The organism is Phytoactinopolyspora halotolerans (genome assembly GCF_010550675.1).
GTDB lineage: Bacteria > Actinomycetota > Actinomycetes > Jiangellales > Jiangellaceae > Phytoactinopolyspora > Phytoactinopolyspora halotolerans.
Map to the genome: position 1 here is coordinate 57,672 of NZ_JAAGOA010000005.1, position 113,842 is coordinate 171,513.

109 protein-coding genes and 4 tRNA genes (1 of these 113 running past the window's edge) are annotated in these 113,842 nt (G+C 67.5%); 23 read left to right on the forward strand and 90 right to left on the reverse strand.

The window, feature by feature from the left end:
- The 4 genes in view from G1H10_RS32850 to G1H10_RS08475 are tightly spaced (at most 52 nt apart) and all read right to left on the reverse strand, a layout consistent with a single transcriptional unit that may run on beyond the window.
- On the reverse strand, window positions 1-473 hold the 5' portion of the coding sequence (locus tag G1H10_RS32850; protein WP_216853040.1) for an ABC transporter permease. Its footprint begins 475 nt before the window's first position; 473 of the gene's 948 nt are visible here — the first part of the coding sequence; its start codon is at window positions 471-473; its stop codon lies beyond the left edge, outside the window.
- A complete protein-coding gene (locus tag G1H10_RS08465) occupies window positions 470-1,441 on the reverse strand; it encodes an ABC transporter permease (protein WP_163735575.1) in 972 nt (323 codons plus the stop codon). The genes G1H10_RS32850 and G1H10_RS08465 overlap by 4 nt, the downstream gene beginning before the upstream one ends.
- Before the next feature lie 28 nt (window positions 1,442-1,469).
- A complete protein-coding gene (locus G1H10_RS08470; protein ID WP_163735576.1) occupies window positions 1,470-3,107 on the reverse strand; it encodes an ABC transporter substrate-binding protein in 1,638 nt (545 codons plus the stop codon).
- 52 nt (window positions 3,108-3,159) lie between these two features.
- On the reverse strand, window positions 3,160-5,292 hold the full coding sequence (locus G1H10_RS08475; protein ID WP_163735577.1) for a primary-amine oxidase: 2,133 nt from the start codon (window positions 5,290-5,292) through the stop codon (window positions 3,160-3,162).
- 296 nt (window positions 5,293-5,588) lie between these two features.
- Between G1H10_RS08475 and G1H10_RS08480 the strand changes: the two genes are divergently transcribed.
- Entirely contained in the window at window positions 5,589-6,602 is a 1,014-nt protein-coding gene (locus G1H10_RS08480; RefSeq protein ID WP_163735580.1) for a LacI family DNA-binding transcriptional regulator, read from the forward strand.
- A gap of 80 nt (window positions 6,603-6,682) precedes the next feature.
- On the opposite strand, the gene G1H10_RS08485 is transcribed toward G1H10_RS08480, so the two are convergent.
- The 5 genes from G1H10_RS08485 to G1H10_RS08505 form a co-directional block, all read right to left on the reverse strand.
- Window positions 6,683-7,996: an oligopeptide/dipeptide ABC transporter ATP-binding protein gene (locus G1H10_RS08485; RefSeq protein ID WP_216853041.1), complete on the reverse strand. Its 1,314-nt coding sequence runs from the start codon at window positions 7,994-7,996 to the stop codon at window positions 6,683-6,685.
- Window positions 7,980-9,002, reverse strand: coding sequence for an ABC transporter ATP-binding protein (locus G1H10_RS34470; protein WP_163735586.1), 1,023 nt, complete (start codon window positions 9,000-9,002; stop codon window positions 7,980-7,982). The genes G1H10_RS08485 and G1H10_RS34470 overlap by 17 nt, the downstream gene beginning before the upstream one ends.
- Complete coding sequence (locus G1H10_RS08495; RefSeq protein WP_163735589.1) at window positions 8,999-10,093, reverse strand: ABC transporter permease; 1,095 nt, start codon at window positions 10,091-10,093, stop codon at window positions 8,999-9,001. The genes G1H10_RS34470 and G1H10_RS08495 overlap by 4 nt, the downstream gene beginning before the upstream one ends.
- A complete protein-coding gene (locus tag G1H10_RS08500) occupies window positions 10,093-11,124 on the reverse strand; it encodes an ABC transporter permease (protein WP_216853042.1) in 1,032 nt (343 codons plus the stop codon). Before G1H10_RS08500 ends, G1H10_RS08495 begins: the two co-directional genes overlap by 1 nt.
- A gap of 112 nt (window positions 11,125-11,236) precedes the next feature.
- Window positions 11,237-12,862 (reverse strand): ABC transporter substrate-binding protein, encoded by a 1,626-nt coding sequence (locus G1H10_RS08505; RefSeq protein ID WP_163735592.1) that lies wholly within the window; start codon window positions 12,860-12,862, stop codon window positions 11,237-11,239.
- 244 nt (window positions 12,863-13,106) lie between these two features.
- On the opposite strand from G1H10_RS08505, the gene G1H10_RS08510 reads away from it, so the two are divergent.
- The 8 genes from G1H10_RS08510 (at window position 13,107) to G1H10_RS08545 (ending at window position 22,503) form a co-directional block, all read left to right on the forward strand.
- Complete coding sequence (locus G1H10_RS08510) at window positions 13,107-13,964, forward strand: carbohydrate ABC transporter permease (protein WP_163735595.1); 858 nt, start codon at window positions 13,107-13,109, stop codon at window positions 13,962-13,964.
- The gene (locus G1H10_RS08515) at window positions 13,961-15,259 is read left to right on the forward strand and encodes an ABC transporter substrate-binding protein (RefSeq protein ID WP_163735599.1); all 1,299 of its coding nucleotides are present in this window, start codon (window positions 13,961-13,963) and stop codon (window positions 15,257-15,259) included. Before G1H10_RS08510 ends, G1H10_RS08515 begins: the two co-directional genes overlap by 4 nt.
- A 3-nt stretch (window positions 15,260-15,262) precedes the next feature.
- Window positions 15,263-16,291, forward strand: coding sequence for an ABC transporter ATP-binding protein (locus G1H10_RS08520; RefSeq protein ID WP_174264188.1), 1,029 nt, complete (start codon window positions 15,263-15,265; stop codon window positions 16,289-16,291).
- Window positions 16,288-17,166 carry a carbohydrate ABC transporter permease gene (locus tag G1H10_RS08525; RefSeq protein ID WP_163735601.1) on the forward strand — a complete coding sequence of 293 codons (879 nt, stop codon included), beginning with the start codon at window positions 16,288-16,290 and terminating at the stop codon, window positions 17,164-17,166. Before G1H10_RS08520 ends, G1H10_RS08525 begins: the two co-directional genes overlap by 4 nt.
- The gene (locus G1H10_RS08530; protein ID WP_163735603.1) at window positions 17,163-17,744 is read left to right on the forward strand and encodes a hypothetical protein; all 582 of its coding nucleotides are present in this window, start codon (window positions 17,163-17,165) and stop codon (window positions 17,742-17,744) included. Before G1H10_RS08525 ends, G1H10_RS08530 begins: the two co-directional genes overlap by 4 nt.
- A gap of 211 nt (window positions 17,745-17,955) precedes the next feature.
- Entirely contained in the window at window positions 17,956-20,346 is a 2,391-nt protein-coding gene (locus tag G1H10_RS08535) for a WD40/YVTN/BNR-like repeat-containing protein (RefSeq protein WP_163735606.1), read from the forward strand.
- 21 nt (window positions 20,347-20,367) lie between these two features.
- Window positions 20,368-21,051 (forward strand): GntR family transcriptional regulator, encoded by a 684-nt coding sequence (locus G1H10_RS08540; protein ID WP_163735610.1) that lies wholly within the window; start codon window positions 20,368-20,370, stop codon window positions 21,049-21,051.
- A 114-nt stretch (window positions 21,052-21,165) separates the two neighbouring features.
- Window positions 21,166-22,503 (forward strand): PucR family transcriptional regulator, encoded by a 1,338-nt coding sequence (locus tag G1H10_RS08545; protein WP_163735613.1) that lies wholly within the window; start codon window positions 21,166-21,168, stop codon window positions 22,501-22,503.
- Window positions 22,504-22,537: 34 nt separating this feature from the next.
- Here the strand turns inward: G1H10_RS08545 and G1H10_RS08550 are convergent, their stop codons facing one another.
- From G1H10_RS08550 to infA, 11 genes are all read right to left on the reverse strand, one after another.
- The gene (locus G1H10_RS08550) at window positions 22,538-24,568 is read right to left on the reverse strand and encodes a CocE/NonD family hydrolase (protein WP_163735616.1); all 2,031 of its coding nucleotides are present in this window, start codon (window positions 24,566-24,568) and stop codon (window positions 22,538-22,540) included.
- A gap of 260 nt (window positions 24,569-24,828) precedes the next feature.
- Window positions 24,829-27,504, reverse strand: coding sequence for a M64 family metallopeptidase (locus G1H10_RS08555; protein ID WP_163735619.1), 2,676 nt, complete (start codon window positions 27,502-27,504; stop codon window positions 24,829-24,831).
- A gap of 192 nt (window positions 27,505-27,696) precedes the next feature.
- Window positions 27,697-28,125 (reverse strand): hypothetical protein, encoded by a 429-nt coding sequence (locus tag G1H10_RS08560; protein WP_163735622.1) that lies wholly within the window; start codon window positions 28,123-28,125, stop codon window positions 27,697-27,699.
- Window positions 28,126-28,273: 148 nt separating this feature from the next.
- Window positions 28,274-29,188 (reverse strand): tRNA pseudouridine(38-40) synthase TruA, encoded by a 915-nt coding sequence (gene truA / locus G1H10_RS08565; RefSeq protein ID WP_174264210.1) that lies wholly within the window; start codon window positions 29,186-29,188, stop codon window positions 28,274-28,276.
- Between the two features lie 17 nt (window positions 29,189-29,205).
- Window positions 29,206-29,832, reverse strand: coding sequence for a 50S ribosomal protein L17 (gene rplQ, locus G1H10_RS34980; protein WP_163735624.1), 627 nt, complete (start codon window positions 29,830-29,832; stop codon window positions 29,206-29,208).
- Between the two features lie 51 nt (window positions 29,833-29,883).
- Window positions 29,884-30,897 carry a DNA-directed RNA polymerase subunit alpha gene (locus G1H10_RS08575; protein ID WP_163735628.1) on the reverse strand — a complete coding sequence of 338 codons (1,014 nt, stop codon included), beginning with the start codon at window positions 30,895-30,897 and terminating at the stop codon, window positions 29,884-29,886.
- A 194-nt stretch (window positions 30,898-31,091) separates the two neighbouring features.
- The gene (rpsD, locus tag G1H10_RS08580) at window positions 31,092-31,697 is read right to left on the reverse strand and encodes a 30S ribosomal protein S4 (RefSeq protein ID WP_163735629.1); all 606 of its coding nucleotides are present in this window, start codon (window positions 31,695-31,697) and stop codon (window positions 31,092-31,094) included.
- A 34-nt stretch (window positions 31,698-31,731) separates the two neighbouring features.
- Window positions 31,732-32,133: a 30S ribosomal protein S11 gene (rpsK, locus tag G1H10_RS08585; protein ID WP_163735632.1), complete on the reverse strand. Its 402-nt coding sequence runs from the start codon at window positions 32,131-32,133 to the stop codon at window positions 31,732-31,734.
- Window positions 32,134-32,272: 139 nt separating this feature from the next.
- Window positions 32,273-32,650 (reverse strand): 30S ribosomal protein S13, encoded by a 378-nt coding sequence (gene rpsM / locus G1H10_RS08590; protein ID WP_163735636.1) that lies wholly within the window; start codon window positions 32,648-32,650, stop codon window positions 32,273-32,275.
- Window positions 32,651-32,884: 234 nt separating this feature from the next.
- On the reverse strand, window positions 32,885-32,998 hold the full coding sequence (gene rpmJ, locus G1H10_RS08595) for a 50S ribosomal protein L36 (protein ID WP_129665307.1): 114 nt from the start codon (window positions 32,996-32,998) through the stop codon (window positions 32,885-32,887).
- A gap of 73 nt (window positions 32,999-33,071) precedes the next feature.
- Window positions 33,072-33,293: a translation initiation factor IF-1 gene (infA, locus tag G1H10_RS08600; RefSeq protein WP_129665309.1), complete on the reverse strand. Its 222-nt coding sequence runs from the start codon at window positions 33,291-33,293 to the stop codon at window positions 33,072-33,074.
- A gap of 243 nt (window positions 33,294-33,536) precedes the next feature.
- On the opposite strand from infA, the gene G1H10_RS08605 reads away from it, so the two are divergent.
- Both G1H10_RS08605 and gap read left to right on the forward strand, forming a co-directional pair.
- Window positions 33,537-34,484 (forward strand): GlxA family transcriptional regulator, encoded by a 948-nt coding sequence (locus tag G1H10_RS08605; RefSeq protein WP_163735639.1) that lies wholly within the window; start codon window positions 33,537-33,539, stop codon window positions 34,482-34,484.
- Window positions 34,485-34,631: 147 nt separating this feature from the next.
- A complete protein-coding gene (gene gap / locus G1H10_RS08610) occupies window positions 34,632-35,630 on the forward strand; it encodes a type I glyceraldehyde-3-phosphate dehydrogenase (protein ID WP_163735641.1) in 999 nt (332 codons plus the stop codon).
- Between the two features lie 7 nt (window positions 35,631-35,637).
- Here the strand turns inward: gap and G1H10_RS08615 are convergent, their stop codons facing one another.
- The 39 genes from G1H10_RS08615 to G1H10_RS08805 form a co-directional block, all read right to left on the reverse strand.
- Entirely contained in the window at window positions 35,638-36,117 is a 480-nt protein-coding gene (locus G1H10_RS08615) for a DUF1707 SHOCT-like domain-containing protein (RefSeq protein ID WP_163735644.1), read from the reverse strand.
- Window positions 36,118-36,374: 257 nt separating this feature from the next.
- On the reverse strand, window positions 36,375-37,205 hold the full coding sequence (map, locus tag G1H10_RS08620) for a type I methionyl aminopeptidase (RefSeq protein ID WP_163735647.1): 831 nt from the start codon (window positions 37,203-37,205) through the stop codon (window positions 36,375-36,377).
- Between the two features lie 9 nt (window positions 37,206-37,214).
- Window positions 37,215-37,787, reverse strand: coding sequence for an adenylate kinase (locus G1H10_RS08625; protein ID WP_163735649.1), 573 nt, complete (start codon window positions 37,785-37,787; stop codon window positions 37,215-37,217).
- Window positions 37,784-39,097 (reverse strand): preprotein translocase subunit SecY, encoded by a 1,314-nt coding sequence (gene secY / locus G1H10_RS08630; protein ID WP_163735652.1) that lies wholly within the window; start codon window positions 39,095-39,097, stop codon window positions 37,784-37,786. Before secY ends, G1H10_RS08625 begins: the two co-directional genes overlap by 4 nt.
- A 177-nt stretch (window positions 39,098-39,274) precedes the next feature.
- Window positions 39,275-39,727, reverse strand: coding sequence for a 50S ribosomal protein L15 (gene rplO / locus G1H10_RS08635; protein WP_163735655.1), 453 nt, complete (start codon window positions 39,725-39,727; stop codon window positions 39,275-39,277).
- Window positions 39,724-39,915 (reverse strand): 50S ribosomal protein L30, encoded by a 192-nt coding sequence (gene rpmD, locus G1H10_RS08640; protein WP_163735657.1) that lies wholly within the window; start codon window positions 39,913-39,915, stop codon window positions 39,724-39,726. Before rpmD ends, rplO begins: the two co-directional genes overlap by 4 nt.
- Window positions 39,912-40,529 carry a 30S ribosomal protein S5 gene (gene rpsE, locus G1H10_RS08645; protein WP_163735660.1) on the reverse strand — a complete coding sequence of 206 codons (618 nt, stop codon included), beginning with the start codon at window positions 40,527-40,529 and terminating at the stop codon, window positions 39,912-39,914. Before rpsE ends, rpmD begins: the two co-directional genes overlap by 4 nt.
- Window positions 40,530-40,563: 34 nt before the next feature.
- Window positions 40,564-40,947 (reverse strand): 50S ribosomal protein L18, encoded by a 384-nt coding sequence (gene rplR / locus G1H10_RS08650; protein ID WP_163735663.1) that lies wholly within the window; start codon window positions 40,945-40,947, stop codon window positions 40,564-40,566.
- 2 nt (window positions 40,948-40,949) lie between these two features.
- The gene (gene rplF, locus G1H10_RS08655) at window positions 40,950-41,489 is read right to left on the reverse strand and encodes a 50S ribosomal protein L6 (protein ID WP_163735665.1); all 540 of its coding nucleotides are present in this window, start codon (window positions 41,487-41,489) and stop codon (window positions 40,950-40,952) included.
- Between the two features lie 23 nt (window positions 41,490-41,512).
- A complete protein-coding gene (rpsH, locus tag G1H10_RS08660) occupies window positions 41,513-41,920 on the reverse strand; it encodes a 30S ribosomal protein S8 (protein ID WP_163735667.1) in 408 nt (135 codons plus the stop codon).
- Between the two features lie 127 nt (window positions 41,921-42,047).
- Window positions 42,048-42,233: a type Z 30S ribosomal protein S14 gene (locus G1H10_RS08665; protein WP_129665331.1), complete on the reverse strand. Its 186-nt coding sequence runs from the start codon at window positions 42,231-42,233 to the stop codon at window positions 42,048-42,050.
- 39 nt (window positions 42,234-42,272) lie between these two features.
- Complete coding sequence (rplE, locus tag G1H10_RS08670) at window positions 42,273-42,836, reverse strand: 50S ribosomal protein L5 (protein ID WP_163735669.1); 564 nt, start codon at window positions 42,834-42,836, stop codon at window positions 42,273-42,275.
- A gap of 17 nt (window positions 42,837-42,853) precedes the next feature.
- The gene (gene rplX / locus G1H10_RS08675) at window positions 42,854-43,192 is read right to left on the reverse strand and encodes a 50S ribosomal protein L24 (protein ID WP_163735672.1); all 339 of its coding nucleotides are present in this window, start codon (window positions 43,190-43,192) and stop codon (window positions 42,854-42,856) included.
- Window positions 43,193-43,195: 3 nt separating this feature from the next.
- Entirely contained in the window at window positions 43,196-43,564 is a 369-nt protein-coding gene (gene rplN / locus G1H10_RS08680; RefSeq protein WP_163735674.1) for a 50S ribosomal protein L14, read from the reverse strand.
- A gap of 141 nt (window positions 43,565-43,705) precedes the next feature.
- Complete coding sequence (rpsQ, locus tag G1H10_RS08685; RefSeq protein WP_163735678.1) at window positions 43,706-44,014, reverse strand: 30S ribosomal protein S17; 309 nt, start codon at window positions 44,012-44,014, stop codon at window positions 43,706-43,708.
- On the reverse strand, window positions 44,011-44,271 hold the full coding sequence (gene rpmC / locus G1H10_RS08690; protein WP_163735681.1) for a 50S ribosomal protein L29: 261 nt from the start codon (window positions 44,269-44,271) through the stop codon (window positions 44,011-44,013). The genes rpsQ and rpmC overlap by 4 nt, the downstream gene beginning before the upstream one ends.
- Window positions 44,271-44,690, reverse strand: coding sequence for a 50S ribosomal protein L16 (gene rplP / locus G1H10_RS08695; protein WP_163735682.1), 420 nt, complete (start codon window positions 44,688-44,690; stop codon window positions 44,271-44,273). The genes rpmC and rplP overlap by 1 nt, the downstream gene beginning before the upstream one ends.
- A 4-nt stretch (window positions 44,691-44,694) precedes the next feature.
- Window positions 44,695-45,558 (reverse strand): 30S ribosomal protein S3, encoded by an 864-nt coding sequence (gene rpsC, locus G1H10_RS08700; RefSeq protein ID WP_163735685.1) that lies wholly within the window; start codon window positions 45,556-45,558, stop codon window positions 44,695-44,697.
- Window positions 45,558-45,920 carry a 50S ribosomal protein L22 gene (rplV, locus tag G1H10_RS08705; RefSeq protein ID WP_163735688.1) on the reverse strand — a complete coding sequence of 121 codons (363 nt, stop codon included), beginning with the start codon at window positions 45,918-45,920 and terminating at the stop codon, window positions 45,558-45,560. Before rplV ends, rpsC begins: the two co-directional genes overlap by 1 nt.
- 33 nt (window positions 45,921-45,953) lie before the next feature.
- A complete protein-coding gene (gene rpsS, locus G1H10_RS08710; RefSeq protein ID WP_163735691.1) occupies window positions 45,954-46,235 on the reverse strand; it encodes a 30S ribosomal protein S19 in 282 nt (93 codons plus the stop codon).
- An 11-nt stretch (window positions 46,236-46,246) separates the two neighbouring features.
- The gene (gene rplB / locus G1H10_RS08715) at window positions 46,247-47,083 is read right to left on the reverse strand and encodes a 50S ribosomal protein L2 (RefSeq protein ID WP_163735695.1); all 837 of its coding nucleotides are present in this window, start codon (window positions 47,081-47,083) and stop codon (window positions 46,247-46,249) included.
- A gap of 55 nt (window positions 47,084-47,138) precedes the next feature.
- A complete protein-coding gene (gene rplW / locus G1H10_RS08720; RefSeq protein ID WP_163735698.1) occupies window positions 47,139-47,444 on the reverse strand; it encodes a 50S ribosomal protein L23 in 306 nt (101 codons plus the stop codon).
- Window positions 47,441-48,133, reverse strand: a complete 693-nt coding sequence (gene rplD / locus G1H10_RS08725; protein ID WP_163735701.1) for a 50S ribosomal protein L4 — start codon at window positions 48,131-48,133, stop codon at window positions 47,441-47,443. The genes rplW and rplD overlap by 4 nt, the downstream gene beginning before the upstream one ends.
- Entirely contained in the window at window positions 48,130-48,804 is a 675-nt protein-coding gene (rplC, locus tag G1H10_RS08730) for a 50S ribosomal protein L3 (protein ID WP_163735704.1), read from the reverse strand. The genes rplD and rplC overlap by 4 nt, the downstream gene beginning before the upstream one ends.
- Window positions 48,805-48,819: 15 nt before the next feature.
- Window positions 48,820-49,128 (reverse strand): 30S ribosomal protein S10, encoded by a 309-nt coding sequence (gene rpsJ, locus G1H10_RS08735; RefSeq protein WP_026877498.1) that lies wholly within the window; start codon window positions 49,126-49,128, stop codon window positions 48,820-48,822.
- Between the two features lie 309 nt (window positions 49,129-49,437).
- Entirely contained in the window at window positions 49,438-50,637 is a 1,200-nt protein-coding gene (gene tuf / locus G1H10_RS08740; protein WP_163735706.1) for an elongation factor Tu, read from the reverse strand.
- Window positions 50,638-50,755: 118 nt separating this feature from the next.
- Window positions 50,756-52,861, reverse strand: a complete 2,106-nt coding sequence (gene fusA, locus G1H10_RS08745; protein WP_163735709.1) for an elongation factor G — start codon at window positions 52,859-52,861, stop codon at window positions 50,756-50,758.
- Between the two features lie 38 nt (window positions 52,862-52,899).
- A complete protein-coding gene (gene rpsG / locus G1H10_RS08750; protein WP_163735712.1) occupies window positions 52,900-53,370 on the reverse strand; it encodes a 30S ribosomal protein S7 in 471 nt (156 codons plus the stop codon).
- Window positions 53,370-53,744: a 30S ribosomal protein S12 gene (gene rpsL / locus G1H10_RS08755; RefSeq protein WP_129665362.1), complete on the reverse strand. Its 375-nt coding sequence runs from the start codon at window positions 53,742-53,744 to the stop codon at window positions 53,370-53,372. Before rpsL ends, rpsG begins: the two co-directional genes overlap by 1 nt.
- A gap of 391 nt (window positions 53,745-54,135) precedes the next feature.
- Window positions 54,136-58,047 carry a DNA-directed RNA polymerase subunit beta' gene (locus G1H10_RS08760; RefSeq protein WP_163735716.1) on the reverse strand — a complete coding sequence of 1,304 codons (3,912 nt, stop codon included), beginning with the start codon at window positions 58,045-58,047 and terminating at the stop codon, window positions 54,136-54,138.
- A gap of 154 nt (window positions 58,048-58,201) precedes the next feature.
- Window positions 58,202-61,669 carry a DNA-directed RNA polymerase subunit beta gene (rpoB, locus tag G1H10_RS08765; protein ID WP_246219325.1) on the reverse strand — a complete coding sequence of 1,156 codons (3,468 nt, stop codon included), beginning with the start codon at window positions 61,667-61,669 and terminating at the stop codon, window positions 58,202-58,204.
- A 400-nt stretch (window positions 61,670-62,069) separates the two neighbouring features.
- Window positions 62,070-62,462, reverse strand: coding sequence for a 50S ribosomal protein L7/L12 (gene rplL, locus G1H10_RS08770; RefSeq protein ID WP_163735718.1), 393 nt, complete (start codon window positions 62,460-62,462; stop codon window positions 62,070-62,072).
- A gap of 68 nt (window positions 62,463-62,530) precedes the next feature.
- Window positions 62,531-63,064: a 50S ribosomal protein L10 gene (gene rplJ / locus G1H10_RS08775; protein WP_163735721.1), complete on the reverse strand. Its 534-nt coding sequence runs from the start codon at window positions 63,062-63,064 to the stop codon at window positions 62,531-62,533.
- 342 nt (window positions 63,065-63,406) lie between these two features.
- Window positions 63,407-65,182, reverse strand: a complete 1,776-nt coding sequence (locus tag G1H10_RS08780) for an alpha/beta hydrolase (RefSeq protein WP_163735724.1) — start codon at window positions 65,180-65,182, stop codon at window positions 63,407-63,409.
- A 72-nt stretch (window positions 65,183-65,254) separates the two neighbouring features.
- The gene (gene rplA / locus G1H10_RS08785) at window positions 65,255-65,965 is read right to left on the reverse strand and encodes a 50S ribosomal protein L1 (protein WP_163735727.1); all 711 of its coding nucleotides are present in this window, start codon (window positions 65,963-65,965) and stop codon (window positions 65,255-65,257) included.
- Between the two features lie 105 nt (window positions 65,966-66,070).
- A complete protein-coding gene (gene rplK / locus G1H10_RS08790) occupies window positions 66,071-66,499 on the reverse strand; it encodes a 50S ribosomal protein L11 (RefSeq protein WP_163735729.1) in 429 nt (142 codons plus the stop codon).
- A gap of 90 nt (window positions 66,500-66,589) precedes the next feature.
- Window positions 66,590-67,321 carry a transcription termination/antitermination protein NusG gene (nusG, locus tag G1H10_RS08795; protein ID WP_163735732.1) on the reverse strand — a complete coding sequence of 244 codons (732 nt, stop codon included), beginning with the start codon at window positions 67,319-67,321 and terminating at the stop codon, window positions 66,590-66,592.
- A gap of 43 nt (window positions 67,322-67,364) precedes the next feature.
- Window positions 67,365-67,613: a preprotein translocase subunit SecE gene (gene secE / locus G1H10_RS08800; RefSeq protein WP_163735735.1), complete on the reverse strand. Its 249-nt coding sequence runs from the start codon at window positions 67,611-67,613 to the stop codon at window positions 67,365-67,367.
- 105 nt (window positions 67,614-67,718) lie between these two features.
- Window positions 67,719-67,791 (reverse strand) — tRNA-Trp (locus G1H10_RS08805).
- 290 nt (window positions 67,792-68,081) lie between these two features.
- On the opposite strand from G1H10_RS08805, the gene G1H10_RS08810 reads away from it, so the two are divergent.
- From G1H10_RS08810 to G1H10_RS08820, 3 genes are all read left to right on the forward strand, one after another.
- Complete coding sequence (locus tag G1H10_RS08810) at window positions 68,082-68,708, forward strand: MATE family efflux transporter (protein ID WP_163735737.1); 627 nt, start codon at window positions 68,082-68,084, stop codon at window positions 68,706-68,708.
- Window positions 68,709-68,975: 267 nt separating this feature from the next.
- Complete coding sequence (locus G1H10_RS08815) at window positions 68,976-70,208, forward strand: pyridoxal phosphate-dependent aminotransferase (RefSeq protein WP_163735740.1); 1,233 nt, start codon at window positions 68,976-68,978, stop codon at window positions 70,206-70,208.
- Window positions 70,209-70,258: 50 nt separating this feature from the next.
- Window positions 70,259-71,284, forward strand: a complete 1,026-nt coding sequence (locus G1H10_RS08820) for an adenosine deaminase (RefSeq protein ID WP_216853043.1) — start codon at window positions 70,259-70,261, stop codon at window positions 71,282-71,284.
- A gap of 20 nt (window positions 71,285-71,304) precedes the next feature.
- Here G1H10_RS08820 and G1H10_RS08825 read toward each other — a convergent pair whose 3' ends face one another.
- The 7 genes from G1H10_RS08825 to G1H10_RS08855 all read right to left on the reverse strand — a co-directional run bounded on the left by G1H10_RS08825 (window position 71,305) and on the right by G1H10_RS08855 (window position 74,932).
- Window positions 71,305-72,150, reverse strand: a complete 846-nt coding sequence (locus tag G1H10_RS08825; protein ID WP_163735745.1) for a PIG-L deacetylase family protein — start codon at window positions 72,148-72,150, stop codon at window positions 71,305-71,307.
- A 197-nt stretch (window positions 72,151-72,347) separates the two neighbouring features.
- Window positions 72,348-73,430: a UDP-N-acetylmuramate dehydrogenase gene (locus tag G1H10_RS08830; protein WP_163735748.1), complete on the reverse strand. Its 1,083-nt coding sequence runs from the start codon at window positions 73,428-73,430 to the stop codon at window positions 72,348-72,350.
- 43 nt (window positions 73,431-73,473) lie between these two features.
- On the reverse strand, window positions 73,474-73,902 hold the full coding sequence (locus G1H10_RS08835) for a MaoC family dehydratase (protein WP_163735751.1): 429 nt from the start codon (window positions 73,900-73,902) through the stop codon (window positions 73,474-73,476).
- On the reverse strand, window positions 73,895-74,344 hold the full coding sequence (locus G1H10_RS08840; protein WP_163735754.1) for a MaoC family dehydratase N-terminal domain-containing protein: 450 nt from the start codon (window positions 74,342-74,344) through the stop codon (window positions 73,895-73,897). Before G1H10_RS08840 ends, G1H10_RS08835 begins: the two co-directional genes overlap by 8 nt.
- Window positions 74,345-74,417: 73 nt before the next feature.
- Entirely contained in the window at window positions 74,418-74,588 is a 171-nt protein-coding gene (gene rpmG / locus G1H10_RS08845) for a 50S ribosomal protein L33 (RefSeq protein ID WP_163735757.1), read from the reverse strand.
- 162 nt (window positions 74,589-74,750) lie between these two features.
- Window positions 74,751-74,824: transfer RNA gene (locus tag G1H10_RS08850), tRNA-Met, on the reverse strand.
- 35 nt (window positions 74,825-74,859) lie between these two features.
- A tRNA-Thr gene (locus G1H10_RS08855) sits at window positions 74,860-74,932 on the reverse strand.
- 394 nt (window positions 74,933-75,326) lie between these two features.
- Here G1H10_RS08855 and G1H10_RS08860 point away from each other — a divergent pair.
- On the forward strand, window positions 75,327-75,881 hold the full coding sequence (locus tag G1H10_RS08860; RefSeq protein WP_163735760.1) for a hypothetical protein: 555 nt from the start codon (window positions 75,327-75,329) through the stop codon (window positions 75,879-75,881).
- 524 nt (window positions 75,882-76,405) lie between these two features.
- On the opposite strand, the gene G1H10_RS08865 is transcribed toward G1H10_RS08860, so the two are convergent.
- A tRNA-Tyr gene (locus tag G1H10_RS08865) sits at window positions 76,406-76,490 on the reverse strand.
- A 158-nt stretch (window positions 76,491-76,648) separates the two neighbouring features.
- On the opposite strand from G1H10_RS08865, the gene G1H10_RS08870 reads away from it, so the two are divergent.
- Window positions 76,649-77,143 carry a YajQ family cyclic di-GMP-binding protein gene (locus G1H10_RS08870; protein WP_163735763.1) on the forward strand — a complete coding sequence of 165 codons (495 nt, stop codon included), beginning with the start codon at window positions 76,649-76,651 and terminating at the stop codon, window positions 77,141-77,143.
- 65 nt (window positions 77,144-77,208) lie between these two features.
- Here the strand turns inward: G1H10_RS08870 and G1H10_RS08875 are convergent, their stop codons facing one another.
- Entirely contained in the window at window positions 77,209-77,901 is a 693-nt protein-coding gene (locus G1H10_RS08875; protein WP_216853044.1) for a M48 family metalloprotease, read from the reverse strand.
- A 346-nt stretch (window positions 77,902-78,247) separates the two neighbouring features.
- Between G1H10_RS08875 and G1H10_RS08880 the strand changes: the two genes are divergently transcribed.
- The 5 genes from G1H10_RS08880 (at window position 78,248) to G1H10_RS08900 (ending at window position 82,699) form a co-directional block, all read left to right on the forward strand.
- Window positions 78,248-80,104 carry a 2-oxoacid:acceptor oxidoreductase subunit alpha gene (locus tag G1H10_RS08880; RefSeq protein ID WP_216853045.1) on the forward strand — a complete coding sequence of 619 codons (1,857 nt, stop codon included), beginning with the start codon at window positions 78,248-78,250 and terminating at the stop codon, window positions 80,102-80,104.
- A gap of 17 nt (window positions 80,105-80,121) precedes the next feature.
- Window positions 80,122-81,156: a 2-oxoacid:ferredoxin oxidoreductase subunit beta gene (locus G1H10_RS08885; protein WP_163736233.1), complete on the forward strand. Its 1,035-nt coding sequence runs from the start codon at window positions 80,122-80,124 to the stop codon at window positions 81,154-81,156.
- Between the two features lie 148 nt (window positions 81,157-81,304).
- Window positions 81,305-81,565 carry a hypothetical protein gene (locus G1H10_RS08890; RefSeq protein WP_163735767.1) on the forward strand — a complete coding sequence of 87 codons (261 nt, stop codon included), beginning with the start codon at window positions 81,305-81,307 and terminating at the stop codon, window positions 81,563-81,565.
- A complete protein-coding gene (locus G1H10_RS08895; RefSeq protein ID WP_163735770.1) occupies window positions 81,558-81,776 on the forward strand; it encodes a hypothetical protein in 219 nt (72 codons plus the stop codon). Before G1H10_RS08890 ends, G1H10_RS08895 begins: the two co-directional genes overlap by 8 nt.
- Entirely contained in the window at window positions 81,773-82,699 is a 927-nt protein-coding gene (locus G1H10_RS08900; RefSeq protein ID WP_163735773.1) for a metal-dependent hydrolase, read from the forward strand. The genes G1H10_RS08895 and G1H10_RS08900 overlap by 4 nt, the downstream gene beginning before the upstream one ends.
- Here the strand turns inward: G1H10_RS08900 and G1H10_RS08905 are convergent.
- Window positions 82,686-83,429 (reverse strand): endonuclease/exonuclease/phosphatase family protein, encoded by a 744-nt coding sequence (locus G1H10_RS08905; RefSeq protein ID WP_163735776.1) that lies wholly within the window; start codon window positions 83,427-83,429, stop codon window positions 82,686-82,688. The two genes, G1H10_RS08900 and G1H10_RS08905, sit on opposite strands and share 14 nt — an antisense overlap.
- Window positions 83,430-83,490: 61 nt before the next feature.
- Window positions 83,491-87,291, reverse strand: coding sequence for a hydantoinase B/oxoprolinase family protein (locus tag G1H10_RS32315; protein WP_216853046.1), 3,801 nt, complete (start codon window positions 87,289-87,291; stop codon window positions 83,491-83,493).
- A 99-nt stretch (window positions 87,292-87,390) separates the two neighbouring features.
- Here G1H10_RS32315 and rarD point away from each other — a divergent pair, with 99 nt between their 5' ends.
- Complete coding sequence (gene rarD / locus G1H10_RS08920; protein WP_163735778.1) at window positions 87,391-88,302, forward strand: EamA family transporter RarD; 912 nt, start codon at window positions 87,391-87,393, stop codon at window positions 88,300-88,302.
- Window positions 88,303-88,762: 460 nt separating this feature from the next.
- Here rarD and G1H10_RS08925 read toward each other — a convergent pair whose 3' ends face one another.
- The 19 genes from G1H10_RS08925 to G1H10_RS09015 all read right to left on the reverse strand — a co-directional run bounded on the left by G1H10_RS08925 (window position 88,763) and on the right by G1H10_RS09015 (window position 110,344).
- Window positions 88,763-89,758: a polyprenyl synthetase family protein gene (locus G1H10_RS08925; RefSeq protein ID WP_312856552.1), complete on the reverse strand. Its 996-nt coding sequence runs from the start codon at window positions 89,756-89,758 to the stop codon at window positions 88,763-88,765.
- Between the two features lie 161 nt (window positions 89,759-89,919).
- Window positions 89,920-91,416, reverse strand: a complete 1,497-nt coding sequence (gene nuoN / locus G1H10_RS08930) for an NADH-quinone oxidoreductase subunit NuoN (protein WP_163736235.1) — start codon at window positions 91,414-91,416, stop codon at window positions 89,920-89,922.
- A 29-nt stretch (window positions 91,417-91,445) separates the two neighbouring features.
- A complete protein-coding gene (locus tag G1H10_RS08935) occupies window positions 91,446-93,086 on the reverse strand; it encodes an NADH-quinone oxidoreductase subunit M (protein WP_216853048.1) in 1,641 nt (546 codons plus the stop codon).
- Window positions 92,984-94,855 (reverse strand): NADH-quinone oxidoreductase subunit L, encoded by a 1,872-nt coding sequence (gene nuoL, locus G1H10_RS08940; protein ID WP_376778589.1) that lies wholly within the window; start codon window positions 94,853-94,855, stop codon window positions 92,984-92,986. Before nuoL ends, G1H10_RS08935 begins: the two co-directional genes overlap by 103 nt.
- Window positions 94,856-94,949: 94 nt before the next feature.
- The gene (gene nuoK, locus G1H10_RS08945) at window positions 94,950-95,249 is read right to left on the reverse strand and encodes an NADH-quinone oxidoreductase subunit NuoK (RefSeq protein ID WP_163735783.1); all 300 of its coding nucleotides are present in this window, start codon (window positions 95,247-95,249) and stop codon (window positions 94,950-94,952) included.
- Entirely contained in the window at window positions 95,246-96,217 is a 972-nt protein-coding gene (locus tag G1H10_RS08950) for an NADH-quinone oxidoreductase subunit J (protein ID WP_216853049.1), read from the reverse strand. The genes nuoK and G1H10_RS08950 overlap by 4 nt, the downstream gene beginning before the upstream one ends.
- Window positions 96,214-96,762: an NADH-quinone oxidoreductase subunit NuoI gene (gene nuoI, locus G1H10_RS08955; protein ID WP_246219326.1), complete on the reverse strand. Its 549-nt coding sequence runs from the start codon at window positions 96,760-96,762 to the stop codon at window positions 96,214-96,216. The genes G1H10_RS08950 and nuoI overlap by 4 nt, the downstream gene beginning before the upstream one ends.
- Window positions 96,755-98,146 carry an NADH-quinone oxidoreductase subunit NuoH gene (nuoH, locus tag G1H10_RS08960; RefSeq protein WP_163735789.1) on the reverse strand — a complete coding sequence of 464 codons (1,392 nt, stop codon included), beginning with the start codon at window positions 98,144-98,146 and terminating at the stop codon, window positions 96,755-96,757. Before nuoH ends, nuoI begins: the two co-directional genes overlap by 8 nt.
- A complete protein-coding gene (locus G1H10_RS08965) occupies window positions 98,143-100,644 on the reverse strand; it encodes an NADH-quinone oxidoreductase subunit G (protein WP_163735790.1) in 2,502 nt (833 codons plus the stop codon). The genes nuoH and G1H10_RS08965 overlap by 4 nt, the downstream gene beginning before the upstream one ends.
- Window positions 100,644-102,005 carry an NADH-quinone oxidoreductase subunit NuoF gene (gene nuoF / locus G1H10_RS08970; protein ID WP_312856554.1) on the reverse strand — a complete coding sequence of 454 codons (1,362 nt, stop codon included), beginning with the start codon at window positions 102,003-102,005 and terminating at the stop codon, window positions 100,644-100,646. Before nuoF ends, G1H10_RS08965 begins: the two co-directional genes overlap by 1 nt.
- Window positions 102,002-102,664, reverse strand: coding sequence for an NADH-quinone oxidoreductase subunit NuoE (gene nuoE / locus G1H10_RS08975; RefSeq protein ID WP_376778590.1), 663 nt, complete (start codon window positions 102,662-102,664; stop codon window positions 102,002-102,004). The genes nuoF and nuoE overlap by 4 nt, the downstream gene beginning before the upstream one ends.
- A 182-nt stretch (window positions 102,665-102,846) precedes the next feature.
- Entirely contained in the window at window positions 102,847-104,199 is a 1,353-nt protein-coding gene (locus G1H10_RS08980) for an NADH-quinone oxidoreductase subunit D (protein ID WP_163735796.1), read from the reverse strand.
- A gap of 90 nt (window positions 104,200-104,289) precedes the next feature.
- On the reverse strand, window positions 104,290-105,027 hold the full coding sequence (locus G1H10_RS08985) for an NADH-quinone oxidoreductase subunit C (protein ID WP_312856555.1): 738 nt from the start codon (window positions 105,025-105,027) through the stop codon (window positions 104,290-104,292).
- Window positions 105,024-105,578, reverse strand: a complete 555-nt coding sequence (locus G1H10_RS08990; RefSeq protein ID WP_163735798.1) for a NuoB/complex I 20 kDa subunit family protein — start codon at window positions 105,576-105,578, stop codon at window positions 105,024-105,026. Before G1H10_RS08990 ends, G1H10_RS08985 begins: the two co-directional genes overlap by 4 nt.
- A 117-nt stretch (window positions 105,579-105,695) precedes the next feature.
- Complete coding sequence (locus tag G1H10_RS08995) at window positions 105,696-106,055, reverse strand: NADH-quinone oxidoreductase subunit A (RefSeq protein ID WP_163735801.1); 360 nt, start codon at window positions 106,053-106,055, stop codon at window positions 105,696-105,698.
- Between the two features lie 169 nt (window positions 106,056-106,224).
- The gene (locus tag G1H10_RS09000; protein WP_163735803.1) at window positions 106,225-107,517 is read right to left on the reverse strand and encodes a geranylgeranyl reductase family protein; all 1,293 of its coding nucleotides are present in this window, start codon (window positions 107,515-107,517) and stop codon (window positions 106,225-106,227) included.
- Between the two features lie 384 nt (window positions 107,518-107,901).
- Window positions 107,902-108,765, reverse strand: a complete 864-nt coding sequence (locus tag G1H10_RS09005) for a DUF1707 SHOCT-like domain-containing protein (protein WP_163735806.1) — start codon at window positions 108,763-108,765, stop codon at window positions 107,902-107,904.
- 2 nt (window positions 108,766-108,767) lie between these two features.
- The gene (locus G1H10_RS09010; protein ID WP_163735809.1) at window positions 108,768-109,598 is read right to left on the reverse strand and encodes a DUF1707 domain-containing protein; all 831 of its coding nucleotides are present in this window, start codon (window positions 109,596-109,598) and stop codon (window positions 108,768-108,770) included.
- Between the two features lie 53 nt (window positions 109,599-109,651).
- Window positions 109,652-110,344, reverse strand: a complete 693-nt coding sequence (locus G1H10_RS09015) for a demethylmenaquinone methyltransferase (RefSeq protein ID WP_163735810.1) — start codon at window positions 110,342-110,344, stop codon at window positions 109,652-109,654.
- Between the two features lie 148 nt (window positions 110,345-110,492).
- Here G1H10_RS09015 and G1H10_RS09020 point away from each other — a divergent pair, with 148 nt between their 5' ends.
- On the forward strand, window positions 110,493-111,761 hold the full coding sequence (locus tag G1H10_RS09020; RefSeq protein WP_163735813.1) for an isochorismate synthase: 1,269 nt from the start codon (window positions 110,493-110,495) through the stop codon (window positions 111,759-111,761).
- A 111-nt stretch (window positions 111,762-111,872) separates the two neighbouring features.
- Here G1H10_RS09020 and menD read toward each other — a convergent pair whose 3' ends face one another.
- A complete protein-coding gene (gene menD / locus G1H10_RS09025; RefSeq protein WP_163735816.1) occupies window positions 111,873-113,759 on the reverse strand; it encodes a 2-succinyl-5-enolpyruvyl-6-hydroxy-3-cyclohexene-1-carboxylic-acid synthase in 1,887 nt (628 codons plus the stop codon).
- Window positions 113,760-113,842: the final 83 nt, after the last annotated feature.

Here is a 113,842-nt window from a genome sequence, read left to right on the forward strand (position 1 = left end):
GACGGGAACGCGTACAGCAGTTCCACCACCCGCATGACCAGGTTGTTCACCATGCCGCCGAGATATCCGGCGACAATGCCGAGCGCGGTGCTGAGAACCGCGGTCACCAGCACGGCGATCGACGACAGCAGCAGCGTGACACCGATGCCTTCCAGCAGCCTGGGCAGCAACGAGCGGCCCAGATTGTCCGTCCCGAGCCAATGATCCGGACCCGGTGGCTGTAGCCGGCCACCGGCGATCTCCGCCGGGTCGCCGCCGAGGTTCACCATCGAGCCCAGCGCAGCCAGTACCAGGACTAGCAGGCAGAACAAGCCGCACCGGGACAGCCAGTCCAGCCGGCGGAGCCAACCGGTCAGGTGCGCTATGCGCATTCGCACCCCACGACGTTCCTCGCTGGTGCTCGGATACGTCGCGGGGGCACCGCCTCCGCTCGTCCCGTCGCCGCTCACATCCCCTGGTCGCGCTCCGCTCACATCGACCTCCCTTCGGCGGTCACGCCCAGCCTCGGGTCGATCAAACCCACGACCAGGTCGGCGATGACGTTCAACGCGATGAACACCGTGGCAGCCAGGAGCACGCCCGCCTGCACCACCGCATAGTCGCGACGGCCGACCGCCTGCACCACGTACGAGCCGATGCCCGGCAGGTTGAACAGGTACTCGACGATGATGGCGCCGCCGAGCAGGTAGGCGGTGATCGTGGACAGCAGCACGACGACGGGCGTGGCCGCGTTGCGCAGAATGTGGTGCCGGATGATGAACGCCGGCGACTCCCCGCGTGCGACGGCAGCGGTGACGTACGGCTCCACCAGCACGTTCAGGACCGCGTCCCGGGTGGTCCGGGCGGTTGCCGAGATCGCGAATACGGACAGCACCGCGGCCGGGAGGATCATCGCTGTCAGGTTCCCAGCGGGATCGTCGGCGAACGGCACATACCCGCCCACCGAAAGTCCGAGCGCGTAGCGGGAGAAGACGAAGACGACGATGCTGCCGAGCACGAACTCGGGCAGGCTCACTCCCAGCCCGCTCACCAGCCGCCCGAGGGCGCCGCCACCGTCCGGCCGGGCACGAAGCGCGGTCAGCACACCCAGCGGAACCCCGATGAACAGCGCGGTCAGCACCGCCATCACGGCAAGCTGCCCGGTCACCGGAAGCCGCGCTCCCAGCTCGGACGCCACCGGCTCCCGACTGATCATCGAGGTGCCGAAATCTCCCCCGATCGCCGCCTGCAACCAGCGCCAGTACTGAACGAACGCCGAATCGTCCAACCCGTACCGTTCGGCCAGCTCCCGCTGCTGTTCCGCGGAGGCGAACGGCCCAAGGATCGTCTCGGCGAAACCGCCAGGCATCGCCCGCAGGGCGAGAAAGACCAGGATGGACACCCCGGCCAAGGTGGCGACGGCACTCACCGCCCGCCTGAGCCACCACAAGAACAGCCGCATGGTTCCCTCCGCTTTCGTCCGTGAGCCGCTACTCGGCCCGGACCATGCGGGCTTCGGACAGCAGCCGGAGCGGGTTGCCGTAACCCTCGTCCGCGTGCAGGCTCACGCTGACGGCATCGGCGCGGTACCCGACCATGGACGGCCGGGTGACCAGCGGCACCATCTGGGCATCGTCCTCGACCGCCGCACACAGGTCGGTGATCGCCGCATCCCGCTCGGGGCCCTGTGGTACGGAGTTCACGGTGTCGATCAGCCCGGTCAGCTCCGCGTCGGACTCCATGAAGCCCAGGTTGAATCCGGCGGCGTCCGGGTTCCACCATTTGGTGACCATCCCAGGGTCCGCATAGCCGGCGAACCACGACAGCGCGGCGTCGAACCGGCCCGGCGCCTCGCCGTAGACTTTTCCGTTCCAGCTGGTCTCCTCCAGCTGTTCGATCTCGACAGTGACGCCGATCTCCTCCAGGCTCTGCTGGATCACCTGCGCAACGGCGGGCGCCGGATCGGTGGAGAAGATGGCGAGTTCGAAGGTCAGGTTCTCCGCGCCGGCCTCCGCCAGCAGCTCCCGGGCGGCATCCAGGTCGGCCATCCCCGACGGCAGATCACCCGGCTCGCATGCGCCCGGCAGCCCGGCCGGGGTGACACCGGTCGGGTGTCCGAGGCCCGCGAGCGCCACGTCGGCGATCTGCGCCCGGTCGATGGCCATGTTGACCGCCTGCCGCACCCGTGGATCGGTGAACGGTGACTCCTCCCACTGCGAGTTCAACATCAGGTAGTAGAAGTCCGTGTTGGCCTGGGTCAGCACCGACACGTCACTCGCCCCCTGCAGCAGCGCGGGCGAGTCCACGTTCCCCAACGTCACCAGGGACGCGCTACCGTCCTGCAGCGCGGCGATCCGGGCAGCCTCCTGCGGCACGATCTGGACGTTCACGGCGTCGACGCCCGGCTCGTCCTGCTTCCAGTAGTCATCGTTCCGTTCGAACCGCCAGGAGACGTCCTGCCGGTGATCGGCGACCACGAACGGCCCCGTGCCCAACATCTCCGTCTCCGGGTTCAGCGTCCCGTCCTCGATCTCCCGCATCGGCAGGATCGACGCCGGCACGTTGGCGAGCGCGGCCAGGAAAGGCGTGTACGGTTCGGCCAGTGCGACCTCGACGGTGTGCTCGTCGACGGCCGTCACGGATTCGACCGGACCGAGCTGCCCGGTCCAGACCGAGCCGAGTTCCAGCTGCCGTTCCAGGCTGCCCACGACGTCGTCCGCCGTCATCGCCCGGCCGTTGGAGAACTGGACGTCGTCACGGAGGTGGAACACATAGGTGGTGTCATCGGGCATGTCCCAGCTCTCGGCGAGGGCCGGCTCGATCTCGAACTCCGGGCCGACGGTGACCAGCGTCTCGTACACCAGGGACATCAGCTGCCATGCGGCCGCCAGGTCGGCCAGCTGCGGATCGAGACCGGTGGCCACCGAGGCATCGATGTGCGTCTGTACGTCGAGCTCCCCACCGGCGGGCAGCGAGGAATCCGCGACCGCCAGATAGCCGGGCTCGCTCTCGGCCGGCGTGGACGTGTCGTCGGTGGATGTGTCGCCGCCGCTGCAACCGGCCGTGATCAGCACGGCCGCCGTGACACCGCAGGCAATGCTCAATCCGGTTCGATTCGTGTGTCGCATGGGACCTTCTCTCGTCGAACGATCAGGCGTGCGTACTGGGCCGGCGGCCGTGTCAGCAGTGGCATGCACCGTGGTCGGTACATGCGCAGCGCGAACTCGTCGGCGGGACGTCGACCGTGGGATTGCGGTCGAAGAAACCCACCGGCTTGAGTGTGAAGCCGCAGGTGTCGACCGGCATGATCGGCCAGTCTTCGGGGCGCGGGAAATGCGTCAGCCCGAATGTGTGCCAGAGCACCACATCCTGACCGTCGATTTCCCGGTTCGCTTGCGCGTACGTGGGGAGTCCTGCTCCGCCGGGATGCTGGTTGACCAGGTCACCGGCCGGGTAGCGCTCCTCCGGGTGGTAACGCGTCACCCACAGATGTTTGGTCGCGAAGGTGGCGCGGCGCCGGATCGACGACGTCTCGCCGGCCAGTAGCGGAGATTTGCCCTCGGGATAGAGGGCGTAGGCGACCGGTCGACCGAACCGGTTGTGCACGGACGGGTTGCTCACCCGCCACACCCGGTCGACGGCGTTGTCGGCGAGTCGTTGCGCCTCGCCCTCCGTGCGAAACCGGGTCGCGGTCTGCGTGAAGGCGCTGCCGTACGGGTTGTCCGCCCCGGGCGGGAGCGGGACCACGTCGAGTTCGTCGACGGCGTTGGGCACCCCATCGACCGTCATGTCGAGCCGGGCGCCGAAGAGGTGCTGGTGGTACGGCGCAGCAAGCCCTGGCGCCACTTCTGACCCGTACCGCCGGGCCCGCTCGTCGTAGGCACCGGTGAACACGATGCCGGTGGCCTTCACCTCGAGCTCGATGGTCCCGTCCAGGTACAGGTACCAGTAGAACCCGTAGTCGTAGTTGCCCACCGTGACGAAGAAGGAGATCACCAGCCGGCGTTGCCGCCGGGTCTCCACGGAGCCGTTCGCCGGGTCGGTGTGCTTCCAGAGGACGCCGTAGTCCTCTTCATGCATGCAGATGGCGTTGCTGATGACGCGCGGCGAACCGTCGTCGTTGACAACGGTGACGTCGAAGTAGGTGATCTCGCCGAGGCAGTCGCAGCCGAGCTCGAGCGAGTTGGCGAGGCGGCCGAGCTGGTACTCGCCGGTGTCGAAGTAGTTCTGCCAGAACCGCACCGCGCTCGGGTCGCCGTACGGCACGACCATCTCCGCAACCGACGCACGGTAGATGATCGGCCGGGTGCGGCCGCCGTCGTCGAAGGCGAGGCGATGCAGGATCAACCCTTCACGCATGTCGTAACCGAGCCGGACGCTCCAGTTCTCCCAGGTCACGAGGTTGTCGTCGAGGTGGAAGCTGGGACCCTCGGGTTGCGTGATCTCGATCGGCCGCTGCGACGTGCGGTACGGACCGAAGACGCCCGGCACGTGGTAATCGCCGGATTCCTCCGGGATCGGAAGCGGCCCGGTATCGACCACCTCCAACACCGTCTCCTTGGTCAGGTCCACATAGGCGACCAGTCCGTCGATCGGGTGCGCCCAGGGCAGGCTCTCCGGAGTGGGTTGCAGGTGCGCCAGCACGCGCGCGATCCGCCGGCCCTGTTCGCCCGGACGGTCGAAATGGCCCGCGGTCAGGGCGGCCACATACACCGTCTCCAGGTCGGTCACGCCCCGTCGCCGCAGCGCCTCGACCCAGCCCGGGTCGGCCTTCACGACGCGCCGCACCAGCGTGTGTTCCTCGTCGAGCAATGGCACCTGCCCGTCCACCGCGGGATCGATCGGCCGGCGCGTCTGCACCGCGTCGTCCGTCAGCGAGACGACGACCTCCTCCGACGCCTCCGTCGCCAGGTCGATGACGAACGCGCGCACGCGGCGCCCGGGCATGGCCGCTCCGTCGTCGAAGGCGAGCACCTCGGTCTTGGACGGCTCATCGAGGCCGAGGTAGGCGATCCGGCTCGAGGCACTCAGCACGCCGGCGTCCGCGAGGGTCCGCCTGGCGTGCTCGATCTCCGCGGCGCCCAACGGGTCGAGTGGATGCGGCTCATTCCCCGGGCCGAGCACCCGCCGCGCACCACCGCCCGCACCGTGCGTCTCGCGCGCACCGTGTGTCTTGCCCGCGCCGTACGCGTCGCTCCCACCGTGTGCGTTGCCCGCACTGCGCGTCTCGCCCGCACCGGCGTGGGCATCGGCGGCACCGTGCTGGCTTTCGACCCGTGGGCCGGCAGATGTGGACGTGGAGCAGTCCGTCATGCGGGTTCTCTCTCCCTCGCGTCGATGCCGGAACGTTCCGGCATTGCCGAGAAAGCTACCGTCGTTCGATCGGTGACACAAGACCCGCACGGCGGTCGAAACGCGGTATTAACAAGCCATCCACGCCCAGCATGGTGCGCTGAATGATCGCTGGAATACGCATTCCCACCCTCGGACAACGTGAACTCAGCGCACCATGCCCGGCCACTCCGCACGGGCGGAAGACCATCCGGATTCCCGTGGGCCCAACGACGCGGGCGGGACGTCGCGCGGCTCACGACGCCTATGATCGAGCTGTGCCCCAGGACCGCCAGGTCACCATCATCACCGTCGCCAACCGGGCGGGGGTGTCCAAGACGACGGCCTCGGATGCGCTGCGCGGCTCCGGTCGCGTCTCGGAGGAGACCCGGCGCCTCGTCACCGATGTCGCCGCCGAGCTCGGTTACGTGCCCAACGGCTCCGCCCGGCACCTTCGCCGGGCGAGGACCGGGACGATCGGGCTGCACCTGCCCGAGGTGCTGCCCCGTTCCGACTACTACATGTCCTTCGTGTTCGGCGCGGTCCAGGCTGCGGCCGACCATGGCTATGACGTCACGCTGCTCACCTCCGGCTCCGGCGCCGGCGCCACGGCGGAGCGGCGGCCGCGCGTCGACGGTCTGGTCCTCGGCGACCCGCTGGCCGCGGATCCGGTCGTCGAGAAGTTGATGAGCTCCCAGTTGCCCACGGTGACGTGCGAGCGGTACCCAGGGCCGGGCGACCCGGACGGTATCGTCTGGTCCGACCACGGAGCGGCCCTACGCGAACTACTCGATCACCTCGCCGCCGTCGGCACGCTCCGGCCCGCCCTCATCGTGCCGGGAGATGAGAGCGACTGGGCAGCCAGCGTGCACCGCACGTATCGGCAATGGTGCACGGAGCGTGGCGTCGTACCGCTCACCCGCGCCGTACCGTTCGACGCGAACGCCGACGCCACCAGCACGGTCGCCCGGAACCTGCTCACCGACGAACCCGGCCTCGACGCCCTGATCGCCGCGCCCACCAGCGCAGCCGCGACACTGCTGCCGGTCATCCGAGAAGCGGGACGCCGCGTCGGCGACGATCTACTCCTGGCCTCCTGCGTGGACGGTCCGGCCATGAGGTTCGCCGATCCCGCGATCACCGCGATCGACGTGCAGCCCCGCGAGGCCGGCGCAGCCTGCGCCGAGCTGCTGTTCGAGCTGCTGGCGGGTGCCGTCGCACCGGGCGTCGAACGGCTCCATCCCATCGAACTCAACATCCGCGAATCCACCCGCCGCCGAAACGCGCCCTAAATGATCATGTGAAGTAGGTTTTCTCGTGCCTCAACAGGGCTGCAGACATGGTAGGGCACGAGAAAACCTACTTCACATGATCATTTAGGCCGGAGCTCGGGGTTGTGGAGGTGGCAGGCGACGTCGATGTTGCCGGCGGGTCCGAGCGCCGGGTCCACGCCAGCGCGGAACCGGACCGTCACCGTACCGTCGTCGCTGTCGATGCTTTCCACGCCGCGCCACAGCGGTTCGTCCGGGTCGTGTGCCCGGGCCTCGTCCAACAGCGACACCAGTTCCGGCGCACGGTCTCCCACCTTCAGCCGCACCTGCTCCTGGTACCCCTCGATCTCGTCCAGCTCGCCGACGAGCGCGGATTCTCTCTCCCACACCTCTTCGCCGAGTTCGGTCCAGCGCCGCTCGAACATCGCCCGCAGGTCCCTCGCCTCCCAGCCGCACGGCTCGAACGCATACGGGCAGCGTGGATGGAACGAGCACCCGTGCGGCGGTGCGGCGGCGTCCGCGATCTCGCCCCGCGGCAGATCGCGCGGGACCTGCCGCTCCGGGTCGGGGTCCGGGACGGCCCGCAGCAGCGCCTGGGTGTACGGGTGCTTCGGATCGGCGAAGATCTCGTCGGTCGGGCCGATCTCGACGATCCGCCCCATGTACATGATCGCCACCCGGTCGCAGAAGAACTTGGCGGTGGCCAGGTCGTGCGTGATGTAGACATACGTCAGGTCGAGGTCGGCCCGCAGCTCGAGCATCAGCTCCAGGATCTTCGCCCGCACGCTCATATCCAGCATCGAGATCGGCTCATCCGCAACCAGGAGCTCCGGGCCGCAGATGATCGCCCGGGCGATCACGGCGCGCTGCTTCTGTCCGCCGGACAGCTCCACGGGCAACTTGTCGAGGAACTGCTCGGCGGGGACCAGACCGACGCGTTCAATCGCCTCCGCCGCACGGGCTCGGCCCTCCGCGCGGCTGCCCACCAACCCATGGATGCGCAATGGGTGCGCGACGGCGGTGCTGATGTCCATGGACGGGTTCAACGCTGCGTGCGGGTCCTGGAACACCATCTGCAAGCGGCGACGCATCGGGCGCAGCTGCCGCTGGTTCAGCTCCGCCAGGTCCTGACCGCCGTATGTGATGTGCCCGGCCGTGGCCGGCACGAGCCCGAGCAGCGCCCGCCCCAGTGTGGTCTTGCCGCTTCCGGACTCGCCTACCAGCCCCAGCACCTCGCCCCGGCGCAGGGCAAGGTTCACCCCGTCCACGGCCTTGACCGTCGCACCCCCGCCGCCGAGCAATCGAGCCAGCGCGCTACCGCGCAGCTCATAGTGGACCCGCAGATCGCGGATATCCATCAGTGTCGGACGGGCGTCGCTCTCGACGGCGGTGCTCGGTTCAGGCTTCGTCGGCAACGGTGATCTCCTCCCGCACAAGTGGATCGCGGCCGTCGGCGGGGATGAGGCCGTCGGGTCCATGTAGCCAGCACTCGACCGTCTGCGGACCGACGACGACGGGCTCCGGGAACCGCTCCGGGCACACCCGCATGGCCGACGGACACCTCGGGTGGAAACGGCAACCGGACGGCGGCTCCACCAGGTCGGGCGGCGCCCCGGGGATGTAGTGCAGGCCCGTCGTCGCCAGCGAGATGGTCGAGCGCAGCAGCTCCCTGGTGTAGGGGTGTTGCGGCCGGGCGAACACCTCGGTCACCGGCCCCTGCTCGACGATCCGCCCGGCATACATCACCGCCACCCGGTCACATGCCTCTGCGACGATGCCCAGGTTGTGCGTGATGAAGAGCAGCGCCGTGTCGAAGTTGCGGCGCAGGTCGCCGAGGATGGAGATGATCTGCGCCTCGACCAGCACATCCAGGGCTGTCGTAGGCTCGTCGGCGACGACGAACGACGGCCGCAGTACCAGCGCCAGGGCGATCATGATGCGTTGCCGCATGCCGCCGGAGAACTCGTGCGGGTACGCCCGGTACCGGGTCGGCGGGATGCCCATGGCCCGCAACACCTCGATGCCACGGTGCTGGATCTGCTCCTTGGAGAGGCCGGGCTCGTGGGTGCGCAACGTCTCCTCGAAATGCTCGGAGACCCGCAGTAGAGGATTGAGGCGGGTCAGCGGCTCCTGAAAGATGAGGCCAAGGTCGGGCCCGCGCAGCAACTGGACCTCCCGCGGCGTGGCGGTCACCAGGTTCCGGCCCTGGTAGCCCACCTCGCCGTCGAGCTTGGCTCCGCGCGGCAGCAGGCCGAGCACACCACGGCCGAGCGTCGACTTGCCGCAGCCGGACTCGCCGACCAGGCCCAGCGTCTCCCCGGGACGCAGGTCGAACGAAACGCCGTCGACGGCACGGACCGGTCCGCGCTCTGTGCCGTACCAGACGCGGAGATCGCGCACGGAGAGGACCGAGGCGGTCACGACGCATCACCGTCCTTCGAGGTTTCCTGTTCGGGACGTTCACCGGCGGCGCCCCGCTCTCGTCCGGTACCGGCTCCGGCCGCATCCGGGGCCGACGTCCGGCTGGTCAGCTCGGGCATGCTGACCGGCAGCAGCCGCCGCACCCGGATCGCGGGGTTCATGGTCTCGTTGAGCCCTTCACCCATCAGCGTCAGCCCCATCACCAGCAGGACGATCGCCAGCCCTGGGAAGAGCCCGGTCCACCAGATCCCCGCGCCCGTGTCCGCCACCGCACGCTGCAGGTCATACCCCCACTCCGCCGCTTCGGTCGGTTGGATGCCATAGCCGAGAAACCCCAGCCCGGCAAGGGTGAGGATGGCATCGGCGGCGTTGAGCGTGGCGATCACCGGCACGCTCTGGATCACGTTGGTCAGCAGGTAGCGGACCATGATGGTGACCGGCTTCGCGCCCATCGCGCGCGCCGCCTCCACGTATGTCTGCTCCTTGGCGCTGACGGTCGCCGCCCGCACCACACGGAAGTACTGCGGCACGTAGACGGCCGTGATCGCCAGCGCGGCGGTCGACGCGCCGCCGCCGACGTACTCGGAGAGCAGGAATGCGACGACGATCGCCAGCAACAAGGCGGGGAGCGCGAACAACGCGTCCATGATCATCACCAGGACACGGTCCACCCATCGGCCGACGAACCCCGCCAGCAGTCCCAGCAACACACCGATGAACAGCGAGAACATCAGCGCGAGCAGCACCACGGTGACCGCCGTTCGAGCACCCCAGACCACCCGGCTGAAGACGTCGAATCCCTGGGTCGTGGTGCCGAAGAGGTGGTCGCCGCCCGGTTCCAGGTGGGTGGCGAAGCGCTGCCCGTCGTCGCCGGAGACCTGGGCGAACCCGAACGGAGCGAGCAGCGGCGCGAAGACGGCCGTCAACACCATCAGGACCACCAGGACGGTGCCGGTCACCAGCATGAAGCGGCCGACTCCGTGCGAGCTCCGGTACGGCCGTGCTATGCCCCGCAGAGCACGACCGGCGCGGCCACGACCCTGGGGGAACGGCCCGCCACCGCCGGACAGTGGTGTGTTCGGCGTGGCCATCAGTACCTCACCCTCGGATCGATGATCGCGTTGATGATGTCGATCAGCAACGACGCCGTGACGACGACGAGGGCGATCAGCGTGATGATGCCCTGCACGGCCACGTAATCGCGGCTGTCGAGGTAGCGGACCAGCTGGCTGCCGATGCCGTTCCAGTTGAACGTCTGCTCGGTCAGGATCGCCCCGCCCAGCAACAGCGCCACCTGCAGGCCGAGAATGGTGACGAACGGCACCATCGCGTTGCGGAACGCATGCTGCACCACCACCCGGCGCTCCCGGATCCCCCGCGCCCGCGCCGCCTCCACATAATCGCTGCGCAGTGTCTGGATCAGGTTGATCCGCACGATACGCAGGAAGACGCCGGAGAGCAGCAGCCCCAGCGTCACAGCGGGCAGGATCAGATGTTCCAGGCCGTTCCAGAACGCCTCGGTGTCGCCCGCCAGCAGGGCGTCGAGCAGGAAGATGTTCGTCTCCGACGGTACCCGGGCCAGGACGATCGGGCTCGCCTGGGAGCTGGACGGCAGCCAGCCCAGGCCACGCGCGAACGCCAGCTGCAACAGCAGCCCCAGGAAGAACACCGGGGCGGCGTAGGTCAGGATGCCGAAGACCCGCAGCGACGCGTCCAGCCCGGTGTCCCGATAGCGGCCGGCCAGCAACCCGAGCGGCAGCCCGATCAGCAACGCCACCAGGAACGCCGCCAGGGTCAGGGTGAGGGTCGCACCGCCGTTGACCGCGAAGATCTGCGTCACCGGCCGGCTGTCGACGATCGTGGTGCCGAGATCGAACCGCAGGATGCCGGAGAGATACTCACCGTATTGGACGATGACCGGCCGGTCGTATCCGGCGGCCGCCCGCAGCTCCGCCAGCTGCTCGGGTGACCGCTGCCCGCCGAGCGCCACGGTCACCGGGTCCCCGGGCGCCACCCGCATGAGGACGAAGACGATCGTGAGAATGACCAGAACCTGGGGGACGAAGAGCAAGACCCGAGTGACCAGGTACATGCGTAGCGACCCGGAGGTGCGAGTCGACAACCTGCACCAGCCTTCCTGTCATGTCGACGACATCACCGCATGGGGCAGGGCCCCGGCACCGGCCGCGACGGCCGGCACCAGAGCCCCTCCCGCCGTTCATGTACGCCGATCACTACTCGGCCACGCCGCTCACCACGTTGTAGTAGAAGATGAACGACGGGTCCAGCGTCTCCTCGACGCCGGTCACGCCCTGCCGGACGGCGGCGATCTGGTCACGCTGCCACAGCTGGATGATGGGGACGTCCTCCGCGACGATCTCCGACGCCTGCTCCACCGCCTGGATCCGGGCGTCCTGGTCGGTGTCGGTGAGGATCACGTCGATCAGCTCATCCATCTGCTCGTTGTTGTAGTCGTAGTTCAGGAAGTTGCGCTCGGAGTGGTAGAAGGGCGCGATGTAGTTCGACGGGTCCGGGTGGTCCGGGAACCAGCCCAGGTCGAACGCGTCCATGCTGCCGTCGGAGAACGTGGTGGAGTACTGCGCCCACGACAGCTGTTCGAGCGTCACGTCGAACAGGCCGGTGTCCTCCAGCTGGCGCTCGATCTCGCCGTACATGTCGGCGATCTCCGCTCCGTACCGGTCCGGCATCCACCACAGGTCGAAAGCGACCGGTGTGTCGACGCCCGCGTCCGCCAGCAGTTGCTCCGCCGCCTCGACGTCCGGCTCGCCGTATCGGTCCTGGAACGTCGGCACATGCCCGGCGACGCCCTCCGGGACCGGCCCGTACAGCGGCGTGACCGTGCCCCGGTAGACCGACTCGGCGATCGCCTCGCGATCGATGATCTGCGCGATCGCCTGCCGGACGGCCGGCTCGTCGAACGGCTCTCGACCGACCTGGAACACCATATAGTTGATCTCGGTTCCTTCGCCGACCACCACGTCGACGCCGCGTTCGGCGCCGTTGTCCTCCAGGTCGGCGATGTCGGTGACGGACAGGCTCCGGTAGGCGATCATGACCTCGCCTTCCTCGATCGCCTGTTTCAGCGCCGACTCCTGCTGATAGAACTGGAGCACCACACCGCTGTTGTTGATCGGCCGGTCACCCGCGTAGTTCGGGTTGACCCCCAGCTGGATCTGCTGGGTGGGGTCGAACGATTCGACGGTGTAGGGACCGGACCCGAAGACCTGATCGTTCGGCTGCAGCTGATCCGCCGGGAAGTCCAGCGGCACGATAGACGCGGCCGCCGTCGTCAGCAGGAACGGAAAGGTCGCGTCCGGTTCGGCGAGGTGGAACACGACCGTCGAGTCGTCGGTCGCCTCCACGCTCTCGATTCCGCTGAGCAGCTCCCAGCCACCGGACTCGTGCTCGATGGCGAGCTGCCGGTCGACGGAGTGCACGACGTTCTCAGCGGTCATCTCGGTTCCGTCGGAGAACATCTGCCCGCTCTTGAGCGTGCACGTATAGGTGGTGTCGTCGTCCCAGTCGCACGACTCGGCCGCGTCGGGCTGAGGTTCGGTCTCGCCCAGGGGGACCGCGAGCAGCCGCTGGTACATGTTGTATGCGATGTTCCACGACGGCTTGTCATACGCGCCGGCCGGGTCGACGTTGGTCACGCTGTCGGTGGTGCCCAGGATGACGGGCAGATCCGTGGCGGGGTCGCCGCCATCGCCTTCGGCGCCGTTCTCCGCGCCGTTTCCGCTGTCGCCGGGGTCCTCGTCGTCGTCGCCGCCGCAGGCGGCCAACACCAGCGCGCCGGCTGCCGCAAGCGCGGCCGCGGCGGTGAACCTTCGTCTGCGCATCAGGTCCCCTCATTCTGGTCTGCACGCGCCCGCCGCCACCATGACGGCCGGCTGATGCTTTCGCAGATTAGTCCTCTGGCCTTGGCGCATGTAATGGCCACCGGTCCCACTGGCATAACGATCCGGTCACGCGGCGACCGTCATTCCAACACCTGACGGACGCGCCGTCGTTCGCCTTCTACGTCTGTGGTGAACCGTGGCCACAGTGGTGCCCACGGGTGCTCGGATGTGACATATTGCCGGTGTGCCGGCCAGCTTTGCCGCATATCCGACGGCCAGCAGAGTGTTCGGGCGCGTCATCGCCCCAGCCGTCCTCTCGGCGCTCTTCGCCGCCCCGCTCTGGTTCATGATCGTCGGATCGCTGCGTCCCGCCGGCCTGCCGCCGCCGCGCACGCTCGAGCTCGTCCCGCCGGAGCCGACGCTCGCCGCCTACCAGCGGCTCGGGGAGTTGATGCCGCTGTTCACCTACCTCGGCAACTCGGCCCTTGTGGTGGCCATCGGCGTCCCTGTGACGGTGGGGGTGGCCGCCATCACCGGATTCGGAGTCCGGCTGCTGGCCGCGGCCGACCGTCGCCGAGCGCTTCTGGCGCTCCTCGTGGTACTGCTCGTGCCGGTCACCGCCGTATGGGCCACCAGGTTCGAGGTGTTCCGGTTGGTGGGTGTCGTGGACACCTACATCCCGCTACTCGCGCCGGCGTTGCTCGCGGTGAGTCCCTTCCTGATCCTGCTGTACGCCTGGAGCTACGGCGGCATACCCGACAGCCAGCTGCACGCGGCCCGTTTGGAGGGCGCCGGCTGGCTGACGATCTGGCGCCGGCTGGCCCTCCCGCAGGTCCGGCCGGCGACGCTGGCCGCCGCCGTGCTCGCGTTCACCTTTCATTGGGGGAACTTCATCGACCCGTTGCTCTATCTGCATAGCGGCGACCGCTACACCCTCCCGCTGGGCCTGCAGTTCCTGCGGCTGCTCAACCCCACGGACTGGCCCGTGCTCATGGCCGGGTGCGTCGTCGCGACGCTGCCCTGCGTCGCCGTCTTCCTGCTGGCTCAGCGGATCCTGCTGAGCGACGACCCGTTGGCCGCACTCCGAGGAGGACGACGTTGACCCGCTCCGCGCTCGCTCGCGCCTGCGTCTGTGCCCTGGTGCCGATCTCCGTCGCCGCCTGCTCCGGCGGCTCTGCCGCGCCGCCGGAGCAGGCGGAGGTCTCCGTGGTGCTCTTCGGCGACGCCGAAGAGGTGGCCGGCTACGAGACACTGGTGGACGCGTTCGAGTCGGCCAACGACGACGTCGACATCGCGCTCTCCCCCGTCGCCACTCAGGACGACCTCATGGCCAGACTGACCACATCGTTCGCCGGCGGGAGCCCGCCCGACGTGTTCCTGCTGAACTTCCGGCGCTACGGCCAGTTCGCCGCACAGGGCGTCATCGAGCCGGTCCAGGCCCACCTCGACCGCAGCGATGTGCTCGACGAGAGCGACTTCAGCCCGGCGGCGCTGGACGCGTTCCGGTTCGACGGCGAAGAGCTCACCTGCCTGCCGCAGAACCTGTCGTCACTGGTCGTGTACTACAACGCCGACATGTTCGAGGCGGCCGGCGTCCCGCCGCCGGCGGCCGGCTGGAACTGGGACGACTTCCTGACCGCGGCGCAGGCGCTCACCGCGGACGGCACATACGGCCTGGGCGTGCAGCCCTCGCTGATCCGGCTGGCACCGTTCGTCTGGTCGAATGGCGGCGACGTCGTCGACCACCCCGACCGGCCTACGACGTTGACTCTCACCGGCGACGCCGATCCGGCCGCGCGCGAGGCAGTCGACTGGTTCCTCGATCTCCAGCTCGTGCACGGAGTGGTCCCGCCGGACGCCGAGGAGCAGAGCGAGTCCAGTGAGGCCAGATTCCTGCGCGGCACCCTCGGCATGTATCTGAGCAGCCGGGTCGCCGTGCCCACCTTGCGCACCATCGACTCCTTCAGCTGGGACGTCACGCCGCTGCCCGTCGCACCCGGTGGAGAACCGGCGTCGATCCTGCACAGCGACGCCTACTGCATGAGCGCCGACCGTCCCGACCACACCGCGGCCTGGCGGTTCATCGAGTTCGCGATGGGTGTCGAGGGGCAGGAGATCCTGGCCGAGTCCGGGCGCACGGTGCCGTCCCGGCTCGATGTCGCTCGTTCCGACGTCTTCACGGAGCCCGATCAGCCGCCCGCGTCGTCGCACGTATATCTCGACGCGGAGCCGCACCTGCGCGCGACCCCGCGCACCGCCGCCTGGCCACGGGTGGAACGGGAGGCGAACACCCTGCTGGAGGAGGTGTTCTACGGAAGGATCGACCGTGAGGAAGGGCTGCGGCGGCTGGACGAGGAGCTCCGTCCGCTGTTCGAACTCACCGTGGAAGGGCGGTGACCGATGCGCCGCGAGCATGCGCCGGCCCTGCCGGGCGGAATCCGTCTGCAGGCATTGACCAAGACGTACGGTCGGGTCTCGGCGGTGGACGGCGTCGACCTGGAGGTGGCCGTCGGGGAGTTCGTCACGGTGGTGGGTCCGTCGGGCTCGGGGAAGTCCACTCTGTTGCGGCTGATCGCCGGTCTGGAGGCGCCGGACGTGGGCGGGGTCTGGATCGACGGGCTCGACATGAGTCGTGTGCCGCCGCATCGGCGCTCCGTGGCCTTGGTCTTCCAGGACTACGCGCTCTACCCGCATCTGACCGTGGTGGAGAACATCCTGTTCGGGCTGCGTGTCCGGCGGGTTCCGCGGGCTGAAGCGCGACGCCAGGCGGGCGAGGCGGCCGAGCAACTGGGCCTGGCCGACGTGCTCGACCGATATCCCGACCAGTTGTCGGGTGGCCAGCGGCAACGGGTGGCGCTCGCCCGGGCGCTGGTGCGCGCGCCGAGCGCTTACCTCCTGGATGAGCCGCTGGCCGGCCTCGACGCGCAGCTACGGCTCTCCACCCGCGCCGACCTGCTGGCCTTGCACCGCGATCTCGGCGCCACCACGGTCCATGTGACCCATGACCAGGCGGAGGCGATGACGCTCGGCGACCGGGTGGTGATCATGGCCGGCGGACGGATCCGGCAGGCGGGTCCGCCGCAGGAGGTGTACGACCGCCCGGCGGACACGTTCGTCGCCGGTTTCCTCGGCAGTCCGCCGATGAACATCGTGCCCGGCGGGGGCGTCTTGGGCGGCGGCGCCGCGACACGCGTCGGGGTGCGCCCGGAGGATCTGCGCGTCGACGACGACGGCCCGATCGAGACCACGCTTGAGGCCGTGGAGAGCCTGGGCAATGAGACCATACTGGTCACCCGGTGTGCGGACGGCACCCGGCTGGTGGCACGCGCCGCACCGCGGCTGGGACTGGCCGCCGGCGATCCGGTCCGGCTGTGCCCGGACCCCGAACGCATTCACCTGTTCGACGCGAACAGCGGGCGCCGTGTATGACATCCCCGCGCAACGGCACCTCGACCGGGTGGGGGTTTCTCGCACCATACGGCGTGGCGGTCGTCCTGCTGATCGCGTTGCCGGCCGCGCTGAACATCGGCTACGCGTTCACCGACCACACCGGTCTGACCCGAGACCCGCAGTTCGTCGGCCTGGACAACGTGCGGCGGCTGACGGAGGACACGTTCTTCCTGGACAGCGTGGCGGCCTCGCTGTTCCACGTCACGTTGTCGGTGCCGTTGCGCCTGTTGGCAGCGGTGGGGCTGGGCCTGCTACTGGCCGCGCCGAGGCCGGGCGGCCGGTGGTATCGCACGGCCGTCTACCTGCCGACGGTGATCCCCGACGTGGCGCTCGCGGTGCTGTTCCTCTGGGTGCTCAACCCGCTGTACGGGCCGCTGAACCAGCTGCTCGGGTTGTTCGGGCATTCCGGCTTCAACTGGCTGGCCGATCCGGTCACGGCCCGGGTCGGGGTGGTGCTGATGCTGCTGTTTCCGATCGGGGAAGGGTTCGTGGTGGTGCTGGCCGCGCGCCGGATGCTCGACGGCCGGCTCTACGAGGCGGCGGCGCTGGAGGGCTGCGGCCCGCTCGGCCGGCTGCGCAGGATCACGCTTCCGCTGCTGGCGCCGGTCCTGGTGCTGCTCGCCGTCCGGGATACCGTCCTGACGCTGCAGGTCAACTTCGTGCCCGCGTATATCCTCACCGACGGCCGGCCCGCCAACGCCACCCTGTACCTCCCGGTGTACATCTTCGACCAGGCCTTCGAGTTCTCCGGCTTCGCGTACGCCGCCCTGATCAGCATCGTGCTGATGGCGATCACGGCGGCGATCATCGCGGCCCAGATGTTGACCGTGCGACGTTGGCGGGTGATGAGATGACCGTTCGAGATGTGCGGGCGACGATGTGGACTGCGGCGATGTCCGCAGCCCGGGCCACAGCCCGGGCGGCCGTGCCAGCAGCCGTACCGTCCGTGGTGCCGGCCGTCGTCCTCGCGGTCCTCGCCGTCGTGCTCGCGTCGTGCGGCGGCACGTCCCCGGATCAGGATGCCGCCGCGGCGTCGGACCCGGCGGATCGTGCGGGGGCGATGCTGGACAATCTGCCGTCCTGCGATCGCGTGCCGATGGACGAGGAACCCGAGGTGAGCACGGATGCGGCCGGGGAGTTCCTCCCGGATGGAGCCCGCGTGACGTCCGCCCGGGAACAGGGGAACCTCACCTCGATCGAGGCGACCGTCCGCATGACACCCCTCGACCTGCGTGCCGACTACGAGGGCCGCACCGACATCGAGATCCTCCGCATCGAGGATGAGGTGTTCGAGACCGAGGTGCTGGCCCGGACGGCGGGACGACGCATGTACCTACGGGCCACCGCACTCTGCGCGGACGGGACGGCGCTGAGCGCGGTGCTCGGTCCCGATTCCGACGACGCGGGTCTGCCGGAGTTCCAGAGCGACTGACGCCGCGCAGACCGCACGGCCGCACCAACAACGCAGCCGCACCATCAGCGCAACCGCAGCACCGGACGGCTGCGGCTGGGCGACTCGACACTTGTTCTAACCGTCCGCGGTGATTCCCAGCAGATGATCGGTGACGATCTCCCGCACCGCGCCTAGGGTGCGCAGGTATCCTACCGACCCCGCTCGTCCCGCGCTGGACAGGGAGGCACGCATGAGATTCCGTGCTCGCTACCGCCGAAGTATCACGGTGGCGGCCATCGTCGCCCCGGTGGCCGCGTTGACGTTGACCGCGTCATTGATCTCCGCCGGCGATCAGCGGTCCTTGGCGACGACGACGCCCACCGGTCCGATGGAGCTGCCCGATGAGTGGATGGCCACGCAGCGGCTGAGTGACGGAAGCACGGAGCTGTCCGCCGAGACGTACGCCTCCGCCCGGGCGGAGGCGGCCGGCGTCGAGCTCCGCACCCGGAACATCTACCGCCACCTCGCCGACCAGGAGTGGGAGTTCTTCGGGCCGGGCAACATCGGCGGCCGCGTCGTCGACATCGCCGTCGACCCTGAGGTCGAGGATCAGATCTTCATCGCCGCCGCCTCCGGCGGAGTGTGGAGGTCGAGCGACGCCGGCATGACCTACGAACCCGTCTGGCCCGACGACTGGGTGCAGGGCATGGGTGCGGTCGCGATGACCAGCGACGGGACCCTCTTTGCCGGCACGGGGGAGGCACAGCCGGGAGGCGGCTCCATCACCTTCGGCGGCGACGGCGTCTACCGGTCGCCCGATCGCGGCGAGACGTGGGAGCACGTGGGCCTCTCCGACAGCCACGCGATCGCGCGGTTCGCCATCGATCCCAGCGACGAGGACCGCATCTTCGCCGCGGCGACCGGCAACCTGTTCACCCCCGGCGGCGAACGCGGCGTGTACCTCAGCGAGGACGGCGGGGACACCTGGAACCAGGTTCTCCCCCCGCTGAACGACACCACCGGCGCCACCGAGGTCCTCATCGATCCGTCCGATCCGGACCGGGTGTACGCGGCGATGTGGGATCACCTCCGGGAACCGCATCAGCGCACCTACGGCGGACCCGGCTCGAGCCTCTGGCGTTCGGACGACGGCGGGCAGACCTGGCAGCGGATGACCGACGGGCTCCCCACCGACGACGACCAGGGTCGCTGGGGCATCGCGCTGGCGCCGAGCGATCCGCAGCGCCTCTACGCCTACGTCGGCACCGCGCTGGGCCCGTTCCGCGCGTTCTACCGCTCCGACGACGGCGGGGATACCTGGGAGCAGACGCCGGTCACCGCCGCGCAGGCGTCGCAGTCCACGTTCAGCTGGTGGTTCGGCAAGATATGGGTGGATCCGGCGGACAAGGACCACGTCTTCCTCGCCGGGGTGAATCTGATGCGTTCCACCGATGGCGCCATGTCCTTCAGCAGCTCCGGCGGCGTCCATGCCGACCAGCACAAGATGGCGTGGGATCCGGCGGTTCCCGACCGGGTGTATCTGGGCAACGACGGCGGCGTGTACCGGTCCGACGCCAACGGCGCGGGCGGCACCTGGACGAAGGCGACATACGAGCCGTACACGCAGTTCTACTCGGTGGACGTGGCCGAGACCGATCCTGCACTGCACGTCGGCGGCACCCAGGACAACGGCTGCAATCGAGGGTACGACGGCGTCGGTGGGCCGTGGGCGTCGATCGGCTGCGGCGACGGCCTGCAGGTGATCATCCATCCGGCGGACCCGACGATCGTCTTCGGCTGCAGCCAGTACGGATCCTGCTACCGCTCGGAGAACAGCGGCGGCACCCCACGCCAGAGCATCGGCGCGAACCAGACCACCTCGTCCCGGCGCAACTGGTTCACACCGCTGCAGTTCGACCCGAGCGACCCGGAGGTCATGTACTACGCGGGCAACATCGTCAACCGTTCCACCGACAACGGCCGTACCTGGGAGCCGATCAGCCCGGATCTGACCGGCGGCGGCCCGAACGATCCGGCCGGCTACCCGTGGGGAACCGTGACGACGGTGGCCGCGGCACCGACCGACGGCGACCGGCTCTACGCGGGCACCGACGACGGCAAGGTGTGGTGGACCGACGACCTCGGCGAGACCTGGACCGAAGTGGATCCGGGGCAGCTGCCCGGCACCTGGGTGACCCGGATCGCCGTGCACCCGGCGGACGAGAAGATCGCCTACGCCGCATTCTCCGGCTTCCGTTCCGGAAGCGATCGGCCGCACGTGATGGTGACCCAGGACGGCGGCACGACCTGGACCGACATCGGCCGTGGCCTGCCGGACGCGCCGGTGAACTCGGTGCTGCCGACGCCCGACGGGCTGTTGCTGGTCGGCACGGACGTCGGTGTGTACGTGTCGGCATGGAACGGCGGCGAGTGGGCGTCCCTGGGCGAGGACCTGCCGATGGCGGCGGTGCTGTACATGCGCTACCACGAGTCCACGCGTCAGCTCAGTGTCGCCACGTTCGGCCGCGGCATCTTCGACACGACGGTGCCGGTGTGCCGCGGCGCGTCGACCAGGTTGCCGCTGCGCGAGCCGGGCGTCGGCGTGCGCGGTGCCTTGTCCTCGTGCCGGGCGGCTCAGTGAGCCGAGCGGAGGGCGTGCCGCATGCACGAGACCGGGCGCGACGGGTTGCCGTCCTTCGGCAGGCGCACCAGCCTGCGTGAGCAGGTCGCGGAGGCGCTACGTGCGGCCGTGGTCTCGGGTGAGATGAAGCCGGGGCAGGTCTACTCTGCCCCGGCGCTCGCCGCGCGCTTCGAGGTGTCCGCCACGCCGGTACGGGAGGCCATGCTCGACCTCGCCAAGCAGGGACTTATCGAGGTCGTGCCGAACAAGGGTTTCCACGTCACGGCGGTATCGGACGGTGAGCTGGATCAGATCACCGAGATCCGCCTTCTGCTGGAGCCTCCCGCGGCCGCCAGAGCGGCGGAGCGGGCCACCGCCGAGCAGGTCCGTGCGCTGTTCCCACTCGCTCAGGCGATCGTGGACGCGGCGGCCGACGCGGACCTGATCAGGTACATCGAAGCGGACACCGAGTTCCATCGGCGACTGTTGGAGCTCGGCGGTAATCTGCGGCTCGTGGCGGTGGTGACGGAGTTGCGGGCTCGGACCCGGCTGTACGGCCTGGCCGGGCTCGCCGAACGGGGGCTCCTGGAAGCCAGCGCGAAGGAGCATGTGACGATGTGTGATCACGTGGCGGCCGGGCGGGGCGTGGAGCTGAGCGAGCTGATGCACGTCCATATCGGTCACGTGCGCCGGGAGTGGGCCGGCCCGAAAGAGCGCACACAATGACTGGTCACCTTTGTAACGTTTATCCGGCCTATAAGTATCTATCTTTGTAACATGTCATATGTCATACTGCAGATCACGTGAGCCAGCCCGCAGCTTTTCCTCGCAGGAGGCGTCTTGGAACTCACGCTTCAGCAGTTGCTGGACGCGCTCGCCGAACGGGTGAAGCGTCCGGCCGTCCTGGAAGACCGGTTCATGAGGCTGGTGGCGTACAGCGCTCATGACCAAGCGATCGACGGCGTCCGCGAGGACTCCATCCTGCGCCGCCATGCCTCGCGTGAGGTGAAGAACTGGCTCACTGATTTCGGGCTGGCCACCGCCCGGCGACCCGTCCGGCTGCCCGCCAATCCTGAACTGAACATGCTGGCGCGGGTCTGCGTTCCGGTGCTGTACAAGGAGAAGGTGCTCGGATACCTGTGGTTCGTCGACGCCGACAGCACGATGAGCTCCACGGACATCGAATTCTGCACCCATGAGGCGGCCGAGATCGGTGCCCAGCTTCATCGGGAGAGCGTGGCGAGTCTGTTCTCCTCGGTCCGGCTCGCCGATGTGATGCACACGCTCCTCAGCGACTCCCCCCTGGCCGGCGAGGCGGCCCAGAGCCTGAAGGAGGCCGGCTACATCGCCAGCGACTCCGGAGTCGTCAGCGTCGTCGTCCAGGCCATCCAGCATCCGCACGGCGCCGTCGTGGACCTCGAGGACGTCATCTCTCCGGCCGTCGCCGATTTCTGCCAGTTGCTCCGTCGCGATCAGGTGCTCGACCTGATACGCAAGGATCATTGCGTCCTCATCCTCTCCTGCTCCGGTGACGACGATCCGCGGATCGGGAAACGTGTCGACATGCTCGTGCAGGTCCTGCGCTCAGCGCTCGCAGCGGCCGGCTCCAGCGCGTCGCTCATGGTCGGTGTCGGCGGCGCGCGCCCGTGCCTCGAGGACGTCCATCAGTCCTTCCACGAGGCTTGGATGTCGGTCAAGGCGGCGACGCTGCTCGCGGGGGTCGGCGACGTCGTGTACTGGTCGCGGCTGGGCATCCATCAGCTCGTCGTCAAGCTGGCCTCACTCGGCGAACAGGTGCCCGTCGTCCATCGGGGGCTCGGTGCTCTGCTCGACGATCCGGACGCGCTTCCGCTGCTGGAGACCCTCGAAACATATCTCGACGTGGCAGGCAATGCCCAGCTCACCGCCGAGCTTCTCAACCTGCACCGGACCTCCCTGTACTACCGGCTGCAGCGGTTGGAGCAGCTCGCTCAGACCGATCTGAAGGACGGCGTGGAGCGGCTCGCCCTGCATCTGGCGTTGAAGGTGGCACGGATGACCGGCCAGTACGCGCCACGACACGGCCGGTCGGACACCCGTGAGCGGCGGCATCCGGCAGGTCAGCCGCGCCAGGAGTCGCCCGCCGCCCCGGCGCAGGGCGCGCCCGCACCGAGGCAGCGGGTCGCGCTGACCCGCTGAACGCCCCGCTGCGGCCGCCCCGCCGCCGGTCGCCTCAGCCGCTCCCGGCCAGGCGGAGTGCGCGAGCCCCGCCGACCACGGGCAACCGCACGTGGCTGCCGCTGAGGTTCACCTCGACAGTGTTGCCGAAGTTGAACCGCGATTGGATGTTCGTGTCCACGCCGGCGATGACGATGCCGATCCGGTGCCCGGGCTCGAAGACGTAATCATCGGTCATGATGTCCCACTGCATCCGGTATGACGAACCCGGGACGAGGCTGTCCTCGCCGGCGACGAAGCTCGCTCTCGCCCAGCCACGCGCCACCACCTCATGCGGCAGGGTGCGCGTCGCGCGCTCCACGTCGGGATAGCAGCCGGTGTCCGTCGCCGTGCCCTGTCCGAAGCAGCTGATGGTGGACAGGTTCCGGATCCCGCCGCCGCTGGACCAGTCGGTCCGCTCTGCGGTTCCGTAGTCCACGATGTACGCCGACAGGCCCGCGTCGGCGCCGTCGACCGTCACCCGCAGCGATACCGACGTCGACCCGCTGATCCGCACCGGTTCGGTCAGTTCGTCGGTCATGAAGACCAGCCGCCGCTCGTCGGCGGCGAACCCGTCCTGCACGACGGAGTTCACCGGCCGCCGGGTCTCGACGAAACTCTGCGTGCGCGGCACGACGTTCGCCCGGGAGAGCCCGAGCACACCGGGCCGGGGATCGTCCGGGCCCTCCGGCCGGCCCAGGCGCAACAACGTCGTGGTGCCGCCGGGCCACGTCTGATAGGTGTCCCACTGCCCCAGGCCGTGCTCCACATCGGCCACCGGCTCGTCCATGATCCCGTTGTCGATGCCGTGCAGCCAGTGGTCGAACCATCGGTGAATCGTGTCCAGCCACTCGTCGCGCCGGAAGTCGAACGCCTTCTCGTGCGCCACCGGGGACAGCCAGATCTTGCGCGGCACGTCGTGCGCGGCCAGGGCGTCCCACCATGCGCCGTAGTTGACCGGTTTGACGTTGTAGTCGTTGGTACCGTGCACGATGAAGACGCTGGCCTTGACGTTCTCCGCGTCCCGGATGAAGTCGCGTTCGGTCCAGAACTCGTGCTCCGGGTCCGCGGTCACCTCACCCAGGGCCAGCTCGTCGCGGACGCCGCCGCACTCGGAGAACGGCGGCAGCTGATTGCCGTTCTGGATCGAGGTGGCCAGGCTCAGCGCGGTGTGTCCCTGGAAATGCACACCGTTGTGCCAGTACCACTGGTGCCAGCTGGAGATCGCCGCGATGGGAACGATCGTCGCCAGTCCGTCGACGCCGGTGGCCGCCACCCCGTTGGCCACGGTGCCGTCCCAGGACTTGCCCACCATGGCCGAGAGCCCGTTCGACCAGTCCGCGGCCACCTCGCGCCCATCCAGGTCGTAGGCGGTGCCCGACCCGTTCAGCCACTCGACGAGCTTGACCGTGTTGTCGATCTCGGCGGGCCCGCCGATGTCCAGGCACCCGGACGAACCGCGGGTGCCCGCCAGGTCGAGGTAGGCGACGGCGTAGCCGCGCGGTACGAAGTAGTTGTCGTAATAGAGCGGAAAGGCGTCGATCGGTTCTCCTGGCACCGGTTTGGTCTCACCGAGCCGTCCCCGGCCGTTGGCGTGGTAATACGGACTGGGGATGATGATCGTCGGCACCCGGAGTTCGCCGTCGGACGCGGCCGGGCGGATGATGTCGACGTAGATCTCGTCCAACTCGCCGCCGTCCTGGCTGCTTACCGCACCGGGTATGACGACGGCCTCGCGTACCGCGCCGGCGTAGTCGAAGGCCGGCTGGGTGACACCGCCGGCCACCGCGATCTCGTCCGGCTCGGCCACCGCCGACGTCGCGGCAGGTCCTGCCCGGTCCAGCCGCTGCCGTTCCTGCCACGCCGCGTCCGGATCGAGCGCGGAGCTCTCGCCGAAGACATCGGTGGCCGGCCACTCGGCGGCACCGTCGTCGACCGTGCCGTGGTCGGGTTGGGGCTGACCCATCGCTGGAATGGCCGACGCGGCGAGCAGCCCGGCGGCGATCACCACCGCCGCCCGCCGCCGCACACCTCTGAGACCTCGCACCCTGTCCCTCCGTTCCTCGCCGGATCCGCCGTCAGAGCCGAGGCTCCCGGTCGGTCTCCGGCGGACTCGCGCGGCCAGGCGGGACCAGGTGGCTCCGGCGTCGCCGCGGCGGCGTCATGGGTATCGGTATCGGTGTCACGGACCTTAAGCTCCGCGATCACACCACGTCACCGAGCATCTGAACGGACATGCGGCCGGGGCATAGAACATCTGTCGAGACCGGGCGCCCGGACCGCGCGCCCGGGCCGCACGCCCGGAGATCACAGCCCGGCGCAGTCACCCCCGGCGTGGCCGCGGACGGCGTTCGGCGCGCCGAAGTCGCGGGCGACGGCGCTGTTGCCCGTACAGCTGAGCCGGCCGCGGAACGTGTTGCCCGCGAGCACCGGACCGTAGGAGAACCCGTATTCGCTGAACCGCTCGGCCCACTCGTGGTGGGGCACCTGAGTGTTGCCGGTCAGCGTGACGGCGCCGCGGAAGGACGTGCCCGCCGCCACCACCCCTTCGACGGTCTCCGCGATCCTGGTCACCCCGTCGATCGCCGAGCCGAACAGCTGGACCGACGCCGCCCGGTCGGTGATCAGGCCGCCGTTGACCACACTGTCCCGTACCAGCAGAGAGGCGCCGGAACGTACGGTGACGGTGCCGTCGACCCGGGCGTCCTCGAGACAGGTGACACCGCTGGTGACCAGTAACGCGCCGGCGTGCTCACCGTTGATCGTCCGGGTGCACTCCGGGAGTTCGCCCGGCAGCACGGTGGCACGGTACTCCGCGGCGTCGCCGATATTGCCGGCCGGGTCGACGGCCCGGTGCTCCACCGTGTGCGTGCCGTAGCCGGGAACGAACGGGCCGTTCGGGTCGTCGGGGCCGTAGTGCTGCTCGAACGTGGCCTTCGACAGGCCTCCGGTGCCGAGATTGCCGTAGGTCAGCGCCTTCACGTCGGTACCGGAGTGCCGGAACCTGAACGGTGACTCAGGCATCGGCTCCTCCGGGAACCCGAAGTAGTTGAACCATCCGTCCTCGTTCAGCCGGAACTCGCCCACCACGTAGGGCTCACCGTCGTAGCCGGCCCGGTCGTCCTGCGGGTCCAGCCACATGTCCCAGCCGTCGAAGTACACCGGATGCTCGACCGGCCCGTCGAGCGTGGCCAGCGGCGGCGACAGTGTCCGCGGTGCGGTGGGCGAGACGTTGTCCACCGTCCAGGTCTCGGTGTCCGAGTCGCCCTGGGGGTCGGCGGGATCGGTCACCGTGGCTGTCAGCTCATAGGTACCGGAGTCGAGTTCCAGCCTGGAGAGATCGAGGTTGCGGCTGTTCTGCGGGTTCGGTATCTCCCTGCCGTCAAGCGTCCAGCCGACGTCGAGAATCCGGTCCTCCGGATGGGTCGTCTCCACGTAGACGGACTCGTCGCCGCTGACCGGACGGTCGGCCGGGGTCGAGTCGGTGATCCGAACGGGCGCCGGCTCCGACGGCGGCACCACCCGGTGCCGGCCGACGGTCCACTCACGAGTCTGGACGAACCTCGGCCCGTTATACCCGGAGTCCGTCGCCGAGCTGCCGGTGGACGGGTTGCGGACCCAGTCGATGCCGTCCGGGCCCACCGGATCGCGAACCTCGACGTGCACCACCGTGCCCGGCGCCACGTCCAGCTCGCCCAGGTCGAGGTCACGGCTGTTGTGCGTGGTCAGGACGTCGCCGTCCGGTCCACCGACACGCCACGTCACCTGCAACTCGTGAAACCTCGGATGCATGGTCTCCACCCACAGCACACTGTCCCGTGCGACCTCCCCCTCCGGCGTGTGCTGCAGGCTCATCCGGCCCTTGTCACGCTGGCCGGTGATGCGGGCCACCATGTGTTCCCGGCCCACCTGATCGAAGTAGAAGCCGATCCACCGCATCATGGAGTGCTCACTCGGGCGCCAGACGTTCGAGCCGTTGTACAACCCGCTCTCGTAGCCGTCCGGACCCGCGGCCCGGATGCGCCCACCGGACTCGCTCTCCTCACCGAGCCAGCGCCACCACTTGGCCTGCGACGCCGTCATCTCTTCCGCCGTCATCCGGGTGTGGTGGAAGGACCCCGGCTCGGTGTCGGCGTGCGGCGGGCCGGGGTCGGTGCGGCTGGAGTACGGGTACTCGTCGGCCATGGTGCCGAGGGAATGGCCGAGCTCGTGCAGCGAGATCAGCGGCGACTGCGGGCTGCCTCCCGAGGCGGTGGCGTCCCGGCCTCCGATGCCGCCGTAGGTGAACGTGTTGGAGATCGCCAGGGTCTGCACGTTCTGCGGGCCGGAGGTCGCCCCGCCGGTCGGCCGGAAGCTGCCGGCGGGCAATCCGAGCACAGGCGCCACATACGCGTTCAGGTACATCGCGCGCTGCTGGTGCCCATTGCAGCGCAGGTCACCGAGGATGCCCGGCGCCAACGGGTATTCCGGGCCGGCGCCGGGTTCGGGATGACCGGGGCAGCCGCTGCCGTTCGCTGGCCCGTCCAGCGGCTGACCGTAGGTGATGCCGCGGGCCAGGGGGTTGGTCAGGCCGTCGGAGTACCACAGCCGCAGCGGCGTGTTCTTCCGGTCTCGCTCCTCCGCCTGGGCGTCCTCGTCCGGATCGCGGCGGACGCCGGAGTCCTCCGAGACGATCTCCAGAAGATAGACGTTGATGTAGTCACGGTAGGTGCGGAACGGCTCGACACCCCACTGAATGGCTTGGTTGCGGTCGACGTCTTCCCGGCACCGATCCAGTTCCTCGTACCGGTAACCGTCGCACATGACGATGAGGTTCAGCCGCTCGCCGGGCGGCCCCGTCTCCTGAAGCGGCACCACCCTGGCGCTGCCGGCCTCCGGCCACGTGGGAAGGGTCTCGCTGGCGGACGGGACACCGGCCATCGGGACGGCAAGCACCGCCGCCGACAGAACCACAGGTGCGAGCGCAGCGATGATACGTCTCATGGGGGCTCCACCTCACAACGACGCGGGCAGCGACCCAGTTCGGACGGCCGGGCACCTACCTGGCCGTGGGCCGGCAAACCATGGTGGAGGCACACGTTACGCGGGAGCCCACAGAGACTTCACCCGTCAATTGACGGAAGTTCGCCACATGATGTCCGTCAATGGTCGCCACGCCGTGATCGGCGAAGCGGGCTACTCGATGCCGTGCTTGCGCAGAATGGCCTCGATGTCGTCGAAGTCCTCACCGAGATCGGACGCGGCCGACTCCTTGCCCTTGCTCTTACCCTTGGACTTCGGTGCCTGCTCGACGGCGGGCTTCTCCTTCGACCCCTCGACCTGCTTGATCTTCTTCGGTTTCTCCGCCGGACCTTCCATCTTCTGCCCGACGACGAACAGCACACCGGCCAGCGACAGCAGGCCGACGCCCACCCAGGCCAGCGGGTTGAATACCAGCGACGTGACGAACCTGACCAGGCCGACAGCCGACGAACCGACCAGCAGCAGGCCGAACGCGGCCATCTGCAATGACGCCGCGGCACCCTTGGTCCGGATCTCCCGGATGGCCAAGCCGACCATGCCGGTGCCCAACACCGCTACCAGAATCGAGATCAGAGTGCCCATACCCCCAGGCTACGCATAAACATCACCGAATGCCTCAGGGCGATCCCCCACTTTCGGCTCCGGGTCTTTCCCGCGTCGTGTCCGGCGCGATGCGTATCCGCGGGCACGAACCGCACGACGCTAGGGTTGCCCGTACCCGCCGGGCCGGTCATGCCCCGCCGGGGAGGTCATGCCCGCCGGGGAGGTCGTGTCCGCCGGGCAGGACGCGCAGCCGCCGCGTCTGCCGGGCACGCTCGGCCAGCTCCGCCTCCGGCGGGTATCCGACCGCTTCGAGCGTCAAACCGTGCGGCGCGACCACGGTCACCGCGGAGTCTCGTTCGCGCCGGGCGAGCACCGACGCCGGCCAGTCGACCGGCCGGCGCCCGTCACCGACGTGCAGCAGCGCCCCGACGATGGCCCGCACCTGGTTGTGGCAGAACGCGTCGGCTTCCACGGTCGCACTGGCGATGCCATCCAGACGACGCTCCCAGGAGGCGGTGAGCAGCCGACGGATGGTGGACGCTCCCTCCCGGGCGCGGCAGTACGCGGCGAAGTCGTGTTCCCCGAGCAACCCGACGGCCGCCGCGTTCATCGCCGCCAGGTCCAGCGGCCGATCATGCCAGAGGACGAACCTGCGCAGTAGCGGGTCGACGCCGTGCGGCGCGTCCGAGACCCGATAGACGTAGCGCCGCCAGGTCGCCGAGAACCGTGCGTCGAAGCCCTCCGGCGCGGGTGCGGCCGCCGTGACCCGGACATCCGGAGGCAACACCGCCGCCAGCCGGCGCACCGCTGACGTCTCCGGCGTGCGCGACGACCGCCCGGGCAGAGCCTCCCAGGCGTGCGCCGGAACGTCCACGTGGCAGACCTGGCCGCGTGCGTGTACGCCGGCGTCCGTCCGGCCCGCCACGGTCAGCCGTGGCGGCTCGGTGCGCAGTATCGTTCCCAGCGCCGCTTCCACCACGCCTTGCACGGTGCGGCGCCCGGGCTGCGCCGCCCAGCCGGAGAAATCCGTACCGTCATAGGCGAGGTCGAGCCGGACACGCAGCAGCCCGCCGTCCCGGTCACGGGTATCGGCGGGCTGCATGGACACGGCTGGGTCGGTCAGGACTTGGACTCGTCCTCGTCCTCGCCCTCGGTCTCCGCGCTCTCGTCGCTCTCCTCAGCGGCGGCTTCCGGCTCGTCCTGCGAACCTTCCGCCTCGTCCACCGCAGCCTCGTCGGCCGTGGTCTCGGCCTTGGACTCCGCCGCGGTCTCAGCGGTGACCTCCGCCTCGCCGGCAGCCTCCGCGGCCGGAGCCGCAGCGGCAGCCGCCGCGCTGTCCGCGGCCGCCCGGCGGGTGGCGCTGGTGGCCTCCTGCACAACCTGCTCGGCCAGCGGCTCGACCAGCTCGATGACCGCCATCGGCGCGTTGTCGCCCTTACGCGGACCGATCTTCACGATCCGGGTGTAGCCGCCGTTCCGGTTCTCGTACCGCGGGCCGATCTCGGTGAAGAGGACGTGCACGACCTCCTTGTCCCGGATCGTGCTGGCCACCTGCCGGCGTGCGTGCAGGTCGCCCCGCTTCGCCTTGGTGATCAACCGCTCGGCGACCGGACGCAGCCGACGTGCCTTGGCCTCCGTGGTGGTGATGCGACCGTGCTCGAAGAGCGCGGTCGCCAGGTTGGCGAGGATCGCACGCTGATGCGACGGCGAACCGCCCAGGCGAGCACCCTTGGTGGGGGTGGGCATCGTGATCTTCTCCTGTGTTGGTCAGTTCAGGGCCTCATGCCCCGCGGTATTTCAGTACTGCTCGTCCTCGGCGAACGACTGGTCGTCATCCCCGTAGCTGTCGACCGCCGCGGCCGGATCGAAGCCCGGCGCGCTGTCCTTGAGCCCCAGGCCCATGGTGGCCAGCTTCGCCTTCACCTCGTCGATCGACTTCTGCCCGAAGTTGCGGATGTCCAGCAGGTCGGCTTCACTCCGCGCGACCAGCTCACCCACCGTGTGGATACCCTCACGCTTCAGGCAGTTGTAGGACCGGACGGTCAGCTGCAGATCCTCGATCGGCAGCGCCAGGTCGGCCGCCAGCTGCGCATCCACCGGGGACGGGCCGATCTCGATACCCTCAGCCTCGACGTTCAGCTCCCGGGCCAGCCCGAACAGCTCGACCAGCGTGCTACCGGCCGACGCCAGCGCGTCCCGCGGCCGGATCGACGGCTTGGTCTCGACGTCGACGATCAACTTGTCGAAGTCGGTACGACCCTCGACCCGGGTCGCCTCCACCTTGTAGCTGACCTTCAGCACCGGGGAGTAGATCGAGTCGACCGGGATACGGCCGATCTCGGCGTCGTTCCGCTTGTTCTGCACGGCGGAGACATAGCCGCGGCCGCGCTCGACCGTCAGCTCCATCTCCAGCTTGCCTTTGCCGTTCAGCGTGGCGATGTGCAACTCGGGGTTGTGCACCTCGACACCGGCCGGGGGCGCGATGTCGGCGGCGGTCACCACGCCCGGGCCCTGCTTGCGCAGGTACATGACCACCGGCTCGTCGTGCTCGGACGAGACGACCAGGCCCTTGAGGTTCAGGATGACGTCGGTGACGTCCTCCTTCACACCCGGGATGGTCGTGAACTCGTGCAGCACGCCGTCGATCCGGATGGACGTGATCGCCGCACCTGGAATCGACGAGAGCAGCGTACGCCGCAACGAGTTGCCGAGCGTGTAGCCGAAGCCGGGCTCGAGCGGTTCGATGCTGAACCGCGCGCGGTAATCCGACAGCGACTCCTCGGAGAGGGTGGGACGCTGGGTGATAAGCACGGGACTTCCTTTCCGCGACGCCCGCTATATGACGGTCGCGATCAGGGCGGCCAGACTGTTGTCCGGCCACATTGCTTCTGCTGTTGAGCGTGGTCGGCGCCGTGGCGCCGACCACGCCCCATGTCGCTTCGGGGCCACCGGACCCCGCGGCGATATTCTGTTGGGACGTCGACGGGGCATCGAGCCCCGTCGTATTACTTCGAGTAGTACTCGACGATCAGCTGTTCCTGCACCGGCGTGTCGATCTGCTGCCGGGTCGGAAGCTGGTGCACCAGAACGCGCATGGCGTTCGGAATGACCTCCAGCCACGCCGGAACCGTCCGCTCACCGTGCGTCTCGCGCGCGATGATGAACGGCGTCATCTCCTTGGACTTGTCCCGCACATCGATCACGTCGTGCTCGCTGACCTGATACGACGGGATGTCCACCTTCCGGCCGTTGACCAGGAAGTGACCGTGTACGACCAACTGGCGGGCATGCCGGCGGGTCCGGGCGAAACCGGCCCGGTAGACGACGTTGTCCAGCCTCGACTCCAGGATCTGCAGCAGCCGCTCGCCGGTGCGTCCCTTGGTCTTGTTGGCCTCTTCGTAGTAGCGGCGGAACTGCTTCTCCAGTACGCCGTACGTGAACCGCGCCTTCTGCTTCTCGTGCAGCTGGACGCGGTACTCGCTTTCCTTCTGCCGGCCTCGGCCGTGCTGGCCCGGCGGGTACGGACGCCGCTCATAGGCCTTGTCCTCGCCGAGCAGGTCGACGCCGAGACGGCGGGACTTCTTCGTGATGGGGCCGGTGTATCGAGCCATGGTGCTACTTCAACTCCTCGTGGTCTTGGGCGGCTCAGACGCGGCGGCGCTTGGGCGGGCGGCATCCGTTGTGCGCCTGCGGGGTCACGTCCGAGATCGAACCGACCTCGAGCCCGACGGCCTGCAGCGACCGGATGGCGGTCTCCCGACCCGACCCCGGGCCCTTGACCAGAACATCGACCTTACGCATGCCGTGCTCCTGGGCACGCCGGGCGGCAGCCTCGGCGGCCATCTGAGCGGCGTACGGAGTCGACTTCCGCGAGCCCTTGAAACCGACCTGGCCGGCGCTGGCCCACGAGATCACGTTGCCTTGCGGATCCGTGATCGAGACGATCGTGTTGTTGAAGGTGCTCTTGATGTGCGCAACGCCGTGCGCGACGTTCTTTCGTTCCTTGCGACGCACCTTGGTAGTGGTGCGGCCCTTGGCTGGTGGCATGGGTTCTCCTGTCCGAAATCTTCAGTCCGTCAGCGTGGTGCGGTTCGGCATCCCGGATGCCATCCCCGCCCAACGGCTCGTTCCTCGCCGATGCCCGCCACGCCATGGGCGGCATCGGGGATACAGAACCGCTCAGCTCTCACTTGCCGGCCTTCTTCTTGCCGGCCACGGTCTTCTTCTTGCCCTTACGCGTACGGGCATTGGTGTGCGTGCGCTGACCACGGACGGGGAGCCCGCGACGGTGCCGGATGCCCTGATAGCTACCGATCTCGATCTTGCGACGGATGTCACCTTGCACCTCGCGGCGCAGATCACCCTCGGTCTGGTAGTTGCCCTCGATCCAGTCACGGAGCTTGATCAGCTCGTCGTCGCCGAGGTCCTTGACTCGGAGGTCCGGGCTGACGCCGGTCTCCTTCAACGTCTCGAGCGCACGAGTCCGGCCGATGCCGAAGATGTAGGTCAGAGCGACCTCCAGGCGCTTCTCGCGCGGAAGGTCGACACCAACAAGGCGTGCCATGGGTCGTACTTCTCCTCTTCTTCTGGCCGAGGCCGACTTCTGTGGCCTGAACCAGAAACATGCGAAGGTCTGGACGCATCGCGTCTCGGTCGCGTTCTCGCGCCGAGCCCCGGCCTTCGCGCCGGGGGTGGACCACTGCTGCCGCAGGGCGCTGCGGGCAGGTGTTGCTGATGCGCTGTGCAGGTTATTCAGTTGTCGTATCGGCGCCGCGGCGCCGCGCCGGTAGCGGCGCGGTCAGCCCTGGCGCTGCTTGTGCCGTGGGTTACTGCAGATCACCATGACCCGGCGATGCCGGCGGATCACCCTGCAGTGGTCACACATGGGCTTGACGCTCGGTTTGACCTTCATCAGATCTCTCTCATCAATGCGTGCTGTTGTCAGGTTCTGCCGGTGCCAGCACCCGCCAGCACAACTCCAGCGGTTACTTGTATCGGTAGACGATCCGACCACGGGTCAGGTCGTACGGGCTGAGCTCAACCACAACGCGGTCCTCCGGGAGGATCCGGATGTAGTACTGACGCATCTTGCCGGAAATATGCGCGAGCACCTTGTGACCGTTGTCGAGCTCGACCCGGAACATCGCATTCGGGAGAGCCTCGGCCACGGTGCCCTCGATCTCGATGACGCCGTCCTTTTTCGGCATAGCCTCCGCACTTCTTCGGTCTAGTCGTCTGCCTATGGCACACTGCATTCCGCCGACAGAAGCTGCAAGCGGTGAACCCGGCCATGCCCCGTCTCCAACACAACATGTTGAGGACCAGCCGCTAGGGCACAATCAAGCAAGTCACAGTGGGCCAACGCCAGATTCTACGCCAACAGCTGGCTCGCCGCCAAATGGTGCGAGGCCACGCCCGTACTCCTCGCACACATGGCCGGAAGGAGACCCATGGACCCGCGCAACCACCGTGTCGCCGTGCTTGTACTCGACGGCGCCAAGCCACTCGACGTCGGCATCCCGGCACAGGTCTTCGCCGCACGGCCCAGCATGCCCTACGACGTACGCGTGTGCGGCGCGGCACCCGGACTGGTGACCGGCGGTGACGGCCTCTCCTACCACGTCGCCGACGGCCTGGAGGCCCTAGAGCACGCGGACACCGTGTTCATCCCCGGCTACCGAGCGCCGGCGAGCACCGAGCCGCCGGCGGCGGTGGTCGGCGCGTTGATGACCGCCCACGAACGGGGGCGACGGCTTGCGGCCATCTCCACCGGGGCGTTCGCGCTGGCGGCGACGGGCCTGCTCAACGGTAAACGGGCGACGACCCACTGGCACTACACGAAGGCTCTGGCCGAGAAACACCCGCTGGTGCGGGTGGACGAGAACGTGCTCTTCGTGGATGAGGGCGACGTGCTCACCTCGGCAGGTGCCGCATCCGGTATCGACCTCTGTCTGCATCTGGTGCGTCGCGACCACGGCGTCGGACTCTCCAACCGCGTTGCGAGACGGCTGGTGGCGGCGCCGTATCGCAGCGGCGGGCAAGCCCAGTACGTCCCTCGGAGCGTGCCGGAGCCGCTGGGTGATCAGTTCGCCGGCACCCGCGAGTGGGCCCTGAGACACCTGGACGAACCGTTGACCCTGGAGACCCTCGCGCGCAACGCACAGGTCTCCACACGCACGTTCTCACGACGGTTCAGGGAGGACACCGGCTACACGCCCATGCAGTGGGTGCTCCGGGCGCGCGTCGATCTCGCGCGCGAGCTCCTCGAGCGCACCGATCTCGGCGTCGAGCAGATCGCCGATCGAGTGGGCCTCGGCTCGGCCGCGAACCTGCGCCTGCACTTCCATCGCATTCTCGGCACCTCGCCGACGGAATACCGGCATACCTTCTCGACCTAGAGATCCTTCCCAGCCAGGCTGCTGGCGAGATCCTTGCGCCCAATGGCGAAAAGTCTGGCGTGATACTTGCGCATAGTGTCGTTCAGGCCACTGTTCGTCGGCACTCCGCCTGCCGACGATGGAGAGCGGATGAAGGAAGGAGTTCCCATGGCCCACGTCGCCATCAATGGGTTCGGCCGCATCGGACGGAACACCCTGCGCGCCCTGCTCGCTCGCGACAGCGACCTCGACGTCGTCGCGATCAATGACCTCACCGCCCCGGAAACCCTGGCACACCTGCTCACCTATGACAGCTCACTCGGCCGCCTCGGCCGTCCCGTCTACGTCGACGGAACGGATCTGGTGGTCGACGGCCGCCGTATCACCGTGCTCGCCGAGCGCGACCCCGGCACCCTGCCGTGGGCCGAGCTCGGCGTCGATCTCGTCCTGGAGTCCACCGGCCGCTTCACCGCCGCGGACGCGGCCCGTGCCCATGTCCGGGCCGGCGCTTCACGTGTCCTGGTGAGCGCACCCTCCGCGGGCGCCGATGTCACACTCGCCTACGGTGTCAACACGCACGTCTACGATCCCGCTGCGCATGTGATCATCTCGAATGCGTCGTGCACCACCAATGCGCTGGCACCACTGGCGTCCGTGCTCGACGATCTGGCCGGCATCGAACACGGCTTCATGACCACGGTGCACGCCTACACACAGGAGCAGAACCTGCAGGACGGCCCCCATCGCGATCTGCGCCGCGCCCGAGCGGCCGGGGTGAACATCGCACCCACCACTACCGGAGCGGCCAAGGCCATCGGCCTGGTACTACCGAACCTCGACGGCAAACTGTCCGGCGACTCGATCCGCGTGCCGGTCCCGGTCGGTTCGATCGTGGAGTTGAATACCGCGGTCTCACGCGAGGTCAGCCACGACGACGTGCTCGCGGCCTATCAGGGCGCAGCCGACGGCGATCTCAAAGGCATTCTCGAATATGCCGACGAACCGCTGGTCTCCAGCGACATCACCGGAAACCCGGCATCGGCGATCTTCGACGCCGGCCTGACTCGCGTCGACGGTAGGCACATCAAGGTGGCGGCCTGGTACGACAACGAATGGGGCTTCTCGAACCGCGTGGTGGACACGCTCGAGCTGCTCGCCCGCGCCTGAGCATCCGCTACCTGGGCGGAGGGTCACCCCATTTGTGCCGGTAGGCGAGTTCTCCGGTGCCGAGCACCACGCCCCAAGGGCCCGCGACCCACAGCGGCCAGAAATACTGCACGCCGTTCTCGGTGGCGACGAGCACCAGCAACCAGATCACCATGCACAGAGCGACGGTCGCGCCGTACACCCACCAATTGACGTTCAGGAACGTCCGCGCCACGCGTTGGGCGGTGATCCGGCGCGCCGGCGACGGCGCGGATCGTGGCCGACGCATGACCTGACCGGTGACCTCGGCGGCCGGCCGACGACGCGCGATCGGCAGGTCCTCGATCACCCGGTCCAGATCGCGGTACGTACGCGCCGAATATGCGGCCTCGATCCGATCCAGGAGCTCATCCTGGCCTAACCGGCCCTCGCCGTGGGCCTCCTGGAGGATCTCGGCGACCCGCTCCCGGTCCGAGTCGCCGGCGCGCATGTCAGATCGGCTCGCCATGGTTCAAGTATCCGCCCTTCACCGGGCCGCCACCATGGGGATAACCCCCGATGTTGCCCTCAGGGATCGGCCCTGAGCCTTCAGCCAGTGGTGACCACGGAAGGGTGGGGAGGGAGAATCTTCCGTTCAGAGTAGGCACGGGCGTCGGCCCGTGAGGAGCCCCGCGACGATCTGGCCGCGGGCGACGACGGAAGATTCTCCCTCCCCACCGTCGCCGGGCACGGCAGAGGCAAGCAAGCCGGGATCAAACGACGGCCTCAGCGGTCGATACCGCCGGTCGCCGTCGCGCCGAGCGCGGCCAGGCGGTTCGCGCCGCCGTCGGCGGCCGTCAGCACCAATGGCCCGTCATCGGTGACAGCGATACTGTGCTCGAAGTGTGCGGCCCAGGAGCCGTCGACGCTCTTCACCGTCCAGCCGTCGTCCAGCGTGTAACAGTCCGCGCCACCCAAAGTGATCATCGGTTCGACGGCGAGGCACAGGCCGGACCTGAGTTTCGGTCCGCGCTGGCGGGTCCGGTAGTTCATCACATGCGGGTCTTGATGCATCGCGGTGCCGATGCCATGGCCACCGTACTCCTCCACGATGCCGTACCGCTCGCTGCGTGAACGCACCAGATTCTCGACCGCGGTGCCGATCTCGCGTAACCGCCGTCCGGGGCGCATCGCCGCGATTCCAGCCCAGAGCGCGTCTTCGCAGTCGGCCAGCAGCCGCCGCACATCGTCCTCGACCGCACCGACCGGGATCGTCACCGCTGCGTCGCCGTGCCAACCGTCCAGCACCGCACCGAAGTCCAGCGACACGATGTCGCCGTCGTGGAACGGCACGTCGTCCGGTATGCCGTGCACGACGACGTCGTTCACCGAGACGCACACCGTGGCGGGAAAGCCGTGGTAGCCAAGGAAGTTCGAGGTCGCGCCGCGGGCGGCGAGCTCCCGCCGGGCGATCGCGTCGAGATCCTTCCCGGTGGCGCCCGGGACCACCGCCTCCCGCATGATGGCGTGGATCTCGCTGACGACCAGGCCGGCCGCCCGCATGCCCTCCAGCTGTGCCGGGCTCTTGATCTCCAGCCGCTGCCGCCCCGTGGTCATCGGCTCAGGCTAACCGGCCGCCGCGATCGCGTTCTCGACCCTGATCGCGACGTCGTCGACCTGCCCCATCCCGTCGACCCGGATCAGCAGGCCTCGTTCCGCGTACAGTGCGGTCAACGGCGCGGTCTGCTCCTGGTAGACGTGCATACGGTTCCGGATGACCTCTTCCGTGTCATCCGTCCGCCCCTCCTCCGCGGCGCGTTTCAGCAGCCGCGCCACGATCTCGTCCTCGTCGACCACCAACTCGATCACGTGCTCGAGCGACGCCTGCTGCGCCGCCAGCACCGAGTCCAGGAACTCCACCTGCGCCAAGGTCCGCGGGTACCCGTCGAGCAGGAACCCTTGCCGCGCATCCGCCTCGGCCAGCCGGTCCCGCACCATGTTGTTCGTGATCTCGTCCGGGACATAATCGCCCGCGTCCATGTATCGCTTCGCTTCCAGGCCCAGCGGTGTCTGCTCCGAGACATTGGCCCGGAAGATGTCACCAGTCGAGATAGCCGGGACACCGAAGTGCTTGGCCACGAGTTCAGCCTGAGTGCCCTTGCCTGCGCCCGGAGGGCCCATGATCAGAAGACGTGTCACTTCAAGAAACCCTCATAGTTGCGTTGCTGGAGCTGGCCTTCGATCTGCTGCATGGTCTGCAGGCCGACACCCACCATGATGAGGATGCTCGTACCGCCGAAGGTGTTGCTGAAGGCTACTCCGGTACCCGGATTGATGATGTTGAATGCCATCAGTGGCAACAGTGCCACCAGGCCCAGGTAGATCGCACCGGCCGAGGTGATGCGGTTGAGGATGTACGACAGGTACTCCTCCGTGGGGCGACCGGCTCGGATTCCTGGCACGAACCCACCGTACCGCTTCATGTTGTCCGAAATGTCCTTCGGGTTGAAGGTGATGGACACATAGAAGAACGCGAAACCGACGATCAGCAAGAAGTAGAACAACAGGTACAGCGGGTGGTCACCACGCTGGAAGTAGCGCTCGACCCAACCGGCCCAATCGGCTTCGGCGTTGAACTGAGCCGCCAACATCGGAACATAGAGCAGCGACGACGCGAAGATGACCGGGATCACGCCGGCCTGATTGATCTTCAACGGGATGTACGTCGATGAGCCGCCGTACATCCGCCTACCGACCATGCGCTTCGCGTACTGAACCGGAATACGCCGCTGTGCCATCTCGACGAACACGATCAGCGCGACGACCACCAGGGCGACGGCCAGCACCAGAGCGAAGATGCCCCAGCCACGGTTGATCTGAATGTTCCAGAACATTCCGGGCACGCTGGCGACGATCTGGGTGAAGATCAGCAGCGACATGCCGTTCCCGACACCTCGGTCGGTGATCAGCTCGCCCAGCCACATCACCACGGCGGTACCCGCCGTCATGGTCAGGATCATCATGGCCAGCCATGCCACCGAGTTGTTGACCACGATGTCCTCGGCGCAGTTCGGGAAGAACTGGCCGCTCTCCACCAACGTGACGATCGTCGTGGCCTGCAACACCGCAAGACCCACGGTCAGATACCGCGTGTACTGCGTGATCTGGGCCTGGCCCGACTGGCCTTCCTTCTTCAGCGCCTCCAGGCGAGGAATCACCACGGTCAGCAACTGGAAAATGATGGCAGACGTGATGTACGGGATGATACCGAGCGCGAATATGGCCAGATTCAGCAACGCGCCACCGGTGAACAGGTCCAGCATCCCGTACAGGCCGAACCCGCTCTCACCGGTCTGTTCCGGGCTGGCGCAGATCTCCACCGCTGCGACGTCGACGTTCGGCGTCGGTACGGTGGAGCCCAGCCGGAAGAGGACGATGATGCCCAGTGTGAAGAGCAACTTCTGGCGTAGGTCAGGCGTCCGAAACGCCTGAGCGAACACTCTGAGCACTTCACTGCCTCCTGGAGGTCGACGCCGCCCGCCGTCCCTCAATCGTTTCGTATCCGACCGACGGGCACCGCAGCGCGCAGCGTCCGCCCCCGGGACGATAACGTACCCGGGCTCCCACCACCACCCGGCTGCCGGCACGTATGCCGGCCGGGAACAGCGGACCCGGGTACGTCATCCCTACAGTTCTGTCGCCGTACCTCCGGCGGCGGTGATCTTCTCCTTGGCCGAAGCCGAGAAGGCGTTCACCGTCACCTCAAGCTTGACGGACACCTCTCCGGTACCGAGCACCTTGACCGGCTTGCCCTTGCGGACCGCGCCCTTGGCCACCAGGCTCTCCACCGTCACGGCGCCGCCCTGCGGGTAGAGCTCGGAGAGTTTATCCAGGTTGACGACCTGGTAGTGGGTCTTGAACGGGTTGTTGAACCCCTTCAGCTTGGGCAGCCGCATGTGCAGCGGCATCTGCCCACCCTCGAACCGGGCCGGCACCTGGTTACGTGCCTTCGTTCCCTTCGTGCCGCGGCCGGCGGTCTTGCCCTTCGAGGCTTCACCGCGTCCGACGCGGATCTTCGCCTTCTTGGCGCCGGGCGCGGGCCGCAGGTGGTGCGGCTTCAGCGGCGAGTCTCCACTCATCGCTTGGAGTCCACCTCCTCGACGGTGACAAGGTGAGCCACCTTGTCGATCATGCCACGGACCTCCGGACGGTCGGCGCGGACGACCTCGTCGCCGATGCGCTTCAGCCCTAACGAACGCAACGAATCACGCTGCGTGGAGGTTCCGCCGATCTTGCTCTTGACCTGCCGTATTCTCAGCTCGCTCATGCTCCGGCCTCCGCTCGTGCCCGAAGCAGTGCAGGCGGAGCGACGTCCTCGAGCGGCAGCCCACGACGGGCGGCCACCTGCTCCGGACGCTCCAGCGCCCGCAGGGCGGCGACCGTCGCATGCACGATGTTGATCGCGTTGGACGAACCGAGCGACTTGCTCAGGATGTCGCTGATGCCGGCCGCCTCAAGGACGGCACGGACCGGGCCACCGGCGATCACACCGGTACCCGGGGAGGCCGGGCGCAGCAGCACCACACCGGCGGCCTTCTCGCCCCGGATCGGGTGCGGGATGGTCCCCTGGATGCGCGGCACCTTGAAGAAGTTCTTCTTCGCCTCTTCGACGCCCTTGGCGATCGCCGCCGGTACTTCCTTCGCCTTGCCGTAGCCGACGCCGACGCTTCCGTCTCCGTCGCCCACGACCACCAGTGCGGTGAAGCTGAAGCGGCGTCCACCCTGGTGGACTTTGGCGACACGATTGATGGCGACGACGCGCTCGATGTAGGCGGTCTTCTCCGCCCCGCCGTCACCGCGACGGTTGTCGCGGTCGCGACGGTCGCGGCGTTCGCGGCGCTCGCCACCGGGGCCGCCACCGCGACCCTGTGGTCCAGCCATGATCTCCCTACTTCCTATCGACTCGTCGTCTTGCTTACAGTTCCAGGCCCGACTCGCGGGCACCGTCGGCGACCGCGGCCACGCGGCCGTGGTAACGGTTGCCGCCCCGGTCGAAGACTACGGCCTCGACGCCGGCGGCCTTGGCCCGCTCGGCGACAAGTTCGCCGACCCGGCGCGCCTTGGCCGTCTTGTCGGCCTCCAGGGCACGCAGGTCCGCCTCCATGCTCGACGCCGACGCGATGGTGTGCCCGGCGGTGTCGTCGATCACCTGCGCCACCATGTGGCGCAGCGACCGGGTGACCACCAAGCGCGGACGCGCCGGCGTGCCGTTGACCTTCTTGCGGACCCGCAGATGCCGGCGGCCTCGCGCACCCGCCTTCTGACCCTGCCCGACGCGGCGGTTGATCGCGATACCCATCGTTACTTACCAGCCTTTCCGACCTTGCGCCGGACCTGCTCGCCCTCGTAACGGATGCCCTTGCCCTTGTAAGGCTCCGGAGGACGCATACCCCGGATCCGGGCGGCGACGTGGCCGACGCGCTGCTTGTCGATGCCCTGTACGGCGAACTTCGTGGGCGACTCGACGACGAACGTGATGCCTTCCGGCGCCTGGAACAGGATCGGGTGGCTGTAGCCCACCGCGAGCTCGATGTCCGAGCCCTTGGCGGTGACGCGGTAACCGACGCCGACGATCTCGAGCTTCTTCTCGTAACCGTTCGTCACTCCGGTGACCATGTTCGCCACCAGGGTCCGGGTCAGGCCGTGCAGCGCCTTGCTCTCGCCCTCGTCGTCCGGACGGCGCACCTCGAGCGCTCCGTCATCGTTGCGCTCGAGCTCGATGATCTCCGGCAGAGTGTGCTCCAGGGTGCCCTTCGGGCCCTTGATCGTCACCTGCCGGCCATCGACGGCGACGTCGACTCCGGACGGCACCGGAATAGGGAGCTTGCCAATACGCGACATTTCTTCAGTTCACTCCCTTCCCATTACCAGACGTAGGCGAGGACTTCGCCACCCACGCCCTGCTTGGACGCAGCCCGGTCGGTGAGCAGGCCGTGCGACGTCGAGATGATCGCCACGCCCAGCCCGCCGAGCACCTTCGGCATGTTGTTGGCCTTCGCGTACACCCGCAAGCCAGGCTTGCTCACGCGACGCACTCCAGCGATGGAACGCTCCCGGGACGGCCCGTACTTCAGCGACAGCACCAGGCTGCGGCCGACGGAACCCTCCGGAGGCTCTTCCACGTGGAAGTCGGCGATATAGCCCTCTTGCTTGAGGATCTCGGCGATGTGTGCCTTCAGCTTGCTGTACGGCATCGTCACCGAGTCGTGGTACGCCGAGTTGGCGTTACGCAGACGAGTCAACATGTCTGCGATTGGATCGGTCATGGTCATGGTCGTGTAAGCCACTTTCCCGCCGTGGTTTCCGCGAACTCGCGGACCTGCGGCGATCTCTGCTTAGCCGGAAGACGTGCGCCCGGCAGGTTCGTGGGGGTGTGCGGGGACCTCAGTCCTCGCGTGGTCACCAGCTGGACTTCGTCACGCCCGGCAGTTCGCCGCGGTGCGCCATCTCGCGCAGGCACACCCGGCACAGGCCGAACTTGCGGTACACCGAGTGCGGTCGCCCGCACTTCTGGCACCGGGTGTACGCGCGGACGGCGAACTTCGGCTTCCGCTGGGCCTTGTTGATCAACGCTTTCTTGGCCACGTCACTGCTCCATCATGATGGTCGCGTTCCTCAGTTCGCTCACTGCTCCTTGAACGGGAAGCCAAGGTGCCGCAGCAGCGCCCGGCCTTCGTCGTCGTTCGTCGCGGTCGTCACCACGGTGATGTCCATGCCCCGCACGCGGTCGATCCGGTCCTGATCGATCTCGTGGAACATCGACTGCTCGTTCAGGCCGAACGTGTAGTTCCCACGTCCGTCGAACTGCTTCGGCGACAATCCACGAAAGTCGCGGATCCGCGGCAGCGCGATGGTGACCAGACGGTCCAGGAATTCCCACATCCGGTCCCCGCGCAGCGTCACGTGGGCGCCGATCGGCATGCCCTCACGCAGCTTGAACTGCGCGATCGACTTCCGCGCCTTGGTCACGGCCGGCTTCTGGCCGGTGATCGCCGCGAGGTCACGGACCGCGCCGTCGATCAGCTTCGCGTCCCGCGCAGCCTCGCCGACACCCATGTTCACGACGACCTTGCTCACCACCGGCACCTGCATGATGTTGGCGATGCCGAACTCGTCGCGCAGGGCTGAGATGATCTCCTGCCGGTAGCGCTCCTTGAGCCGAGGCATGCTGGTTGTCGTTGTGCTCATCAGCCTCTCCCTCCCGGTCAGATCGTCTCACCGGTGCGCTTGGCGTACCGGACCTTGTTGCCGTCCTCGTCGATGCGGTAACCCACCCGCGTGCCGACGGTCTGCTTCTTCCCGTCGACATCGACTTCCACAGCGAGCTGCACGTTCGACACGTGGATCGGCGCCTCCTGGTGGACCAGGCCGCCACTCTCCAGTGTCCCGCGCCGGTCGCGCTGCACCTTCTCGTGCTTGGTGATCTGGTTCACGCCCTCGACCACCACCTTCTGCTCACGCGGATAGGCGCGGATGACCTTGCCGACCAAGCCCTTGTCCCGGCCGGCGATCACCACAACCTTGTCGCCCTTCTTGACACGCATGACCTACAGCACCTCCGGGGCGAGAGAAATGATGCGCATGAAGCGCTTCTCCCGAAGCTCACGGCCGACGGGACCGAAGATGCGGGTGCCCCGAGGGTCACCGCCGTCCCGCAGAATGACCGCGGCGTTCTCATCGAACCGGATATAGGAGCCGTCCGGACGACGACGCTCCTTCACCGCTCGCACGATCACGGCCTTGACGACGTCACCCTTTTTCACGCTGCCGCCCGGTATGGCGTCCTTGACGGTCGCTACGATGACGTCGCCGATGCCGGCGTAGCGCCGGCCGGAGCCACCGAGCACACGGATGCACAACAGCTCCTTGGCACCCGTGTTGTCGGCGACTCGTAGTCGCGACTCCTGCTGAATCATCTTTGTAAGGCTCCTGTTTGTCGCGCCGGTTCTCGGCGATCGGTTGTCCCTGACCGCCGAGCCTGGCGGAACGGACCTGGGGGCAGCGCCCCCTGGGTTTCGTTGTCGTCTCCTGGCGGCAACGCCTCCAGGCTCTTCCTCTTACTTGGCCTTCTCCAGGATCTCGACGACGCGCCAGCGCTTGGTGGCCGACAGCGGTCGCGTCTCCATCAGGAGCACGCGGTCACCCGGGCCCGCGGTATTGCTCTCGTCGTGAGCCTTGAGCTTGTTGGTACGCCGCACGATCTTGCCGTACCGCGCATGCTTGAAGCGGTTCTCGACGGCCACCACGACCGTCTTCTCCATCTTGTCGCTGACCACATAGCCCTCGCGGACCTTACGGTACGCGCGGCCCTGGCCGGCCTTCTGGCTCGTCTCACTCACCGATGTGTCCTTGCTCTCTGCGCTCATGCGGCATCTTCCTTCGCCGCCTTCTCGGCCTGCGGCGCCGGCGTGATCCCGAGCTCCCGCTCGCGCATGATCGTGTAGATACGCGCGATGTCGCGCCGGACCGCCTTGAGCCGACCGTGGCTCTCCAGCTGCCCGGTGGCGGCCTGGAAACGCAGGTTGAACAGCGTCTCCTTGGCCTTGCCCAGCTCTTCCACCAGGTCCGCGTCGCTCTTGTCGCGCAGCGACTCGGCGTCGAGGTTCTTCGATCCGATGGCCATCACAGATCACCTGTCTCGCGTGTCACGATCTTGGCCTTCATCGGCAGCTTGTGAATCGCACGGGTGAGGGCCTCACGCGCCACCGTCTCGTTCGGGTAGGACAGCTCGAACATGATCCGACCCGGTTTGACGTTGGCGACCCACCACTCCGGCGAGCCCTTGCCGGACCCCATCCGGGTCTCAGCGGGCTTCTTGGTCAGCGGGCGGTCCGGGAAGATGTTGATCCACACCTTTCCGCCACGCTTCACGTGCCGGGTGATAGCGATACGCGCCGCCTCGATCTGGCGGTTGGTCACGTAGTGGCCCTCCACCGCCTGGATGCCGTACTCACCGAATGCCAGCGTGGTGCCACCCTTGGCGACACCCCGCCGCTTGGGGTGGTGCTGCTTGCGGTGCTTGATCTTGCGTGGAATCAGCACGACCTCACGCCTCCTGCTGCTCGTTGCTCGTCTCAGCCGCGGTCGTGACCTCGGCCTCGGCGGGCGCCGTCTCGGCGGGGGCAGCGGTCGCGGTCTCAGCCTCAGCGGCCGCCGGGGCGCCCTGCTGGCCACCGCGGCCACGCGCCGGCCGGCGACGCTCCGGACGACGACGCTCCCGCTGCTGCGCACGTGCCTGGGCCGCCTGCTCGGCGGCACGCTCGGCGCGCGAGCCGGTGACGTCACCCTTGTAGATCCAGACCTTCACACCGATCCGGCCGAACGTCGTACGCGCCTCGAAGAAGCCGTAGTCGACGTCGGCACGCAGCGTGTGCAGCGGTACGCGGCCCTCGCGGTAGAACTCGGACCGGCTCATCTCCGCGCCGCCGAGACGACCGGAGCACTGGATCCGCACGCCCTTGGCGCCCGCGCGCATCGTCGTCTGGATGGCCTTGCGCATCGCCCGACGGAACGCCACACGCGCCGAAAGCTGTTCGGCGACGCCCTGGGCGACCAGCTGCGCATCGATCTCCGGCTGCTTCACCTCGAGCACGTTCATCTGAACCTGCTTGCCGGTGAGCTTCTCCAGCTCCGAGCGGAGCCGGTCTGCCTCGACGCCACGCCGGCCGATCACGATGCCGGGCCGGGCCGTGTGGATGTCCACCCGGACGCGGTCGCGCGTCCGCTCGACCTCGACGCTGGAGATACCGGCACGTTCCATGCCGGCCGTCATCAGCTTCCGGATGGCGACGTCCTCGGCGACGTAGTCGCGGTAACGCTGGCCTTCACTGGTGCTGTCGGCGAACCACCGGCTCTTGTGGTCGGTGGAGATGCCGAGTCGAAACCCGTGCGGGTTGATCTTCTGACCCACTAGCGGGTCCCTCCCTTCGCGGCAGCCTGCTTCTCATCGACCGCGATCGTGATGTGGCAGGTACGCTTCTTGATCCGAAACGCCCGGCCCTTGCCGCCCGGACGGAACCGCTTCATGGTCGGTCCTTCGTCAACGTAGGCGCTTCCCACCACCAGCGCGTCGCGCTGGGTTCCGGTGAGGTCGTTGGCGTTTGCCACCGCGCTTTCCAGTACCTTCAGCACCGGCTCGGCCGCGGCGATCGGCGTCAGCTTCAGCATCGCCGCCGCCTCATCCACGTCCAGACCACGGATGAGGTCCACCACGCGGCGCGCCTTCATGGGCGTCACGCGCACGTAGCGCGCCTTGGCCCTGGCTGCTTCCATCGTTGTCTCCCTATGCCCTTCGCGTGGCAGACGTCACCGGCGCCGAGAGCGACGGTCGTCCTTCTCGTGTCCCCGGAATGTCCGCGTGGGGGCGAACTCGCCGAGCTTGTGCCCGACCATCGCCTCGGTGACGAACACCGGGACGTGCTTGCGGCCGTCGTGGACCGCAATCGTGTGGCCGATCATGTCCGGGACGATCATCGACCGCCGGGACCATGTCTTGATCACATTCTTGGTGCCCTGTTCGTTCTGCGCCTCGACCTTCTTGGCCAGGTGCTCGTCGACGAAGGGCCCCTTCTTCAGGCTGCGTGGCATCTTCGTAACTCCTAGCGCTTCTTGCCGGTCTTGCGGCGCCGCACGATCTGACGGTCGCTCGGCTTGTTCTTCCGCCGGGTGCGTCCCTCGGGCCTACCGTTCGGGTTCACTGGGTGCCGACCACCGGAGGTCTTCCCTTCACCACCACCGTGCGGGTGGTCCACCGGGTTCATCACCACACCGCGGACGGTCGGCCGCTTGCCCTTCCAGCGCATGCGGCCGGCCTTACCCCAGTTGATGTTCGACTGCTCAGCGTTGCCGACCTCACCAACGGTGGCGCGGCAACGCACGTCGACGTTGCGGATCTCACCGGACGGCATCCGAAGCTGCGCCCAGGTGCCCTCCTTCGCGACCAGCTGGACACTGGCACCGGCGGAACGCGCGATCTTCGCGCCTCCGCCCGGCCGCAGCTCGATCGCATGGATCACCGTACCGACCGGGATGTTCCGCAGCGGCAGGTTGTTCCCCGGCTGGATGTCCGCCCGGGGACCGGACTCGACCTTCCTGCCCTGGGACAGCCGGTGCGGAGCCAGGATGTAGCGCTTCTCCCCGTCCGCGTAGTGCAGCAATGCGATGCGCGACGTACGGTTCGGGTCGTACTCGATGTGCGCGACCTTGGCCGGCACGCCGTCCTTGTCGGCGCGACGGAAGTCGATGACCCGGTACTGGCGCTTGTGTCCACCACCCTGGTGGCGCGTCGTGATCCGACCGGAGTTGTTCCGGCCGCCCTTCTTCGGCAGCGGCCGAACGAGCGACTTCTCCGGCTCGGACCGGGTGACCTCGGCGAAGTCGGCGACACTCGAGCCGCGCCGGCCCGGCGTCGTCGGCTTGTACTTACGGATTCCCATTCCAGACCTCGATAACTTGACCTGTGGTCAACTCTGAAGCTCGTGTCTCGCGCTCTTACGAGACCGGGCCGGAGAAGATGTCGATACGCTGGCCGTCGGCCACGGTGACGATCGCCCGCTTGGTGTCGGGCCGCTTGCCGACCCCGAACCGGGTACGGCGGCGTTTCCCGAGCCGGTTGGCGGTGTTCACACCGATGACCTTGACGTTGAACACCTTCTCGACCGCGATCTTGATCTCGGTCTTGTTCGCCCTCGGGTCGACAATGAAGGTGTACTTGTTCTCGTCCAGCAGGCCGTAGCTCTTCTCCGAGACGACCGGCCGCAGCAGGATGTCGCGCGGATCCTTGTGCACGTCGCTCACTTCGACTCCTCCGTCTCCGCCGCATCGGCCTTGGCCGCCGCCGCGGTCTCCGGTCCGGCCAGGAACGCCTCCAGGGCCGCCTTGGTGAAGACCACGTCGTCCGCGCAGAGCACGTCGTAGGTGTTCAGCTGATCGGGAGCGATCACGTGCACGTCCGCGAGGTTGCGCAGGCTCTTGATCGCCACGTCGTTACCGCGCTCCACGACGGCCAGCACCCGGGTGCGGTCGGTGACCGAGTTCAGCACCGACTTCGCGCCCTTGGTGGACGGCTGGTCACCCTCGACGAAGCTTGTCACCACATGCACGCGCCCGTGGGCGGCACGGTCGGACAAAGCGCCTCGGAGGGCGGCAGCCTTCATCTTCTTCGGTGTCCGCTGCGCGTAGCTCCGCGGCTGCGGCCCGTGTACCACGCCACCGCCGGCGAACTGCGGGGCACGGATCGAGCCCTGCCGGGCACGGCCCGTGCCCTTCTGCCGGTACGGCTTGGCGCCACCACCGCGGACCTGGCCGCGGGTCTTGGTCGCGTGGGTACCCTGCCGCGCCGCGGCAAGCTGGGCCACCACGACCTGGTGGATCAGCGGCACGTTGACCTGAACGCCGAAGATCTCGCCCGGCAGGTCGACCTGGCCGGCGGCGGTGCCGCTGGGGTCGACCACGGACACTGTCTTGGTCTCGGTCTCGGTCGTCACTGTGCGCCTCCCTTCGCCGCCGTGCGGACCAGCACCAGCCCACCGTTCGGGCCGGGCACCGCACCCTTGAGCAGGATCAGGCCCTTCTCCGCGTCGACCGCGTGGACCTCGATGTTCTGCGCCGTGACCCGCTCGCCGCCCATTCGGCCGGCCATCTTCTGGCCCTTGAACACACGACCAGGGGTGGCGCAGCCGCCGATGGCTCCCGGCGACCGGTGCTTGCGCTGCACACCGTGCGAGGCGCGCAGACCGCCGAACCCGTGGCGCTTCATCACACCGGCGGTGCCCTTGCCCTTGCTGGTGCCCGTCACGTCGACCTGTTGGCCGGCGGAGAACGTCTCAGCCGTGAGCTCCTGGCCCGGGCTGTACTCCGAAGCGTCGCTCGTGCGGATCTCCACCAGGTGTCGGCGCGGCGTCACGCCGGCCTTCTCGAAGTGCCCCTGTGCGGGCTTGGTCACCTTCCGGGGGTTCGGCGCACCGTACGCGATCTGGACGGCGTTGTAGCCGTCCTTCTCCGGGGTCCGCACCTGCGTCACCACGCAGGGTCCCGCCTTGACCACGGTCACCGGAACCACACGTTGGTTCTCGTCCCAGACCTGGGTCATTCCGACCTTCTCGCCGAGCAGGCCGGAAACGACCCGGCCGGCGGCCTCAGTTGCGTCGATAGTCATCGCTCTTGATTCCTCTTAGAGCTTGATCTCGATGTCGACACCAGCCGGCAGGTCGAGACGCATGAGCGAGTCGACCGTCTTCGGCGTGGGATCGATGATGTCAATGAGCCGCTTGTGCGTACGCATCTCGAAGTGCTCGCGGCTGTCCTTGTACTTGTGCGGCGAGCGGATGACGCAGTACACGTTCTTCTCGGTCGGTAGCGGCACCGGGCCCGCGACCTGTGCACCCGTACGCGTCACCGTATCGACGATCTTCCGCGCCGACGTGTCGATGACCTCGTGGTCATAGGCCTTGAGCCGGATGCGGATCTTCTGTCCCGCCATGGCTGCTTATCGTCCTTTTCCTTCGTACCGCTTGCGAGCCGAACACTGGCAGCTGCTCCGCCGACCCCCGCGGTCGGGCGTGTCGCGCTCCGGAGGCATAATGCACCCGCGCACAACTCGCGTCTCATCGGGATGATCGACTCGAGCCGGCCCTCATGCTGATGACCGGCCGCTGACGAGAAGGTCTCCGTATCGGCCACGACGGCTGACTACTTCAGCGCACGCGCCACGGCGGCCTCCGCCGAGCAACTTCACCAGTATGCCAGAAAAAACCGGCCCCTGGCCAATCCAGGGGCCGGTTTCACCTACTTACTTGATGATCTTGGTGACGTGGCCCGCACCGACGGTACGACCACCCTCACGGATCGCGAACTTCAGGCCCTCTTCCATCGCCACCGGCTGGATGAGTTCCACCTTCATCGTGGTGTCGTCACCCGGCATGACCATGGCGTCCGGCCCGTCGGGCAGGGTCACCACACCGGTCACGTCGGTGGTCCGGAAGTAGAACTGCGGCCGGTAGTTGTTGAAGAACGGCGTGTGCCGACCACCCTCGTCCTTGGACAGGATGTAGACGGTCGCCTCGAACTCGGTGTGCGGCGTGGTGGTACCGGGCTTGACGACGACCATGCCGCGCTCGACGTCTTCCTTCTTGGTACCGCGGAGCAGCAGACCGACGTTCTCACCCGCGCGAGCCTCGTCGAGGAGCTTACGGAACATCTCGATACCGGTCACCGTGGTCTTCTGAGCGGCACCCTCACGGATCCCGACCAGCTCGACCTCCTGGTTGACGTTGAGGACACCACGCTCGACGCGGCCCGTGACGACGGTTCCGCGGCCGGTGATGGTGAAGACGTCCTCGATCGGCATCAGGAACGGCTTGTCCGCGTCCCGCACCGGGTCCGGCACGTTCTCGTCGACGGCCTCCATGAGGTCCTCGACCGTCTTGACCCACTCCGGGTCGCCCTCGAGCGCCTTCAGCGCCGAGACCTTGATGACCGGTACGTCGTCGCCGGGGAACTCGTACTCCGTGAGCAGCTCCCGGACCTCCAGCTCGACGAGCTCGAGGATCTCCTCGTCGTCGACCATGTCGGCCTTGTTCAGCGCCACCAGAATGTACGGCACGCCCACCTGACGGGCGAGCAGCACGTGCTCCTTGGTCTGCGGCATCGGGCCGTCCGTCGCCGCGACCACCAGGATGGCGCCGTCCATCTGCGCCGCACCGGTGATCATGTTCTTGATGTAGTCGGCGTGCCCAGGAGCGTCGACGTGCGCGTAGTGGCGCTTGTCGGTCTGGTACTCGACGTGCGCGATGTTGATCGTGATACCGCGCTGCTTCTCTTCCGGAGCCTTGTCGATGTCGTCGAACGGCATCGCCTCGTTCAGGTCCGGGAACTTCTCGTGCAGGACCTTGGTGATCGCCGCCGTCAGGGTGGTCTTGCCATGGTCGACGTGACCGATGGTGCCGATATTGACGTGCGGCTTGGTCCGCTCGAACTTCGCCTTAGCCACTGTAGGGTCCTCTCCGTATCTAGGACTCGTAAGGTTGACGTTTAGCCGGTGGTGCTCGGCTGTTGTGTTGTCGGGGGTCGGGTCACGCCACCCGAGGCGAGACTACCGGTTGGTGCCGTTACTCTCCTCGAGCTTTCTTGATGATCTCTTCCGCCACGTTCTTCGGAACCTCGGCGTAAGAGTCGAACTGCATCGAGTAGTTCGCCCGACCCTGGGTCTTGCTGCGGAGGTCACCGACATAGCCGAACATCTCCGACAGCGGGACCAGCGCCTTGATGACGCGCTGGCCAGCACGCTCCTCCATGGCTTGAACTTGACCACGGCGGGAGTTGATGTCGCCGATGACGTCACCCATGTACTCCTCGGGCGTCGACACCTCTACGGCGAACATCGGCTCGAGCAGCACGGGATCAGCCCGTCGAGCGGCCTCCTTGAAGGCCATCGAGCCTGCGATCTTGAAGGCCAGCTCCGACGAGTCGACGTCGTGGTAGGCGCCGTCCTGAAGCGTCACCTTGACGTCGACCAGCGGGTAACCGGCGACGACACCGAATTCCATCGCTTCCTGGCAGCCCTCGTCCACCGCCGGGATGTACTCGCGCGGGATCCGGCCACCGGTGATGTTGTTGACGAACTCGTAGCCGCCGTCACCCTCGCCACCGGTGGGCTCGATGTCGATGATCACCCGACCGAACTGACCGGAGCCGCCGGTCTGCTTCTTGTGGGTGTACTCGATCTTCTCCACCTTGCGGCGGATGGTCTCCCGGTACGCCACCTGCGGCTTACCGACGTTCGCCTCGACCTTGAACTCACGCTTCATCCGGTCGACCAGCACCTCGAGGTGCAGCTCGCCCATCCCGGAGATCACGGTCTGCCCGGTCTCTTCGTCCGTGCGCACCTGGAACGTCGGGTCCTCCTCGGCCAGCCGCTGGATAGCCGTGGAGAGCTTGTCCTGATCACTCTTGGTCTTCGGCTCGATCGCCACGTGGATCACCGGCGCCGGGAACTTCATCGACTCCAGGATCACCGGGTTCTGCGAGTCCGACAGCGTGTCGCCGGTCGTGGTGTTCTTCAACCCCATGACGGCGACGATCTGCCCGGCGCTGGCCTTCTCGATCTCCTCACGCTTGTTCGCGTGCATCCGGTAGATCTTGCCGATGCGCTCACGGTGTCCCTTGGTGCTGTTCAGTACCTGGGTACCCGTGGTCAACGTGCCGGAGTAGACCCGCAGGAAGGTGAGCTTTCCGAGGTGTGGGTCCGACATGATCTTGAACGCCAGCGTGGACAGCGGAGCGTCCTCATCCGGGTCACGAGTGATGATCTCTTCCTCGTTGCCCACCGGGTGTCCCTCGACCGCGCCCGCGTCGAGCGGCGACGGGAGGTAGCGGATGACCGCATCGAGCATCGGCTGGACGCCCTTGTTCTTGAACGCCGAACCGCACAGCACCGGAGTGATCGCGTTGTTGATGGTGGCGCGCCGGATGGCGGCGATCAGCTCTTCCTCCGAGGGCTCCTTGCCCTCCAGGTAGAGCTCCATCATCGCGTCGTCGTTCTCCGCGATGGTCTCCAGCAGCTTGTCCCGGTACTCGGCCGCCGCCTCGGTGTGGGTGTCCGGGATGTCGACGGTGTCGTACATCTCACCCAGCGGCGTCTCGGCAGACCAGATCAGCGCCTTCATGCCGACCAGGTCCACCAGACCACGGAAGTCGGCCTCGGCGCCGATCGGCAGCTGCAGGACGAGCGGGGTGGCGTTCAGCCGGGACACGATCATGTCCACACAGCGATGGAACTCCGCCCCGGTGCGGTCGAGCTTGTTGACGAAACAGATCCGCGGGACGCCGTACTTGTCGGCCTGATGCCACACGGTCTCGGACTGCGGCTCGACGCCGGCCACGCCGTCGAATACGGCGACCGCTCCGTCCAGCACGCGCAGGTTCCGCTCGACCTCGACGGTGAAATCGACGTGACCCGGGGTGTCGATGATGTTGATGGTGTGGTCTTCCCACTGGCAGGTGGTAGCAGCCGAGGTGATGGTGATACCCCGCTCCTGCTCCTGCTCCATCCAGTCCATCGTGGCCGCGCCGTCGTGGACCTCACCGATCTTGTAGTTGATACCGGTGTAGAAGAGAATCCGCTCGGTTGTTGTCGTCTTGCCCGCATCGATATGCGCCATGATCCCGATGTTGCGGACCTTGGCCAGGTCGATCGCGCGAAGGTCGGTCGCCATGTCTCGTATACGTCTTCCTGCGTCAGAGCCGAACGTGACTACCAGCGGTAGTGGGCGAAGGCCTTGTTCGACTCGGCCATCTTGTGGGTGTCCTCACGACGCTTCACACTGGCTCCGAGGCCGTTCGAAGCGTCGAGAATCTCGTTCATCAGTCGTTCGGTCATCGTCTTCTCCCGCCGATCGCGCGCATAGCTGACCAGCCAGCGCAGCGCCAGCGTGGTGCTGCGGCCCGCACGCACCTCGACCGGGACCTGATAGGTGGCGCCACCGACTCGCCGGCTGCGCACCTCCAGCGTCGGCTTGACGTTGTCCAGCGCGCGCTTGAGCGTCACCACCGGGTCGGTGCCGGTCTTCTCCCGGCAGCCCTCCAGGGCGCCGTGCACGATGCTCTCCGCGAGCGACTTCTTGCCGTCCACCAGCACCTTGTTCACCAGCTGGGTGACCAGGGGGGAGCCGTAAACGGGATCGACGACGAGCGGTCGCTTCGGAGCGGGACCCTTACGAGGCATCAGCTCTTCTCCTTCTTCGCGCCGTACCGGCTGCGCGCCTGCTTGCGGTTCTTCACGCCCTGGGTGTCGAGGGAGCCCCGGACGATCTTGTAACGAACACCGGGAAGGTCCCGGACCCGGCCCCCGCGGACCAGCACCATCGAGTGCTCCTGCAGGTTGTGACCGACGCCAGGGATGTACGCGGTGACCTCGATCTGGCTGGTCAGCTTCACGCGGGCAACCTTGCGCAGCGCCGAGTTCGGCTTCTTCGGCGTCGTCGTGTACACACGGGTGCACACACCGCGCCGCTGCGGACTGCCCTTGAGCGCGGGCGTCTTCTTCTTGGTGACCTTGTCCTGGCGGCCCTTGCGGACCAGCTGTTGGATCGTAGGCACTACGTCTCCGTCATCCTCGTACGTCAGCCCGGGCTGTCTCCCGGATTTGTCGGCTATTCGTATCGACCTGCCGACCCGGCGCACGGCGCCGGGAACCACCGAGGTCGTCGCGACCCCCGCGGTCGGGCGTGTCGCCCACCCCGGCACCCGCACCGCCCGGAACGGCCGACCGGTGTGGTTGATACTCAACGCCCTGCTCGCCTTGGGCAAGCGAGGCGGCCTGGAGAACTCCAGGCACGAAGAAAGAGACTACCCTCCAGGGCAGCCCCAGGTCAAAGCGAAGGCGCACTATGACGCCCTCGCCTTGACCTTACCACGCCCCACCCTAGTGATCATGAACATTAACCGTTCGCATAGCACGGCAAATGTTCATGATCATGGTGGAGGGGGGTCAGCTGTAGGACCCGAAGTCGTAGTCTTCGAGTCGCACAGCCTCGCCGGAGCCCTGCCCGAACTCGTAGTCCGAGTAGTCCGCGCCGTAGTCGACCATGGAGTACATGGCCGCCTTGGCCTCCTCGGTCGGCTCCACCCGCAGGTTCCGGTACCGCGGCAGGCCGGTACCGGCCGGGATGAGCTTCCCGAGAATGACGTTCTCCTTCAGACCGATCAGCGGATCGGACTTGGCGTTGATCGCCGCCTCGGTGAGCACCCGGGTGGTCTCCTGGAACGACGCCGCGGAAAGCCACGAATCGGTCGCCAGCGAGGCCTTGGTGATCCCCATCAGCTGCGGGCGACCGGAGGCGGGCTGACCGCCCTCGGGCACCACCCGACGGTTCTCCTCCTCGAAGCGCGCACGCTCCACGAGCTCGCCCGGGAGCAGGTTGGTGTCACCGCTCTCCAGCACCGTGATCCGCCGCAGCATCTGCCGCACGATGATCTCGATGTGCTTGTCGTGGATGGACACACCCTGCGACCGGTAGACCTCCTGGACCTGGTCGGTCAGGAAGACCTGAACAGCCCGCTGACCCTGCACGCGGAGCACGTCGTGCGGGTCCGCCGTACCGGAGTGCAGCAGTTCACCGACATCGACGTGATCCCCGTCCTGCACACGCCACTGGGCGATACCCGGGGCCCGGCGGTTGGTCCACTCGTAGACCCGGCGGCTGATCGCGAAGGACTGCTCGTCGCTGCCGTCATCCGGAACGATGACCACACGCGCGCCCTTGCCGTCCTCCTCGACCCGCACCCGGCCGGAGACCTCGGCGATCGCCGCCTTGCCCTTCGGGGCACGCGCCTCGAACAGCTCGACCACACGGGGCAGACCATGCGTGATGTCCTCACCGGCCACACCGCCGGTGTGGAAGGTCCGCATGGTCAGCTGGGTACCCGGCTCACCGATGGACTGGGCGGCGATGATGCCGACGGCCTCGCCGACGTCGACGAGCTTGCCCGTCGCGAGCGAGCGGCCGTAGCACATCGCGCACACGCCGGTCTTGCTCTCACAGGTCAGCACGGAACGCACCCGGACCTGCTCGACACCACCGGCCGCCAGCCTGGCGATCTCGACGTCACCCAGGTCGTCGCCGGCCGAAGCGAGCAACGTGCCGTCCTCGCCGGTGACGTCCTCGGCTGCGGTACGCGCATAGACCGATGTCTCCGCCAGCTCGGCCACCGTGAGGTTGCCGTTGGCGTCCCGGGTCGCGATCGGCAGCACCAAGCCCCGCTCGGTACCACAGTCGATCTCCCGGATGATCACATCCTGCGAGACGTCCACCAGGCGACGGGTGAGGTAACCGGAGTCCGCGGTACGCAGCGCCGTGTCGGCCAGACCCTTACGTGCACCGTGCGTCGAGATGAAGAACTCCAGCACCGTCAGGCCGTCCCGGAAGCTCGACTTGATCGGCCGCGGGATGGTCTCACCCTTCGGGTTGGCCACCAGACCGCGCATCCCGGACAGCTGGCGGATCTGCATCCAGTTACCGCGCGCCCCGGAGTGAACCATCCGGTAGATGGAGTTGTCCGGGGTGAACGCGTTCCGCATCGCTTCGTCCACGGCGTTGGTCGCGTCGGTCCAGATGTCGATGAGCTCCTCACGGCGCTCGCCGTCGGAGATGACACCGCGGTTGAAGTTCCGCTCCACCTTCGCGGCCTTGCCCTCGAACTCCTCGAGGATCTGCTGCTTCGTGGCGGGCGGGACGACATCCTCCACCGAGACCGTGACGCCGGAGCGGGTCGCCCAGTAGAACCCGAGGTCCTTCAAGGCATCCAGCGTGGTTCCGACCTGAACCTTCTGGTACCGCTCGGCCAGGTCGTTCACGATGTCACCGAGACCGCTCTTGTCGATCTCCTTCTCGACGTACGGGTAGTCCGCCGGAAGTGTCTCGTTGAACAGCGCGCGGCCGAGCGTCGTGCTCAGCGTCACCGGCTGACCCGGCTCCCAGCCCTCCGGCGCTTCCCAGCCCGGAGGCGGCACGGTGTTCTCCAGCCGGATCCGGACCTGGCTCTGCAACTTCAGCTCGCCCCGGTCGAACGCGTTGATCGCCTCGGCGATCGACGAGAACGCCCGGCCCTCGCCCGGCAGGCCCTCCGCGTAGCTGGTCAGGAAGTAGATGCCCAGCACCATGTCCTGCGTGGGCATGGTCACCGGCCGACCGTCCGCCGGCTTGAGGATGTTGTTGCTGGACAGCATCAGCACGCGAGCCTCGGCCTGCGCCTCGGCGGACAGCGGCAGGTGCACCGCCATCTGGTCACCGTCGAAGTCCGCGTTGAACGCGGTGCAGACCAGCGGGTGGATCTGGATGGCCTTGCCCTCCACCAGCTGCGGCTCGAACGCCTGGATACCGAGGCGGTGCAGCGTCGGCGCCCGGTTCAGCAGCACCGGATGCTCGGCGATGACCTCCTCCAGCACATCCCACACGACCGGGCGGGCACGCTCGACCATCCGCTTCGCGCTCTTGATGTTCTGCGCGTGCGACAGATCGACCAGGCGCTTCATGACGAACGGCTTGAACAGCTCGATCGCCATGCCCTTCGGCAGGCCGCACTGGTGCAGCTTCAGCTGCGGGCCGACGACGATCACCGACCGGCCGGAGTAGTCGACTCGCTTACCGAGCAGGTTCTGCCGGAAGCGACCCTGCTTCCCCTTGAGCATGTCGGAGATCGACTTCAACGGGCGGTTACCGGGTCCCGTGACGGGACGGCCGCGACGGCCGTTGTCGAACAGCGCGTCGACGGACTCCTGCAGCATCCGCTTCTCGTTGTTGACGATGATCTCCGGCGCTCCGAGATCAAGCAGCCTCTTCAGCCGGTTGTTCCGGTTGATCACCCGGCGGTAGAGGTCGTTCAGGTCACTGGTGGCGAACCGGCCACCGTCGAGCTGGACCATCGGCCGCAGGTCCGGCGGCATCACCGGAACGGCGTCGAGGACCATGCCTCGCGGGTCGTTCCGCGTCGTCAGGAACGGCGAGACCACCTTCAGCCGCTTCAGCGCACGGGTCTTCTTCTGGCCCTTGCCGCTGCGGATGACCTCGCGCAGCTTCTCCGCCTCGGCGTCGAGGTCGAAGTTGTCCAGCCGCTCCTTGATCGCCTGCGCGCCCATGCCGCCGCGGAAGTACGCACCGAACCGGTCGCGCATCTCGCGGTAGAGCATCTCGTCGCCCTCGAGGTCCTGGACCTTGAGGTTGCGGAACCGCTCCCACACGGCGTTGAGCCGGTCGATCTCGGCATCGGCGCGCTTGCGCAGCTGGCTCATCTCGCGCTCGGCCGACTCCTTGACCTTGCGACGGACATCGCCCTTGGCACCCTCTGCCTCGAGCTCGGCCAGGTCCGCCTCGAGCTTCTTCGCCCTGGTCTCGATGTCGGCGTCGCGGCGCTGCTCGATCTGCTTGCGCTCAACGTCGATCTGTCCCTCGAGCGACGAGAGATCGCGGTGCCGCGCCTCCTCGTCGACCCAGGTGATCATGTAGGCCGCGAAGTAGATGACCTTCTCCAGGTCCTTCGGAGCCAGGTCCAGCAGGTAACCGAGCCGGGACGGCACACCCTTGAAGTACCAGATGTGCGTCACCGGAGCGGCCAGCTCGATGTGCCCCATGCGCTCACGGCGTACCTTCGCACGCGTCACCTCGACGCCGCAGCGCTCGCAGATGATGCCCTTGAAGCGGACTCGCTTGTACTTGCCGCAGTAGCACTCCCAGTCCCGGGTAGGACCGAAGATCTTCTCGCAGAAGAGCCCGTCCTTCTCCGGCTTCAGGGTGCGGTAGTTGATGGTCTCCGGCTTCTTGACCTCGCCATGCGACCACTCGCGAATGGCGTCCCCCGTGGCGAGGCCAATGCGTAGCTCGTCGAAAAAGTTGACGTCGAGCACGTGAATCCTTCTCTCAGATCAGTCTGTTTTCGAAAGACGAGTTGTTCCGGGCCGCATCAGGATCCGGCCCGCGTGTCGCGCGAAGTGCCCGTGGATCCCGGCCGCATACGCCGCGTCGCGCCGCATGTCCGGCCGGGGAACCACCGCACACTCCCTAGACCTCCTCGACGCTGCTCGGCTCCCGCCGGGACAGGTCGATGCCTAGCTCTTCAGCGGCACGGAACACGTCCTCGTCGCTGTCGCGCATCTCGATCTGTGTGCCGTCACTCGACAGAACCTCCACGTTGAGGCACAGGGATTGCATCTCCTTGATCAGCACCTTGAACGACTCAGGGATGCCGGCCTCGGGGATGTTCTCACCCTTGACGATCGCCTCGTACACCTTGACGCGGCCGAGGATGTCGTCGGACTTGATCGTCAGCAGCTCCCGCAGCGCGTAGGCCGCGCCGTAGGCCTGCAGGGCCCACACCTCCATCTCACCGAACCGCTGGCCACCGAACTGCGCCTTACCACCCAGCGGCTGCTGCGTGATCATCGAGTACGGGCCCGTGGAACGGGCGTGGATCTTGTCATCCACGTGGTGGTTGAGCTTGAGCATGTACAGGTAGCCGACGGACACCGGGTCCGGGAACGGCTCACCCGACCGGCCGTCGATCAGCCGAGCCTTACCGCTGCTGCCGATCAGCTGGTTGCCGTCACGGTTGGGCAGCGTCGATCCGAGCAGCCCGGCGATCTCGTCCTCGCGGGCGCCGTCGAACACCGGGGTGGCGACGTTGCTGTCCGGCGGCGCCTCCTGGGCGCCGATGGTCGCCAGCCGCTTCTTCCACTCCTCGTCGTCGCCGTCGACCTTCCAACCGGTCTTGGCCACCCATCCGAGGTGTGTCTCCAGGACCTGTCCGAGGTTCATCCGGCTCGGTACACCCAGCGGGTTCAGCACGATGTCCACCGGCGTCCCGTCCTCCAGGAACGGCATGTCCTCCACCGGAAGAATCTTCGAGATGACGCCCTTGTTGCCGTGCCGGCCGGCCAGCTTGTCGCCGTCCTGGATCTTCCGCATCTGCGCGATGTAGACGCGCACCAGCTGGTTGACGCCCGGCGGAAGCTCGTCGCCCTCGTCCCGGTCGAACAGCCGGACGCCGATGACCTTGCCGGACTCGCCGTGCGGGACCTTCAGCGAGGTGTCCCGCACTTCGCGTGCCTTCTCACCGAAGATGGCGCGCAGCAGGCGTTCCTCCGGGGTCAGCTCGGTCTCACCCTTGGGGGTCACCTTGCCGACCAGGATGTCGCCGTTGCCCACCTCGGCACCGATGCGGATGATGCCGCGCTCGTCGAGATCGGCCAGCACGTCCTCGGAGACGTTCGGGATGTCCCGGGTGATCTCCTCCGGCCCGAGCTTGGTGTCCCGGGCATCGACCTCGTGCTCCTCGATCTTGATCGAGGTGAGAACGTCCTCCTCGATCAGCCTCTGCGAGAGCAGGATCGCGTCCTCGTAGTTCTGGCCTTCCCAGGACATGAACGCGACCAGCAGGTTCTTGCCCAGGGCCATCTCACCCTGATCCGTGGAGGGACCGTCGGCCAGCACCTGCCCGGCCTCGATCCGGTCGGCCTCGTCCACGATCGGCTTCTGGTTGATGCACGTACCGGCATTGGAGCGGCGGTACTTCGCCAGCTGGTAGGTCTGGTACGTGCCGTCGTCGGCCATGATCGTGACGTAGTCGGCCGTGACCTCGGAGACGACGCCCGCCTTCTCGGCGACCACGACCTCGCCGGCGTCCACCGCCGCGCGGTACTCCATGCCGGTGCCGACGAGCGGCGCCTCCGCGCGCAGCAGCGGCACAGCCTGCCGCTGCATGTTGGAACCCATGAGCGCACGGTTGGAGTCGTCGTGCTCGAGGAACGGGATCATGGCGGTCGCCACGGAGACCATCTGCCGCGGCGAGACATCCATGTAGTCGACTTCCTCGCCGGCCACCAGTTCGACCTCGCCGCCGCGCTTGCGGACCAGCACCTTCTCCTGCACGAACCGGCCGTCCTCGGCGAGCGGCTCGTTCGCCTGCGCGATGACGCTGTGGTCCTCGACGTCGGCGCTGAGGTATACGACCTCGTCGGTGACCTGGCCGTCGTGCACCTTGCGGTACGGCGTCTCGACGAATCCGAAGGCGTTGATCCGGCCGAACGTCGCCAGCGAACCGATCAGACCGATGTTCGGCCCTTCCGGCGTCTCGATCGGACACATCCGACCATAGTGGGACGGGTGCACGTCACGGACTTCCATGCCGGCCCGCTCACGGGACAGACCGCCCGGGCCCAGCGCGGACAGGCGCCGCTTGTGCGTCAGCCCGGCCAGCGGGTTGGTCTGGTCCATGAACTGCGACAGCTGAGAGGTTCCGAAGAACTCCTTGATCGCAGCCACCACCGGGCGGATGTTGATCAGCGTCTGCGGCGTGATCGCCTCGACGTCCTGCGTGGTCATGCGCTCACGCACGACCCGCTCCATCCGGGACAGGCCGGTGCGGACCTGGTTCTGGATCAGCTCGCCGACGGTACGGAGACGACGGTTGCCGAAGTGGTCGATGTCGTCGGTCTCGACTCGGACGGTGTGCTCACCGGTCGTCATCTCCTCCTCGCCGGCGTGCAGCCGGACGAGGTAGCGCAGCGTGGCGATGACGTCCTCGAGCGTGATCGTGTTCTGGTCGAGTGAGAGGTCCAGCCCGAGCTTCTTGTTCAGCTTGTACCGGCCGACCTTGGCGAGGTCATAGCGCTTCGGGTTGAAGTAGGCGTTCTCCAGCAGCTGCTGCGCGGCCTCGCGCGTCGGCGGCTCGCCCGGGCGCATCTTCCGGTAGATGTCGAGCAGCGCCTCTTCCTGGCTGGTCGTGTGGTCCTTCTCCAACGTGGACCGCATCGACTCGTAGTCGCCGAACTCTTCCAGGATCTGCTCGTTGGTCCAGCCCAGCGCCTTCAGCAAGACTGTGACGTTCTGCTTGCGCTTGCGGTCGAGCCGGACGCCGACGGTATCGCGCTTGTCGATCTCGAACTCCAGCCAGGCACCCCGCGAGGGGATGACCTTGGCGGTGAAGATGTCACGGTCCGAGGTCTTGTCCAGGGCGCGCTCGAAGTACACGCCCGGCGAACGGACCAGCTGCGAGACGACCACTCGCTCGGTGCCGTTGATGATGAACGTACCCTTGGGCGACATCAGCGGGAAGTCGCCCATGAACACCGTCTGCGACTTGATCTCACCGGTCTCGTTGTTGATGAACTCGGCGGTGACGAACAGCGGTGCAGAGTACGTGAAGTCACGCATCTTGCACTCGTCGATGGTGTTCTTCGGGTCCTCGAACCTGGGGTTGGAGAACGACAGCGACATGGTGCCGGAGAAGTCCTCGATCGGACTGATCTCGTCGAGGATCTCCTGAAGGCCGGACGTCGTGTTGATGTCCTGACGCCCCTGGGCCTCGGCTTCGGCTACCCGGGCCTGCCACCGCGAGTTTCCGAGCAGCCAGTCGAAACTGTCGATCTGGAGAGCGAGGAGGTTCGGAACCCCGAGGGGCTCCCTGAGTTTAGCGAAAGATATACGGCGGGAACCGTTTGTGGACTGTGGGGTGATGGGCGTGACGGCCAACAGGGGTCCTTCCGAGGGCACACGGTCGGATAAAGTCGATCAATGGGCTGCACGCAGACCCCTGCCCTGATCTACGACAGGACAGTGGACAGCGCAAAGTCGCAGTCTAGCCTACAAGGCTCACTGCTGTCGAGTGGCGGCCCATATCCGTTCCAGGACGCTCCCTATCGTGTCGTGACGCTGCAAGAAGGATCTCCCGGACGTATCGCTCACGTCAAGCTCGCCCCCTTCCGGCGCGTCGCGCTCCCCCACAGAAACACCAGCGCCCGGCGACACGTGTCACCGGGCGCCAGAGGCCTACCACACGAGGTGGGAAGGGACATTTCCCGGCCAGACTAGGCTCGCGCATCGGCGCGGGCGAGGCAGGGAAGTGTCCCTTCCCACTGATCGAGCGAACGGCTTACTTGACGGTGATGGTGGCGCCGGCGCCCTCGAGGGCTTCCTTCGCCTTGTCGGCCGTCTCCTTGTTGACCTTCTCCAGCAGCGGCTTCGGAGCGCCCTCGACCAGGTCCTTGGCCTCCTTCAGGCCGAGTGAGGTCAGACCACGGACCTCCTTGATGACCTGAATCTTCTTGTCGCCGGCGGACTCCAGGATGACGTCGAACTCATCCTGCTCGACCGCGGCCTCGGCCTCGCCGCCGCCCGCCGCGGGGGCGGCGCCGGCCGCCACGGCCACCGGGGCCGCGGCGGTGACCTCGAAGGTCTCCTCGAACTTCTTCACGAACTCAGAGAGCTCGATCAGGGACATCTCCTTGAACGCATCCAGGAGCTCATCGGTGCTGAGCTTCGCCATGGTGGCGGTTCCTTTCTCGTGTTCGGCGTGGTGCCGGGGGTGGGGTATGGGTGGGTGTGAGACTTCGCTCACTCGGCAGCGTCGCCGCCGGCCTCGACCTTCTGCCGGAGCGCGTCGATCGCCCTCGCCGTCTGCGACAGCGGTGCCGCGAACAGCGAAACGGCGTTCTGCATGGACGCCTTCATCGCGCCCGCCATCTTGGCGAGCAGAACCTCACGCGACTCGAGATCGGCGAGCTTCTTGATGTCATCCGATGTCATCGGGGCGCCCTCGAACAGGCCACCCTTCACGGTGAGCACCGGATGAGTCTTGGCGAAGTCACGCAGCCCCTTGGCCACCTCGACCGCGTCACCCTTGACGAAGGCGATGGCCGACGGACCGACGAGGTGCTCGTCCAGTCCTTCGATCCCCGCTTCCTTGGCGGCGAGCTTGGTCAGCGTGTTCTTCACTACGGCGTACGACGCGTTCCCGCTGAGCGATCGACGGAGCTCGGTGATCTCTTTGACCGAGAGACCGCGATACTCGGTCAGCACGACGGCAGAGGAGGTACGGAACTCCTCGGCCAGTTCGGCGACCGCGGCTGCCTTGTCAGGCCTCGCCATGGGACTCCTTATGACGCACGGACGGGGTTTGTCATCACCGCAGACCGCCCGTCGGGCACTCGGGTCCCGTCGGATCCACACCACAAAAAACGCCCCGGCGCAGGGCACGGGGCGTCGGCCGTGTCATCAAGCACAGCCGTCGTCACACATACACCTGCGCGGGCCGCCCACGTATGTGGAACCTTCGTCACGCCTTACGGCGCGAGACCGGCGGTCTTCGGCAACGACTAATCTTACGGGCACATCCCGCCCATCGCCAAACCGTCGTCGTCGCTCGTGCCCGTCGTCGAGATGCGAGAGACGAGGAGAGGAATCTTCCAGCCGCGTCTGGCTCTCCCAGCCTTACCAGAGCCGGTCCTCGTCCTCCATGTCGAACGACTGCACCATCTCGCGCAACTGGTCCAGCTTGTCCTCGGACCAGTCCCGTTCCGGCGGTGCCACCATGAGCCAGGCGTCGACGAGCTCTCCGCCGTAGTTGTGCGCGTGCCCCACCGGCATCAGCGCCGACACCGCCATGTCCGCCGTCAGCTGCCAGAACGTGACGAACGGATACCAGTTGAAGTGCGGCAGCACATCCGGTCCGCGCTCCTCGCGCATCCAATCAGGCCGCGACCAGATCAGCTCGGGCGACCAGAACGCGACCGGATCCGAGGAGTGCTGCAGGAAGAGTACCCGTGGGTGTCGCCAGCCGGAGGTGTCCAACGGCTCCTGCCAGCCACCCCAGAAGCGGACCGTCTCGCCGCCTTGATACGACGGCAGCCGTTCCGGCGATCCCGGGTCCCGGTTCTCGGTGAACTCCTCGCGGAACGGATGCCAGTCCGGCGATCCTACCCAGAGCGCACCGTCCACCTCGCTGGTCAGCTCATCCAGATCGTCGAACGCGGCCGCGCTGCCCACCGCGCCGAAGCTCTCACCGTAGACGATGAGTTCGGGCCTGGAGTCGCTGTCCAGCCTGGACCAATGCTCGTGGACCGCGTCGAACAGTTCCTGCCCGGCGATATCGACCTGTTCACGTTCAGCCAGGAACGACAGCCAGCTGGGCAGGTACGAATACTGCATCGACACGATCGCCGTGTCGCCGTTGTACAGATACTCGAGCGCGTCGGCGGCCGCGCCGTCCACCCAGCCGGTCCCGGTCGCCGTCACCACCACGAGCACGTCGCGGTCGAAACCGCCGGCCCGCTCCAGTTCGCGAACCGCCAGCGACGCCTGTCCGGCCGGCGTCTCCGCGGATTCGGTCCCCACATAGGTGCGGACCGGATCCAGCGCAGGCCGTCCGCTGAACGCCTCGATCTCCTCCGCGTCGGGGCCTTCCGCGATGAACTCACGGCCCTTGCGTCCAAGCGATTCCCAGCTGACCAAAGAACCCGGCCCGCCCGAGTGCGTGCCGATGTCCGGTGGACGTTCACCCGCGATCGTCTCCTGGTTGACCGCAGCGAACGCGCTGTTCGCCACGGACAGCATCCACGGATAGAACAACCCGGTCCAGGACCAGATCACAATTCCGGCCACCAGGACGGCGGACACCACGACGGCGAGTTGTACCGGTATCCATCGGGCCAGAAAGGCACCCAGGCGGCGAGAGGCGCCACGCAACACCCGGCCGACGGCGAGGAAACCGATGAACAGCAAGAAGGCGACGAGCAGGATGAGCACGTAGTGGTACAGCCGCGGGCTGTCCACGTCCATCAGCTCGCGCAGATCACTCTGCCAACGCGCCGAACCGGCCATATACCAGGCCGCCGACAACGTAGCGGCGACGCCGAACACGGACCAGCCCGTCGCCACGGTCTGCCGGGACAGCGGCCGGCCACGACGAGCCCTCCGCACGATCAGCCGCGCCAGGACACCGATCAACGCGCCGATGGCGTAACCGACGGTGGCCGTCACGCCGGTCACCAGGGCTTGGTAATACCACGTGCGCGGCAACAACGACGGAGTAAGCGACCAGCAGAAGAAGAACGTCCCGACCAGCGATCCGGTGAAATCCAGCCGCAGCCAGCCGATGAGCCGTCCCAGCACCGGCACCCGCCGTACCGCGGCCATCCGACGTTGCACGGCGGGCAGCCGACGGCGAAGCGGCGCGGAGCGCTCGACCAGGGTGGCCATCACCGACATCGCCGCGTATCCCCGCTTAACGATCCAGCCGCGACATCCGTCCTCGACGGCGCCGCGGCTGGATCGGATCTGTCATGCCCGCGCAGACTCAGCCGCGCGAATCTTGCTCGGGTCGACCGGAACGCCGGGACCCATGGTGGAGGTCAGCGTCGCCTTCTTGATGTAGCGACCCTTCGACGACGACGGCTTCAGACGGTTGATCTCGTCCAGCGCCGCGGAGTAGTTCTCCAGCAGCGCGTCTTCCGTGAACGACGTCTTTCCGATGATGAAGTGCAGGTTGGCATGGCGGTCCACCCTGAACTCGATCTTTCCGCCCTTGATGTCGGAAACGGCCTTCGCGACGTCAACGGTGACGGTTCCGGTCTTCGGGTTCGGCATCAGGCCACGCGGACCGAGCACTCGTCCAAGGCGTCCGACCTTGCCCATCAGATCCGGTGTGGCAACCACCGCGTCGAAGTCCAGGCGCCCACCCTGAACCTCTTCGATGAGTTCGTCCCCGCCGACGATATCCGCACCGGCATCGGTCGCTTCCTGCGCCTTCGGCCCCACGGCGAAGACCAGGACCCGAGCGGTCTTGCCGGTGCCGTGCGGCAGGTTGACGGTGCCGCGAACCATCTCGTCCGCCTTGCGGGGGTCGACGCCCAGCCGCAGAGCAACCTCGACGGTCGCGTCATACTTCGTGGAGCTGGTCTCCTTGACCAGCTGGACCGCCTCGGCAGCCGAGTAGAGCCGGCTCCGGTCGATCTTCTCAGCTGCGGCGCGGTACGCCTTGCTGCGCTTCATGTTCTCTCTCCTCGCTATGGTTCAGGAGTCGTGGTACGGGCCAGCGCTGCCCTTCCACATGTCTCACGTCGCCCGCTGTACAGCTCTCGCTGCCGGGCCTGGGTTCTACTGGACGTTGACGCCCATCTGACGGGCCGTGCCGGCGATGATCTTCTCCGCCGAGTCCAAGTCATTGGCGTTGAGGTCCGGCATCTTCTGCTCGGCGATGGCGCGCACCTGGTCACGCGTGATGGTAGCGACCTTCGCACGGTGCGGCTCACCGGAGCCCTTCTCGACACCGGCGGCCTTGAGGATGAGCTTCGCCGCCGGCGGCGTCTTGGTGACGAACGTGAACGACCGGTCTTCGTACACGGTGATCTCGACCGGTACCACGTCGCCCCGCTGGGCCTCGGTGGCGGCGTTGTACGCCTTGCAGAACTCCATGATGTTGACGCCGTGCTGACCCAATGCGGGTCCCACCGGCGGCGCGGGCGTCGCCTGACCGGCCTGAATCTGGAGCTTGATCAGGCCTGCGACTTTCTTTTTCGCGGGCATCTTTCCTCGGGTCCTCGTCGTTCCTTGTGGTTGGTGATCGGGTGGGCGTCAGCCGCGAGCGCGGCCGATTGACCTCCGGCTGTGCGGAGGCTAGAGCTTCTGGATCTGGTTGAACGACAGTTCGACGGGCGTCTCTCTGCCGAAGATCTCAACCAGGCCCTTCACCTTCTGCGAGTCGACATTGATCTCGTTGATGGTGGCGTGCAGCGTCGCGAACGGGCCGTCCACGACCATGACGGAGTCGCCCACCTGGAAGTCGACGACCTCCACCTGTTTCTTCTCCTCCGTCTGCACGACCGGCTCCTCGAACTCCGGCGCCAGCCAGCGCTCCACCTCATCGAGGCTGAGCGGCAACGGCTGGTTCCCATGGCCGACGAAGCCGGTGACGGCCGGGGTGTGCCGGACGGCTGCCCACGACTCGTCGGACATGTCCATCCGGACGAGCACGTAGCCCGGGAATCGGTTGCGCTTCACCATCTTGCGCTGACCGCCCTTGATCTCGGCGACCTCTTCCTGCGGCACCACGACCTCGAAGATCTGCTCCTCCATGTTGAGGCTGGTGATGCGGTTCTCGAGGTTCACCCGGACGCGGTTCTCCATCCCGGAGTACGTCTGGATCACGTACCAGTCACCGGGCTTGGCACGCAGCACTCGACGGAACTCCTCGAGCGGGTCGATCCGCTCCTCCGCCTCCGGCTGGGCCTCGGACGTGACCTCGTCAGACGCGGCGGCCTGCTCTTCCTGGCCGGCGTCCTCGGTCGGTTCTTCGTCCACGGTGGGCTCGGCGGCTGCGTCGTCGACGGGCGCGTACTGATCGGACACGGTACGGACTTCTTCCTCCTGGTAGCTGCTGCGCGTGGCGGGCTTAGCCGAAGATCTCCAGCATCAGCCAGCCGAAGCCCAGATCGAGCAGGGAGACGATGGTGATCATGATCGCGACGAACACCAGCACGACGGCCGTGTAGGTCACCAGCTGACGCCGGGTCGGGTAGACAACCTTGCGAAGCTCGGCCACGACTTGCCGGACCCACAGCGACAACCGTGCGATCGGTCCACGCCGCCGTGGCTGGCGCGGACGATCCGGCGTCGCGGTCTGGCCGCTCGTCTCCGTCACTTGCTACCTCACTTGGTCATATTTCCCGCCGCCCATGCAGACGGCGTGGTCGCCATGGCCACACACGCGTCGTTGCCCGCAGGGGACATCAACCGCGGTGACCAGCAGGGCAGGAGGGACTCGAACCCCCAACCCCCGGTTTTGGAGACCGGTGCTCTGCCAATTGAGCTACTGCCCTTCGGTGAACGAGCGATACCTACCCACCATAGCCTCTGGGGCGGACTTGAGCAGGGATCAGCGACCACCGAACAGAGAGTGTACGGGGTGAATGGCATAATGGTCGAACCCGCGTGATCACAGGGCCGTTGAACGCACCTGATGACGTTCCGATCAATGTCCTTTACGCGGGTGGCCGAGCACGCCATACTGGCTCTCCGCTGCATCACCCGACTAGGCTGCATATAGAGAACATCACAGTGCATCCTGCTCGGACAACGAGATGTCGACCACACGTGTTGGGAGTACGAGATGAACGGGACCACGCCAGGTAGCGGCTCGGGCGACGAGCCGAAGCGGGATCCGTTCAGTTCTCCATCCGGAGACCGGCCGGACCAAGACCCGCAGTCGCCGGGACTGCCGTCGTGGCGCGAGAGCGTACCCTCGGAGTCCAACATGCCACCGGCACCGATGGAAGGCGGCGGCATGTCGTTCGCTCCGCGCCCCATCGTGCTCGCGGTGCGGCTGATGTACGTCGGCGCCGGCCTGACCGCGTTGAGCCTGCTGTTCGCCCTGTTCAGCCGGGACAGCATCCGCGACGCCGTCATCGACAGCGATCCGGACCTGACCCAGAGCGAGATCGATACGGCGGTCAACATCTCGTACGGCGTCGCGACGGTCTTCCCGCTGATCGCGATCGGCCTATGGCTCTGGATGGCCTGGGCCAACAAGCGTGGACGCTCCTGGGCCCGGGTGGTCGCAACGATCCTCGGAGGCTTGAACATTCTGTTCGCGTTGATGAACATCACGCTGGGCGGCTTCGGGCTGAACACGTTGCTGAATCTGATCTCGCCGGTACTTGCCGGGGTGATCCTGTATCTCCTGTATCGCCCAGAGTCCGGTGAGTACTACCGGCAGATGTCCGCGCCCAAGTTCTGACGCCAGGCCACACGCGCGGAGGGGGCGGGGGATTCTTCGACTGATCTTCGATCGGCGGCGAACCCGAGCGACCAGCCGGCCGAAGCCGCCCGCCGATCGCGTGAGAAGGAGAAGAACTCCCCCACCCCCTCCGACGCAACGCAACCAGGGGTGTACGGTCCAGCATCGCCGTGTCGGCACCCTCGTCGTGTCGGCGGACGTGGCGACCTGACAACGGATGCGGAAGTGCTTGGCGCGCCGACACCGGGTAGTGCAAGGATTGACCACATGACTCTGGCTACTCCTTCCGGCGCTGCCGCCGGTACCTCGCGCCCGCGCATCTCGCGGCGGATCGGATCGATCACCGAGTCCGCCACTCTGGCCGTCGATGCGAAAGCGAAGGCGCTCAAGGCGGCCGGTCGCCCCGTCATCGGCTTCGGTGCCGGTGAGCCCGACTTCAGCACGCCGGACTACATCGTCCAGGCGGCCGTCGAAGCGTGCGCCGACCCGAAGAACCACCGCTACACACCGGCCGGGGGCATCCCCGAGCTCAAGGAGGCGGTCGCGGCGAAGACGGCGCGCGACTCCGGCTACCAGGTCGAGCCTGCTCAAGTACTGATCACCAACGGCGGAAAACAGGCCGTCTTCCAGGCGTTCGCCACCATCGTCGATGACGGCGACGAGGTCCTGTTGCCGGCACCGTACTGGACCACGTATCCGGAGTCCATCCGGCTGGCCGGAGGCGTGCCGGTCGAGGTCCTGACCGACGAGAACAGCGGCTACCGGGCGACCGTCGAGCAGCTGGAGTCGGCCCGGACGGAGCGGACGAAGGCGCTGTTGTTCTGCTCGCCGTCGAACCCGACCGGCGCCGTCTACACGCCCGAGGAGGTCCGCGCGATCGGCCGGTGGGCGCATCAGCACGGCATCTGGGTCATCACCGACGAGATCTACGAGCACCTGGTCTACGGCGATGCCACATTCGCGTCGATGCCGGCCGAGGTACCGGAGCTCGCCGACACCTGCATCGTCGTCAACGGCGTGGCCAAGACGTATGCGATGACCGGCTGGCGAGTCGGCTGGATGATCGCACCGACCGACGTCACCAAGGCGGCCGCCAACCTGCAGTCACACGCCACGTCCAACGTGGCCAACGTCTCGCAGCGGGCCGCACTCGCCGCTGTCACCGGCAGCCTCGATGCGGTCGCCATGATGCGCGAGGCATTCGACCGTCGGCGGCGGACGATCGTGGAGATGCTGAACGCGATCGACGGCGTCGTCTGCCCCGAGCCCGAGGGCGCGTTCTATGCCTACCCCTCGGTCAAGGGTGTGCTGGGTCGCGAGATCGCCGGCCGGACGCCGACCACCAGCGTCGAGCTGGCCGAGCTGACCCTCACCGAGGCTGAGGTCGCCGTCGTGCCGGGTGAGGCGTTCGGCCCGAGCGGCTACCTCCGATTCTCCTACGCGCTCGGCGACGACGATCTGATCGAAGGGGTCAGCCGTATTCAGCGTCTGTTGGCCTGACCCGGCGATCTGAGTCGCGCTACCGTGCGGTGACGGGGCAGAGTATGTCTGTGGCACATCGTGATCTTCGGCGGCTTCCCAAGGCACACCTGCATCTGCACTTCACCGGGTCGATGCGGCACACGACGCTGGTCGAACTGGCTGATCGGCACGGCATCCGGCTGCCCGACTCGCTGCGTGATCACTGGCCGCCCCAGCTGTCGGCGGCGGATGAGAAGGGCTGGTTCAGGTTCCAGCGCCTGTACGATCTCGCTCGCTCGGTGCTGCGGACGGAGGACGACGTACGCCGGCTCCTGCTGGAGTGTGCGCAGGATGACGCGGCCGAGGGCTCACGGTGGCTGGAGATCCAGGTGGATCCGTCCGGGTACGGCGGTCTGTTCGGCGGCATCACCGCGTTCACCGACCTTGTCCTGGACGCCGCGCGGGCGGCGTCCGAGTCGACCGGCGTCGGGATCGCCGTGGTCATCGCGGCCAACCGGACCCGGCACCCGCTCGACGCGCGGACGCTGGCACGCCTCGCCCGGCAGTACGTCGGACGAGGCGTCGTCGGCTTCGGCCTCTCCAACGACGAGCGACGGGGCGTGACCGAGGAGTTCGCCCCGGCGTTCAAGATCGCCTCTCGGGCCGGATTGCTCTCCGTCCCGCACGGAGGCGAGCTCCGCGGACCGGACCACATCCGCACCTGCCTGGATCACCTCGACGCGGCGCGGTTGGGACACGGGGTCCGGGTAGCCGAGGATCCAGCGCTCCTGGACCGCGTCGTCGGTCGCCAGGTGACGCTGGAGGTGTGCCCGGCGTCCAACGTCTCGCTGGGTGTGTACCGGCAGGCGCTCCAGGTGCCACTGCGCACGCTCTTCGACGCGGGTGCGCGTATCGCGCTCGGCGCGGACGACCCGCTACTGTTCGGCTCCCGCCTTCTCGACCAGTACCAATCGGCGCGCGAGCTGCACGGGTTCTCCGATCCCGAGCTGGCCGCGCTGGCCCGTGCATCGATTGAGAGCACGGCCGCGCCATCGGATGTCCGTAAGCAGCTGTTGGAGGACATCGACGCCTGGCTGGCCGAGCCGCTCGGTTGACGCCGAGCCGGTGCCGTCCCTCAAGCCTGTGCCGGCGCGGCCACCACCATCGGTACGGACTCGGTCAGCTCATCCAGCACAGCCGCGGCTCCGGTACGCAGGTACCACTCGTGCCCGTAGGCGTCACCGAATGCCGCGCCGTCCAGCTCGCCGGGCCGGATCTGGCTGTGGTGTGCGCTGATCGCCGCCCGCTTGGCGACGAGTTCCTCGCCGCTGGCTGTGACGCTGAGCTCGACCTGGTCGGCCGGTATGCCGTAGGGCAGGGCGGTGGCCCGAGCGGCGGCGTGGACCAGATGCGGCCGGGCCTCGTGCAGGTAGTCGCGGTCGACCGTCGTCTGGTACGAGGTGACGCCGGACATCTGTGCCGCCAGCGTGCCGATGCGGTTGACCGCCACGTGATCAGGATGACCGTAGATGCCGAACGCGTCGTCGTGCACGATGGCCTCCGCGCCTTCACGCTCGATGATCGAGGCCACCTCGGCGGCGACCTGGCCGGGAGCCGCCGCGGCGAGCGCCGCGGGATGCACGTTGTCCGCCGCGCCCGGGAGGCCCGAGTCACGCCGGCCGAGGAGGGCGAGGCGCGCGACGCCGAGCAGCTCCGCCGCCCGTTCCAGCTCCGCGGTACGGCGCTGAACGATCGTCTCCCCTGGGGCGAGCGGCACAAAGGAGGCGCCGAGATCACCGAGGGTGGCGGTGATCAGGACGACGCGTGCCCCGCGGTCCGCGAGCCGGCGAATGGTGGCCCCGGTGAAGATCGCTTCATCGTCGGGGTGCGCATGCATCACGACGACGGTCCGTCCGCGCACGGGATCGCGGTGGGAGCGAGCGGACATGTCGGAGGTCTCGGGCGAGAATTGCTGGATCATGTATGGCCTGCTGAAGGGAGAAGAGCACACGGGCTCAAGGCGGAAAGTAGGGTCGTCTGAGCAGGGTCAGCGACAACAACAGCAGGCCGACGCAAGGCACGCCGACGTACGGCGATGAGTGCGCTGCGTCTGGATCACGGCGTACATCTTGCCACAGCAGCGGCCGAAGGTCCACGCGGCCACAGCCGGATTTGCTTCTACAGCGCGCAGCCGACGAGTACCGGCTCGTTGACCAGGTTCACGCCGAACGTCGCTCGCACACCGTCCCGCACGTCACGAGCGAGTGACAGCAGCTCTGACGTCGTGCCGCTGCCGCGATTGGTGAGTGCGAGCGTGTGTTTGGTCGACAGCGAGACGGGCACGCCGCCGCCACCGTGCTGCGGCGCGTACCCGCGTGTGAAGCCGGCCCGCTCGATGAGCCAGGCGGCGCTCGTCTTCACCCGGCCATCGGGCTGCGGCCAGCGAGGTGCGTCCTGCGGCAGCTGGGCCGCGTCGGCGGCGGAGAGCACGGGATTGGTGAAGAACGAACCCGCACTCCAGGTGTCGTGGTCGTCCGGGTCCAGGACCATGCCCTTTCCGCGACGCAACTCCAGCACCGCTTCCCGGACGTCCTTCAGCGGTGCCCGATCGCCGATCCGGACGCCGAGCCTCCTGGCCAGTTCGGCGTACCCGACCGGCGCACTCAGATTGCCCTGGCGAAGCTGGTAACTGACCGACAGAATCACATACCGCTCGGAGCCCTTGAATCTGCTGTTCCGGTACTCGAAGGCACAGTCCGCATTGGCGAACGTGCGGACGCGCTGATCGACCCGGTCATACGTGCGAACCGACCAGAGTGTCTGCGCGATCTCCTGCCCGTACGCGCCGACGTTCTGCATCGGCGTGGCACCCACCGCACCGGGGATCCCGGCCAGTGCCTCGATCCCGACCCATTCCTCCGCGACAGCCCGCTCGACCAGCTCGTCCCACGGCTCGCCCGCGGCGGCGGTCACCAGAATCCCGCCACATGCCGCGATGCTGTCCGACTCGCAGGACGCCGACTCATCCACGTCGACGCCGCGCGTCCGGACCCGGACCACGGTGCCGTCGAATCCGTCGTCGGCGATAACCAGGTTGGACCCGCCGCCCAGCACCAGAACGGGCTTCTCGCGGCTGTCGCAGTCCCGCACCACATCGATCAACTCGGCCTCGGTCTCGACCTCCACCATCCGCTCTGCCGGACCTCCGAGCCGAAGGGTGGTGAAGTCGGCCAGGGCGACGCCCGTCCGTTCCGTGGTCATCGATGCCTACACAATCCAAGGGGACGACGCCGGCGACCGGCTGTCACGAGCCGCCGTCGGTCTTCGGCGGGCGGGCCAATGCGCGCGCCTGGGTCAGCACCTTCTGGTCGTCGACCTTGACGGCCAGGTCGACGGCGACCAATCCGTCGTCGCGCACCTCCGTCACCGTCGCGGATACCTGGACCGCAACCCCGTGGTCGTCATCCGGCACCACGACGGGCCGGGAGAAGCGGACGCTGTACTCGACCACCGCGCCGGGGTCCCCCGCCCAATCGGTCAGCAGCCGTCCCGCCAGCGCCATCGTCAGCATGCCGTGCGCCAGCACCCCAGGCAGGCCGACCGCCCTCGCGACCCTGTCATTCCAGTGAATCGGGTTGAAGTCACCTGATGCACCTGCATAGCGCACCAGGTTCTCGCGGGTGATCCGGTACTCACGGTCTGCGACCACTTGTCCCACCGCAAGGTCAGCCATCACCGTTCTCCTCTGGACGGATCAGCAGCGTCGCCTGTGCCGTGCACACATGTGCCCGTGCCGCGTCGTGCACGTCGTTCCGGATGGTGAGCAGGTCGTTGCCGGCTACCTGACGGATCGCGTCCAGCGTCGTCGTCGTTTCCAGCCGGTCGCCCACCACCAGCGGTCTGCTGTAGTTGAAGTACTGGTCGACGTGGACGACACGGGCATATTCGATGCCGAGATCTTCCATCAGAATGTCGAAACCGCGCATCACCGGAATCATCACGAACGTCGGCGGCGCGACCACGTCGTCATGACTGGCCTCCTTCGCCGCCTCGACGTCGACGTAGACCGGGTTGGTATCACCGATCGCCTCGGCGAACTCGCGAACCTTCTCACGGCTCACTTCATAGGGCTGCGGTGGATAAACGCGCCCAACGGCGGAAGAATCGATGGCCATGATCCGACGTTACCGGCCCGCCGCACCGGTAGCCGACCCGGGCTGGGACGGTCGGTGGTGAGCCGACGTCACGTCAGCGGGTCTCGCGATGTGCGGTGTGAGTGCGGCAGCGCGGGCAGAACTTCTTCAGCTCGAGCCGATCGGGATCGTTCCGCCGGTTCTTCTTCGTGATGTAGTTGCGCTCCTTGCACTCCGTGCATGCCATGGTGATCTTCGGACGGATGTCAGCGCTTTTGGCGGCCACGGGTGCCTCTCCTGGATACGGGACTACGAACCTAGTTAGGGTAGCCGACTCCGCGCCACGTTCCCAATCGAAGAGAAGAGAGGCGACGACGCCGGCTCGAGTGCCGGACACTCGGGTGACCACCGGACGGGATCGCCGGCGATCGTCGAGCAGACGCGCTCGTAGCGGGGGCGGGACTCGAACCCGCGACACAACGATTATGAGCCGTTTGCTCTAACCACCTGAGCTACCCCGCCAGGGAGCCCGCACCGCGAGCGGACACGGGTTCTAGAGCCCCAATACGGAATCGAACCGTAGACCTTCTCCTTACCATGGAGACGCTCTGCCGACTGAGCTATTGGGGCGGGCGCGCCCACCGAGAGTACACAACTAACCGGCCTCCGCGCGAATCGACCCGAAACCCGGGCCGACCGTGGCTGGAGCATCACCGATCAGCTGTGTGCGCGCCGGCACGCACGTCCCTAGAATACTCGGCCGGGCCCGCATGACGGATACCGGCCGAACACCTGGTCGCCGACGCTGACCGGGCCGCGGCTCGCTCGGTCGCCGGCTTGATCAACCCCGTGGTGTGATCTTCCCCATACGTCGAGTTCTCCATCCAGGTGGCACGCCGTCGCAAGCAGGCGCACCGTTTAAGGGCTAGCGAACATGGACTTGCGCGGGAACAAACAACGGCTAACGGATACGGATGAGCGTATTCCCACGATGATAGGTTGCCGTGGACACAAGGGAGGAATGATGGGTTTGTACATCCGGCGATGGACACCGCTCGCGACCGTGTTGGTCGTGGCGCTTGGGATCAGCGCGTGCGGCGATGATGACGGCGGCGACAGCGGGCCGCAGACGTTCGAAGACGACGCTTACCCGTTCACCTTCGAGTATCCATCGGATTTCGAGGTCACCGAAGACGTCAACTTCTCCGTGGAGGCGGGCGGCAACCTGGAGGACAATCGGGCGGTCGCTCTCGACGAGGAGAACATGCTGATCCTGAGCCGCACCACGCTCAACGTCACCATCGACGAGAGCAACCTCGAGCTCGCCAAGGACGAGATGGACCAGCTGTTCCAGCAGATCGACCCGGAAAGCGGGCAAGGCGAGGAAGGCGAATACGCCGGCTTCTTGGCGCTGGACTACCAGGTCTCGGTGGATACCCCCGAGGACGGCGAAAGCAGGATCGTGTCCCTGTTCGATGGCGACCAGCAGTACACGATCAACTGCCAGTCGGCGCCAGAGCACCGCGAGGAGATCGAGCAGGCCTGCCAGCAGGCCTTGGACACGCTCTCGCGTACATAAGGCTCGACAGCGAGCACAGTCGAGCTCAAGGATCCATCCACGTCAGCGGAGCCGCCGACCCACGGCGGCGGCTCCGGTTCAGAGATCGATCGTGTGGGCGGCCGTGTGAAACGCGGCCGCATCTCACCGTGTGTTCGGCGCCATGTGAGCCGTCGTGTAGATACTGACCGCCCAGAGCGGCTAGAAGTCCCGCAGCCCGGCACACGGCACCGCTAGGCGGCCAGAACTCCCACAAGCGGACACACGACACCACCGGCCATACCCTGGCCCACGGGCTTGGAGTTCGCATGCCCGTCGATTCACGTGAGATGACACGCGTGGCTACTACCCCAACGGACCGGCTCCGCGCTCAGGGACCGGCCGGATACGCCGGTAGGTAGGCCGCCCGCGAACATGTCCGCCGTACGGCTACGGAGGCAGACAGAGCCTGAAGTCGCAAGCACGATCAGATGTGATCGACGCCGCCAACGGCGCCGCAACGACAACCTGGGCGCCCGCATTTGCGCGAACGCCCAGGTCAAAGGTGGTGGCAGGTGTAGGATTCGAACCTACGAAGGCTGTGCCGGCTGATTTACAGTCAGCTCCCTTTGGCCGCTCGGGCAACCTGCCGTAGCCGGGGTTGAACCCGGACCGATGAGAGAATACCCCATAACCTGAGAGGGTCAGCAACCCGGATCCGACGTATCCCGGGTACCGCTGGTCTGTCCGGCCGCTTACGCCGGGCGGCGACCCCCGATTGACCAGCATGAAGTGTGGAGGAGCGACACGTGGCAAGCGAGTCTTCGTTCGATGTGGTCAGCAAGGTCGACCGGCAGGAGGTGGACAACGCCCTCAACCAGGCGGTCAAGGAGATCTCGCAGCGATTCGACTTCCGCGGCACGGACGCGGCGATCAGGTGGTCCGGCGAGCTCGGCATCGAGATGGAGGCGAGCGCAGAGGACCGGGTCCGTGCGGTGCTCGACGTCTTCCAGGACAAGCTGGTCAAGCGGAAGGTCTCGCTGAAGGCATTGGACGCCGGTGACCCCAGGCCGTCGGGCAAGCTGTTCAAGATCTCCGCGACGCTGCAGGACGGGCTCACCCAGGAGCAGGCCAAGAAGATCACCAAGGTGATCCGCGATGAAGGCCCGAAGGGTGTCAAGGCCCAGGTTCAGGGCGACGAGGTCCGGGTCTCCTCGAAGAAGAAGGACGATCTTCAGGAGGTCATGGCCATCCTCAAGGATCAGGATTTCGACTTCGCGCTCCAGTTCACCAACCGCCGCTAGCCACCATGATCATGAACAGTAACCGTTCGCATAGCACGGTTACTGTTCATGATCATGGCGGAGGGCTAGCGGCGGTAGCCGGCCAGCCCTTCCAGCCGCGCCACGCGCTCGGCGGTGGACGGGTGCGATCGGAACAGCCGCCACACGCCATGGGTTCCGAGCGGGCTACCGATCATCAAATGGCTGATCGCGACGACGCCCGGCTCCGGCGGCAGCACCAGCTCTCGCCGGGCGGCGTCCAGCGTGCGCAAGGCGCTGGCCAGCGCGAGCGGATCCCCGGTGAGCCGGGCGGCCTCCTGATCCGCGTCGAACTCCCGGGACCGCCCGACTATCGGCCGCATGAGGTACACCACCACGATCCCCAGCACCGGGATCACCATGGCCGCCCGCGCAAGCAGACTGATGATCGAACCGGGCAACGTATCCAGATACCGGATGTGCGCCAGCTCGTGGGCGAGCACGGCGCGGAGCTCGCGCTCGTCCAAGGCGTCCAGCGCCCCTTCGGTCACGCAGATCACCGCCCGGCTCGGCCCATACCCTGTCGCCAGCGCGTTCGCCGCCCGGGTGGGGCTGACGTAGAGCCTCGGCATCGGAACTCGCGCCCGCGTCGTCAGTTCGCGGACCAGCCGGCACAGCTCCGGCTGCTCCGCCTCGCCGACCGGGTAGGCGCGCATGGCTCGAACGGCCACCGTCCCGGCCCGGGCGCATACGTAGACGATCAGCACCGCCACCAGGACGGCGCCAAGCCAAAAGCCCACAGGTCCTAGGCGAGACGCGACGAACAGCACCAAGAGTCCCAGGACAACGAGAAAAACGAGAGTCCTGAGGATGTTCTTCCGCGCACGCGGACCATGCACGCTGAGCATGCTACGCACACAGGGCGAACGTCCAGATGATGCGGGAGGTTCCGGGCGGAATAATCCCCTGTCCTCTCACGCTGTGGACGAATGGGTCAACGAGTAAGGGTTGTCTTAGCATAAGTAGAGAGCACTAGCCGCTAAGGAGCCGGGTGCCGGTGGGGCCAACGCAGGACGTCCCTATCCGCGCGGCTTCTGAGTGCGCCCCCGATACCGGGCGCCATCACCCAGGAGGCATCGACACGCCGTGACGGCGAAACAGGTCCGCGAACTCGATCGCGTGGTGATCCGGTTCGCCGGCGACTCCGGTGACGGCATGCAGCTCACAGGTGACAGATTCACCGCGGAAACGGCCTCCTTCGGCAACGATCTCTCCACCCTGCCGAACTTCCCGGCCGAGATCCGCGCCCCAGCGGGGACGCTCCCAGGGGTCTCGAGCTTCCAGCTGCACTTCGCCGACCATGACATTCTCACGCCGGGCGACGCACCAGACGTGCTGGTCGCGATGAACCCCGCCGCGCTCAAGGCCAACCTGCCTGACGTCCCCAAGGGCGCCATTCTGATCGTGGACACGGCGGAGTTCACGCCACGTGCCCTGAAGAAGGTGGGTTACGCCACCAGCCCCCTCGACGACGGTTCGCTGAACTCGTATCAGGTGCACGCCCTCGATTTGACCGGCATGACCATGACGGCCCTGGAGCCGTTCGGTCTCAGCCGCAAAGAGGCGTCCCGGTCGAAGAACATGTTCGCCTTGGGCTTGCTCTCTTGGATGTACGGACGATCGATCGACGGCACGGTCCGATTCCTGCAGAGCAAGTTCGCCACCAAGGCCGATATCCGGGACGCGAACATCACCGCGGTGAAGGCCGGCTGGAACTACGGTGAGACCACCGAGGACTTCGCAGTCTCGTACGAGGTCAAGCCCGCACCGATGCCGTCCGGCCGGTACCGCAACATCACCGGTAACCTCGCGCTCAGCTACGGCTTGGTCGCGGCCGCCAAGCAGTCCGGCATGCCGCTGTTCCTCGGGTCCTACCCGATCACCCCGGCATCCGACATCTTGCACGAGATCTCCAAGCACAAGCGGTTCGGTGTCCGCACGTTCCAGGCCGAGGACGAGATCGCGGGTGTGGGCGCGGCGCTCGGTGCCTCGTTCGGTGGCTCGCTCGGTGTCACCACCACATCCGGCCCGGGCGTGGCGCTGAAGTCGGAGACCGTCGGGCTTGCCGTATCGCTGGAGCTGCCGCTGATCATCGTCGACGTACAGCGTGGCGGCCCGTCCACCGGGCTGCCGACCAAGACCGAACAGGCTGATCTGCTGCAGGCGATGTACGGCCGGAACGGTGAGGCGCCGGTACCGATCATCGCTCCGGCGTCCCCGGCCGACTGCTTCGATGCGGCGCTGGAGGCCGCCCGGATCGCCGTCACCTATCGCACGCCCGTGTTCCTGCTCTCCGACGGCTATCTCGCGAACGGGTCCGAGCCCTGGGCGATCCCCGACGTCGAGTCGCTGCCGACGATCGAGCCGGATTTCGCCACCGAGAAGAACCACGGCAGCGGCGACGACGCCGAGTTCTGGCCGTACATCCGTGATCCGCAGACGCTGGCCCGCGCCTGGGCGGTGCCCGGTACCGCGGGCCTGGAGCACCGGATCGGCGGGCTGGAGAAGGCCGACGGCAGCGGGAACATCTCCTACGACCCGACCAACCATGACTACATGGTCCGGACCCGTCAGGCGAAAGTCGACGGCATCGAGGTGCCCGACCTGGAGGTGGACGATCCCAGCGGCGACGCCCGGCTCCTGGTACTGGGCTGGGGTTCCACCTACGGTCCCATCGGCGCCGCCGTCCGCCGCGCGCGGAGCGCCGGGCACGCGGTGGCGCAGGCACACCTGCGCTATCTGAACCCGCTGCCTGCCAACACCGGCGACGTGCTGCGCCGCTATGAGCGAGTGCTGCTGCCCGAGATGAACCTCGGACAGCTGGCGATGCTGCTGCGGGCCCGCTACCTGGTCGACGTCATCGGCCACAACCAGGTCCGCGGGCTCCCGTTCAAGGCAGAAGAACTGGCCGAGGTCATCATGAAGGAAGACGATCAGCTGTGACCGCAACCGATCTGGGTATGCCTGGCCTGGCCGGGGTGCCGACCACCGACGTCGCGCAGAACAAGAAGGACTTCACCAGTGACCAGGAAGTGCGCTGGTGCCCCGGCTGCGGCGACTACGCCGTCTTGGCGTCGGTGCAGGGATTCCTGCCCGAACTCGGGCTGAAGCGGGAGAACATCGTCTTCGTCTCCGGCATCGGCTGCTCGTCCCGGTTCCCGTACTACATGGACACGTTCGGGATGCACTCCATCCACGGGCGGGCACCCGCGATCGCGACCGGACTCGCCACCTCCCGGCCGGATCTCTCGGTCTGGGTGGTGACGGGCGACGGCGATGCGCTCTCCATCGGCGGCAACCACCTGATCCACGTGTTGCGGCGCAACGTCAACATGACGATCCTGCTGTTCAACAACCGGATCTATGGCCTCACGAAGGGCCAGTACTCGCCGACCAGCGAGCAGGGCAAGATCACCAAGTCGACCCCCATGGGTTCGCTCGATGCCCCGTTCAACCCGGTCTCGTTGGCGCTCGGAGCGGAGGCGACGTTCGTCGCCCGGACCATCGACTCCGACCGGGCCCATCTGACCTCGGTGCTGCGCGCGGCGGCCGCGCACCGCGGAACATCGCTGGTGGAGATCTACCAGAACTGCAACATCTTCAACGACGGCGCATTCGAGATCCTGAAGAACCGCGACACTCGCGACGAGGTGATGATCCGGCTGGAGCACGGGGAGCCGGTCCGGTTCGGTGCCAACAACGAGCACGGGATCCGGCGCAACCCGGCGACATCCGGCCTGGAGATCTGCTCCGGCGACGACCCGAACGTGATCGTGCACGATGCTCAGGCCGCCGACCCGAGCCGCGCGTTCGCGCTCTCCCGCCTCGCCGACCCCGGCACGCTGGCGCGCACCCCGATCGGCATCTTCCGGCAGGTCGAGCGACCCACCTACGGCGATCTGGTGAACGAACAGGTCGACCAGGCGGTCGACAACCAGGGAGCCGGTGACCTGGCCGCGCTGATCACGGGCAACGACACCTGGACCGTGGAGTAACGCTCCCTCCACGATGGCGCGACCGGTTCGCTTAAGGCGCGGATGCCGGCTGCGACGTCACAGCCGACGTCGTCGTCCTTCTGTGCAGCGCAGGTGTGTAGAGTACGTGTCCATGTGCATGGGGTGCTACACGGCGGCTGAGGCAGCCGTGGTTCAGGGGGCTACGGGGGTCATGCTGCTACGAGGCGGTGCGACCCGGCTGATGGAGCGGTTGACCGGCCGCGACCCGTTCGAACGACGCTACGCGGCTCATCGTGCGAATGCGGAGTTCCTCGCGGGAATGGGGCTGGACCCGGATCGGGTGCTCGGACCGCCGCCGGAGCGTACGCTCGCCCCGGCCACCGTCACCGATCCCGTCGGCGCACGCACCGCGGTCACCGGTCTGGCCACCGCCCAGGCCGTTGTCTAACGCGTCTGAGGCGACGCCCGCCCCGCAGGTACGGATCCCCGTCGGCTGGTACGTCGCGGCGTTGGCGCTGTATCTAGTCATCGCCTACTTCACCAAGACCGTGCTGCTCAACTGGGTCATGGGGCCGCTGTTCTTGCTGCTGACGCTCTATCTCGTCCCGACGGCGGCGGCCGTCGTGCGACGCAGGTTGACCGCGAGGTCGCGACCGTGAGCTGGGCGGCGCACGAGTTCGAGCTGTATTTCATCCAGAAACACGTCGGCGCCAAGGCGTCCTTTCTGGCCGTCGTCGTCGGCACCCAGCTGCCGGACGCGTTCACCAAGACGTTCGTCTACGCCGCCGACGATCCGGCCGCCTTCCACCGTGGCTGGCCCGGCGTCGGCTTCTCTCATTCGCTGCTGTTCGGCGTCCTGTTCGCCGCCGTCGTGCTCGCCATCACCAAGAGCCGGGCATGGGCGCTCGGCCTGTTGATCGGGCAATGGGCCCACGTCCTCACCGACTTCGCCGATACCGCCGGCGTGATGTTGTTCTTCCCGTTCTCCACCGAGCCGGTGACGATCAGCATGTGGAAGCACGCCGCGGTGGAAGGCCGATATGGCGACGCGGCCGCCTATTACAGCAGTCTGGGCGGGGTATGGGATTTCTTCTGGCTGCTCGTCACGGTGGTCTTCGCGTGGCGCACCCTCACACCCGCGTACTTCCGCGAGGTGGTGGTTCCCGCCGACCCCCGGGTGTGGGGGTGGTTGCACCGCACGTTCCGGCTGCCCGAGCGCGGCCTGCTGCTGCTCTACCAGGGCCTGATGTTCTACGGTGTCGGCCGGATGATCTCGTGGTTCCTCTACGCCAGGTTCGACGCACAGACGCCGTTCCAACCGCAATGGGGCGGTCCCGCCTACATCGAGGGGAACGACATCTCCGACTCAGGCTGGGTCGAGGTGCTCGTCCGGACCGGTATCGGCGCCGCGTTGTTCGTCGCCTTCATGTGGCTGTGCTGGCGGGCCTTCGGCCGACGGCTGTGGGAACGCGGCTACGACGTACCCGCCGCCGTCCGGGGACCGGGCCTGCACGCCATCTTCGACCTGCCGTCGTCACAGCGCCGGAAGGCCTCTGCCGACGCCACCGTCAGCGGAGGCTGAGTGTCGCTCGCACCGGCCAGTGGTCGGACGGCAGCCGGCGCCCGTGCCGCTCTCGCACCACGGCGGCCTGCTCCGGGATCCAATGCGGGCTGGCGAAGATGTGATCGATCTGCCGCCCGTCCGCTGCTCCGGTGAAGTTGTGGCTGGTTCCTCCGGAGACCTCGATGTGCTGGAATCCGGCGTCGAGCAACGGGGCGAACACGGCCGAATCCGCGGCATCGGCGTTGAGATCACCGAGCACGACGGTCGGCACCGACTGGTCCAGCCAGCCCGCGAGCTGCTCGATGCCGGCCACCCGATTGGCGACGACGTGCTCGTCCAGGTGGGTGTTGGCCACGTCGAACACCGCCCCGGTGCGCTGGTCCCAGCAGCGGGCGAGCGTCGTGATCCGTGGGAACGACGCACCGGGAAGCCGAGTCCCGGGCAGATGCGGAGTCCAGCCGAACCACCGTGTCTCGTGCCGGGTCACCGTGAGCCGGTCCCCGTGCACCGCGATTGGACACTGCTCGCCGCGGTACCCTCCGCTGCGCCCCTGGCCGAACCAGCGCAGCTCAGGCATCCGCCGGGACAGATAGCGACGCTGGAACTCGAACACCTCCTGCAGGCCCACCACATCCGCGCCCAGGGCGGAAATGGTCGACAGGGTGGAGCTGCGCCGGAACGGCCATGAGTGCAGGCCATCGCGTCCCCAGCCGTTCCGGATGTTGAACGTCGCAAAAGTCAGAGCCATGTCTCTCCATTCCGCATCCCGCATCAGCACCGAACGTGGTGGGGTCGGTCACCCGTGGCGTTCACTCTCCAGGAGGCACACCATAGCCGCCACCACCGGGCGTCTCGATCACCAGCACGTCGTCCACACCGACGTCCGCCGAATCGCTCCCCTCCATCTCGACGACGGAGCCGTCGGCGCGCTCCACGCGGTTGCGTCCCAGTCCACCCGGGTCGCCGCCGGCCATACCGTAGGGCGGCACACGGCGATGCCCGGCCAGCGTGCTCACCGTCATCGGTTCACGGAAACGCAGCCGCCGGACCGCCCCGTCGCCGCCGCGCCACCGTCCGGAGCCACCGCTGCCCGGCCGCACCGCGAAGCTCTCCACCAGCACCGGGAACCTGCTCTCCAGCACCTCCGGATCGGTGAGACGCGAGTTGGTCATGTGGGTCTGCACCGCTGCCACGCCGTCGAATCCGTCACCGGCCCCGGACCCCGAGCCGACCGTCTCGTAGTACTGGTGGCGGTCGTTGCCGAAGGTCACGTTGTTCATAGTGCCCGACCCTTCGGCCTGCACCCCCAGCGCGGCGTACAAGGCCCCGGTCACCGCCTGCGACGTCTCGACGTTGCCGGCCACCACCGCGGCCGGATACTCGGGAGCGAGCATCGACGGCTCTGGGACGACGATGTGCAACGGTCGCAGGCAGCCGTCGTTCAACGGAATGTCATCGGCGACGAGCGTCCGGAACACGTACAGCACGGCGGCCGTCGCCACAGATGTGGGCGCGTTGAAGTTCGACTCCAGCTGTCCGGACGTCCCGGTGAAGTCGATCGTCGCCCCCCTGCTCGCCCTGTTCACGGTCACCGCGACCTTGATGATCGCGCCGTTGTCCATCTCATAGGTGTAGTCGCCGTCGGAGAGCGCATCGATCACGCGTCGCACCGCTTCCTCGGCGTTGTCCTGCACGTGACGCATGTAGGCCTGGACCACGTCGAGCCCGAAGTGGTCGATCATGCGTCGCACCTCGGCCACGCCCTTCTCGTTCGCCGCGATCTGCGCGCGCAGATCCGCCAGGTTCGTCGACGGATTCCGCGACGGGTACGGCGACTCGGTCAGCAACCGCAGCGTCTCCTCCTCCCGGAACCGGCCGTCCTCCACCAGCAGCCAGTTGTCGAAGAGCACGCCCTCCTGGTGAATGTCCTGGCTGAACGCCGGCATCGATCCCGGGGTCAATCCGCCGATCTCCGCGTGATGTCCGCGCGACGCCACATAGAACAACACTTCACCGGATCCCGCGCCGTCCGCCGCAACGTCGAACACCGGCGTGACCACGGTGACGTCCGGCAGGTGCGTTCCCCCGTGGTACGGATCGTTCACCGCGTACACGTCTCCCGGCTTGAGCCCTTCACCCTGGGCTCGCCGCCGGATCACCTCTTTGACGCTGGACCCCATCGAGCCCAGATGCACCGGCATGTGCGGCGCGTTGGCAATGAGATTGCCGTCCGGATCGAACAGCGCACAGGAGAAGTCCAGCCGTTCCTTGATGTTCACCGACTGCGACGTCGACTCCAACCGCGCCCCCATCTGCTCCGCGATCGACATGAACAGGTTGTTGAAGACCTCCAGCATGACCGGATCGACCTCGGTTCCGACTCCGACGACGTCGGCACGCCGGCGCACCCGCTCGATCCGCAGGTGACCATGCTCCGTCAGTCCGGCCCGCCAGCCGTCCTCGACCACCGTCGTCGCGTTCTCCTCTGCGATGATCGCCGGTCCGTGCACCGCGTCGTCGGCGGCGAGCTGTTCGCGCCGGTACAACGGCACCCGGTGCCAGGCCCCACCGGTATACATCTGCACCGGCTTGGGCTGCGCCAGCCCCAGGTCATCCCACATGCTCCCGTGCCGGGTCTCCCGCGTCCCCGTCGTCGATCCGAGCCAGTCGGCCTGATGCAGATCAGCGGAGGGCGTGGTGGAGGAGATCCCGTCTCGGGTCTGGCCGGGTATCGGCGAGTGAGGAACGAGCGAGCCGCGGGCGGAGACGGGATCTCCTCCACCACGCCCGGCCTCGGCCTCACTCGTCAGCCCGACCGCCTCCACCGACAATGCCTCGACGATCAGCGGCCGGTCCATCAGGAACGAGTACATCCGCCGGTAGCTGGTCTCGAACGCCTCCACCATGGCGTCGAGTCCGCCGAGCGGCACCTGAACCGCCGTGTCGGTACCGTCGTACCGGAGGTGAGCACGGCGGCTCACGCGGATACGCTCGGACGCTACGCCGGAGTCCACCAACTCGGCGGAGGCGGCCGCCGCCAGCTCATCCGCCAGCTCGCCCAGCCGGCCCATCAGCCCGTCCGCGAGCCTCTCCTCCACCGACTGTTCGCGCATCGCCGTGGTGTCCGCCAGCCCGATCCCCAACGCGGAGAGCACGCCTGCCATCGGCGGCACCAGCACGGTGCGGATGCCGAGTGAGTCGGCCACGGCACAGGCGTGCTGCCCACCCGCGCCGCCGAAGGTGGTCAACACGTACTCGGTGACGTCGTGCCCCTTCTGCACGGAGATCTTCTTGACGGCGTTGGCCATGTTCGCCACGGCGATGGTCAGGAAGCCCTCGGCCACCTGCTCGGGGCTACGACCTTCACCGGTGGCCGCGGCGATCTCATCGGCGAGTTCCGTGAACTTCCGGCGGACGATGTCGACGTCGAGGGGCTGGTCCCCGTCCGGCCCGAAAACGGCCGGGAAATGCCGCGGCTGGATCCGGCCGAGCATGACGTTGGCGTCGGTGACGGTGAGCGGCCCGCCGTTGCGGTAGCAGGCAGGTCCCGGGTCGGCGCCGGCCGAATCGGGGCCGGCCCGGAGCCGGGAGCCGTCGAAGTGCAGGATCGATCCTCCACCGGCGGCGACGGTGTTGATGTCCAACATCGGCGCCCGCAGCCGCACCCCGGCGACCTGTGTGTCGAAGACCCGCTCGTACTCGCCCGCGTAATGCGAGACGTCGGTCGACGTGCCCCCCATGTCGAATCCGATGACGTGGTCGTACCCGGCCTGCTGCGACGTCCGCACCATGCCGACGATCCCGCCGGCCGGCCCGGACAGGATGGCGTCCTTGCCGCGGAAGTGGCCCGCCTCGGCCAGCCCGCCGTTGGACTGCATGAACATCAGCCGCACATCCGGGATGTGTTCGGCGACCTGCCGGACGTAACGGCCGAGGATGGGTGACAGGTAGGCGTCGACGACGGTGGTGTCACCGCGTGAGACGACCTTCATCAGCGGACTGGCCTCGCTGGACAGTGAGATCTGCGGGAAGCCGATCTGGGCGGCGAGTTTCCCGACGGCCTCCTCGTGTGCCGGATACAGGTGTCCGTGCAGGCACACCACGGCCGCCGCCCGGATCCCATCGTCGTACGCCGCCCGAAGTTCGTCGCCGAGCGCTTCCAGATCCGGTGTGCGCAGCACCGTGCCTTCGGCCGTGACGCGCTCGTCGACCTCGATGACGCGTTCGTGCAACAACTCGGGCAGTACGATCTGCCGGTCGAAGATCCGGGGACGCGCCTGGTAACCGATGCGGAGCGCGTCCGCGAACCCCTTGGTGATGACCAGGACGGTGCGGTCGCCCTTCCGTTCCAGCAGGGCGTTGGTCGCCACCGTGGTACCCATCCGGACGGCCTCGATCCGGCCCACCGGGATGGCAGATGCCGTGTCGGCGGGGCCGTGCTCTCCCGCCTCCTGCAGCAGACGGCGGATCCCTGCCACCGCAGCGTCGTGGTAACGCTCGGGGTTCTCTGAGAGGAGCTTATGGGTGACCAGCCCGCCATCGGGACGACGCGCCACGATATCGGTGAAGGTTCCGCCACGGTCGATCCAGAACTGCCAGCGCCCAGCCATGTTCCGACGATATCCCGGCTGTCCTCCGGTACACGTCGGCGTCATTCATGTCATGGGCGTCATGCCTATTGGCTGCTGATACTGCGGTAGTGTTTCGTGGTGAGCTCTTCGCGGTCCGGCCTGGTCTTCGGGTTCGGCGCGTACGGCCTCTGGGGCCTCCTGCCGCTGTACTGGGATCTGCTCGATGAGGCCGGCGCGGTGGAAGTCCTCGCCCACCGCTTTGTGTGGTCGCTTGCCGCGACCTTGCTGGCGCTGGTGTTGTGGCGGCGGCTCGCCCGGTTGCGGGGTCTGCCGCCGCGGAGCTACGCGCTGCTCGCCGTCGCCGGCGCCGTGATCGCGATCAACTGGGGAACGTACATCTGGGGTGTCCACCACGGTCATGTGATCGAGGTCTCGCTCGGCTACTTCATCAACCCATTGGTCACGGTCGTGGTGGCGGTGCTGGTGCTGCACGAACGGCTGCGTCGCCTGCAGTGGGTGGCGGTGGCGATCGCGACGGTGGCCCTGGTGGTGCTGACCGCGAATTACGGCCGGCCACCATGGATCGGTCTGACGCTGGCGTTCACGTTCACCATCTACAGCCTGATCAAGAAGCGAGTCCGGGTACCGGCGGTGGAGAGCGTCGCCCTGGAGTCCGCCGTCATGTTCCTGCCCGCGCTGGTGTTCCTGACCTACCTTCAGGTGAACGGTGATGCGACATTCGGCCATATCGACGTCGGTACCGATCTGCTGTTGGTGGCGACAGGCGTCGCCACGGCGACTCCGCTGGTGCTCTTCGCGGCGGCCGCGGCCAGGGCGCCGCTGACCACGCTCGGTGTCATGCAGTACCTGGCGCCGTCGCTGACATTCCTGCTGGGAATCTTCGTCTTCAGCGAGGACGTCCCGGCGATCCGCTTCTTCGGATTCGGCCTCGTCTGGTTGGCGCTGGCGATCTTCACCGGGGACGCGCTGCGCCAGCGGCGACGGATGCTCCGCCGCACCGCGGCCCAAGTGGCGGAGACGTCCCTGTAGGTGCATGGTCACGCCGCCCGGGAACCCGTGGTGGGGTGCTGTCGCGGCCAGATCCGCCGCTTCGACATCGGTGCATGGTCGTGGTTCATACAGCCGATCCCGCTGTGCTCGTGTGTTCGGTCGTGTGACTTCCAGCCGATCTCACTCCGTCGTGCAAACTGTCGTGTGACTTCCAGCCGATCTCACTCCGTCGTGCAAACTGTCGTGTGACTTCCAGCCGCAAAATGGCCGGGATCCGGGGCCGTGCGAGTCGTCGTGCAAGAAGGCGCCGCCCCCATCAGCACACATCCACACGACCCGGCGCACGGCCCGCGAAAACAGTCCGATCTCCCACGACCAACGACACGGTTGGACCTGACCACGACGGCCTACGGACCGGGCGCACCTCAGTCCATGCCGAGATGGTGATGCAGCTTGAAAACCGGTCGTGCGTATGGTCGTGTGCACAACGGCTGACGGATCAGCGGGTGCGGGTCACCACTGTGTCGCAGAGGGCTTCCAACGCGCGACGCGCGGGAACGTCCGGTAACGTCGCCAAGGTCGTCCGGGCGTCATCGGCCCAGCGTCGCACCTCGTCGCGGGCCTCCGACATGGCCGGGTGTTCGCGCAGCAACGCCAGCGCCTCGGCGTGCGCGTCGTCATCGGTGATCGGGCCGGAGATCAGCTCCAGCAGGCGCTCGTCTCCTGGCCTCGCCGACCTGCGGGCGTACAGCACCGGCAGGGTCGCGACGCCCTCGCGCAGATCGGTTCCCGGCCGTTTGCCGGAGATCGCCGACTCGCCCGCGATATCGAGCAGGTCGTCGGCAAGCTGGAACGCCATACCGACCCGCTCGCCGTATCGTGCCAAGACCTCGACGTCCTCGGCGGCGACACCCCCGTGCAGCGCGCCCAGCCGGGCCGACGCCGCGATCAGCGATGCCGTCTTGTCCGACAACACCGACAGGTAATGCTCCACCGGGTCGGTCCCTGCTGCCGGGCCCACCGTCTCACGCAGCTGGCCCTGCACGAGCCGCTGATAGGTCTTCGCCTGGATCCGCACCGAATCCGGCCCCAGATCGGCCAGCAGCACCGACGCGCACGCGAAGAGGTAGTCGCCGGTGAGGATCGCGACCGTGTTGTCCCACCGCGCGTTCGCGCTCGGAGCCCCTCGGCGCAGCTCGGCCTCGTCCATCACATCGTCGTGGTAGAGCGACGCGACATGCGTCAGTTCCACCACCGCGGCCGCAGGGGCGACGCCGGGACCGTCGACGTCACCGAAGGCGGCGGCCAGCAACGTCAGCGTCGGCCGGAACCGCTTGCCGCCGGCGGTCACCAGATGCCGGGACGCTTCGTCCAGTACCTCGTCGTCCGACTTGATCGCCGCGAGCAGCCGACCTTCCACATCATCGAGGCCGGCACTGAGCGCCTGCTCGAGATCGGCGTCGACCACGGGGATCCCGAGACCGCCAGCACTCACCCAGACCTCCCATCCCCATCGACTCCGGCCACGCGCGCCGCCGCCACCGGCGGACGGCGGGCGCGTCGACTCATGCATCCGTCCGGCGAAGATGGCATGCCTCGGCCGACCTTGGCCCGCCGGAGGATCACCATCTTCGAACCAACAGCCTACGGGATGCCTCAGCGGATGAAGACAGCAGCGTTCTCGGCCAGGTCCAGCAGCGGCCCGGGCAGGATGCCCAGAACGATCGTCGCGGCCGCACCGACGGCGATGCCCACCGTCGTCCACGGGCTGGGCACCGCCACCGTCGGCCCTTCCGCAGCCGGCTCGGAGAAGAACATCAGCACGATGACCCGAACGTAGAAGAACGCGGCCACGGCGCTGGTCAGCACGCCGACGATCACCAACGGCATCGCCCCGCCCTGGAAGGCCGCGTTGAACACGGTCAGCTTCCCGACGAATCCGCTGGTGAGCGGGATACCCGCCATGGCCAGCAGGAACAGGCCGAAGGTGGCGGCCAGGATCGGGGACCGTTTGCCGAGCCCTGCCCACTTGGACAGGTGGGTGGCTTCACCGCCCGCGTCCCGAACCAGCGTGACCACAGCGAACGCGCCAAGCGTCATGATGCCGTAGGTGGCCAGGTAGAACAAGATGGACGACAACGCCAGCTCATCCACAGCGACGAACGCGGTCAGGATGAACCCTGCGTGCGCGATCGACGAGTAGGCCAGCATCCGCTTGACGTCCGTCTGGGTCAGCGCGACCACGATGCCGACCACCATGGTGGCGATCGCCACCGCCCACATCATCGGCTGCCAATCCGTGCGGAGACCGCCGAGGGCCACGTAGAACAGCCGCAGCAGCGCACCGAACGCCGCCAGCTTGGTGCACGCGGCCATGAAGCCCGTCACCTGAGTCGGCGCGCCCTGGTACACGTCCGGCGTCCAGGCGTGGAACGGCACCGCGCCGATCTTGAACAGAAGGCCGACCGCCATCAGGCCGACGCCGGCGAGCAACAGGCCCTCCTGACCCACCCTCGCGGTGAGCGCGGCGTCGATCTCGGACAGCCGCACGGATCCCGCGTAGCCGTACACGAAGGCAGCACCGAACAGGAAGAACGCCGACGCGAACGCGCCCAGCAAGAAGTACTTGAGCGCAGCCTCCTGCGACAGCAGCCGACGCCGCCGCGCCATCCCGCACAGCAGGTACAGCGGCAGCGACAGCACCTCCAGGGCGATGAACATCACCAGCAGGTCGTTCGCGGCCGGGAAGAGCATCATCCCGCCGACCGAGAACATCGTGAGCGGATAGACCTCGGTCTGCAGCACCCGGTCACGGACCAGGATCCGCTCCTCCTCACTGCCCGGAAGAGACGAGGCACTGGGTGCGAACGCGTTCCCACCGGCCTCGATCTTCCGCTCGGCGAAGAACAGCACACTCACGAACGCCAGCACGACGATCGCGCCCTGCAGGAACAACGCCGGCCCGTCGATCGCGACCGAACCGCTCACGGCGATCAGCTCGGTCTCCCCGGCAAGCCGCAGGATCTGGACGAACGCCGCGACGAACGCCACCAGAGCCAGCGCCACCTGGGTGACGTGCCGGTAGCGCCGCGGCATGAACGCCTCGACCAGGACACCGATGACCCCCGCGGAAAGCACGATGATCATCGGCATCAAGGCCGCGTACTCGACTGGTGGCGCGTTCACTCCTCGTCCCCTTCAGCAGCTTGGTCGGTCACGGACACCAGCGGATCCGGCGCCTCGACACCGACGTCCGACAGAGTCGGCCCGACACCTTCATCGATCACGTCCACCACCGTCCGGGGGAACACCCCCACCGCCAGGATCAGCGCCAGCAGCGGAGCGACCACGATGGTCTCCCGCAGGCCCAGATCCCGGGTGTCCGCGTTCTCCTCACCCACGGGCCCGGTCATGGTGCGCTGGTACAGCCAGAGGATGTACAGGGCCGCCAGTACGATGCCGAGCGTGGCCACCACCGCCGCGGCGCGGTACTCCTCGAAGGTTCCGACGATCACCAGGAACTCGGAGAGGAACGTGGCCAGTGGCGGGAGAGCCAGCCCGGAGAGGCCGGCGATGAGGAACGCGCCCGCCAGCTTCGGTGCCGGCTTCTGGATCCCGCCGTAATCCGCGATCAGGCGAGACTGGCGACGCGAGATCATGAAGCCGACGATCACGAACAGCGCGATGGTCGACAGCCCGTGGTTGATCATGTAAAAGGTCGAGCCGGTCATGCCACGGTCGGTGAGCGCGAAGATGCCCAGCACGATGAATCCGAAGTGGGAGATCGACGTGTAGCCGATCAACCGCTTCATGTCGGTCTGCCCGATCGCCAGCAGGGCACCGTAGATGATGCTGATTACGGCCAGCGCCACGATCACCGGCGCGAAGTCCTCGGCCGCCTGCGGGAAGAGCGGCACCGCGAGCGCGATCATGCCGAAGGTGCCCACCTTGTCGGCCACGCCGGACAGGAAGGCGGCGTTCGACGGTGTCGCTTCGGCCGCCGCATCCGGCAGCCAGGTGTGGAACGGCCACAGCGGCGCCTTGATCGCGAACGCCAGCATGAAGCCGAGGAACAGCCAACGCTGTGTCTCCACCGGGATGTCCAGCGCCATCAGATCGGCCAGCAGGAACGACGCCTGCCCGGCGTCCGCGGACTCCGCGTACACCCCGATCACCGCGGCGAGCATCACCAGCCCGCCGAACAGGTTGTACAGCAGGAACTTCAGCGCCGCGTACCGTCGCTGCGGACCACCGTACATACCGATCATGAAGTACAGCGGGATCAGCATCGCCTCGAAGACGATGTAGAACAGCAGCAGGTCCTTCGCCACGAAGGCGGTGATCGTCAGCGCCTCGACGGCCAGGAGCAGCGCGAAGTAGACCTTCGGGTCGCGTTTGCTCTCCTCCGCCTCCGGCCACATGGCCAGAGCCACGATCGGCGTGGCGACCGCCGTCAGTCCGACCAGCGCCACCCCGATGCCGTCGACGCCGAGCGCCCAGTAGATGCCGAGCGCGGAGATCCATTCGTTCTGCTCGGTCAGCTGGAAGCGGTCGCCGCCGAGATCGAACTGCGCGATCACCGCGACGGCGAAGCCCAGCGTCAGGATGGCGAACGCCAGGGCAACCTGCTTCGCGAGCCTGCTGCGGCCCTGCGGCACCAGCGCCGTCAGCACGGCGCCCAACGCGGGCACCGCGATCAGAGTCGTCAACCAGGGGAATGTCACGGCACCCTCACCAACAGCATGGCCACGACGATGAGGCCGGCCCCGGCCAACATCGTCAGCGCGTACGAGCGGACAAAACCGGTCTGCCAACGCCGCCACCGCGCGGACAGTCCGCCGACGGCCGTCGCCGCACCGATGACGGCCCCGTCGACGCCACGGTTCTCGACGTAGACCAGGGACCGGGTCAGGTACTGGCCAGGTCGCATCAGCACGGCCTCGTTGAACGCGTCACCGTAGAGGTCCTTGCGCGCCGCGACGGTCAGCGGGTTCCCCGCGGGCGCCTGTACCGGCACCGGCCGGCGCTGATACATGAACCAGGCGACGCCCGCCCCGAGCACCACGACCGTCATCGTCAGCGCGATCAACACGGCGACCGGAAGCGGCAGGTCATGGTGCTCCTCGCCGGTGACCGGCTCCAGCCAGTCGACGATTCCGCCGCCGATGTACAGCAGGCCGAGCCCGCCGGCCACGGACAGGAAACCGAGCGCCCACAACGGCCAGGTCATCACGCGCGGAGACTCGTGCGGGTGAGCGTCGTCCTCCCACCGCTTGCTGGTGAAGAAGGTCAGCAGCATGACCCGGGTCATGTAGAACGCGGTCACGCCGGCGCCGATCATCGCGCACAACCCGATCAGCACGTTGTCGCCGAACGCCGCCTCGATGATCCGGTCCTTGGAGAAGAAGCCGGCGAACGGCGGGATCCCGATGATCGCCAGGTATCCGACGGCGAACGTCAGGAAGGTCGCCGGCATCGCGGACCGCAGCGCCCCGAATCGACGCATGTTGACCTCGTCGTTCATCCCGTGCATCACGGACCCGGCGCCGAGGAACAGGTTGGCCTTGAAGAAGCCGTGCGTGATGAGGTGGAAGATCGCGAACGCGTACCCCGCCGGTCCGAGCCCGGCCGCCAGCATCATGTAGCCGATCTGGCTCATGGTCGAACCGGCCAGCGCCTTCTTGATGTCGTCCTTGGCGCACCCGATGATGGCACCCATCAACAGCGTGATGGTGCCCACCAGGATCACCGCGGTGCGTGCTTCGGGCGCGAGGTCGTAGATCGCGGCCGAGCGCACCACGAGGTAGACACCGGCGGTCACCATGGTCGCGGCGTGGATCAGTGCGGAGACCGGCGTCGGTCCCTCCATCGCGTCCAGCAACCAGGACTGCAGCGGGAACTGTGCCGACTTCCCGCAGGCGGCCAGCAACAGCAGCAGGCCGATGGTGTTCAGCCATCCGGTCTGCGCACCATCGGCTCCGGCGAAGACGATCTCGAACGACGTCGAGCCGAAGACCACCAGCATCGATGCCAGAGCCAGCACCATGCCCATGTCGCCGACGCGGTTCACGACGAACGCCTTCTTCGCCGCGATCGCCGCCGACGGTTTGTACTGCCAGAACCCGATCAGCAGGTACGACGCCAGGCCGACACCCTCCCAGCCGATGAACAGCACCAGGTAGTCAGCGGCCAGCACCAGCAGAAGCATGGCGGCGACGAACAGGTTCAGGTATCCGAAGAACCGGCGCCGCCGTTCGTCGTGCTCCATGTAGCCGATCGAATAGACGTGGATCAGCGAACCCACACCGGTGATCAGCAGAACGAACGCGATCGAGAGCTGGTCGAGGAGCAGATCGAGCCGGACCTCGTACCCGCCCGCATTGAACCACTCCCACAGCGGCACCGAGAACGCCCGCTCGTGCGCGTCGTGCGACAGCATGTCGACGAACAGCACGACCGCCCAGGCGAAGGCGCCGATCACGGCAGCGCATCCGATGAGATGGCCGGACCGGTCGAGTCGCCGTCCGCCGAGCAGCAGAACGGCCGCGCCGAGCAGCGGCAGAGCGATCAGCAACCAGGTGGTGGAGATCAGCCCGGAGGCCTCGTGGACCTCCTGAGCTCCCTCCGTCTGGGCAGCCAGACCGAGTGTCACTACGTTGGTGAGCGTCACGTAACCCCCAGGCCCGTCACAGCTTCAGCAGGCTGGCGTCGTCGACCGACGCGGACCTGCGGGTTCGGAAAATCATCACGATGATGGCCAACCCGACCACGACCTCCGCCGCTGCGATCACCATGACGAAGAACGCAACGATCTGGCCGTCGATGTTGCCGTGCATCCGCGCGAAGGTCACGAATGCCAGGTTGGCGGCGTTGAGCATCAACTCAACGCTCATGAACGCTATCAGGGCGTTCCGTCGCAGCAGCACACCGGCGCCGCCGAGGGTGAACAGGATCGTCGCCAGCACGAGGTACGGCGTCGGGTTCATCGTGCGTCACCTCCGTCGGCCTCGTCCTGGTCAGGCCTCGCGCCATCGTCGTCGGCGCCGCCGTCGTCAGCAGGGACGTCGTCGTTGGGGCCGCCCTCGCCGGCGGTCGCGTCACCCTCCGGCTGGTCGCCCTCGCCCTGCGGCTGCAACCCCGAGGGTTTCTGGCCGTGCGGGCCGATCTCGCCGATGTCCTCGGCGAACTCCTCCGCCGGACGGGCCGCCCCGCGCGCGACCAGGACCGCGGGAACCGAGGACTCGGCCGGGGTGCCGTCCGGCAGCAGAGCCGGCGTGTCGACCGCGTTGTGCCGCGCGTAGACACCGGGCACCGGCAGACCGGCGGCATTGCGCGGGTCGCCGTCGCGGAACCGCCGCTCGGAGAGCTCCCGTTGCGTGAGCCGCCGGGTGACGCGCTCCTTGTGGGTCAGCGCCATCGCCCCGACCGCGGCGGTGATCAGCACGATCGCGACCACCTCGAAGGCCCACACGTACCGGCCGAAGATGAGGTCGGCGATCGCGTAGACGTTGCCGTCCGGGGTCGCCTCGTCGGTACCGATCGGATCCGGCAACGCCGCCCGACCGGTGACCGCGGTCAGCAGAACCAGCACGCCGAGTACCGCCAGCGCGGCCGCACCGCGCTGACCACGGATGGTCTCGACCCGGGAGTCCGTCGCGTCGACGCCGACCAGCATGATGACGAACAGGAACAGCATCATGATGGCGCCGGTGTAGACGACGATCTGCACCACGCCGAGGAACGGTGCCTCCAGCGCCAGGAACAGCAGCGCCAGGCTGACCATGGTCATCGCCAGGAACAGCGCACCGTGCACCGCCTTGCGAGAGAGCACCAGGCCGAGCGCACCCAGCACGGCGAGCGGCGCGAGGATCCAGAACAGCACCTCTTCACCGGTGGTGCCGGAACTGGTGGAGGTCTCGCTCGCCTGGGCCGCGACAGCGGTCAGCAGACTCACTGTCCCCCCTCTCCCGTGGTGCTGTTCTGCAGGGATCCACCCGGCAGGCCGGCACCAAGGTAGTAGTCACGCTCGTCGTCCCCGAGCCGCATCGGGTGCGGGGGCTCCTCCATGCCGGGCAGCAGCGGGGCGAGCAAGTCCTTCTTCTCGTAGATCAGGCTCTCGCGGGTGGCATCGGCCAGCTCGTACTCGTTGGTCATGGTGAGCGCGCGCGTCGGGCACGCCTCGATGCACAGACCGCAGAGGATGCACCGCAGGTAGTTGATCTGATAGACCCGTCCGTACCGTTCGCCGGGCGAGAAGCGCTCATCCTCGGTGTTCGGAGCGCCTTCGACGTAGATCGCGTCGGCCGGGCACGCCCAGGCGCACAGCTCACAGCCGACGCACTTCTCCAGACCGTCCGGGTGCCGGTTCAGCTGGTGCCGCCCGTGGAACCGCGGAGCTACCGGGTGCGGTTCCTCCGGGTACTGCTCGGTCACCTTCTTCTTGAAGATGTTCGCGAAAGTGACGCCGAACCCGGCGATCGGATCGAGGAAACTAGGCATTGCTGCCCTCCGAGCGGTTGCTCTCGTCGCTGTCATCAGGGCTGTCCGACCCGCTGTTGTCATCACCTGCGCGTCGGGTGGCGCCCACCGTCGCCGTCACTGTCACCGGTTCCTGGCCCGGCATCGGTGGGACCGGGTGTCCGCCGGCGAAGGCGTCGAACGACGACGCCCCTTCCCGCTCATCCGCCGCTTCCTCGGCTTCGTCGTCCTTGGAACCGGTGAACAGCGGCGCGATCCACAGGATGAGCATGATCACCAGGAAGGCTCCGCCCACCCAGACCATCAGCTCCTGGCGCTCCCAGCCTTCGTTCATGGCCAGCCGCATCCCGGCGACCAGCACGATCCATACCAGGGACACCGGGATGAGCACCTTCCAGCCCAGCTTCATGAACTGGTCGTACCGGAAGCGTGGCAGGGTCCCGCGGAGCCAGATGAAGACGAACAGCAGGGCGATGATCTTGCCGATGAACCACAGGATCGGCCACCAGCCCTCGTTGAACATGCCGTCGTTGATCGCCGACAGCGGCCACGGCGCCCGCCATCCGCCCAGGAAGAGCGTCGTCGCCAGCGCTGAGACGTTGACCATGTTGATGTACTCGGCCAGGAAGAACATCGCGTACTTGATGGACGAGTACTCGGTGCCCCAGCCGGCCACCAGCTCACCCTCCGCCTCGGGAAGGTCGAACGGCGCACGGTTGGTCTCGCCGACCATGGAGATCAGGTAGACGATGAAAGACGGGATGAGGATGATGCCGAACCAGAGCCGTTCCTGCTCTTCGACGATGCCGGACGTCGACATCGTCCCGGCGAACAGGAACACCGCCACGAACGACATGCTCATCGCCAGCTCGTAGGAGATGACCTGCGCCGACGAGCGCAGCCCACCGAGCAGCGGATACGTCGAACCACTCGACCAGCCGGCCAGCACGATCCCGTACACGCCGACCGAGGCGATGCCGAGGATCAGCAGCACCGCCACCGGCGCATCGGTGATCTGCAACCGCGTGGTCTGGCCGAACATCGAGACCTCGGGGCCGAACGGGATCAGCGCCATGATCAGGAACGCCGGGATCACCGCGATGAGCGGAGCCAGGATGTAGACGACCTTGTCCGCATGCTTCGGGATGATGTCTTCCTTCAGCATGAGCTTGGCGCCGTCGGCCAGGCTCTGCAGCGACCCGTTCGGACCGACCCGGTTGGGGCCGATCCGGTTCTGCATCTTCGCGACGACCTTCCGCTCGAAGACGATCGCGAAGAGCGTCATCACGACAAGGAAGACGAAGATCGCCAGGCTCTTGATCGCGATGATCCACCACGGGTCACCGCCGAAACCTTCGAGCTGATCCGCAGCCCGGACGTCGATCGACGCCAGCTGGGCGGTCATGCTTCACCTCCGGCCAACGAGACGACCGCGCCCGCCTGCACGCGCAGGTCGGCGTATACGTGCGAGCCCGGGGAGTTCTGCGGCACCCACACCACGCGGTCCGGCATCTGGGTGATGACGAGCGGCAAGGTGAGAGATCCGGCGCTGGTGCCGACCGTGAGCTGTTCCCCGTCGGCAACCCCGATCTCCGCCGCGGTCACCGCCGACAATCTAGCGTGCGGCTCTCGCGCGGTCTCAGCCAGGTGCGGCTCACCGTCCTGACCGCGGCCGTCGTCCAGCATCAACCGCCAGGTGGCCAGGATGGCCTCGCCTGCGCCTACGGCCGGAAGATCGGCCGCGGACACGTCCACCACCGGAGGCTCGGCCTCCCAGACGCCGATCTCGGCGATCTCGGCACGCACCGTCTCCACGTCGTCGGTGCCCAGTTTGATGTCCAGTTCCGAGGCCAGCGCCGCCAGGGTCTGGGCGTCCGACCACGCCGAGCTCTCCGGCAACGCCTGACCGAACGGGCGGTGACGGCCCTCCCAGTTGACGAACGTCCCCGCCTTCTCCATCGGCGGCGCCACCGGAAGCACGACGTCGGCCAGCTCCGTGATGTCGCTGCGGCGTACCTCCAGGCTGACGATGCACGAGTCGGGGTCGCCGGACAGCTTCTCCAGCGCCTGCCGCGCCACGGCCGGATCCGGCAGGTCGTTCAGCTCGACGCCTCCGACCAGCAGCCCGGTGAGCGCGCCGTTGCCCAGCGCGGTCAGGATGCCGTTGGTGTCCCGGCCGTCCAGCGGTGGCAACGACGGCACCCCCCAGACGGCGGACATGTCGACCCTTGCCTCGGCGTTGCCGATCGGCCGCCCGCCCGGCAGCAGCGTCGGGAACGCCCCCGCTTCGAGAGCGCCGCGTTCACCGGCCCGCCTCGGTACCCAGGCCAGCCGGGCACCCGTCGAACCGGCCACCCGCACGGCGGCGGAGAGCGCACCGGGTACGCCGGCCAGACGCTCGCCGATCATCACGACCGCACCGTCGGCGCTGAGCTGATCATGCAGGTCGGCGACCTCAGGCGCCTTCGCGGCGACCGCTGTCAGCACCTCGGCCTCGGTCCCGGGCGCCGCCGGGAACAGCGTGCCGGAGAGCTTCTGCAGACCGCGGGTGGCGAACGGCGCGATCGAGAACACCTTGGTCCCCTTCCGCGCGCCCTTACGCAGCCGCAGGAAGACCGTCCCGGCTTCCTCTTCCGGTTCGAAGCCGGCCAGCAGAACGGCCGGTGCGGTCTCCAGGTCCTGGTAGGTGACATCCAGCCCGGACGTGGCGACTCGCTGCAGGAAAGTGGCTTCTTCAGCCGAGTGGTTGCGCGCCCGGAAGTCGATGTCGTTGGTGCTGAGCACCACTCGCGCGAACTTCCCGTACGCGTACGCGTCTTCCATCGTCACCCGGCCGCCGGTGAGCACACCGACGCCGCGGCCGTCCCTGGCGCGGGCCAGACCCCGCGCGGCCAGCGTCAGCGCCTCCGGCCACGACGCGGTGACCAGCTCGCCGGTCTCCTCGTCCCGGACCAGCGGATGGGTCAGCCGGTCGTCGAGGGTGTACGAGCGGAAGGCGAACCGGTCCTTGTCGGTGATCCACTCCTCGTTCACATCCGGGTCGTCGCCGGAGAGCCGGCGCATGACCGTGCCGCGCCGATGGTCGACGCGGATGGCGCTGCCGCACGCGTCGTGTTCGGCGACGGAAGGCACCGAGACGAGATCGAACGGCCGGGCGCGGAACCGGTACGCAGCCGAGGTGAGCGCGCCGACCGGGCAGATCTGGATCGTGTTCCCGGAGAAGTAGCTCTCGAACGGCTCCTTCTCGTAGATGCCGACCTGCTGCAGCGCACCCCGCTCGAGCAATTCGATGAACGGATCGCCGGCGATCTCCTGCGAGAACCGGGTGCACCTGGCGCACAGCACGCAACGCTCCCGATCGAGCAGGATCTGCGCCGAGATGTTGATCGGCTTGGGGTAGGTCCGCTTCTTGCCCTCGTACCGCGAATCTCCCCGGCCGTTGCTCATCGCCTGGTTCTGCAGCGGACACTCGCCGCCCTTGTCGCAGACCGGGCAGTCCAGCGGGTGGTTGATCAGCAGAAACTCCATGATGCCCTGCTGTGCCTTGTCGGCGACCGGGGATGTCATCTGCGTGTTGACGACCATGCCGGGCATGACGGTCAGCGTGCACGACGCCTGCGGCTTCGGCATGCCGCGTCCATTGCCCATGTCCGGCACCTCTACCAGACACTGCCGGCACGCGCCCGCCGGGGCGAGCAGGGGGTGGTCGCAGAACCGCGGGATCTGGATACCGATCATCTCGGCGGCGCGGATGACCAGGGTCCCCTCGGGCACGCTCACCTCGAAGCCGTCGATGGTGAGGGTGACCAGGTTCTCCTGCTTCTCGACAGCGTCGTCCGGCGTGGCCGAGGCGTTCTTCTCCGCCGAGGCCGGGTTGACACTGGCGTTCGTTCCGCCACTCATCAGGCGTTGACCCCCGCTTCTTCCTTACGTTCGACGGTGAACAGCGCCGACGCCGCCGGGTCGAACGGACATCCGCCGTGTTCGAAGTGGGCGATGTACTCGTCCCGGAAGTGCTGGATCGACGAGGTCACCGGTGCGATTCCGCCGTCGGCGAGCGCGCAGAACGAGCGGCCTCCGATGTTGTCGCTCAGATCCAGCAGCTTGTCCAGGTCGGCCTCGGTGCCCTGTCCCTTCTCCAGCCGGTCCAGGATCTGCACCTGCCACCAGAAGCCCTCACGGCACGGCGTGCACTTTCCGCACGACTCGTGCTTGTAGAACTCCACCCAGCGCAGTGTGGCCCGGACGACGCAGGTGGTGTCGTCGAAGATCTGCAGCGCCCGGGTGCCCAGCATGGTGCCGGCACCGGCCATACTTTCGAAGTCGAGCGGCAGGTCCGCGTGCTCCTCGGTCAGCATCGGCGTCGACGACCCGCCCGGTGTCCAGAACTTCAGCCGATGCCCGGCACGGATGCCGCCCGCCATGTCGAGCAACTCGTTCAGCGTGATACCGAGCGGCGCCTCGTACTGACCCGGATTCGTCACGTGCCCGGACAGCGAGAAGATCCCGAAGCCGGGGGACTTCTCGCTACCCATGGACCGGAACCAGCCGGAGCCGTTGGACACGATCGACGGCACCGAAGCGATGGTCTCGACGTTGTTGATCACCGTCGGCGATGCGTAGAGGCCGGCGACCGCCGGGAACGGCGGCTTCAGCCGAGGCTGCCCGCGCCGCCCCTCGAGCGAGTCGAGCAGCGCGGTCTCCTCACCGCAGATGTACGCGCCGGCACCCGCGTGCACCACGAGCTCCAGGTCGTAGCCGGAGCCGAGGATGTTCGTGCCGAGATAGCCGGCCTCGTACGCCTCCGCGACGGCCGCCTGCAACCGGCGGATGACGTGCAGCACCTCACCGCGGACATAGATGAACGCGGTGTGCGCGCCGATCGCGTAGGCGGAGATGATGACACCCTCGACCAACACATGCGGGTCGGCCATCATGAGCGGGATGTCCTTGCAGGTGCCGGGCTCTGACTCGTCGGCGTTGACCACCAGGTAGGTCGGTTTGGGAATGTCCTTGGGCACGAAGCTCCACTTCATGCCGGTCGGGAAGCCCGCACCGCCGCGGCCGCGCAGACCGGAGTCCTTGACCGCCTCCACGATCGACTCCGGGGTCCGCTGCAGCGCCTGGCGCAACGCCTTGTAGCCGCCGTTGCGCTCATAGACGCGGCGGGTGAAGGAGTCCTTCTCGCCCCAGCGAGCCGTCAGCACCGGCGTCAGCGTCACCGGAGCGCGCTGTTCGGCCGAAGCCTCGGATGGCGTGCTCACTTGCTCTCCCCTCCGGTTCCCTCATCGGCTCCGCCCAGTGCCGGCTGTCCGCCCTCGGGCGCGGTCCAGCCTTCCTGCTCGGCAAGCCGGAGCCCGGCGAGCGACGCCGGACCCGCCTGGGCGCCCTGGCCGGCCAGACCGTCCGAGAAGCCCGCGATCACTCGCTCAGCCTGTTTCCATGTGCACAGCTTCGGACCCCGGGTGGAGCTGACGTCTTCGCCCGCGCGAAGCTTGTCGACCAGCTCACGCGCGGATTCGGGGGTCTGGTTGTCGACGAACTCCCAGTTGACCGTCACCACCGGTGCGTAGTCGCAGGCGGCGTTGCACTCCACTCGCTCAAGCGAGATCTTGCCGTCCTCGGTGGCCTCGTCGTGTCCGACGCCCAGGTGCTCGGAGAGCTCGGACCAGATGGCATCGCCGCCCATGATGGCGCACAGCGTGTTCGTGCAGACACCGACGTGGTAATCGCCCACCGGACGCCGCTTGTACATCGTGTAGAACGTCGCCACCGCCGCGACCTCGGCCTCGGTGAGTCCGAGCACGTCGGCGCACATCTCGATGCCGGCCGGCGTCACATAGCCCTCGTACGACTGCACCAGATGCAGCATCGGCAGCAGAGCCGAACGCGACTCGGGATAACGCGCGACGATCTGTTCCATCTCCGCGCGCACCTTCGCGTCAAGTGCGGTGCCGCTCTCCTCGGACACCTGGCCTCCGTTCGTCTCGCTCATCTCGTCACTCATGTCTTCTGGTCGCGCTCGACTTCTCGCTCGCTCCGCGGACGGCTCCGCTCGTTCCTCGCTATGCCGGCCACTCCGCTCGTTCGGCGTCTCGCCGCTCATTACCGGTCACACCCGCCCATCACCGGGTCGATGCTCGCCACGGCGACGATCACGTCAGCGACCATGCTTCCCTCGCAGGTCGCCGGCACTGCTTGGAGGTTGTTGAACGACGGATCGCGGAAGTGCACCCGCCACGGCCGGGTACCACCCTCGGAGACCACATGCGCGCCGAGCTCGCCGCGTGGACTCTCGATCGGGATGTACACCTGCCCCGGCGGCACCCGGAAGCCTTCGGTCACCAGCTTGAAGTGGTGGATCAGCGCCTCCATCGACTCACCCATGATGTGCCGGATGTGATCGAGCGAGTTGCCCATGCCGTCCGCGCCGACCGCCAGCTGCGCCGGCCAGGCGATCTTCTTGTCCTGAACCATCACCGGACCAGGACGGAGCCGGTCGAGGCACTGCTCGACGATCTTCAGCGACTCCTTGATCTCCGCCATCCGTACCAGGTAGCGGCCATAGGCGTCACAGGTATCGGTGGTCGGCACGTCGAACTCATACGTCTCGTAGCCGCAGTACGGCTGGCTCTTGCGCAGATCCCACGGCAGGCCCGTCGAGCGGAGCATCGGTCCGGTGATACCGAGCGCCATGCACCCGGCCAGATCGAGATAGCCGATGTCGACGGTGCGTCCCTTGAAGATCGGGTTCTCGTTGCAGAACGCCTCGATCTCGCCGATGTGGTCCCACATCCAGGTCAGGTAGTCCCGCACGCTCTCGACCGCGCCGGGAGGCAGGTCCTGCGCCACCCCGCCGGGCCGAACATAAGCGCTGTTCATCCGCAGGCCGGAGATCAGTTCGAACAGGTCGAGGGTGCGCTCGCGGTCCCGGAAACCGGCGGTCATCACGGTCAGCGCGCCCATCTCCATACCGCCGGTCGCGATCGCCAGCAGGTGCGAGGAGATCCGGTTGAGCTCCATCATCATCACCCGGATGACGTTCGCCCGCTCCGGGATGTCGTCCTCGATGCCCAGCAGCTTCTCCACGCCCAGGACGTACGCGGTCTCGTTGTGGAACGGCATCGCGTAGTCCATCCGCGTCACGAATGTCACGCCCTGCGTCCAGTTCCGGTACTCGAGGTTCTTCTCGATGCCGGTGTGCAGGTAACCGATGCCCGCCCGGGCTTCGGTCACCATCTCGCCGTCGAGCTCGAGGATCAGCCGGAGCACGCCGTGCGTGGAGGGATGCTGTGGCCCCATGTTGACCACGATGCGTTCCTCGCCGGCCGCCGCGGCGCCGACGACGTCTTCCCAGTCCTGGCCGGTGACCGTGTAGACCGGGCCCTCGGTCGTGTCGCGCACCCCCGCGTACGGGTCCTCGGTCTCCTCGGCGGGCGTGAATGTCACGTCACTCATCGGTCACGCTCGCCTTCTGACTCGCTCCGCGGACGGCCTCGGAAACTCGGCCGGCCGCTCCGCTCACTCGGCAGCTCGCCGTTCTACACATCACTGGTACGACCTCCGCTCGTTCGGCGGTGGAATGGTGGCGCCCTTGTACTCGACCGGGATGCCACCGAGCGGGTAATCCTTACGCTGCGGGTGTCCCGGCCAGTCGTCGGGCATCTCGATCCGGGTCAGGGCCGGATGGTCGTCGAAGATGATCCCGAAGAAGTCGTACGTCTCCCGCTCGTGCCAGTTGGCCGACGGATACGTGGCGGTGATCGACGGGACATGCGGGTCGGAATCCGGGCAGACGACCTCGAGCCCGACACGCCGGTTGTGGGTGATCGACAACAGCTGATACGAGACGTGCAATTCCCGCCCGGTCTCCTCCGGGTAATGCACGCCGCTGACGCTCGTGCACATCTCGAACCGGAGCGCCGGGTCGTCCCGGAAGATCTTGACGACGTCCGCCAACCGTTCCCGCTTGATGAAGATGACCATCTGGCCGCGGTCGACGACAATCTTCTCCACGGCATCGTCATACGCCTGGCCGGCCTGCTGGAGCGCCGCGCCGAACTCCTCGTCCAGCCGTTCGAACTCGTCCGCCCATGGCCGCGGCGTGGAATCGCCCCGGGTCGGGCTCGTGTCACGGACCACCAGCCGGCCGTACCCGGAGGTGTCGCCCGCGTCCTGAGCACCGAACATGCCCCGGCGGGACGGGTGAGCCGGCGGCAGCTCCGGGCCTTCCGGCTCCGCCGGAAGGCTCTCCTCCTCCGGTGTCTCCTCTGGCTTGTCGGTCACCGCAGCAGACCCTTCATCTCGTGCGTCGGAGTCGCGGACAGCGCCGCGCGCTCCGCCTCCGCCTCGACCGCCTCCCGGTGCGCGCCCAGCTTGGTGTGCTGGATCTGGTCGTGCAGCTTCAGCACGGCGTCGATCAGCATCTCCGGGCGCGGCGGGCATCCCGGCAGGTAGATGTCGACCGGCACGATGTGGTCCACACCCTGCACGATCGCGTAATTGTTGAACATTCCGCCGGAGCTGGCGCAGACGCCCATCGACAGCACCCACTTCGGGCCGGCCATCTGGTCGTAGATCTGACGCAGCACGGGCGCCATCTTCTGGCTGACCCGGCCGGCGACGATCATCAGGTCGGCCTGCCGCGGCGACGCACGGAAGACCTCCATGCCGAACCGCGATGAGTCATGCCGGGGTGCCCCGAACGCCATCATCTCGATGGCGCAGCAGGCCAGCCCGAACGTCGCCGGCCACAACGAACCCTTACGCATATAGCCGGCCAGGTTCTCCACTGTGCTCAGCAGAATGCCTGCCGGGAGTTTCTCCTCAACACCCATATCTGGTCACGCTCCACTCGTCACATTGGTCGCGCTCAGCTCGTCGTTCGCTCCGCGGGCGGCTGCTCGTACCTCGCGACGCCGACCACTCCGCTCACTCCTCACTTCGCCGCTCCCTTAATCCCAGTCCAGCCCGCCACGGCGCCACTCGTAGACGAACGGCACGGTGATCAGGAAGAGGAAGGTCACCATCGCGACAAAGCCGAAGACGCCGAGGTGGTCGAAGCGGACGGCCCACGGATACAGGAAGATGATCTCGATGTCGAAGATGATGAACGTCATCGCCGTCAGGTAGTACTTGATCGGGATGCGGCCACCGCCCACCGGCTGCGGCGTCGGTTCGATCCCGCACTCGTACGAATCGAGACGCGCGCGGTGGTAGCGCTTCGGCCCCACGACGGCGGACAATACCACCGAGCCCACGGCGAAAGCGGCGGCGATGACGATCAGCCCGATCATCGGTGCGTACAGATCCACGCTCGCTCAGCTCCCCTCGACGACTCTCGTCACGCTTACCGTCTCCTTCATCTGGATCGTCCGGCGGCGGCGCGCCGTCCGGTCGGGCATGACCACACTCATCGGCGCCGCCGTCCGGCTGCTCGGTGGTCGTGAGTACGAAGACACGAGCCCATATTCTGCCCACACCTCATGCGGCCGGAGCCAATCGGGTCATGGCGTTGATGACACGGTCGTATACATCCTGATCGCGATGGTCGGTGAGGTTGGCGAGCAGCTTCAAGGTGAACTTCATCAACCATGGCCGGGGCAGGCCGTGGTTGGTGGCGATCTTCATGATCCGCGGGTCTCCGATCAGCCGGAGGAAGATCCGGCCGAGTGTGAAGTATCCTCCGTGCTCTCGTTTCAGCGCCGCCGGGTACCCCTCCAGGACCCGCTCCCGGGCGGTATCGGCGTCCCGGGACAGCGCATCGGCGATCACCATCGCCGCCGTGCTGGCCGCCTCCATCGCGTAGTCGATTCCTTCGCCGTTGAACGGGTTGACCATCCCGCCGGCGTCGCCCACCAGGAGCAGGCCACGGCTGTAGTGCGGCTGCCGGTTGAACCCCATCGGCAGCGCGGCGCTGCGGATCTCACCGACCTGGTTCTCCTCGATGAAACCCCATTCGGCCGGCGTCTCGGCCACCCAGCGTCGGAGCAGGTCCTTGTAGTCGACCCGACCGAACGCCTTCGACGTGTTCGTGATGCCGAGCCCGACGTTGCTGGTGCCGTCGCCGGCGCCGAAGATCCAGCCGTACCCCGGCAGCAGATCCCGGCCGCCACGGTCGTTGGTGGCCCACAGCTCGAGCCAGGACTCCATCCAGTCGTCGTCGTGGCGCGGACTCTTGAAGTACGTGCGCACCGCGACTCCCATCGGACGGTCGTCGCGCTTGTGGATGTCCAGCGCCGTGGCCATCCGCGACGACGTGCCGTCGGCCGCCACCACCAGCGGTGCCCGATAGGTCACCGCAGCGCCCGCCGACCGGCCGTTCTCGCCCAGCGGCGTCGCCCGGACGCCGACGACCCGGCCGGTGGCTTCGTCGACGACGGGGCCACTGACCTTCGTCCGCTGCATCAGCCTGGCCCCTGCGGCCGCTGCGTGCCGGGCGAGCAGGTGATCGAAGTCGAGGCGGGTGCGGACCAGCCCGTACCCGGGGTAGCTGACCAGATCCGGCCACGGCAGATGCAGACGCATGCCGCCGCCGACGATCCGCAGCCCTTTGTTCCGGATCCAGCCAGGCCCGGAGGTGTCCACGCCCATCCGCACCAGCTGACGCACCGCGCGCGGGGTCAAGCCGTCGCCGCATACCTTGTCCCGGGGGAACGAGGCTTTCTCCAGGAGCAGCACGTCCAGCCCGGATCGGGCCAGGTAGTACGCCGTGGTGGAACCGGCGGGTCCGGCGCCGACGACAATGACGTCGGCGTCGCCGGCCTGCGCAGTCATCGGATCCTCAACACCTGTCGTACGTCTTCTTCGGTCATGATCGATCACTTAGTGAATGAATTCACTAAGTACCTTCCTGGCCAAGTTTAGGCCCTCCGGGCGGCGAGGTTCGAACGGGGCCACAGTTCTGACCAGCGCATTTACGCATCACTTATGTTGCGAAAATATGACCTGCCCCATGGTGAACGACGCGGAAGCGCACGTGACGGTTCGAGGCCGGCATCAATGTCACCGCGCGTTCTGCGTGTCACCGTCCGTATCGCGTGATACCGGAATCCGGGTTCTATGCGTGACATACGGTGACACGCGGCACGCACCGTGACACACCGCGAGCGGCGCCCCTCGGATATGTGAGGAACACCCCTTGGAGAAGCCGGCGCCCCATCAATGGGTCGACAACACCGTGGACCCGGCGGCGTCCCATCGAACCGAGAAGGTGTTCCCACCGTCGTCGGCCACCACCTGAATCACGATCTGGCCGCGTTCCCAGCCGCGCCGCCCGACCGAGACATGCGCCACCTCCGCATCGGGCCGCTCCAGCGCTCCCGGAGTGGCGTCGATCGCCGCGGCGACCGCCTGCGGCGACACATCGTTCCAGCCGAAGAAGCCCGCCTCGGTCTCCTCCGAATACGCGCGCTCCCATTCCCGCGGCGAGGCGAACCCACCCTGGTACCTGATCTCGTCCACGCCTGGTTCGTCGGTCTCCGCTCGCACCTCGATGTGCGCGTAGTCACCATAGATGCCGATCTTCGCGATATCGGCGACGTCGGCACCCGACATGGTGTCCCACATCTCGACCAGGCCCGCTTCGGTCAGCAGGTCGAGCTTCTCGGTCGCGACGTCCGGAACCTCGACCTCGGCCGGGTCCAGTCCCGGAACCAGCGGGGCCTCCTCGACCGACGTACTGGTTGAAATGTCCCGCTCCTCCGGCTGCGCGGCGGTGACCGCGATGAGTGCCGCGATACCGGCGGCAATCGCCACGCCGACGTAGATCATCCGGGCGTACGACGGTCGCTCGGCGACCGTCGGCGGAACCGGCGGCGGCTCCGACGGGACGTCCTCCACCAACGCTTCCAGGTCAGCGATCGTCCGTGCCTCGTACACCAGGGCCGTCCGGGACTGCAGGTCGTCGGCGGTGATCCGCCCGTCACTGAAGGCGGTGGAGATCGCCTCGAGGTACCGCTCCCGGTCCGCGTCCGACGGCCGCCACCGGCGATCCGGGCCATGAGATCTCCCCGACGAGGCCATGCTCACCTCCCGTCCCGCAACAGATGCTGCCCCGTGCTGTCCCACTCCACGAAGGCGCCGTCCCCGTAGTCGTCGGGCTCCAGGTGGACCGATATCGTCACGATCGCACCGTAGGCGGAACTTCGGCCGACGGAGACGAGGCTCACCGGTCTCCCCTGCAGCCCTGCCACGTCCGCGGCTGCCGCAGCCGTCGCGGTGACCACCCCCTCAGTCAGGTCAGAGGCGCTGAAAACCGCGTCCTGTGGAGTGTCGGCCGAGGTGATCTCCCCGCCCGGTTCTCGCTCGGTGAAGCTACCGTCCCGAAATTCGATGACGTCATACTGCGCTGCCCCCGGTGCCGCCGGCACTTCGAAGCGTGCCCGATCGGGATAGAGGTCGACGCCGACGTATTCGTCGACGCCCTCGACCGCCAGCTCGCTGAACAGCGCCTCCAGCATGCCCGGTGAGTACATGCCGACGGCGCCGGCGGCCTGATCGGAATCGGCAGGCGCCGGCGCATCGTCCGCGGCCTCGGCCGGGCCGGCACGGACTGCGGAGTCGGGGCCGGAAGCGAGCGGGCTTGCCAGGACGCCACCTGCGGCCAAGCCGACCGCGACGGAAGCGGCCAGCGTGATCAGCCATCCCTTGACCGCCGCCGCACGCACGGACGGCGATCGGGGCAGGTCGGCGACGACACCAGAGAGCTCCGCCCGCGTCGTCGCACGCGTGATCCGTCTCCGCCGCCGTACCCATTCGTTGTCGTCCACGCCAGGCCGGCCGCGAGCTGCGTCCACGATCGCCAGGAACCGCGCACGTTCGGCGTCCGTCGGCCGATCGCCCCCTCGGCTCGTCATACCCGGAGCATAAGTTGTCCGCGCACCGCGCGATGCACCGCGCGGTGAACGTCTCAGAGACGCACCGCGTGATGGAGAGCGACGATGCCGCCCGACAAGTTCCGCCATCGCACGCTCGACCAGCCGGCGCGGCGCAGACGTTCGGCCATGCCGCGCTGATCCGGCCAGGCCGAGATCGATTCGGCCAGGTAGACATAGGCATCGGGGTTGCTCGCCACCCGCCGCGCGACCGCCGGCAGCGCCCGCATCAGGTACTCCAGGTAGACGGTGCGGAACGGACCCCACGTCGGGTGGCTGAATTCGCAGAGCACCAGCCGGCCACCGGGTTTGGTCACGCGGAGCATCTCACGCAGCCCGGCGTCCGGATCGTGCACGTTGCGCAGGCCGAACGAGATCGTGACCGCGTCGAACGAGGCGTCGGCGAACGGCAGGCCGGTGGCGTCACCGGCCACGAACGGCAGGTCGGCGCGGCGGCGTTTACCCGCCCGGAGCATGCCGAGTGAGAAATCGCACGGCACCACCGCGGCTCCGGCGGCTTGGAAAGGCTCACTGGAGGTGCCCGTACCGGCGGCCAGGTCGAGCACTCGCTCCCCCGGCTGCGCCGCGACCGCCCGCTCGACCGCCCGCCGCCAGATCCGGTCCTGACCGAAGGAGAGGACATCGTTGGTCAGGTCGTATCGCTCGGCGACGTCGTCGAACATCGCCGCGACCTCGTGCGGCTGCTTGTCCAGAGAAGCTCTGATCACCCGCTCAGCTTAGAACCCGGCGCACGCCGGTGATCTGCGGTCGCGTTCCGATACTGTGTGTCGTCCACGCACATGCAGGGTATGCAGCTGTGCTGTGACCAAATCGTCAGCTCCCGGCTGCGGGCCGGAACATGATTCGGGCTTAGGCTTGTGCTCCGTGACGACCGTCCCCTCGATCGATCCCGTGCCAGAACTGGTCACCCGCACGGTCGAGATACCGGATCCTGGCGCGCTGCTCTCACTGCTTCCCGACGACGCACCGCTGGCCTGGGTACGCCGAGGTGAAGGACTGGTCGGGTGGGGCGAGGCAGCCAGGTTCTCCGCGACCGGTGCCGACCGCTTCTCGGCCGCCGAGCGTTGGTGGAACCGGCTGAGCAAGACCGCCGTCGTCCGCGACGAGGTGGATCTGCCCGGCACCGGCCCGGTCGCCTTCGGCTCCTTCACCTTCGACGACGCGGGCACCTCGACGCTGATCCTGCCGGAGACGGTGGTGGGCCACCGGGACGGGCGCTGGTGGGTGACCACGGTCAGCGTGACCGGGAACCTGCCTCCCTGGCCGATGTTGCCCCGGGTATCGCCGCCGCGCCGGCCTGGCCTGGTGACGTTCGCCGACGGCGCCCTGAGCGGCCCGGAGTGGGAACTCGTCGTCGCGCAGGCGGTGGAACGGATCAACGCCGGCGAGCTGGAGAAAGTGGTGCTCGCGCGTGACCTGGTCGCTGAGAGCCCAGGCACCATCGACCCACGCTGGCCGTTGAATCGCTTGAGTGACCGCTACCAGCGATGCTGGACGTTCAGCGTGGACGGCATCCTGGGCGCGACCCCGGAGCTGCTGGTCCGCCGGGAGCGTGGACTGGTGACGTCGCGGGTGCTCGCCGGGACTATCCGCCGCACCCACGACGACATCCACGACCTCGCGCTCGCCGCATCTCTGGCCAGATCCAGCAAGGATCTGGAGGAGCACGAGTTCGCGGTCCGGTCGGTAGCGGACGCGCTCGCCCCGTTCTGCTCCAGCATGAACGTGCCCGAGACGCCGTTCGTCCTGCACCTGTCCAACGTGATGCATCTCGCCACCGACCTCGCTGGGGTGGCGTCCGGCAACGTCTCGTCGCTCACGCTCGCCGAGGCCCTGCATCCCTCGGCGGCCGTGGGCGGGACTCCGACCGACAAGGCGCGCGAGGTGATCCGGGAGATCGAGCCGCTGGACCGCGGCCGCTACGCCGCGCCCGTCGGCTGGATCGATGCCAACGGGGACGGTGAGTGGGGCATTGCGCTGCGCTGCGCCCAGAGCGACCCGGCGGGCGGCTCACGCATGCGGTTGTTCGCCGGGTGCGGCATCGTGGCGGGCTCCGACCCCGGCGCCGAGCTGGCCGAGAGCACGGCGAAGCTGGTGCCCATGCGGGACGCGCTGACCCGCTGACCACCGCAGACTCACCGCGGGCACACTGCTGACGGGACGCCGGCCGCGATCAGCACCGGGCGGGCGCGGGCATTCCCAGCCCTGGCACGGCTGCGGATGCGGCTGTTGACCCTATCCCAGTGCTTCGTCGGCGGCGGCGCGGATGCGTTCGTGCAGCTCGCGGTGGCCTGAACGGTCCAGGCCGACCTCGATCACCGAGCGCCCGCTGACCGGTGCGGACAGGGCGGCGCGCAGCCCATGGAGGTCGTCGACGCGTACGTGATCGACACCGTACCCCCGGCACACAGCGCCGAGGTCGGCGCCGTGCGGGGTGCCGAAGATCCGCTCGAAGGCGTGTGCATACGCCGGAGCCCCCTGCTCCAGCAGCGTGAAGATCCCGCCGCCGTCGTCGTTGAGGACGATTACCTGCATCCGGGGTTCTTCCTCCAGCGGGCCGACCAGCAGTCCACCGACATCGTGCAGAAACGCCAGGTCCCCGAGGAAGACCCGGACGGACCGGCGCGACCCCAGCGCGATCCCGGCGGCGGTGGACAGCGTGCCGTCGATCCCGGCCAGTCCGCGGTTGCAGAACACCGCAGGTCCAGGAGCAGCACCTGTCCCTTCTGCCCATGCGGCCTCCGTCCCGCCTACTCCCGTGGCCTCCACCACGTCCGTCGTCAACCGGAAGGGTGCCGCGGTCAGGTCAAGATCGCGGACCGGGTTAGAAGAGCCGGCCACCAGCGCCTCGTCATCCCGCAGCGCCGCCCACACCTCGCGGGCCACCAGCGGCCCGGTCAGCGGCCCCGCCCCCAGCACACCATCGACCGCACGACAGACTGCACGGTCTGCTTCCTGCCACGACTTGAGCCAGCCGTCGCCACTGTCACCGTCGACGCCGCGGTCGGCCTGGTCCGCATCATCGGCCTGCGCCGCACCGTCGGTCTGCGCCGTGCCGTCGATCTGCTCCGCACCGACGATCTGCTCCGCACCGACGGTGACCGCGCCGACGACGTGTGCGGCATTCCGGCCAGGGTCCGGCCAGTCACCCCTGGGGGCCACCACGATCACCTCGACGTCGCGGCGCGCCAGTAGGGCATTGACCGGCCGGGACAGAGTGGGGTGCCCGAACACCACGACACGTTGCACGGCGTGGCCCAACTCCGGTCGCTGGAGCAGCAGCCGGTAGGTGACAAGCGCGTTCGGCCCGCGCCGGGCGCCCGACGACGGCTCGGCCAGCAACGGCCATCCGCCCGCCTCCGCACACCGCTGAGCTGCCGCCCCGGCCCCGTCCCCGGCGACGACGACCGTCGCCGGTCCAGGGATGAGCGTCATGGCCGTCGAGCGGGGATCCGACGGCTCGGCCCATCCCGGCGTGCCGGCCGCGCGGACGGGCCTGACGTGGGAGGCGCCGGCTGGGCGGCCGCCGGTTTCGGCACCGTGCGGAGACGCAGCCGCGTCCAGTTCCGGGACCAGCGGTTCCCGGAAGGAGACGTTCAGATGCACGGGTCCTGGATGGGCCGTACGTGCTCCGGTGGCCGTAGCCAGCGCACGGGCGACACGGTTGCGGACGTCGGCGGCCTCGTCAGCCCGGCCGTGCGGCGCCGGCATGTCGGTGAAGTCGCGGACCGTGTGGCCGAAGATCCGGACCTGGTCCGTGGTCTGGTTCGCGCCGGTGCCACGCATCTCGTGCGGCCGGTCCGCGGTGAGCAGCAGCAACGGGACACCGGAATGCGCCGCCTCGAGGACGGCTGGATGGAGGTTCGCGACGGCCGTACCGGAGGTGGTGACCACCGCCGTGGGTCCGGCGGTGCGCGCCAGACCGACGGCGGTGAACCCGGCGACTCGCTCGTCGATCCGGACGTGTAGCCGGATCTCATCCCGTTCTGCCGCTGCTGCCAGCGCGAATGCCAGCGGCGCACTGCGCGAGCCGGGCGCGAGCACGGCGTGCCGCACCCCTTGCCGCACCAACTCGTCGACCAAAGCCACGGCGACCGCATGAGAAGGATTCACGCCGTCCATTGTCCCCGTCGGCCGGCCAACATTGCCGTGGATCGCTGTGGTGTCCACCCCCCCCCAACACGGCGGGGTACCGTGATGTTAAA

Bases quoted from the DNA above. Each gene is read 5' to 3' on its own strand.
- G1H10_RS08465 (WP_163735575.1), bottom strand. From the start codon at position 1,441: ATGCGGCTGTTCTTGTGGTGGCTCAGGCGGGCGGTGAGTGCCGTCGCC.
- G1H10_RS08470 (WP_163735576.1), bottom strand. From the start codon at position 3,107: ATGCGACACACGAATCGAACCGGATTGAGCATTGCCTGCGGTGTCACG.
- G1H10_RS08475 (WP_163735577.1), bottom strand. From the start codon at position 5,292: ATGACGGACTGCTCCACGTCCACATCTGCCGGCCCACGGGTCGAAAGC.
- G1H10_RS08495 (WP_163735589.1), bottom strand. From the start codon at position 10,093: ATGGCCACGCCGAACACACCACTGTCCGGCGGTGGCGGGCCGTTCCCC.
- G1H10_RS08505 (WP_163735592.1), bottom strand. From the start codon at position 12,862: ATGCGCAGACGAAGGTTCACCGCCGCGGCCGCGCTTGCGGCAGCCGGC.
- G1H10_RS08520 (WP_174264188.1), top strand. From the start codon at position 15,263: ATGCGCCGCGAGCATGCGCCGGCCCTGCCGGGCGGAATCCGTCTGCAG.
- G1H10_RS08525 (WP_163735601.1), top strand. From the start codon at position 16,288: ATGACATCCCCGCGCAACGGCACCTCGACCGGGTGGGGGTTTCTCGCA.
- G1H10_RS08530 (WP_163735603.1), top strand. From the start codon at position 17,163: ATGACCGTTCGAGATGTGCGGGCGACGATGTGGACTGCGGCGATGTCC.
- G1H10_RS08535 (WP_163735606.1), top strand. From the start codon at position 17,956: ATGAGATTCCGTGCTCGCTACCGCCGAAGTATCACGGTGGCGGCCATC.
- G1H10_RS08540 (WP_163735610.1), top strand. From the start codon at position 20,368: ATGCACGAGACCGGGCGCGACGGGTTGCCGTCCTTCGGCAGGCGCACC.
- G1H10_RS08555 (WP_163735619.1), bottom strand. From the start codon at position 27,504: ATGAGACGTATCATCGCTGCGCTCGCACCTGTGGTTCTGTCGGCGGCG.
- G1H10_RS08560 (WP_163735622.1), bottom strand. From the start codon at position 28,125: ATGGGCACTCTGATCTCGATTCTGGTAGCGGTGTTGGGCACCGGCATG.
- truA (WP_174264210.1), bottom strand. From the start codon at position 29,188: ATGCAGCCCGCCGATACCCGTGACCGGGACGGCGGGCTGCTGCGTGTC.
- rplQ (WP_163735624.1), bottom strand. From the start codon at position 29,832: ATGCCCACCCCCACCAAGGGTGCTCGCCTGGGCGGTTCGCCGTCGCAT.
- rpsD (WP_163735629.1), bottom strand. From the start codon at position 31,697: ATGGCTCGATACACCGGCCCCATCACGAAGAAGTCCCGCCGTCTCGGC.
- rpsK (WP_163735632.1), bottom strand. From the start codon at position 32,133: ATGCCACCAGCCAAGGGCCGCACCACTACCAAGGTGCGTCGCAAGGAA.
- rpsM (WP_163735636.1), bottom strand. From the start codon at position 32,650: ATGGCACGCCTTGTTGGTGTCGACCTTCCGCGCGAGAAGCGCCTGGAG.
- rpmJ (WP_129665307.1), bottom strand. From the start codon at position 32,998: ATGAAGGTCAAACCGAGCGTCAAGCCCATGTGTGACCACTGCAGGGTG.
- infA (WP_129665309.1), bottom strand. From the start codon at position 33,293: ATGCCGAAAAAGGACGGCGTCATCGAGATCGAGGGCACCGTGGCCGAG.
- G1H10_RS08605 (WP_163735639.1), top strand. From the start codon at position 33,537: ATGGACCCGCGCAACCACCGTGTCGCCGTGCTTGTACTCGACGGCGCC.
- gap (WP_163735641.1), top strand. From the start codon at position 34,632: ATGGCCCACGTCGCCATCAATGGGTTCGGCCGCATCGGACGGAACACC.
- G1H10_RS08615 (WP_163735644.1), bottom strand. From the start codon at position 36,117: ATGGCGAGCCGATCTGACATGCGCGCCGGCGACTCGGACCGGGAGCGG.
- map (WP_163735647.1), bottom strand. From the start codon at position 37,205: ATGACCACGGGGCGGCAGCGGCTGGAGATCAAGAGCCCGGCACAGCTG.
- rplO (WP_163735655.1), bottom strand. From the start codon at position 39,727: ATGAGTGGAGACTCGCCGCTGAAGCCGCACCACCTGCGGCCCGCGCCC.
- rpmD (WP_163735657.1), bottom strand. From the start codon at position 39,915: ATGAGCGAGCTGAGAATACGGCAGGTCAAGAGCAAGATCGGCGGAACC.
- rpsE (WP_163735660.1), bottom strand. From the start codon at position 40,529: ATGGCTGGACCACAGGGTCGCGGTGGCGGCCCCGGTGGCGAGCGCCGC.
- rplR (WP_163735663.1), bottom strand. From the start codon at position 40,947: ATGGGTATCGCGATCAACCGCCGCGTCGGGCAGGGTCAGAAGGCGGGT.
- rplF (WP_163735665.1), bottom strand. From the start codon at position 41,489: ATGTCGCGTATTGGCAAGCTCCCTATTCCGGTGCCGTCCGGAGTCGAC.
- rpsH (WP_163735667.1), bottom strand. From the start codon at position 41,920: ATGACCATGACCGATCCAATCGCAGACATGTTGACTCGTCTGCGTAAC.
- rplE (WP_163735669.1), bottom strand. From the start codon at position 42,836: ATGAGCACAACGACAACCAGCATGCCTCGGCTCAAGGAGCGCTACCGG.
- rplX (WP_163735672.1), bottom strand. From the start codon at position 43,192: ATGCGTGTCAAGAAGGGCGACAAGGTTGTGGTGATCGCCGGCCGGGAC.
- rplN (WP_163735674.1), bottom strand. From the start codon at position 43,564: ATGATTCAGCAGGAGTCGCGACTACGAGTCGCCGACAACACGGGTGCC.
- rpsQ (WP_163735678.1), bottom strand. From the start codon at position 44,014: ATGAGCGCAGAGAGCAAGGACACATCGGTGAGTGAGACGAGCCAGAAG.
- rpmC (WP_163735681.1), bottom strand. From the start codon at position 44,271: ATGGCCATCGGATCGAAGAACCTCGACGCCGAGTCGCTGCGCGACAAG.
- rplV (WP_163735688.1), bottom strand. From the start codon at position 45,920: ATGGAAGCAGCCAGGGCCAAGGCGCGCTACGTGCGCGTGACGCCCATG.
- rpsS (WP_163735691.1), bottom strand. From the start codon at position 46,235: ATGCCACGCAGCCTGAAGAAGGGGCCCTTCGTCGACGAGCACCTGGCC.
- rplB (WP_163735695.1), bottom strand. From the start codon at position 47,083: ATGGGAATCCGTAAGTACAAGCCGACGACGCCGGGCCGGCGCGGCTCG.
- rplC (WP_163735704.1), bottom strand. From the start codon at position 48,804: ATGACTATCGACGCAACTGAGGCCGCCGGCCGGGTCGTTTCCGGCCTG.
- rpsJ (WP_026877498.1), bottom strand. From the start codon at position 49,128: ATGGCGGGACAGAAGATCCGCATCCGGCTCAAGGCCTATGACCACGAG.
- fusA (WP_163735709.1), bottom strand. From the start codon at position 52,861: ATGGCGACCGACCTTCGCGCGATCGACCTGGCCAAGGTCCGCAACATC.
- rpsG (WP_163735712.1), bottom strand. From the start codon at position 53,370: ATGCCTCGTAAGGGTCCCGCTCCGAAGCGACCGCTCGTCGTCGATCCC.
- rplL (WP_163735718.1), bottom strand. From the start codon at position 62,462: ATGGCGAAGCTCAGCACCGATGAGCTCCTGGATGCGTTCAAGGAGATG.
- rplJ (WP_163735721.1), bottom strand. From the start codon at position 63,064: ATGGCGAGGCCTGACAAGGCAGCCGCGGTCGCCGAACTGGCCGAGGAG.
- G1H10_RS08780 (WP_163735724.1), bottom strand. From the start codon at position 65,182: ATGTCGGTGATGGCCACCCTGGTCGAGCGCTCCGCGCCGCTTCGCCGT.
- rplA (WP_163735727.1), bottom strand. From the start codon at position 65,965: ATGAAGCGCAGCAAGGCGTACCGCGCCGCAGCTGAGAAGATCGACCGG.
- rplK (WP_163735729.1), bottom strand. From the start codon at position 66,499: ATGCCCGCGAAAAAGAAAGTCGCAGGCCTGATCAAGCTCCAGATTCAG.
- G1H10_RS08810 (WP_163735737.1), top strand. From the start codon at position 68,082: ATGAACGGGACCACGCCAGGTAGCGGCTCGGGCGACGAGCCGAAGCGG.
- G1H10_RS08815 (WP_163735740.1), top strand. From the start codon at position 68,976: ATGACTCTGGCTACTCCTTCCGGCGCTGCCGCCGGTACCTCGCGCCCG.
- G1H10_RS08825 (WP_163735745.1), bottom strand. From the start codon at position 72,150: ATGATCCAGCAATTCTCGCCCGAGACCTCCGACATGTCCGCTCGCTCC.
- G1H10_RS08830 (WP_163735748.1), bottom strand. From the start codon at position 73,430: ATGACCACGGAACGGACGGGCGTCGCCCTGGCCGACTTCACCACCCTT.
- G1H10_RS08835 (WP_163735751.1), bottom strand. From the start codon at position 73,902: ATGGCTGACCTTGCGGTGGGACAAGTGGTCGCAGACCGTGAGTACCGG.
- G1H10_RS08840 (WP_163735754.1), bottom strand. From the start codon at position 74,344: ATGGCCATCGATTCTTCCGCCGTTGGGCGCGTTTATCCACCGCAGCCC.
- G1H10_RS08860 (WP_163735760.1), top strand. From the start codon at position 75,327: ATGGGTTTGTACATCCGGCGATGGACACCGCTCGCGACCGTGTTGGTC.
- G1H10_RS08885 (WP_163736233.1), top strand. From the start codon at position 80,122: ATGCCTGGCCTGGCCGGGGTGCCGACCACCGACGTCGCGCAGAACAAG.
- G1H10_RS08905 (WP_163735776.1), bottom strand. From the start codon at position 83,429: ATGGCTCTGACTTTTGCGACGTTCAACATCCGGAACGGCTGGGGACGC.
- G1H10_RS32315 (WP_216853046.1), bottom strand. From the start codon at position 87,291: ATGGCTGGGCGCTGGCAGTTCTGGATCGACCGTGGCGGAACCTTCACC.
- nuoN (WP_163736235.1), bottom strand. From the start codon at position 91,416: ATGCCGATGATCATCGTGCTTTCCGCGGGGGTCATCGGTGTCCTGGTC.
- nuoK (WP_163735783.1), bottom strand. From the start codon at position 95,249: ATGAACCCGACGCCGTACCTCGTGCTGGCGACGATCCTGTTCACCCTC.
- nuoI (WP_246219326.1), bottom strand. From the start codon at position 96,762: ATGCCTAGTTTCCTCGATCCGATCGCCGGGTTCGGCGTCACTTTCGCG.
- nuoH (WP_163735789.1), bottom strand. From the start codon at position 98,146: ATGACCGCCCAGCTGGCGTCGATCGACGTCCGGGCTGCGGATCAGCTC.
- G1H10_RS08965 (WP_163735790.1), bottom strand. From the start codon at position 100,644: ATGAGTGGCGGAACGAACGCCAGTGTCAACCCGGCCTCGGCGGAGAAG.
- nuoE (WP_376778590.1), bottom strand. From the start codon at position 102,664: ATGGAACAGATCGTCGCGCGTTATCCCGAGTCGCGTTCGGCTCTGCTG.
- G1H10_RS08980 (WP_163735796.1), bottom strand. From the start codon at position 104,199: ATGAGTGACGTGACATTCACGCCCGCCGAGGAGACCGAGGACCCGTAC.
- G1H10_RS08990 (WP_163735798.1), bottom strand. From the start codon at position 105,578: ATGGGTGTTGAGGAGAAACTCCCGGCAGGCATTCTGCTGAGCACAGTG.
- G1H10_RS09000 (WP_163735803.1), bottom strand. From the start codon at position 107,517: ATGACTGCGCAGGCCGGCGACGCCGACGTCATTGTCGTCGGCGCCGGA.
- G1H10_RS09005 (WP_163735806.1), bottom strand. From the start codon at position 108,765: ATGGCCTCGTCGGGGAGATCTCATGGCCCGGATCGCCGGTGGCGGCCG.
- G1H10_RS09010 (WP_163735809.1), bottom strand. From the start codon at position 109,598: ATGACGAGCCGAGGGGGCGATCGGCCGACGGACGCCGAACGTGCGCGG.
- menD (WP_163735816.1), bottom strand. From the start codon at position 113,759: ATGGACGGCGTGAATCCTTCTCATGCGGTCGCCGTGGCTTTGGTCGAC.